Source organism: Stieleria maiorica (assembly GCF_008035925.1).
Classification (GTDB): Bacteria; Planctomycetota; Planctomycetia; order Pirellulales; family Pirellulaceae; genus Stieleria; species Stieleria maiorica.
Genome location: NZ_CP036264.1, coordinates 6,220,654 through 6,335,996, shown reverse-complemented (window position 1 = coordinate 6,335,996; position 115,343 = coordinate 6,220,654). Strand labels below are relative to the sequence as shown.

The window sequence follows — 115,343 nt, the reverse complement described above, 5'->3', positions numbered from 1 at the left end:
TGGCTGCCGGCAAGGTCTTTTTCACCAGCTTCGCGAGAGGGCAAAGCTGGCTCCATGCTGTGGACACAAACTCGGGCAAGTTGATTTGGGAAAAACGGATTGAGGGATGTGGAAATAGTCATCCGCAGATCCAGGGCGACAACGTCTGTGTTGCCGGCGTGAAGCAGTTGTTCAGCCTGGACCAAAATTCTGGGCGCCGAGTCGCGGCATCTCCCATCGATGGCGATGGGGTCGCGCAGTATGTGGCGGTAGCTGTACACGGCGACAAGACACTCGTCCTTGTGACAACCGACTATGAAGCTGACGACTATACCGGAGTCGGCGTGCTGGTCTGTTTTGACTCCGGGTCGGAGACCCCCGCATGGAAGCTACCTCTTGGTGGCTGCAGCTTCGGCAATCTACATTGCAGCGGACAACGGTGCTACTTTGGAACCCGCGACGGCCATTTGAACGCGGTCGATCTGGCGACGGGAATGCCCGTGTGGAAATACGACTGTGCCGATGTTTTCGTTGCCGCCGACCGAGTCTGGCCCCATCATGTGATCGACAACGGCGACAGCGTCGTCGTCGCTTGTTCGCAGCGGAGCCTAAATGATCCCGGCGCGATGATCTGTGTCGATAAGGCAACGGGGGTGAAACGCTGGTCGATCGTTAATTCGCTCGGTTTTTCGTACTCGAGCGATACGACTGAAAACTCCGTTGTCACTGTCTGCCTCGACCACCGGTTGATGCGACTCGATCGCGCCAACGGTCGCGTTCAATTCATCGGTACGTTGCCAGAATCCAGTGCCCGTTGGCAGGGCGAATCCTATAAACTTGTCACGAATGATGGATTTGCGTTTGTTGTTGGCGCGGAAAAGCAAGTGTGGCGGTTCGATTTGGATAAGTTGAAATGAGTCTCAGGCCGCACGTCGATTTTCATCAGGGGACGGTGCGGCTGTTCGGTTTGTCGGCGAGATTTGTAGAAAAGGCCCTTACGGACGTCCCGCTGGTTTGGGATGAACGCGAGGATTGCTATCGAGCCGATGCGATGCACGCCGATGCGATCCGGCAGGGGCTGGAACACTCGTTGGCCGGTCGGTTTGATTGGCGGGTCGGACGTGATGCGGGGGCGGCGGAGTTTCGGTCGTTGGCGGTCAACGATCTGCGACAGGTGACGCTCCGCGGCGATCAGCAACAAGCGGTCAAGGCGTTCGAAGACGGCGGGCGTCGGGGATTGGTCGTGATGCCCACCGGTACCGGCAAGACGGTCGTGGCGATCGAGCTGATGATTCGATGTCAGTGCAGCACGCTGGTGGTCGTTCCGGTTCGTGATTTGATGTACCAATGGCACGCCAAGATCCTGGAAGCGACGGGCATCGATGCCGGGCTGATCGGCGACGGCGTGCACCGCGTCAGCCCGATCAGCGTGACAACCTATGACAGCGCCGCAATCCACATGCCGCGGATCGGCGACCGTTTCCAAATGATCGTCTTTGACGAAGTGCATCATCTGGCCGGCCCCTGGCGCAGCGACGCCGCGCGGATGTCGATCGCAGCGATCCGGTTGGGACTGACCGCGACGCTTCCCGGTGACGACCAGCGCACCGAGAGGCTGCAACAGCTGGTCGGTCCGACGCTGTACCAACAATCGATCGCCGAAGCGTCTGGAAAATCATTGGCCGATTACAGCGTTCACCGCATCGCCGTCCGTTTGACCGATGATGAACAACAACGCTACCGAGACTACTCCCGGCAGATTCAAACGTTCGTTTACCAACAGCGGGAGTTCGATCCACAGTTCAAGTGGGATGACACCTACGCCCTTTCCGCCGCGACAAAGCAAGAACCCGACCGCGCCCGCGACGCCGTCATCGCGATGCGGGCCTTTCGACTGAAACGTCAAATCGAAGAACACGCCGACGCCAAATTGCGGATGCTGGAAGACCTGTTTCGACTTCACTGCGACGAATCGGTGATCGTGTTCACGGGGTCGAACGTGATGGCGCGAAAGATCTCGACGCGGTTCCTGGTGCCGTGCCTGCTTTCCCACTGCGGAAAGAAAGAACGCCGGCAGTGGTTGCAGGGGTTTGCCGAGGGGCGTTACCGTGTGCTGGTCGCCAATCGCGTCTTGGACGAAGGCGTCGATTTGCCGGAAGTCAAAACGGCGATCGTACTGGGCGGACTCTCCAGTCAGCGTCAGGCCGTCCAGCGACTCGGGCGTGTGCTGCGAAAGGGAACCGGTGGCCGACGCGCCAAACTGTATGAAGTCGTCGTCGAAGACACCCGCGAAGTCACCCGGAGCCGTGATCGCCGCCGAAACGAAGCCTACCGGCAAAAGCGATGATCCGCAGCGAACACAGCATCGTCGAGTACGACTTTCAGCGGATGATCGTCCGCCCGGACCGTCTGCACCGCGGCACCGACGCCGATTACTTGCCGACTGCGAAACAAATGTTGCGCATCTATCGTGACGGAATCGGCAGCGCGCGACAGACGCTGCACGGGCGGATCGAGACCTGTTTGAATCGATTGCCCGGATGCCCTCCGCGTCGCATCGCCGCATTCTGCAAGTTGCTGGACGATCAATCCGAATACCACTCCGACCGAAAAGCGGCCTTGCAACTAAGACGCCAAGTGTTCGACTTCGCCGCCGACCGCCATCCGATCGTGGAGTATCGCGAAGGGATCTTTGACAACGAAATGCACCAGGTCCGCAGCGAACTGGCCGAAACTGTCGGCCGTCCCTGGCCCGAGATCGAGGCAGATCTGTTCAGCGACGTGTTGGAGTTGCAGCGACTGGAGTCATTCGAAACCTCGCTGACACCGGCGCAACTGCTGTCCGCCTACAACGTCGCCCAAACCCAAGCGGCGCTGTATCGCGCGACTCGCGTTCGCGTCGATGCAAGCGATGATTTCAAGACGATCGTCCGTCACGCCAAACTGGCCGGACTGATGCATCGCATCGATCTGGTTTCCTCGGCCAAACATCCCCGCTACCGATTCATCTTCGACGGACCGCAAACGGCGCTCCGTCAATCGACTCGCTACGGCGTCCGGTTCGCGACTCTGGCCGACAAGCTACTCGCCTTAAAAGGCTGGCACCTGACGGCCGAAATCCTGGGACCGAGGAAGCAACGATTCCGGATGGAACTCTCGCCGGCCGACGGATTGACCAGCTCGCTCACTGCCCCGGACGCCTTCGATTCATCCTTAGAAGCAGAGGTCGATGCCGCCTGGCAGAAGACGCCGGTCGACGGTTGGATTTGGCAACGTGAGTCACAGTTGCTCGTCCGTGGCCAATCCGTCATGACGCCCGACTTTTCGCTATACAACCAGCAACGCAATCTGCTGGTCTACGTCGAAGTCATCGGCTTTTGGACGCCGGAGTACCTCGAGGAGAAGAGTCGCCGGCTGAAGGAATTCGCTAGCGTGCCGCCCACCGATTCACGCCCCGTCGAGACGACCCGATGGTTGCTGATCGTCGCAAAACAGCAGGAACGCGACCTGCGGCAACGCTTCGCCGACCTGCAGCTACCGATCATCGGCTTCGACAAACATACCAAGCCACAGTCCTGGATCGACGCGATCGACGAATGACACTGCCTTCCCCCATCATCTTGCCCCATCATTCTGCCCCCATCATTCTGCCCCGAATCATTCTGCCTCCCCTCCCACAAATCCCATCGCCCCGACCGGGCACGTCGATCAGCTGAAGGGGTAGGAAGATTTCGAAGGTAGGAAAATTGGTGCATCCGACTGGAGCATGCGTTCCAATATTTTCTTACCCCAAAAATCTTCTTACCGATCATCATCTGCATCCCACGCCCCATCCACGCCCCCAATTCTTTGACCACCCCAATTCTTTGACCACCCCATTTTTTGACCACCCCATTTTTTGACCACCCAATCCCCAGTCCCTCCCCCGCCACCCCACGAGCCCCATCGATGCATCTTCGTCTTGCCATCGCCGCTTTAACCTGGTGCATCCCCACCGCCCTGGTTCCTGCCGCCGACCTGGTCCTGCGCGGCGGCAAGATCGTGACCGTCGATCCGCAGTTCCGCATCGTCCAGGCGATGGCGGTCCACGACGGGCGGATCGTCGCCCTGGGAACCGACGAACAGATCGCGCCGCAGATCGACCAACAAACGCAGATCGTCGACCTGGACGGCCGCATGGTCTTGCCCGGCCTGATCGACTCACATGTCCATCCCACCGGTGCCAGCCAATACGAAGCGGACCACGAAATCCCGCCGATGGAAACGATCGACGACGTCTTGAGCTATGTACGTGCTCGAGCCGCCGTGGTTCCTAAAGGCGAGTGGATTGTGCTGCAGCAAGTCTTCATCACCCGACTGCGAGAACAGCGATTCCCCACCCGCGCGGAACTGGATTCGGTCGCCCCCGAGCACCCCGTCTGGTTCCGCACCGGGCCCGACGGCAGCGCCAACTCGCTGGCACTGGCCGAAAACGGGATCGACAGAGCCTTTGCCGCAAAGCATCCCGACCAAGTCGCGGTGGATCCCGCCAGCGGCGAACCGAGCGGCGTGATCCGGCGGTCCTCCTCGATCTTCAAAACCCGTTCGGACAAGAGCCGAAAATCATTGTCGCAAGACGAACGCGATGATCGTCTGGTCGAGCTGCTCGAGGACTACAACCGCTGGGGGATCACGGGGATCATCGATCGCAATTGCAGCGATTCGGCCCGAGCCCAGTATGCGCGACTCTTGGAAGCAAACCGCTTGACGACACGGGTGCGACTGTCGCGTTCGCTTTCGCCGGGCGATGATCTTACGCAAATCGACCAACGCCTCGACGAGATCACCGCCGACCCATTGTTCAAGCAACCCGATCCCCGGCTCGGCGTGATCGGCGTAAAAGTTTTTGAAGACGGCGGGATGTTGACCGGCAGCGCCTACTTCACGCGTCCCTGGGGAACCAGCACGATCTACGGGATCGTCGATTCGCGGTACCGGGGCATGCAGTTCATCGATGATGATCGGTTGGAACAACTCGTTCGGAGGTGTGCAAGCCGCGGGTTGGCGTTCACGGCGCATTGCCAGGGCGATGCCGCCGTCGAAGCACTTGTTGATGCCTATGCACGGGTTGATCAAGAGATCCCGATCGGGCCGACGCGTTCGTCGATCACGCACAGCAGTTTCATGAGCCCCAAAGCGATCGCGGGTGCGGCGAAGTTGGGCGTGGGAGTGGATCTGCAACCGGCGTGGTTGTACCTGGACGCCCGAACCTTGGTCGCCCAGTTCGGCAGCGAGCGTTTAACGCACTTCATTCCGCTACGCAGTCTATTCGCCGCCGGCGTGGTCGCCGGAGGCGGCAGCGACCACATGCAGAAGATCGGATCGCTGCGCAGCGTGAACCCGTACAATCCGTTTCTGGGCATGTGGGTTGCCGTCACCCGTACTGCGCGATGGCACGACGAACCGATCCACCGCGAGCAAGCGCTGACGCGCGAGCAGATGATCCGCTTCTACACGATCAACAACGCTTGGTTGATGCGGGCCGAAGACGAGATCGGATCGCTGGAGGTCGGCAAACGAGCCGACTTTGTCGTCGTCGACCGCGACCTGTTGAGGTGCAGCGACGACGAAATCCGCGACGCGCTGGTCGAGTCCACGTGGCTGGACGGCCGGCCGGTCTATCAGTCCCAACCCTGATCGCCCCACCTTCAACTACAGTTTAAGAGAGCGCCGATGGTCATTCCGATGTGGCTGGCAAAGACGATTGCGTGGGCGGGGATCGGGCTGATCGGATTCGCGGTCATCGACGCCGGCGCCTCCGGCCTTTTTGATGTCAACCTGACCGGATCCAACTGGTCATCGCTCGCCGAGCTGGCCGGCGGCTTCGTGATGAAGCACTTCGGCGAAGCGCTCGAGGAAGAGTAGCCGCTCCGACGGGGTCACGACACAATTCAAGCGGGCGCCACGACCGTTGAGGTAAAGCGAATTCATGCGACGTCCCGATCGTGATGAGAAGGGGGCAAAAAATGGAGTGGTCAAAATATCCGAAACCAGCCGGCACCATTTTTTGACCACCCCATTTTTTGACCCCGTCCCCTTCTAATTCGTGTCCTGTTCTACCGCCCGCCCAGTCGCGGAGAATCCCGGTCATCTTTCGTGGTTGCTTTCCTTTCCGCTATTGTCAGCGTTTGAGTCGTCGCCGCTGCGAATCGCCATCACTCCCGTGAAGCAATGGTGCGTTTGATCACTTCATCATCAATTCGTCGATAATATTCACCAGCCGATCCGGTCGGCCTTTGATGGACACGTAGCGATGCTGCATCTGCGGGGCAGAGTGCCACTGGGTGTGCCCGTCGGAATCGACGACGACGCGACCGTTCCCGCTGACGGTCCAAAGTTCCGGTTCGATCCCTCGCACGGCCAGCAAAACGGCGGCCTGATCATGCGCCGGTTTGCCGTGATCGATCGCAAAGCCGCCCAGATAGGGCCTCAGCTGGAAAGCCCGTCGGACGGGGTTGTTACCCGACGCGTTCTGAAGTTTCGCTCCGCAGTGCAGCGCGTTGCCGATTTCGAACCCCTGCCAAAGGATCGGTCCAGGCCACTCGTGCACGACGGCGACCGATGCGGGTGGGTCCAGCCGAACGTTGGTTTCCGGCTTGGAGGACCGCGGGAACTCCCCACCCATGATGACCGTCTGCCGGACCTTGGTCTCGATCAGTTCGATCCCCGTCCGCGGGCTGTGTTCATCGGCAGGGGAATTGAGCAGGTCTTCCAGATTGCTGAGCGCCCCGACGCTGCAAATCACGACGGAACCATCGGGTGCGGCGGCCAAGGTTTTCCGGTAAACCTCAAGCGCGTCGGGCAATTCGGTGTCGACCGGACTGTCGTGCGGAAAGTCCTCAAACAGTGCCGGCGTGTAGGTGCTGGGCTTGTTCCAAGGAAACTTCGCGCCGTCTTTGTCGGTCCCGATCGGAATGTCTGGGCGACCGTAGAACGTGTTGATCGCGTCGCAGGCACCTCCGGAGACGCCGGCGGTGCACTTGCGATTGGTCACAACCGCCAGAATCTGTGCCTCGCCACGATCCGCCAACGCGTTCAAAACAGCCAGGGCGCCCGCGTCGTCACAGTCCCCGGCCATGTCGGTGTCGAAGATGATCGGGACGGGATCCGCAGCAACGGTGGCGGCGAACGGTAACATCATAAGACTCAGAAGAGCCAAAAGCTTTCTCATGCTTGACGCCTAAGATTCAAAATGGATCAGATCAGGAACGGGGGAACGACGGCTCGTCAGGCGATGATCTCGCCGACGACGCGGCCGTGAACATCGGTCAGGCGGAAGTCGCGGCCGGCGTGACGGTAGGTCAATCGCTCGTGATCGAGTCCCAGCAAGTGTAAGATCGTGGCGTGCAGGTCATGCACGTGCATCTTGTCGACCATTGCTCGAAAACCAAAATCATCGGTCTCACCGTACGTCATGCCGCCTTTGACGCCGCCGCCGGCCATCCACATCGAAAAGCCGTGATGATTGTGATCGCGGCCGTTGCCGTTTTCCGACGTCGGGGTGCGTCCGAATTCTCCGCCCCACACGATCAACGTGTCTTCCAACATCCCGCGCGCCTTGAGGTCGGCGATCAGCGCGGCGATCGGCTGGTCGATGTTCCTGCACAACTTGGGTACCGTGTCGTCGTGTCCGCTGTGTGTGTCCCAGGGCTGGCCATTGCCGTAGTAGACTTGCACGAAACGGACGCCCCGCTCGACCAACCGCCGCGCCAACAGACATCCGTTGGCGAAATGCCCTTTCCCGTACGCGGTTCGCGTCTGCTGGGTTTCGCGATCCAAATCAAACGCCTCGCTGCCTTCGAACTGCATGCGAAACGCGGTTTCCATCGATTCGATGCGGGCATCCAGCATTGAACGGTCGCGACGCGCGGCCGTCTGTTGGGCGTTAAGTTGCTGCAGCAAGTCCAATTGCTCACGCTGCGTCGCGCGATCCCAACGCGTGTTGCGCAGATGGGGCAGCATGTTGTCCGGTTCGATCTTGGAATGGTTGATGTAAGTCCCCTGGTACTGCGAAGGCAAAAACGCGCTGTTCCAAAGGATCGAAAAACGCACCGGGCGTCCCGGGCACAACACCACATAACCGGGCAGGTTTGTGTTTTCGCTGCCCAGACCGTACAGGAACCAGGCGCCCATACTGGGCCGCGTCGGCGTGATGGTGCCGTTGTTCATTTGCAACAGCGCCGGCCCGTGGTTGGGGTTGTCGGCGTGGAGCGATCGAAGCACGCAGATCTCGTCGATGTGGCGACTGAGCTGGGGCAGCAGCTCGCTGACCGGAACGCCGCTTTCACCGCAGCGGCGAAACCGAAACGGTGACGGCAACAATCCGCCGGTGGGACGTTCGGTCAAAAGGTCAGCGCCGGGAGGACGAGTCCCGGCATACTTTTCGAGCGCCGGCTTGGGATCGAACAGATCGCCCTGGTACGGGCCGCCGTTCATGAACAAATGGATCACACGTTTCGCTTTTGCGGGAAAGTGTGTTCCAAAGCGACCAGCTTGGTCGGACGCGAGCAATTGCGCTGCGCCCAGCATTCCCATCCCGCCGCCGAGGTTCCGCAACAGTTGTCGTCGATCGATCGATGATGTCTTTTCGTTTTGCATCACTTAAATAATCCCGTTAATCAACGAACATCGCTTCGTTGGAAGCCAGCAGTGCGTGCACGTATTGTTGCAACCGCGTGATTGGTTCATCAGCGTGGGGCGCCCGCAGAAACGTCCTTCCGATTTGGATCTCTTGATCGCTGGGAGATCGTGAAAAGAGCCGCCAGTAAAGTTGTTCGATCTGGGTGAGATGATCGCCGGGGGCACGGTGATCCAGTTTTTCTGCGACCGATTGCGATTGTTTCAGCAGCAGCGGTCCGTTAAGGGCAAACAGCCCCTGCAAGGCCGTGATGGTTGGCGTGCGTTTGGGACTGTGCTGGGTCGGATCGGGGAAATCGTGAACCATCAGGGTCGGCGACATGTCGCGGCGGTGGACGGTCGCGTAAAGTGTCCGCCGATGATTGTTTGCGGCGTCCAGATCGATCGATGGTCCGCCCATGTCCAAAGACAACTCGCCGCTTGCTGTGAGCATCAAGTCCCGCCATTCTTCGAAATTCAAACGCCGCTGATTCATCCGCGACAGCCAGCGGTTTTCCGGATCACGATCCAAGGAATCCTGGTCCGCCAGCGAGGATTGTTGCCAGGCGGCCGAGAGCAGGATCTGGCGATGAAGCTGTTTCATTGACCAGGCGGATTCGATGAATCGGGCGGCCAGATCGTCCAACAATTCGGGGTGCGTCGGCCGTCCGCCCTGGGTGCCGAAGTTGCTGGGCGTGTCGACCAGTCCCTGTCCGAAATGTGCCATCCAGATGCGATTGACGATCACCCGCGCCGCCAGGGGCGCCGCATCGGTAAAGATTGAATCGGCCAACTCCAATCGTCCACTGCCGTTTTGATACGGCTGGGGATTCTTCGCCAGTACGGTCAGGAAACGGCGTGGAACGATCGGTCCGGGGCGATTCGGGTTGCCCCGAATGAACGCCGGCAGGTCTCGCGGTTGGTTTCGATACTCCAGTTTTGTTCCTTCTTGGGGTGTCTTTCCCGCGCGAACGACAAACATCGACTCCTCGGCAAGCGCGTTGGCCATCGGCATGTCGTACTGAGGCGTGGACCTCTTGATCGAATCGATTCGGTTCTCCAGTTCGGCAATCTTCTCACTCGGCAGCGGATTTTCACCTTTCCGTTTCGCGAGCTCCGCCTCCAGGCTTTCCACCTGCTGGCGGGCGACGCGAACGGGTTCATATTCCGCTTCGGAAACCAGCGGTCGTTCGACCTGGCGGCAACTGGCGAACACACCGGCCAATGCGTAGTAATCTTCGGTGCTGATCGGATCAAATTTGTGGTCATGGCATCGGGCACAGGCCACCGTCAGCCCCAGGAAGGTCCGCGAGACGGCATCGACGCGTTCTTCCCATTCGTCGGCGACGATCACTTTGATGATCTCGCAGGGCAACTTCAACTCTTTCCAATAGGTCGGGCTAAGGCTGATAAAGCCGAGCGCGGGCAGATCGCGGGGGCCGGTTTCTGTCATCAGATCGGTGGCCAGTTGTCGGCGAACGAATTCGTCATAAGGCATGTCCCGATTGAGCGCACCGACGACCCAATCACGATAGAAGTGCGATTGTCCGGTCTGGTACAACCAGCTCGCCGTGCGATCGGTGTAACGTGCCATGTCCAGCCACCACCGCCCCCACTTTTCACCGTACTGGGGTGATTCCAACAACCGGTCGACCAACCGTCGGTAGGCGTCGGGGGACGCGTCGTCGACGAAGTCACGTACCATGGCGGGTGTCGGCGGCAATCCGGTGACGTCAAAGCACAGGCGCCGGATCAGCGTCGTGCGGTCGGCTTGAGGGGCGGGAGTCAATCCGTGCTGCTGCATCGCCGCAAGCAGGAACCGGTCCAATCGTGTTTGCGGCCAATCCGATCCGGAGACGTCGGGCAGCGGTTGTCGCACCGCAGGCTGAAACGACCAAAACCGCTTGCCTTCGTCAAAGTCGATCGCGCCGCGATGGGCCTGTTCGGTTTGCTCGGACGGCGGAAAGGCGGCTCCCCGTTGAACCCAACGGGTCAGCGTGGCCAGATCCGCCGGGGACAGTTTTCCCGCGGGCGGCATTTGGATGTCACCGTCGTAACGCAGGGTTTCGATCAGCAAGCTTTCGTCGGGCTTTCCGGCGACGACAACTTCACCGCTATCGCCACCCCGCCGGACGTCTTCGGCCGTGTCCAGTCGCAATCCACCGTGCAGCGTCTTGGCCTGGGCCGAATGGCACTCATAGCAATGCTCGACCAACAACGGGCGGACCTTGCGTTCAAAGGTATCGTACTCGCCAGCGGTCGATTCGGTGGGGCCGAGAACCGTGCATGCCGAAAGGCCAAGCAGAACGAACAGAGGTTTCGCTATGCAGTTCATGGTGGGTCTTGGAAGGCGGGGAGAAAGGCGGGACGATCATTCTACTCGATTTTTTTGTCACGATTGAAGTGTCTCGTGATTCATCGGAGGGTTCGGCAAAGCCCGTAGCGATCTGGGTCGGCGAGGCGCTTTCGCGCGGCGGCTGATGCGGTTGGTTCGATCCGCTACTATGCTGGTGCATCGATCCCCGCCCCTTTCCCCGCCGCTTGCGAATCTGAACATGCGATCTTCCCTGATGTGTCTGATGTGGCTGGCCTGCGCGATCGCTGCATCCGCAAATGACCTTCGGACGTTGCCCGAGGGACAGCGTCCGGCCGACGGACGATTGGCCGAACTGCGCACCTTGAACAGCGACTTTCCGTTCAAGCAAATCGCAGATCCGCACGACTGGCCGATGCGTCGGGCTGAGATCCGGCGGCGAATTCTGCTGTCCCAGGGGCTTTGGCCGATGCCCAGCAAGAGCGACCTGAACGCCGTCGTGCACGGACGCGTCGAGCGTGACGACTACGTGGTGGACCGCGTGTACTTTGAATCGATCCCGGGACACTATGTGACCGGCAGCCTGTATCGACCGAAAGGCAAATCGGGGCCGTTTCCGGCAATCCTGTCTCCGCACGGGCACTGGCAGGACGGCCGGTTCTATGACGCAGGTGAAGCTCAGATTCGCGCCGATCTGGCCAGCGGCGCTGAACGCTTTGAAGTCGGCGGACGTTATCCGATCCAAGCCCGCGCGGTCCAGTTGGCGCGCATGGGTTGTTTGGTGTTCGTCTATGACATGACCGGTAACGCCGATTCGATCCAGATCGGCCATCGTCCGGATCGAGCCGCTCATCTGGATCGCAAGACGGATTGGGGGTTCTTCAGCGCGCAAGCCGACCTGCGATTACAAAACATGATGGGCCTGCAAACCTGGAACTCGGTCCGCGCCGTTGACTTCATGATGACGCTGGACGACACCGATCCGACCCGCATCGGCGTGACCGGGGCGAGTGGCGGGGGGACGCAATCGATGATTTTGGCCGCGATCGATGAGCGGATCACCGCGGCCATGCCGTGCGTGATGGTGTCCACTTCGATGCAGGGCGGGTGCACGTGTGAGAATGCACCGTACATGCGGATCGATCAAGGCAACATTGATCTCGCCGCGGCCATCGCGCCGCGACCGCTGGGGTTGACCGCCGCCGACGACTGGACGGTCGAATTGGAAACCATAGGCTATCCCGAATTGCGCGAACTGTACACGGATCTCGGACACAGCGATCGACTGACCGCGGCCTTCAACGTGCACTTCAAACACAACTACAACCATGTCAACCGCACAGTCATGTACGCGTTTTTCAATCGGCACTTCAAACTCGGGTTCGGCGAACCGATTTTGGAACGCGACTACGTTCCGCTGTCGCGATCCGAAGCCACGGTCTGGACGGACGATCATCCGGCGCCCGCCGGAGACGCCGTGGGTGATGCACATGAAGTCCGGATCGTGAAGCTCGCGACGCTGGATTCGCAGCAGCAGATGGACGGGTTGATTCCGACGACGAAAGACCAACTCGCCGAATACCGTCGCATCGTCGGCGGTGCCTGGGAGACGATTCTCGCGCGGCGGCTGGACCAGGTTCAATCGACGTCCTTCGACAAAACCAAGGAAGTGCAATTGGACGGCCTCTCGGTGACGCTGGGACTGGTCGATCATGCAGACGAGCAATTGCCGATCGTAACAATCAATCGCTCCGGCAAAAAAGGAACGGTGGTGTGGATCACCGATCAGGGCAAACAGGGGCTATTCGACGGTGGTTCCGTTCGACCGGTCGTCGCAGAGATGGCTCGCGCGGGATACACCGTCATTTCCGCCGACCTCATCGGACAGGGCGAGTTTCTCTCCGGTGACCAGCATCTGGATGCGCAGCGAATGTGGTACCAACGAGGCGGTGAACTGGCCTGGCATCGTTTTTCCGGTTACACCTATGGCTACAATCATCCGCTGTTTGTGCAACGCGTCCATGACGTCTTGTCCGTCATCAAGCATGCCTCGTCGCCCGCGGGTGGAGACATTCATCTGGTCGGCATCGGGTCCGAAGCGGGTGCCATCGCGGCGGCCGCACGCAGTCAATCCGGCGACGCGATTGCGCGGACCTTCATCGACTTGCAGGAGTTTCGTTTCTCCTCACTCGAGCGACAAGACGATCCGATGTTTGTCCCCGGCGCGGTCAAGTACCTGGGCGTCGACGGATTGTTGTCGCTGTGCGGGCCCGGACCAATCGATGTCGTTTCACCAGTACTTCCGATCGCGGATCAAGTGCAGCGAATCGGCGTTGATTCCGCGCGGTTTCAATGGCACCGCAACCACGACGATCTGATGTCCGCGATCGACGCGGCATTGGTGCGATCGTCGTCGGCCGCGACCGGTTTGCCGGCCCAGACGTCTTCCAAGCCCAACTTCGTCGTCATCATGGTCGACGACATGGGCTACGCGGGCGTCAGTTGTTTCGGCAATCCATCTTTCAAGACGCCGCAAATCGATCGGCTTGCCGCCGAAGGGATGCGGATGACCGACTTTCATTCCTCCGGCACGGTTTGTTCCCCGACACGTGCCGGACTGTTGACCGGACGTTATCAGCAGCGATCAGGAATCGAAGCGGTGATCCATCCGGTGGCGGATCATCCCGAGCATCGAAAGGGACTGAACCTCTCCGAAACGACCTTCGCCGAAACGCTGAAAAACGCCGGCTACACCACCGGAATCGTTGGCAAGTGGCATCAGGGTTATCCCCACAACTCCGACGACTACCATCCCCAAAACCACGGCTTCGATGAATTCTTCGGCTACCACAGCGGTAACATCGACTTCGTCAGCCACGTGGGTGACCACAACAAGCACGACTGGTGGCACGGCAAAACGGAGACGCATGAGGAGGGCTATGCGACGGACTTGATCAACCGTTACAGCATCGACTTTATCGAGCAGAATCGCGACAAGCCGTTCTGTTTGTATGTGTCTCACTTGGCGATTCACAACCCGGTGCAAGTTCGCGGTGACCCGGTGCGGCGGACGGAGTCGGAAGGCTGGAAACGATGGAAGCCCAAAAGCGATGCCGAGCGGATTGAAAAGTTCCGTGGTATCACGCTGCCGATCGACGAGGGCGTGGGGCGGATTCGCGAGACTTTGGTGCAACTGGGGTTGGATCGCAACACGTTGGTGCTGTTCTTTTCCGACAACGGCGCCTCGAATGACTTCCCCAGCGGCAGCGAGGATTTGCGAGGCGGAAAGGGGACGGTCTACGAAGGCGGTCACAAGGTGCCGTTCATCGCCTGGTGGCCGGGCCAGATCCGGCCGGGCAGCCAGAGCGACGTGCCCGCGATCACACTGGACGTGATGCCGACGCTGCTGGCACTTGCCGGCGTGAAAACCGCTCCGCCGAACCCCTTGGACGGCATCGATCTGTCGCCGTTGCTGTTGGGCCGCGACGCGTTACCGCCGCGGCCGTTGTTCTGGGCATCACTCAGCAACCGCGGCGGACGCAGCGAAGCGATGCGCGACGGACCCTGGAAGCTGGTTGTCCAGCATCCGAACGCGGCGCCGGGCAGTTTCGACAACGAAACCGTCGCACTCTATCGACTCGATCGTGACCCGGCTGAGCAAACCGATCTTTCGGCGATGCATCCGGAGCGTGCGGCCGACATGCTGGAACGGCTGAAGGCCTGGTATGCCGATACTCAACAGACAGCCACCGAGCAGCCGGGAGGTTGGTGAGCACTTGCTCTCGGACTTTTCCTACCCAAAAAATCTTCCTACCTCTCCCCGCCGCCACGATGCACTGTCGCGCCGGAAAGAACGAAAAGAAGAGGCGAGGCATGGCGAATGGTCGATAATTGATGGCAAAGTCTTCACCAACATCGCCTGGGGTGCGACCCAGCCACCCGGCCATCAACCTGGACAGTGCCGATCGGGTCGATCACAATGGAGTCGGCCGCTTCGCGGTCCCCCGCCACGGTGAATTCTTCGCCATCCCAACCGCCGAATCGTCGATGCAATCTCGTTTACGTCGCCATGCCGTTGTCCCCTTCGGTGTCTTCGCCGCCCTCGTTTGCGGTCTGGTTGCGGGATCAGTGCGAGCCGAAGAGTCGGCCGAGGAAGTACGATTCTTTGAGCAAAAGATTCGACCGCTGTTGGTTCGGCACTGTTACGAATGTCACAGCGAGGAGGCCGGTGAGCAGCAAGGCGGACTGCTGTTGGACCGCCGATCGGGATGGATCGAAGGCGGCGATACCGACAAGGCCGTCGTCCCCGGCCAACCGGACGCGTCGCTGTTGGTGACCGCGATCCGTTATGACGACGCGAATCTGCAGATGCCACCGGACCAGCGGCTGGATGACGAAGCGATCGCGTTGTTCGAACAATGGGTGCAGCGCGGTGCGATCGGTCCGGCCGATGACATGGGCGAAACCGAGTTCTCTCGATTGGGTGACCAAGAGTACCTGTTCGATCAAGCCGCCGATCATTGGGCGTTCCAGCCCGTCACACGCGTCACGGTACCGTCGCCTCCATCAAGTCTGGGCGAGTTGGGAAGGCATGCGGTCGATCACTTCGTTGCGGATTCGCTGGCCAAGGTTGCTCTGGTGCCCTCCGAGCCGGCCGATCCGGCGACGCTCCTTCGCCGATTGCACTATGACCTGACGGGGCTTCCGCCGACGTATGACCAGATCACCGCGTTTGTCGAAGCGGCGGAGATCGACCGGGACGCTGTGACGCGACAGTGGATCGATCGACTGATCGCTTCACCGGAGTTCGGACAACATTTGGGGCGGCTGTGGTTAGACGTCGTTCGCTACGGCGACACCGACAACAATTATCGCCCCGACACCCGCACGCCACACTACCACCCGTTCGCGTTTTCCTATCGCGATTACGTTGTCCGATCATTGAACGATGACAAGCCGTTTGATCAATTCTTGAAAGAGCAAATGGCGGCGGACTTGATGGGATTCGCGGCCGACGCACCCGAAATGGCGGCACTCGGGTTCTATGCATCCGGTCCGTATTCCAGCCGGGCGCAAGCGGAAGCGTTGGACGATTGGATCGACGTCACGACGCGCGGGCTGATGGGAATCACGGCGGCGTGTGCCCGTTGTCACGATCACAAATTCGAACCCGTCCCGACCGCGGACTACTACTCGTTACGTGGCGTGTTTGCCGCCGCTGCACGCGTCGATCCGTTGGATGAAACGAAACAACCCGTGCTGGCATCGTATCGACCGACGCCGTCCGAAACGGCCGATTATCAAAAGAAACGAGCCGCCATCGATGCCAAGGTCAACGGTGCGGCAGGAAAAAAGGCCAAGAACAATAACCGATCGATCGCGCAAAAAATCCGTGAGACGGAGTTGGCCGAATTGCTGACGTTTCACCCCGGCGCGCCGGCGCGGGCGATGGTCCTGGCCGACCGAAAGCGTCCTCCGGAATCTTATGTCTTCATCCGCGGCGATGCCTCGGCCCGCGGCGACGCGGTGCCGCGACGATTCTTGAAGATTCTGGATCCGCAGCAGGGCGCATTTCCCGCCGACAGCAGCGGCCGGTTGGAACTGGCCGAAAAGATCGCATCGGCCGACAATCCCTTGACCGCCCGCGTGTTCGTCAATCGCGTCTGGGGGCACTTGATCGGTTCCCATCTGGTCGCCACGCCGTCGGATTTCGGCTTGCAAGGCAGTCGGCCGACGCACCCCGAATTGCTGGATTGGCTGGCCGACGACTTCATGCGTCACGGCTGGTCGGTCAAACACCTGGTGCGCCGGATCGTGACGTCGCAGACCTATCAACAATCCAGCCGCTCACGCGACGCCGGGCAGGCGGCGGATCCTGAGAACCGATGGCTGTGGCGTTCCAATCGAAAGCATCTGTCGATCGAAGCGATTCGGGACAGCATGCTGCTGGTCGCCGGTCAATTGGATCGACGGATCGGTGGTCATCCCGGACGACTTTGGGACGGCGACTACACCCGCCGCCGGGCGATCTATGGATTCATCAATCGATTCAATCTGGATCCGACGCTGCGGGCGTTCGACTTCCCCGCCCCCGTGCAGACGCAACCCGCGCGGGGTGAAAGTATCGTCGCCCCGCAAGCACTGTTTACCATGAACGCGCCGTTGGTGATCGACCAGGCGGCGGCCATCGCATCGTCGGCGGCAGTTTCACAAACCAAGGACGACCGTCAAAAAGTGGTGTCCTTGTTCCAAATGACGCTGGGACGCGACCCCGATGCCGCGGAGATTACCCGAACGTTGAAATTCGTCGAGTTCCAGAAACGATTCCAGAATCCGGATCGCCCGCCAACACGTTTCATCGATTCACCTTGGCCGCTGATCGCCCAGGCGTTGTTGATGAGCAACGAATTCCAATATGTGGACTAGCAACATGAACCCATTCCTTTCACGACGAAGCTGGTTGCAGTCGACCAGTCTGGGGTCGATCGCGCTGGCCGGCATGTTGCAGCAATCCGCAGCGGCCGATCGGGCACCGGAAGAATCGCCGCTCAGCGAGCTGGCGCCGCACTTTCCGCCGCGCGTCAAACGGGTGATCCACCTGTTTATGAACGGCGGCCCGTCCCAAATGGACACGTTTGATCGCAAGCCTGAACTCAGCCGCCTGGACGGCAAGCCGCTTCCCGATTCGGTGAAGAAACAACTGCAACCGACCCAACGCAACCGGGCAGGAAACCTGTTCGGTTCCCCGTTCAAGTTCAAGCGGTACGGCGAGTGTGGCTTGGAGGTCAGCGAGCTGTTTGCAAACGTCGCCGAGCATGCGGATGACTTATGTGTGATTCGCAGCATGCAGGGCGAGATCGCCAATCACACACCCGGCTTGTTGCTGACCAATTGCGGGCATTCGACGTTGCCACGCCCCAGCCTGGGTTCCTGGCTGTTGTACGGATTGGGCAATGAGAGCGATGAATTGCCGGGCTTTGTCGTGTTGTGTCCGCGTGGTTTGCCGACCGCCCAGTCACGCAACTGGACCAGCGCGTTCATGCCGGGGGTGTACCAGGGAACGCACATCGACACCGAAAACACGGGCAAACAAATCGTTCCCAACCTGACGCGTCGCGATGTGCGAGCCGGTTCGCAGCGGGCACAGGTGGCACTTGCACAATTCCTGAACCAGCGACATGCCGCCCAGCGCGCCGAAGACGAGCGTCTGGAAAGCCGCATTGCTACGATGGAACTTGCCTTTCGGATGCAACGCGCCGGAACCGATGCGTTTGACTTGTCGCAAGAACCCGCGCATATTCGCGAGCTGTACGGCGATTCGATTCAAGGCCGCAACATGCTGTACGCGCGACGCCTGGCCGAACGCGGGGTCCGCTACATCCAGTGCTACCACGGCGCCGGCCAGCCCTGGGACAACCACGGTTCGATCGTCAGAAACATCACGCGGTTGGCGGAAGAATCCGATCGCCCCATCGCCGCACTCCTGACCGATCTGAAGCAACGCGGCATGTTGGACGAGACGCTGGTCATCTGGGGCGGCGAAATGGGCCGCACGCCGACCGTCCAGCAGGTCAAGGATCCGACGAAGGTGGGACGCGATCATCACATCGATGGATACACCGTGTGGATGGCCGGTGGCGGAGTCCGCGGCGGCACGACCTACGGCGCGACCGATGAACTGGCGATGGCGGTCACCGAGAACAAGGTGACGATGCCTGATTTTCACGCCACCGTGTTGCATCAACTGGGCTTCGACCACAAACGCCTGACCTATCGCTATTCGGGACGCGATTTTCGATTGACCGACGTGCACGGACGCGTCATCAACGAGATTCTCGCTTGATCCCCCCGCTTCCTATACACAACGTCATGAATCGTCACTTATCAGTAGCTACCCTCGCCAGAGGGTGGGTTTTCATTGGCATGGCCAGCGCGACGCGGCCCATCCAGCGAAGCGCAACCGCTGATCCAAGTACGATGGCCCTTCCGGGCCGTCGTCGGGACGCCACGCCACTCCGAATCCCCTTTAATCAATCTGGACGCATTCGCCCGTTCATCGGACTTCTTCTGCTGGTCCTCGTCAGTTGCACCGACGACGTCGCCTCCGCCGAACGCCCCATCGATTTCAACAAACAGATCCGCCCGATCCTGACGCGACATTGCACGTCCTGTCACGGCGGCGTGAAGCAAGCCGGCGGCCTGTCGTTCGTCTATGCCGAACAAGTATTGCCGCCGGACGGATGGGTGATCGAACCGGGGGATCCCGACGCATCGCTATTGATCGAACGCATCAAAAGCGACGATCCTGACGAGCGGATGCCGCCGGCCGATGAGCACCCCGATCCGCTGCCGGCAGAGGAGATCGAGTTGCTGGAAGAGTGGATCCGCCAGGGCGCTCCCTGGGGTGGGCTGTGGTCACTACAACCGCTGAAGTCGTCGATGCCCGGTCGTGCGGACGCAACCGGGGTCGATCACGACGCTTCGGATTGGGCACGGCAGCCGCTGGACCGGTTGGTGTTTCAGCGGCTGGCCGGAGAAGGACTCATGCCGTCCCGCGAAGCCGCTCCGGAGGAATGGTTGCGGCGTGTCTCGTTCGATTTGATCGGCTTGCCTCCGTCGATGCAGCGGGTCGAGAGGTTTACCCGAGCGCTGCGCCGCACCGGCTCCGCTGCCTCACGTGAAACCGTCTATCAACGCGAGGTCGACCGGCTGTTGGCCAGTGAACGATTCGGCGAACGATGGGCGTCGGTCTGGATGGACCTGGCCCGCTATGCCGATTCGAAAGGATTTGAAAAGGATCCGCACCGGGACATGTGGCCGTATCGCGATTGGTTGATTCGTGCCTTTAACGACGACATGCCGTACGACCAGTTCACGATCCGTCAATTGGCCGGCGACCTGTTGGAGGACCCGACGCCGGACGATTTGATTGCGACCGCGTTTCACCGCAACACCCAAACCAATACCGAAGGCGGGACGGACGATGAAGAGTTTCGTGTCGCGGCGCTGATCGACCGGATCAACACCACCTGGACCGTCTGGCAGGCGACAACGTTCGGATGCGTGCAGTGCCATTCGCACCCCTACGATGCGTTCAAGCACGAAGAGTATTACGCCTGCATGGCGATCTTGAACGACTCGCTGGATGCCGATCTGCCGTCGGACTATCCGACCCTGAAAATCCCCGGCGATCCTGAAAAGATCCCCGCGGCGGTCGACGCACAACGGGCCTACCAACAATTACGCATCGATCGCAATCAACTCGGCGGCGATCTGGCGACGCAGGTCTCCTGGAATCCGCTGGTTCCATCGAACGTTTCGAGCACCGAAGGCGAGTTGCGGATCGATGGCGACCACGTGCGGACCGCCGGGGGCACGTTCCCGCCGGGAGTTCGATACACGGTCCAGGCGAACGCACAGCCGTTGACGGCACTGCGAGTGGAGATCCTGCCCGAGTCGGATGACCCGGTCAATTGGCCGGAACAAGGTTCCGTGCTCAGCCAGTTCAAGCTGTCGCTGGTCAAGGCGGACGGCACCGCCGTGCCGGTCGAGATCGCCGACGCCTTTGCGGACGCCTTGACCGGGCCGGAAGATCCGCGGTCGAGTTTGGACAAGAATGCGGACGGCGTCGGCGGCTACCCGAAACTGCATCGCCCTCGCTGGGCCGTCTTTGTGCTGCGTGATCGTTTAGACGGCGACGACGTCGGCCCTGATGCCACGCTGCGATTGGAGATGCTGCAATCCAATAGCGTTGCCGGAAACTTGGCCACTCCGATTCGCCATTTCCGCTGGGACGTTTGCGACGATGACGCCTGGACCGAATTGATCGCCTCGGAGGAACTTGCCGAACTCGACCGCGCACTCGCGCCGGCCAAGAAGGCGGCCGGTCAGGTCCGTGGAGCGTCGTTGCCGGTGATGGAAGCCCGCCAAGCCGCCGTTTCCCGCGCGACGCGTCAGTTCATCCGCGGCAATTGGCTCGATCGCGGTGAAGAGATCCCACCGGGAATCCCCGCGGTCTTCGGGGTCGAACAACCCGTCCGCGACCGATTGGATTTCGCCCGCTGGCTGGTCTCGGACGACAACCCGCTGGCCGCACGTGTTTGGGCCAACCGCATTTGGGCAGAACTGTTCGGTATCGGGCTGGTCGAAACGCTGGAAGATTTCGGCTCCAGCGGGACACAGCCTTTCGATCGCGACTTGTTGGATCATCTGGCGCTGCGGATGCGGGAAGGACACCGGTGGCGGTTAAAACCATTGCTGCGAGAGATCGTGCTGTCGTCGGTGTACCGTCAAACCAGTGCTGCGCCGCAGTCTCTTCGCGAGCAAGACCCTCGCAACGTGCTGTTGGCGCGGGGGCCACGCACGCGATTGACGGCGGAGATGATTCGCGATCAGGCGCTCGCGGTTTCGGGGCTGTTGGAAGACCAGATCGGCGGCCCCTCCGTGATGCCGCCGCAACCCGACGGTGTGTGGCAAACGGTGTACAGCGGCGCCCAGTGGAAGACGCCCGAGGGTAGCGGCAAGTACCGACGCGGGTTGTACACGTATTGGCGGCGCACCAGTCCCTACCCCAGCTTCTTGATGTTCGATTCGCCCACCCGTGACCTCTGTTCGGCGCGACGGATCGCCACCAACACACCGCTGCAGGCGCTCGTCACGCTGAACGATCCCGTTTACGTCGAATGTGGACGGGCGTTGGCCGATCGGGCCGTCGACGCGGTCGGCTCCGATGACGCACCCGATGCCGGCGTTGCGATCGAGTGGATGTATTGGGCGGTCACTCAGCGGCCCCCCGGACAAGTCGAACTGGAAGAGTTGAAGCAGCTATATCACGATTTGCGGATCGAGTCGTCCGCAGCTCCCTCTGACGACACATTCACTGCCGAAGCGATCAACGCCGACGCACTCGCAATCGTCGCCAACACCATTTTGAATTTGGATCGAGCGGTAACGAAATGAAGAATCTTCATGACCATGTCCAAGAAGAGTACGCACGATTGCAGACTCGCAAACACTTCTTGAAAAACTGTTCGCTGGGACTGGCCGGCATCTGGTTGGGTGGTCGGTCGATCGCCGCCGACCTGTCGGACGCAGGGGCGGAGACGCAACCGGACTCGCACGATTCGCACGCGCTGCCGCACTTCGCGGCGCGGGCCAAGCGGGTCATCTTTTTGCACATGGCCGGTTCCCCCAGCCAACTGGAACTGTTCGATTACAAACCGGCGCTACAACAGCTTGATGGCCAGGATTGCCCGGCGAGTTTCTTGGAGGGCAAACGTTTCGCCTTCATCCAAGGCGTCCCCAAAATGCTGGGGCCGCAGTATCCGTTCCGGCAATGCGGCGACAGTGGTGCCTGGGTCAGCGACCGGATGCCGCATTTTCAATCGGTCGTCGACGAGGTCTGTTTCGTCAAATCGATGTACACCAGCCAGTTCAATCACGGACCGGCCCAGTTGCTGTTGCACACCGGGAATCAAAACTTGGGCAGTGCGTCCTTCGGCGCATGGACGATGTACGGCCTGGGCAGCGAAAGCGAGAACTTGCCCGGCTTCATCGTGCTGGTTTCAGGCGGAAAGACTCCGTCGGCCGGTAAAAGCGTTTGGGGGTCGGGCTTCTTGCCCTCGGTTTACCAGGGCGTGCAGTGTCGTTCCAAAGGCGATCCCGTTCTGTACCTGTCCAATCCCGAAAGCGTTTCGATGCAGCAGCGACGCCGCGCCTTGGACGCGATCAATCGGATCAACCAACAAACGTTCGAGGAAACCGGTGATCCGGAAGTCCTGACGCGGATCTCGCAGTACGAAATGGCGTTTCGGATGCAGACCCATGCGGCCGAAGCATTCGATTTGCGGCAGGAAAACAAAGCGACCCACGCGCTCTATGGCACCGAGCCGGGCAAGGAATCCTTTGGCAACAATTGTTTGCTGGCCCGCCGATTGGCCGAACGCGGCGTGCGATTCATCCAGCTGTTTCACTGGGGCTGGGATTCCCACGGGGCGGCCGAAAGCGAAGCCCTGAACGGCGGGTTCAAGACACGGTGCGAAGAAGTCGATCGGCCGATCGCGGCGCTGCTGAACGACTTGCGCCAGCGCGGATTGCTGGACGACACGCTGGTGGTCTGGGGCGGTGAATTCGGACGCACGCCGATGCGTGAAAACCGTGGCGGTCGGGAGATGAAGTTTGTCGGTCGCGATCACAACCCCGGCGCCTTCACGATGTGGATGGCCGGCGGGGGAATCAAGCCGGGAATCAGCTATGGAGAAACCGACGAGATCGGTTACGAAGCGATTGTCGACAAGGTTTCACCGCACGACCTGCACGCGACGCTGCAGCACTTGCTGGGGATCGATCACAAACGGCTGACCTACATGCACCAGGGGCTGCCGCAACGATTGTCCAACGTCACCCAGCCCTCGCGGGTGGTCAAAGAAATCATGGCATAGCCTATGATCCATCCAGCTTTTCAACCTTCTCGGAAATCTCCGACTCCAGCGCCTGCTTGGCTTCGAGGGCCTGCAGCAATTCACGCTGCTCGGCTTCGAATTCTTCCTGTTGTTCGACCGACAGGGCGTGTTCCTGGTCGCCTTTGAAACCGGCGCGCCGTTTGTCCAATCGTTCGACGTCATCCAGGTCGCCGTACAAGATCAGCACATCGCCGGGTTGGACCACGTCATCGCCCCGCGGGGTGCCTTGAAAGATGCCCCCTTCACGTCGGATGCTCAGCACCAGGATGCCTTCATCGGAAAGCCGCAGCGATGCCAGCGTTTTACCGGCCAACCAATCCCGAGGTTCGACCAGCATTTCGGTGATCGCATAGCCGCGTGAGAGCTCCAGCAAGCTGACGTAGTCTCGGACGTCCAGGTCGGTGAACGTTTTCAACAGCCAGGCGATGACGCGGTTCATGTGGCGTTCGACCCAGCGGCTGGAAAAGAACATCCACAGAAACGTGATCCCGCCGACCAGGATCGTGAACAACAGCACCTGGGTTTGCCACGCGGAATTGGACGTGCTCATCACCGACACCATCACGGTCGCGGCCACGGTGGCGATCCCCACGTTGCCCAACAGCATCAACAACATCACGATCTGGCGTCGCACCGGATGGGTGACGACCATTTCGGATTCCTGGGTGGTGAATCCGGATCCGGTGAACGCCGATCGGGCCTGGAATTTCGCCGCTTCGCGCGACAGCCCCGTGAACATCAATGCCATCGCGGCGACACGCGTGACGATCATCGACAGCGTGAGCGTCACCAAGAGTGAGATTACACCGATCAAAAGAAACCTCCGGCCGATCGGTCGGAAAACAAAAAACGCGACCCGCAAAGCCCAGATAATACTTTGCGGGTCGCTATGAAAAAGCGTGGTGGGGCCAAAATAATGCTTGCCTTGGCACGCGTAAGGGGCTGTCCGGCCGACCTAGCGCTCTGTCAACATCAGATTTTCGGGTTGCGTTTCTGTTTCCTCGGATGAGCAAACGGGTTGATCGGAGACCCAGACCGGGTCGACGGTCAATCACGAATTGCATTTTCTGTGCCAGAATAAACGGCAGCGAGCGGCAAGGGGCGGAATGGAATGTGGAATCAGACCGATGCGTGGTTCGACAGCTGCCCAGCCACCGACGCGATCGGCAGATCGGATCGACGGCGTTGGGAATGTGTGCGTCGATGCACGTTGATCATGTGCACCTGATCTCACGAACGATGAAGTCACTTCAAGCACCTGGCAGCTCACGATCGCCCAGTCATCTCCCGGTGCCCGGATGGAAAAGAAACAACTTCGCGTTGGAAACCTGTTTTCCAGTGTCCATTCACTGCCGGTCCGCACGCCCCGTCTACCGCCGCTGCGTTTTCGATTGGGCTGGACAGTCGCCGTCCTCTCCGAGGTCGCCGCGGGGCAAAGCTTAACTTTTTCACGCCCGCGCCGAGTTCGGAGAACACGGCGACCCTCCGAACACATCGTCGAGTACGCGAACCAAGCTGCGACGAAAGACTACGGCGCCGTCGCACTCGCCTCGGGCGGCTTCGGTTCGGGCAGTTTAACGTTCATCTTCAGCTGGACGACGCGAGGGTCGATGCGATAGGGAAACAGGTTTGCCGGCAGACGGATGTTCTGGGCGCTGAGCAGAAACTCGTGGTAACCGGCCTGGGCGTCGGCCAGATCCAGCGAGACTTTTAAGCTGGCCGGATCGAGGAAGCGAAAATCGCGATCCGACCCCGACAGGGTCACACGGCATTCGGTCGGCGCGGAGGTGTCGATCTCCAGTTGCTTTGCCACGTTACGATATTCCAGCGGCACGATGAAGGTGCGTTGGACGGTGTTGGGATCGTAGGCGAGCACGAACCAAGCGGCGATGGCCACGACGAAGGAGAGAAGTTTCAGGCCCGCGTGGTCGACCAGGATCTGCTTCCAAAGCGGTTGCCGCGAATCCGGCAGCACGGAGGCGAAGCTGTTTTCCAGAAACTGTTTCAAGTCCGCCGGGCCGGGGATTTCCGTCAGCGTGCCGGCTTGGGTGACACAGACGCTGCCGCGTTCCTCCGAGACCACGATGGTCACCGCATCGGAGCGTTCCGAAAGCCCCAACGCGGCGCTGTGCCGGGTGCCGCGTCCACCGATCTTGCCGGTGTGGGGAGAGATCGGCAGGTGGGCGGCATACTGTTCGATGCGGTCGCGATCGATCACGATCGCACCGTCGTGTCCCGGTGAACTGGAATCAAAGATGCTGTAGATCAACGGAATACTGAACCTGCCGCCCAGCGCGATGCCTCCGTTCAGCTGGCGCTCCAGCGACTCCTTTCGTTTCAGCACGATCAGCGCGCCGGTTTTCGTCGACGCCATGCGAAACACCACTTCGATCAAGTCATCGACCGGGATCGAGCGTCGACCGTCGTGTTCAAAATGCACCGACCGGAACGACGCCATCCGCTCGAGCAGCCGCCGCAGGTCCTCCTGGAACACCACCACCAGGATGAACAGCAGCACGGCGAAGGTGGTGTGAAAGGCCAACGAGGTCAGGTACATGTCCAGGCTGCGGGCCAAAAAATACACCCACGCCAACGCCGCCAATCCGACCAGGACGCCGCGCGAAGCCGTCTGCTGGAACCACAGCATCGACGCGTACAGAAACGCCGACACCAGCAGAATGTCGATCACGTCGACAACGCGGAATGATTGCCGCAGTTCGTCGATGGTCAAAAGAATCGATTCCAACATGATCCACCCAAGGGGGCTGTTTTCCTTCCCCGTCCGCATGCGGGATGCGATTTGCCTAACCGGACCGGGCACGAGGGAAGATCGGGCGAACTTTGCCGATTCAGGATTCCCAACCTTTATACCGGTCTCGGCCAGAGATACGATAGCACTCTGGCGCGACGGGGCATTTCCGGCGCGGGCTAACATGGCAGCTGGGATTTGGCGACCGGGTTTATCGGAGACTGAGTTTGTTGAAGATTGGGGCCGAGCGGGTAACAAAAGCGACCGAGTGATGAAGGCAACGCAATTGAATGCGAAATCCGTCTCCGCCAAGCTGCTGGAGCGTCTGAGTGAGCACGACGAGGTTGTGATCGTGATGCACGACAACCCCGACCCGGACGCGATCGCGACCGGTTGGGGGTTGAAGGTGTTGGTCGACGAAACCATCGGGCTGCCGACGCGGGTGATCGGGGGCGGGGCGATCGTGCGGGCCGAAAACCGGCACATGGTGAACCTGCTCGACCCGCCGATCGAACTGGTCGACGACTTCGATTTCGATGACCGCGCCGCGGCGATCCTGGTGGATTGCAGCATCGGAGCGTCGAACCACGTCTTGACCCGTCAGCGCATCCAGCCGTTTGCGATCATTGACCATCACATCGCCGATGTGCGAAATACCAAGGCACCCTTTGTCGATATCCGCGTCGAGGTCGCCGCGTCGGCATCGATCATCGCCAGTTATCTTCGCGAGCAACACATCCCTCCGGGAGCCAAACTGGCGACCGCCATGCTGTATGCGATCCGTACCGAGACGTGTGCCTATGAATCGCATTATTCGGCGCTGGATCGAATGATCCTGCCCTGGTTGATGGAGTACGCCGAACCGGAACTGTTGGCGGAGATTCATAACGCACCGTTGCAGCGATCTTATTACGGGGATCTGCTGCTGGCGTTGCAAAACACATTTCTTTATGACGACGTGGCGCTGTGTTTCCTGCCCCGCGCCGACGGCGTGGAAATCGTCGGCGAAATCGCGGATTTGCTCGTCCGCTGTGAATCGGTCGGACGCGTGATGTGCGGTGCCGTGATCGGTAACGACTTGTTGGTGTCGGCGCGGACACAGTTCCCCAAAGACAACGCGGCGGACATGATTCAGGCGACGCTGAAGGGGCTGGGAGGGTCCGGCGGCCACGCCCACCGGGCCGGCGGAAAAATCCCCAACGTCGGCGAGAGTGCCAGCGCGGTCGAAAAGGTCTCCAACCTGCTCCGCGATCGCTGGCTGGACGTCTGCGGCGTCGAACGAAAACGGGGGACACGCTTGATTGCCAAACGCGAAATCGTTCAAAATCTGGATCTGTAACTGGTATGGAGCTACTGGCTGACCAGGAGGTTCGGCCTCGATGGTCACAGGTAGGTCCCCATCCCAGGGGCGTGCCAAGCTCGTCTTGGCACGCCTACTTTTTCTAATCCGGTAGCGGAACTCGTCAACGGCTTGTTGATTTAATCAGCCGTTTGGCGCGAGCCTACGGGCGCCAGTGCGTATTCTTGGTGTTGGAGGCCCGTATTCTTGGTGTTGGAGGCCCGTATTCTTGGTGTTGGAGGCCCGTACGCTCGCGCGAAACGGCTGATCCCACGTGCGGTCGGAATAGATCAACTAGCCGTCAACCCCTTGTTGATTTACTAGCCCGCAGCGCTAGCAAGGGTCGCTACGGGTTTACTCGCTTGCGCGTCGTGCTTGTACAAGAAGATCAGCTGACGTCAATCCGCAGGTGATTGATGCGACTGCGGAGCGTCGGGCGGCTGATGCCCAGGCGATTGCTGGCCTCGCTGATGTTGTTGCCGGTCGACTTCATCACCTCGCTGATCAGGATCCGATCGACCTCGTCGTGGATGTCATTGCCGATCGTGAACGAGCCCTCGCCCAGACGTCTGCGGATCTCGTCGACCAACCCGCCCTGCCAGTCGTGCGAGGATGATGGAGTGATCGTAGCCTTCGCGGCCGGAGGCACCGGGGCCGCGAATCCGCTGGGCAAGAAGGAAGGCAGAATCACCGGCCCGCTGGCTTTGAGCAGCGTCTGCTTGATGATCCCTTGCAACTCGCGAACGTTGCCGGGCCAATCGTGATCGATCAGACGTTGCATCGTTTCGGGCGCGATCGATACAAAGTCTTTCTTCAGCTGCCGCGCGAACAATCGAAAGAAGTGCTCGGCCATCTTGGGCAGGTCCTGGCCGCGCTCGCGCAATGGGGGCAATGAGATCGTGAATTCGTTCAAACGATAGAACAAGTCGCTGCGAAACGACCCGTCGGCCATCGCGGAGTCGAGATCGCGGTTGGTGGCCGCGATGATCCGCACGTCGGTTTTGATCGTCTTGCTGCCGCCGACGCGTTCGAATTCCTTTTCCTGCAGAACGCGCAGCAGCTTGGTCTGCATCACGGGCGTCATGTCGCCGATTTCATCCAAGAACAGCGTCCCGCCGTTGCAGATTTCGAACTTCCCGATCCGCCGCTGGTCCGCTCCGGTGAACGAACCTTTTTCGTGGCCGAACAATTCGCTTTCCAACAGGGCCTCGGGAATCGCCGCACAGTTGATCGCGTGAAACACGTGATCGTGTCGTGAGCTGTGTTGATACAGGGCGCGGGCGACGACTTCTTTGCCCGTCCCAGTTTCCCCCAGAATCAAGACGGCGGTATCACGCGATGCGACGCGGCCGATCGACCGGAACACCTCGACCATCGCGGGACACTCGCCGAGCATTCGGTCACTCGGTTTTTCCGCCGACGTGTGCTCTCGTTCCGACGGCAAGATCGCGGGTTTGCGTGCCATGCGACTCGTTTCCAGCGCCGCATCGATGACGGGCAGAATCTCATCGGGCTCGAACGGCTTGGTGATGTAGTCGAACGCACCGCCGCTCATCGCCGCGATCGCGGTTTCCGACGTGCCGTGGCCGGTCATCAAGATCACCGGCACACGGCGATCCTGCTCGCGAAGCTCGTGAATCAATGCCAACCCGGATTGGTCGGGCAACTGAATGTCCAACAACACCGCATCGGGTTGCTCGCGACGAAAGGCGGTCAAGGCTTGCTCGGCCGATCCCGCGACCAAGACGTGATAGTCCGGTTCAGGCAGGCACAATCGCATGCACTGCAAGATCAAAGGGTCGTCGTCGATGACCAGCAGGGTTTGGGAATTTGTCATGACATCGTTGTCAGCGTGGTTGGCTGGGGGCATTCAGTATGGCATACGTTTCAGGACGCTTGGACCGGAAGGATCACCGACACCGTTGTCCCTTTGCCGACGGTCGACTGCAATCCGATCGCACCGTTGTGGCTTTTGACTATCCCGATCGACGTGCTGAGCCCGAGTCCGGTGCCCTGGCCGCGGGGTTTGGTGGAAAAGAACGGGTCAAAGATCCGGTCCCGGATGGCAACCGGGATGCCCGTCCCGGTATCCGAAACACTGATCACAACATAGTCGCCCGGTTGCAACGTGGTGTAGGAAAAGGAGCGTTCGGTGACCAACGTCATCAGCGAGGCTTCGATTCCCAGCGTGCCCGATTCGGCCATCGCGTCGCGCGCGTTGATGGCCAGATTCATCACGACCTGACTGATCTCCGTTTCGTCACCGCTGATGTCGGGCAAGTCGGGTTCGATATTCAACCGCAGCTGAATCCCGGCGGGAAGTGTGCGTTCGATGATCGCTACGATTTCCGGTAAAAATGCCTGCAAGCGGATCGGTTGCCGGACGCCGTCTCCGCCGCGGGCAAAGGTCAACAATTGTGCGATCAGGTCGGCGCCGCGTGAGGCACCGACGACGATGGTTTCGACCAGCGCCGAGCGATCGATGTTGGGATTATCCCGCTGCAACATCTTTCCGCTCATCAGAATCGGGGTCAGCAGGTTGTTCAGGTCGTGCGCGATCCCGCCGGCCAGGGCACCGAGCGATTCCAGACGCTGTCGCCTTCGTTCGACCTGTTGAAGTTTGGTGCGGGCGACCAGATCGAGGTCGAAAATGACGTCGCCGATCGATTCCCCCTCGTCGAACAGCCGCGTGCGACGGCGCTCAATGCGAAGCCGCGTGCCGTCCTTGGCCGTCGCGTGAAGCTCGCCCGACCAGCGTGGGGCGTTTTCGTAGTCATTGCTGTGCACGTTACCGGATTCATCTTTCGGCGGGACGATTCGCAATAAATCACCGGCGGTGTGTCCGATCGCTTCGCCCGCGGAGTATCCAAACAACTGCTGTGCGCCGCGGTTCCAATAGACGATCCGCCCGGAGGCATCGAGCACGTGGATCGGGTCGGGGATCTCGGCCAACAAGGCTTCATGCTGTTTCATCCGCAATCGCGAAGCGTGATGATCGGAGACGTCGCGCACGGAGATGGCCAGCCGGTCGATTCCGAAGTCGGTCCGGGGTTTGACGGACAATTCCGCCAGCAGCGTGTCGCCGTCGCTGCGTTTGACCTTCACCCGCCGCAACAGCAAGGGGTGTTGGTTTTCGTCATCCAGGCGGTTGGCAAGCCATTCATCGATCACGGTCGTTTCGAAAAATCGTGTCAGCACCTGGCCGGGCAACCCATCGACGGGCATCCGCAACATTTCCGCCATCGCCACATTGGCGACCTCGATCCGACCGACTTCATCGGTCACAATGATCCCGTCGCCGCTGCTTTGGAACAACAGTTCAAAGCGACCGTCGGCCTGGGCGGTCTTGCTGTCGGCGACCAGACGACGATGGCGTTCCGAGCGACGTGCGGTGTACAACAATGCCAGTGCGGCGAGCATGACCGTGTGCCCGCCCACCAAGCTGGAAAGCGCATCGTTGCGTTTTGAATCCAAGCTGCGGCGCAGATCGACGACTTGGTGGTGAAGCGATTCTTCCAGCGACTCCACTTGCGAACGCAGCGATTTGGACTCGCCACGCAGTTGCGTCAATTGCGCGTCACTGATGGAATCGCCGCCGACGTTGGCCGACCGCAGCAATTCCAGAAAGTCACCGATCCGGTCCTGCAACCGCCCCAACCAACTGCGGTCACCGGAGGGATCGTTCAGGGCCGCGGCGGGTCGGTCCGCCGTCTGCAGCTCGGCGACCAACTGGTCGCATCGGGCGATCGCCTCGGCCAGTTCCATCCGATCTTGATCGTCGCCACCCATCTTGATGACGCGGACGCGCGACGTGGCGGCGGCCAAATTGGCCCGCAGCGAGCCGAGTTGTTGCAGACGGACCTCGGCCATCGAGATCTGCCCGTTCGCCGCCGGCAGGTCGCCGATCGCCCGGTACGCCACGACGAACGAACCGAGGGTCAACACGACGGTGGCGATGCACACCAACGGGAACGCGTTTCGGCGTATCAATGCTTTCACGGACCAGCAATCAGGACAAAGGAATTCGGTTGGCAGACGCCGCCCGGAAATTTAAGGTGGCCCGCTCGGCCATTTAAGGTGGCCTGCCCGGCCAACGGAGGCGGCCCCTTCTGGAAAAAAATTTGACATCCGACGGGTACACCATTTGCGTCACCGGGTTGCTTCATGCAAAGGGCAAACCGCAGCCCCGCGACGGCAACGCGGGTCATCGTCTAACTTAGCCGAACAGGACTACTCCCATCATCCGTTGCTTACCTTTTTCGCGAACCACCTCCATGTTTGACCAACTCAGTGAAATGGTACGGCTTGCTCAGCAGTCCTGGGTGGGTTGCTGCTGGGAAACCGAATTCGGTTCGCGGCGGTTGAACTTACGTGGGCTGCAGGCACGTCAGGCGGTGGTGGCGGCCAAGGCGACCCGCGGTGACGAATCCCAGTGCTGGTATCAGGCGGCCCAGTGGCTGGCGGGGGTCGAACACGACGCCAAGACGGCGGCCGAGCACGCACAGCAAGCCTTGAACGCTGTTGCTTCGGGGGACCTCGCCGTCGCCATCAAACTGTTTGACCAGGCCAGCGTCCTGGCAGCCAAGTACCCCGTCTCGGTCGGCTACGTCGCCTGTCGCTCCCTTTGCGAAGACCTGTCCTGCAGCGACCCCGCGACCGCGTGACGGCCGGTAAACGCGTGACGATCCGTGTTTGCCGCCAGCCTACCAGCATTTCATCATTCTGCCCCGAATCATTCTGCCATCCCTCTCGCGATTCCAACCGACGCGACAAGACGTCTTGGCCGGGTAGAGAGGTAGGAAGATTTTGGAGGTAAAAAGATCGGCTACATCGAGCGGGGGCACTACTTCCGCATCACCTCATACAGATCCGTGCGGCGATCTTTCCAATTGGTCACGCTGCCGCGTTCGCGGTGCCGACGAAGCAGTTCCAGGTCGACGTCGTGGATGATCACGGTTTCGATGTTCGGACTTGCTTCGGCGCCGATGCCGTCGCGGGCAAAGGTCACATCACAGGGTGTCAGGATCGCCGTTTGCGCGTAGTGCACGTCGGCGTTTTCGACGAAGGGCAAATTCCCGGTGCAACCGGCGATCGCAACATAAACGTCGTTTTCGATGCAGCGTGCTTGGGCACAGGCGCGGACGCGGAGATAGCCGTGACGGCTTTCGGTATTGTAGGGGACAAAAATGATGTCGGCCCCCAAGCCGGCCGCCAAGCGACCGAGTTCCGGGAACTCACAGTCGTAACAGACTTGGATCGATACCTTGCCGCAATCGGTGTCAAACGCCTCCAGCGACGGCCCCCCTTCGACCCCCCACCAGCTTCGTTCGCTGGGCGTGATGTGCAACTTGTATTGCTTGTCGATGCGGCCGTCACGATGAAACAAGAACGCAACGTTGTACAGTCGATCGTCTTCGACAATGAAGTGTGAACCGGCGATGATGTTGGTGTCGAACTTCATCGCCAAATCGGCAAACACCTCCAACAACCTCGGCGTGAATTCGGCCAACTTCCGCGCCGCCTGCCCCGGACGCAGCGACGGGATGATCGAAAGCAATTGGGTGGTGATCAGTTCCGGGAACAACAGGAAATCACAGCGATAGTCACCGGCGACATCGACAAAGTAAGTGATCTGGCGGGCGAATTCGTCGAAATCCGCCACCGCGCGCATCTGGTATTGAACCGCACCGATGCGGACCGGCCGAACGGTGCGTCGATGCCGCCGCTTGCCGGCCGACGAATACTCCAGATTGCGCCAAATCAAAAACGTCGCGTAGCCGCAGCTTTCGGTGTCCGATGGCAGGTAGTCCTTCAACAGGCCTTCCAGGGCAAACCCGTTGGCGACCTGGGCCGACAGGACGGGATCGAAAATCGACTTGTTGATGACGCGATCGACGTACTCCGACGCCTTCAATTGGTCGGCATGCTTGTGATAGCCGGGAATGCGTCCGCCGACGATCATTTGCTCCACGTTTCGGCTGCGGCAAAGCTCTTTGCGGGCATCGTACAGCCGACGCGATAGCCGCATGCCGCGGAAATCCGGGTCGACCATGATTTCGATGCCGTACAACGTGTCACCACCGGGGCGGTGATTGCGAATGTATCCCCCGTCGGCCGTCTTTTTCCAGTCGCACCATTCCAGGTCGTCGTCATAGTCCAGCAGCAAACTGCTGCTGCTGGCGACCACGCGGCCATCGCATTCAACGACCAACTGGCCTTCGGGAAAATGTGTCAGTTGACTTTGGATCTGGTCGCGGCCCCACGGTTCCATGCCCGGAAAACATCGCAACTGCATCGCGACCAGCGCGTCGTAGTCCTCCATTCGCAACGGGCGGACGATCAGCTTGCGTTCGAATTCGGACACATCAAAGTCCGGTTCGGACCGGACATGCGACGTGCTCAGTAGGGCATGATCGGGATGGCGATTGGCGGGAGTCGTAGGTTGATTCATGAAAACTCGATTGCACAAATAAAGAGAACCGTCGGCGGAAAGCGTCGGACGGATCGACCGGTTCAGTCTTGCCGCTTTGGGCCGTTTTGACAGCCGTACGATCTGGAAATTATTTTACCACGCAAACTCGAGGAAACGGCAACCGTCCGTCCCCACATGCCGAACGCCGATTTGAAGCGCCCGGCGAAATCGTTGGCAAAGTCTTTCGCAAAGTTTGGAAAGAAGTTTTCCATTCAGGTTGGCGAATTCGGCGTTGCGATCTTCAGCTGGCGAAGACGACTTCGCAGCGTCGGTCGGCTGATGCCCAGCCGATGGCTGGCCTGGCTGATGTTTCCGCCGGTCGCCTCCAGCGTCGTTCGCAACAAGACCTCGTCGACTCGATCAGAGATTTCCTCACGAATTGACGAGTTTTTTTGAGTGATCAACCTCAGAATCTCCCGTTGCAACCCCAGCTGCCAATCCGTCCAACCGGGGGGCGCAAGGGGCGTCGGTTCCTGTGGCAAGGCAACCGTGTGACGCACGGTTGTCGATCGAGTGTGTTCGCGGTGGTCCATGAAACGTTCGCCTCATCAACTCTTGTGCCGTTTTCGCGTCCCATGTTCCTGCGGCGGCGATTCCTGGTTCCTTGTGCGGTATGATGGTGTGGCAGTTGACTTGGGGTTGTTCCTGGTAGCGGAGGCGAGCAGTGTTTCTCCGCGGAACGTGAAGTCCCGATTCGGAATCGCAATGGAGGATTGGTGTGCATCAGGTTGTGGGTATCGGTGAGATTCTGTGGGATGTTTTTCCGGACGGACCCCGGTTCGGGGGTGCCCCGGCCAATTTTTCCTGCAGCACGTCGGAGCTGTCCCGTGGTGCGAACCGCACCCCGAGGGCCCGCGCGGTGATGGTCAGCGCGGTCGGCGACGACGAACTGGGACGAAAGGCGATCGAATCACTGAAACAACGTGGCGTCGACACGTCGGTCTTGCAAATCAATCAACACGGCACGGGTAAGGTGGATGTCCAATTGGATGACGCCGGGGTGGCGAGTTATCAGTTTGCCGAGGACTCTGCATGGGACCATCTCCAATGGAACGACGAACTGAGCGGCGTCGCGGCGGCATGCGATGCGGTCTGCTTCGGCACGCTCGGCCAGCGCTGTGAAGTCGCGCGCCAAACCATCCGACGATTTGTCGAATCGACGCCCGTATCGGCGTTGCGGATATTGGACGTCAATTTGCGTGCCCCCTATGATGACGATTCGATCATCCGGCAGTCGCTTGCCCTGGCCAACGTCCTCAAGCTTAACGACGACGAACTGCCACGACTGGCCCGCCTGGACGGCTTGACCGGCAGCGACGTGGACGTGATGCGGCGTTTGGCCGAGCGACATCAACTTCGTTACGTCGCGCTGACGCGTGGCGCCGGCGGCGCCGTGCTCGTTTCCGCCGATGCCGTCAGCGAACTCCCGGGGATTCCCACCGAGGTGGCCGACACCGTCGGCGCGGGCGATGCCTTCACCGCTGCGATCACGCTGGGTTTGCTGGCCGGGCAAAGCATCGACATCGTCAACCGCAACGCGATCGCCGTCGCTTCCTATGTCTGTTCCCAACCCGGCGCGACGATGACCTTTCCGGATCATTTGATGAAGCCGTGAGCCCGTCCGCTCCAGGTCTGTCGACGCCCCCGCCAAAGTGAGAGTTTGAACGATGCGGTATTGGATCCACCTTTGCTTGGTGATCGGGACGACCGTCTGTTTGATGCAGTCGGCTGACGCCGATGACGTGTTGATCGACGATTTTGAATCCGGAACCTATGACGGATGGTCGATCACCGGCGAAGCCTTTGGCCAGCACCCGGCACAAGGGGGGCTGGCGGACCAAATGGCGGTGTCGGGATTCCGCGGCGAGCGCCTGGTCAACACGTTTCACCGCGGGGATGCCACGGTCGGGACGGCGACCAGTCCACCATTCACGATCGAACGCAGCCATCTGGCGTTCTTGATCGGCGGCGGATCCGACCAGGCAACCGTCGGGATCGAATTACTGGTCGACGGCAAATCCGTCCTCACCGCGACCGGGGCCGAGTCGGAGGAATTGGAATGGCGCTGCTGGGACGTAAGCCAGTTTCGTGACCAACGGGCTCGGCTGAGAATCTATGACAACGCGACCGGCGGTTGGGGGCACCTGCTGGTCGATCACCTGATCCTGACCAACGATCCGCCGCAGCGATTCGACCTGCAGCACCAGCTTGAACGCTACCGCAACACCGCTGGCTACCTGCGCGAGCCGTGGCGGCCACAATTCCATTTCAGCCCGGAAATCCACTGGATGAACGACCCCAACGGGCTGGTGTTTCATGACGGCGAATACCACCTGTTCTACCAGTACAATCCCGCGGGCAACACTTGGGGGCACATGAGTTGGGGGCACGCGGTCAGTCGGGACCTGACCCACTGGGAACACCTGCCGCTGGCGATCGCCGAAGCAGACGGCGTGATGGCGTTCAGCGGTTGTTGCGTCGTTGACCACAACAACACCTCGGGATTCGGCCTGGGCGAAACGCCCCCGATGGTCGCGGTTTACACCGGGCACGGGCACGGTCGCCAAGTCCAGAACCTGGCCTACAGCAACGACAACGGTAGGACATGGACCAAGTATGCCGGCAACCCGGTGTTGGACATCAACAACCCCGACTTTCGCGATCCCAAAGTGTTTTGGCACACGCCGACCGATCGCTGGGTGATGGTGGTTTCGCTCGCCAGGGAAAAGGTCGTGGTGTTTTACGCGTCCGAAGACCTGAAACATTGGAGCGAGCTGAGTCGGTTCGGCCCGGCCGGGGCGACGCAAAAGTCGAACTGGGAATGTCCCGATTTGTTCGAGTTACCGATCGAGGGTGATGGCGGAAAGAAACGCTGGGTGTTGGAAGTCGACATGGGCAGCGGCAGCGTGGCCGGCGGCAGCGGCGGCGAGTACTTCGTCGGCGATTTCGACGGCACCCGATTCACGGCGACTCAGGATGCCAAGTGGGTCGATTTTGGCCGCGACTTCTACGCCCCGGTCAGCTGGTCGGACATCCCGGATTCCGACGGCCGTCGCATCTGGATCGGTTGGTTCAATAATTGGGAAACCTGCCTGTTGCCGACATCACCGTGGCGCAGTTGCATGTCGGTTCCTCGGGTGTTGAGCCTGCGAAAGACAACCGACCCGGCGGATCCAGACGGTGACTTGGTCATGGTTCAGCGACCGGTCGAGGAATTGCAGCGGCTGCGTGTCCAGTCACGCCCGATCGATACCACCGCGGCGACCTGGCCCCCGACTGCGGTCACCGAGCCGGGAGAGTTAACGGACATGGCGTTCGAGTTGGAGACGACATTGAAGCCCGGCACCGCGCGTTCGGTCGGCTTCCGCATTCGCACCGGCAGCGACGAGTTCACCGAAGTCGGCTACGATCGCGAGCCGGGCGTGGTCTATGTGGACCGGCGAAAATCCGGCAACGTCGCCTTCCACCAAGCATTCGCGGGACGTCATGAAGCACCGGTGCGGGTGGTCGATGGCGCTGTGACGATTCAGGTCTTGGTCGATCGGTCTGCGATCGAAGTCTTCATCAACGATGGCGAAGCGGTGATCAGTGATCGCATCTTTCCAACCAGCCGACGTCCGACGATTGAGGTGTTTGCGGGCGATCGCTCCGCCGAGGTCACCGGCACAACGTTGCACGTTCTGAAAAGCATCTGGCACGCGGGTTCGTCAGCGGCCCCCGTTTCCGCGGGACCCTAAGTTGAAAAGTTGACGCGGCAAAAGTATTCCGCCGCAGCTTGATTTTCGGGTTGTGGACGAGGCGACGAGTCCATTCGGATTGCGCACGGCGAGGCCCCCTCGCGTCGTCCACTACCATTGACCCGAATCTTAAGGCGAGACGGAATACGAGGGCGAAATCGCACTGGTTTTCCACGCTCGCATCGAGCGTAGCTACGTCAACGTGGCGTTTTTCAGCGGACTTGCCAGATTGCCGGTGCGACAGACTTTGGATTCGGTCCTTCCGGTGACGAGTGCAAATCAGCAGGGGGCACAAGCCACACGTCGTGGGTAGCTAGGTTCATCGGCACGCGACTGTTATCACGCCGATGCCTCCAACGCGTGACCTTTGTGCTCAGACCGACGACGGGGCAAGGTCGGTTCACGCCCCCGTCGAGCGCCCTGGTGTTGGGATCAGCCTTCTTTGCCACGCGGTGTTTTGTACCACCTTTGTAACATCCGCCTTCCGCATCTACAGTTCGACTCAAAGCGAGCTTTGTTCAAGTCGGTTCGGTTTTCTGCGCACGTGCTGAACCCACCACAGTCCCATTTTGCATCCTTCAAAGATCTTCAAGAGTTTCTCCATGCGCGTGAATACGTCATTCTCGGTTTTCTGCACTCGAATTACACGCGTGGCCTCCATCGGGCTGCTTGCGGTTTGCTTTGTTGGGGCGGTTGATGCTCACGAAGGACATGATCACGGAAGTCACGATCACTCGGCATCGCAGCTGACCGCGAAAGTCGACCCAGCCGACGCCGCGATGTCCAGCAAATTCCAAATCGGTGAAATCACTTACCGCTGGGAACATCGCGACGATCTCGGCAAACAATCTGACGAGATGATCGCCGCAGCCAAGGGAGGGTTGCACAACAACGCCGATCAAGACCTGAAGTCGGACGAAATTGTCACGGTTGTCAGCGGTTTTGGCTTGGTCGCACTCGATGCGGAACTGAAGGCGTGGAAACGGGTGGAAAACCAAGACCCCAAGTTTGCCGCCGGCATGAACGCCCACGGCGCCGATTGTTTCCTGTTCAATGACGAATCGTTGTGGGCGTTCTCTTCCACCAACACCAGCGAAGTCGTCATCTCAAAACGCGGCGAAGTGCTTGCTGTGCTGACATCGCCCAAGGGCGGTGAATTCGATGATGAACGGATCAACCAGTATTACGCCGACGGCGGAAAATTCGCTCCCTGCGATGTCGTCTTCGCACCCGAAGCTCAATCGTTGATCGTCGTGACCGGATACGCTCCCGGAGATTACGCGTTGACCGCCAAACCTGTCGACGGAACATGGAAGTGGACCGGCGCCGCTTGGGGTGGCAAGACGAACCAGGGCGGCCCCTTTGCCACCGCCCACGGTGTCGAAGTCAGCCGGGTTAATGGAGCCGAAGTCGTCGAAGTCGCATCGCGCGCTCACGGTCGCGTTTATGGATTCAACACCTATGGCGAAATGATCCGGATGCCGGGTGCATCGAAGGAAAACTTCATCCAGCTGCCACCTCGCTCGAATCCGTGCAACCTTTCGCTTCTCGGCGACCAAATGTACTTGCCGTTGCTGAATCCGTTGGCCGACAGCAACGGTGTTGCTCCCGTCTTGATCGTGTCCGAAGGAAAACCGGTCGGGCGGTTGGTGCCTGCCGAATACGAAGGGCTGCAATACATGCATCACATGCACGGATTCTGCGCCGTCGAACGCGATGGAAAATTGTTCGGCATCGCCCTTTCCTGGCCCAATGGAGGCGAGAACCAAAAAGGCAAACGCAACGACGGGCAGATCGCCATTTTCGAAGCGGTCGTTGATCGGTAAGGCCCGTCGTGTCGCCGGCCTCAGGCGACCACAGAATCTGCTGGCAAAATCAGCGGCCGCGTGAATCGTCGACGCGGTCGCCGTCGCGGTCCTCGACTCCCGATAGCGGGTGACCGATGACCGCCTGCCATGCGATCTCGCGAAACTTTCGGTCCAGCTTTGGACCGGGAAATGCATCGTCCCCGCCGAACGCGATCTGATCCTCGATCAATTCCGGAGACCTTCCATACAGCGTTGCGTAGAACACGTAACCTTCTAATCGATCGAAGCCCGGTCCGATGTGCCCCAACTGGTCGCGCCACAACGACCGCTCCTTACCGCCGATCACGCGGTGAATCCCTTCGACGCCCGGCAGTTCGCCCTTCAGATACGACTTGGCCGCCAGCACCATCGCATCGGAGGTCGGCAGGATGAAGACCTTGTCGGGGTATTGCTTGCGCAGCACCTCCACTTGCTGAACGTATTCCGCTCGTCGTTCCGCTCCGAGCCGATCAAAGATCTCCGCGGTGAAAAAGGATTCCGATTCCGGGTTGGTACCGAGCTGATACAACTGTGGCCAAGCGTCGGACAGATAGAATTTCATTTCCGGGTTGTATTTCAAACAGAAGTCGATCCAACAGGAATAATAAACGGGGCGGTCGTTGAAGTACGGCCCCCACATCATCGCATCCCATTTCGCATTGGCGATCGACGCAAGGAGTTTCGGTTGGGGACGACCGTCGAAATCAAAGATCCCGTTCTCTTGTTCCCACTTGTAACGGGTGCTGCCGGTGATGCCGCCACCGGTATGCGTGTAAAGCGGCTGCTTCATCCCGGCCGCTTTGCAAATGACGGGAAACGTGCGATACCCCGGTGCCATGAAACTGTGGCCGGTGCCGACGATCCGCAGCGCCCCGTCATCGGGCTTTTCATACGAAACGACCGCGGGTTGTTTGCCGCCGATCGACTGCTGAAACACCGCTTTGATTTCTTGGGGCGGCAAGTAGCACACGGCGTGTTCGGGAAACCGCTGAAGATCCCAGCCGGGGCTGACCGTGAACTGGCGTGGCGCCCCCTGACGCGAACCGCCGGCACCGCGCCGATCGGTCGCCCCCGAACGCAGTTTCTCGCGGTAACGACTGGCTTCCTCGATCGTCAGCGTGCCGTCGCGATCGGCATCCGCATCGGGAAACCGCTTCAACCAGTTCTCCAACTGCTTCGCCGAAGGAACCGATTGGGCCTGACACGATGGGCCGCTGGTGAACGCGAGGCTGGCGATCAGGAACGCAAGGATTGGGATTCTCATCAGACGTTCACCGGTAATCGAGTCGAGTTGGGACGGAGAGTGAACCGAAATCAGCCCACGGATCGCAAAGCGTACCCACGGATGCAACTGCCTTCGCCAGAGGGTGGTTCCCCGTGTCGTCCACGCTCCGGCGAACGTGTCGCCATCAAAGTGTAGTAGACAATGGTGTGCTGTGCATGCCAGACGCCATGCAAGGCGTGACCTTCTGGTTTACCATGGCAGAGATTCCAGCAATCCTTTTCGAATGCCTTCCCCGCTCCCTCCCCCGCCACCGCCCAGCTCTTGAGCCGATTCATGTACAGAAACCCGTTTGTCCCTGCAATCGTTGTTTGTCTCGCCGTCCTGACGTCCGAGATTTCAATCGGCCGTGCCGACGCCGCGGAACGTCCCAATGTGATCGTCATCATGAGCGACGACCAAGGTGTCGGGGATTACGGGTTCATGGGGAATCCGGTGATCCGAACGCCTGAACTGGATGCCATGCATCGCCGCAGCGGTTTTTTGAGCAAGTTCTACGTCAGCCCCGTGTGCGCCCCCACGCGAGCCTGTTTGATGACCGGTCGATACAACTATCGAACGCGCTGCATCGATACCTACATCGGCCGCGCGATGATGGACAGTGACGAAGTGACGATCGCAGAGTTTTTGAAAGACGCTGGGTATCGCACCGGGATCTACGGCAAATGGCACATGGGTGACAACTACCCGCTGCGAGCGATGGACCAGGGGTTTCAAGACAGTCTGGTGCATCGCGGTGGAGGCATCGGCCAGCCATCGGACCCGATCGGCGCCGAAGGCAAGTACACCGACCCGACGTTGATCAAGAACGGCGAAGAGACTCCGATGGAAGGTTACTGCACGGACATCTTTTTTGATGCCGCGATGGACTTCATCGACCAAAGCGTTCGAGCCGACGAAAGCTTCTTCACCTACATCGCCACCAACGCGCCGCACGGTCCGTTCCATGACGTGCCCGAAGCATTGTACGAAGAGTATCTGAAGGTCGACTTTTCGCCCATCTTGATCAACAAGCTCGATCCGAAGCGTCTGGAACAAGAAAGTGACAAACTGGCGCGGATCGCGGCGATGATCACCAACATCGACGAAAACGTCGGGCGGCTCTTTACAAAGCTCGACACGCTCGGGGTCCGTGAAAACACGATCGTGATCTATTTGAACGACAACGGTCCCAACACGATGCGATACGTCGGCGACATGCGCGGCATGAAATCGCACGTCGACGATGGCGGCATCCGGTCCCCTTTGGTCTTTCACTGGCCCGCCAAGGTGAACGCCGGACGCAGTTCAGACGTCTTGTGCGCACACATCGATCTGCTGCCCACCTTGTTGGATGCCTGCGGCGTCGACGTGCCGGCCGACCACAAGCTTGACGGCAGGAGCTTTCTGCCGTTGCTGACCGGTCAAGCAACCAGCTTGCCGCCGCGTCAGATTGTGCTGCAAACGCACCGGGGCGATCAGCCGCAACCCTACCACCATTTCGCCTTGCATGAAGAACCCTGGAAACTGGTTCACCCGAGTGGTTTCGGGCGGGAAAGTTTCAGCGGCCAGCCCCGGTTGCAGCTCTACGATTTGAGCAAAGATCCGCGCCAGAAAAACAACGTCGCCGATCAATATCCTGAGGTCATGCGGCGACTCAAGCAGGACTACGACGCCTGGTTCCAGGATGTCAGTTCGACACGACCGGATAACTACGCCCCACCCAGGATCGTGATCGGGACCGAACACGAGATGCAGAGCGTGTTGACGCGACAAGATTGGCGTCACACCCAAGGTCGTCCCTGGGCGGGCAATTCCAACGGCGTTTGGTTGCTGGAAGCCCCCGAAGCCGGAGAGTATCAGATCGAATTGATTTTTTCGGGCGGCCACCCGGGCGGCAAAGCCACGATCACGGCGGGAGAGTTGACCGAGACGCTGGCGATTGCCGCAGGAAACCGCCGCGGTCACACCACCGATCTGAAACTCCCGGCGGGAAAGTTGACGCTGGCCGTCGATGTGGTGTTTGAGGGAAAGGTCCAAGGCCCGCACCAAGTGATCTTAACGCGTCGCGACCGCTAGCAGTGAACAGATGTCTGATGCCAGCCCCGCCCCCCGCATCATTCTGCCCTGAATCATTCTGCCATCCCTCTCCAAACTCCCACCGGCATGCCAAGCCATGGCCGGGTGGAGAGGTAAGAAGATTTTTTGGGTAGGAATATGCGCTCGATCGATTGGATGGGGGTTTCCACCTTTACCCCTCCCCAAAAGCAACCAGAATTCGTACGCCGCGCCGCGCAAATTGGTAAACTACTCTCATCCCCGTCGCCCGCTCGACGGCTCCCGCCAGGACCTTCCCCCCAATCTTTTGTGAGCACAAAGATGAACATGAACCGTCCCGAGATGCTTCCCCAAGGACAGCGTGTTGCCCGACGAGATTTCGTCAAACTTGGAGGCGCCGTGGCCGCCGGAGTGGCGACGTCGGGGCTGTTCGATCCACGGTTTGCTCATGCCGCCGAGTCGTCGGCAACATCCGCCGAAACGGTGGTTGCCGAACTCTACACTTCGCTTTCAGACAAACAGAAGAAAGCGATTTGGCGGCCCTTTGACCACAAAGACCGTCGCCGCATCAATGCGAACTGGCACGTCACCAGCGCGGTCATCGGAGACGACCTGTTCTCCGACAAACAACGAACACTGATCGACCAGGTCGTCCGTAACATCACGTCCAAGGACGGCTACGAGCGACTGATCCAACAGATGGACGAAGACGACGGCGGGATGGAAAACTACAGCGTCGCGATCTTCGGAGAACCCGGTACCGATCAATTCCAATTCGAAATGACCGGTCGCCACCTGACGATGCGTGCCGACGGAAACCGAGTCGACAAGGCGGCTTTCGGCGGACCGATCGTCTATGGACACGGCGAAGAAAACCCTTCCGACAACTTGTTCTTCTATCAGACCCAGAAGACCAACGAAGTCTTCCAGGCTCTCGACCCCGGCCAACGGGAGTCGGCACTGCTGAAGAAAGCGCCCAGCGAAACCGCCGTTCAGCTGCAAGGCTCCGGTGGGCGTTTCCCCGGCATCGCGGTCGGCCAGCTCGCCAACGATCAAAAGGAACTCGTCGAATCGACGTTGAAAGTTCTGTTGGCGCCGTACCGTGAAGCGGACGTCGACGAGGTGATGGCGATTCTGAAAGAAAGCGGCGGGCTGGATCAGCTGCACATGGCGTTCTACCAGCAAGAGGACTTGGACGACGACAAAGTCTGGGACATCTGGCGCGTCGAAGGCCCGTCGTTGGTTTGGCACTTCCGCGGCGCACCCCACGTCCATGCCTACATCAACATCGGCGTGAAGTCGTAACGACGCCCCGTCAAACCTGTACGACGTCCCTTCCGGGGCGTCGCGCCGAATTGTACGACGTCCCCTTCCGGGGCGTCGCGCCGAATTGTACGACGTCCCTTCCGGGTCGTCGCATGGAGTCCTCCGGACGACCGCCCGGAAGGGCCGTCGTACTCAAATTCACGGCAGCGTATCAAAGTCAATTTCCGGCCGGTCATCGTCCGTCGACTGTCGCGTAAACGTTTCGCCCGGGCGACCGGTTTCGTCAAAGAAGCCGCAATTGCGCAGAAAGAACTGGTTGCCGTCGGCGCCGCCGGTGAAGTCCAGTCGATGACGACCGCCGCCGGTCGCGTCGACTGAAAACCGCGCCCGCGTGCACTGGTGCCACTGGCCGCTGACGTCTCGCACCCAAACGTTCCCATAGGCCGCCCGCCGACCGATGTGGCCGTGGCTGGGCGAAAAGTTTTCCAGGAAGCAATGAAAACCTGTCAGGTGCGTGTCTGTTTTGGGGCGACGAAAACTCGCGATCAAACGCCACGTCTGTTGGGACTTGTCGCCGAACCAGGACGTGTAGATTGTGTTTCCCATTTCGTCCGGTCGCACCTCGGTCAGAAAACGGTAGGTCGTCCCGGCTTTCCAGGGATAAACCAGAAAGCTCTGTCCGCCAGAACCCTCGTTGCCGAACTCGCCGACTCGCACGTCGGGGCCCTTGGCGAGCATCACGATTTGTTGGTCCGCGGGGATCTCACGCGGGTTGTCTGTTTTGAATGGACTCCACACCGAAAACAGCACACGTCGCTCTTCGGGACCATTGACTTGGATCCCAAAGTAGCCTTCGCCGAACCCGTTGGCCATGAAATAAGATCCGATCGGATCTTGCCCCACCGGGACCGTCAGTTCGCTGTAGGCATATTGCAACGGCCGGTCGCGGGGGACTTCATAGCGCAGATGCACCGATGGACCGCGGCGTCCCCAATAGAACATGTTGCCTGCGTTCGTTTTCACAAAGTCCAATGACAAGCCGTCGGTGTCGGAGGTGACCAGCAAGTCACTGATTTCAATCCTGCCTTCATCCTGCTTACGATCCGCTTGCAGGTCGACACGGACGTATCCCGCTTTGTCCGCTTTGATTCGCCCGATCAGGCATGAAGCGTTTTTCGCCGTCTCGATGCTCGTGCGAAAAACGTCATCGCCGACGCGTGTGACCAACGTACTGGCACCATCAGCGGCGCGTGCTTGCACTGCGATCTTCATCACGGCGGGTCGATCCACGCGGAAGAAGACCGAATAGACGTCCTCGGGATTCGACAAGCCGAGCGTACCACCGCGACGCAATCCCCTGCCGCCGGAATGATTCGCCGTTTGATACGCATTGCCCGCGACCGGAACGGTCCAATCGGCCGCACGCGACGGACCGGATTGGTTGAGGGCAAAGGCGACGGTCAGTGCGAGTGCATGGACAACGCCGACGGAGGTGCGGAGGGTGGATGTCATGAACGGTTCAGCAAGTGGCGAAGTGGACGGCGACGAAACGACCACCACCATAGTCATCGGTTGACTGCCGGAACAGTCGCTCTGGGGAAGGGGGCCTGCCAGCCTCGTGATGCTCGACGATCGAATCCATTGGCTCGGAAACGGCTTGCGCCGCGGTGTATGATCGTGGGCTCCCGCCGATCTTCTTCACGACAGGCTTCACCATGAAACGACCGCTGACCGTCTGGCTCTCATCCGTTCTTTTGGTAGGAATCGCGTTCGGCAACGAACCCGCTTCGTCATCGACAGATGCCACGGGCGATGCGATCCGATTCAAACGACTGGTGCTGAGCGATCGGTACTACTGTGACGGCGTTACATCCGGCGACATTGATGGCGATGGAGATGCGGACGTGGTCGCCGGGCCGTATTGGTACGCGGGCCCAGACTTTCAAGTGGCACACGCGTTCTACCAACCGGTTGCGTTGCCGCCGGCGGAAAGCCCCAGCAACAGCATGTTCAGCTTTGTCGAAGACTTTTCCGGCGACGGCCGCCCCGACATCCTGGTGCTCGGCCGTGTCCACAAACATCAAGCAATCTGGTACGAGAACCCGGGCAAGACGGAGGGGCTTTGGAAAGGGCACGTCGCGTTTCATCGGGTCAAAGGCGAATCGCCCACGCTGGTTGATTTGGACGGTGACGGAGTGTCGCAAGTGATCTGTCACTGGGACGGACGCTGGGGTTCGATTCAACCCGATCCCTCGCGCCCGACGGAGCCTTGGAGATTCATTCCGATCGGTGCCGCCGAAGATTGGCCGCAGTTCTATCACGGCCAAGGCGTCGGCGATGTCAATCGAGACGGCAAGCCGGACCTGATCCTCAACGATGGCTGGTATGAGCAACCGCAATCCGCTGCAGGCGCATCCGACTGGGCGTTTCATCGGGGCCTGTTTTCCAAAGGCCGAGGCGGTGCACAGATGTTTGCCCAGGATGTCGATGGCGATGGCGACCAAGACATCCTGTCGGCGGTCGACGCGCACGGTTGGGGACTGGCGTGGTACGAGCAGGTTGATTCGGAATCCAGCTCTGAATTCAAAGAACATTTGATCATGGGCGACCGATCGGCGATCAACCGGTTCGGGGTCGCGTTCACCCAGCCCCACGCGTTGGCATCGGCCGACATTAATGGAGACGGCTTGCCGGACTTGGTCACCGGAAAACGACGCTGGGCGCATGGTCCTGATGGCGATATCGATCCCGGTGCGCCGCCGGTGGTGTACTGGTTCGAACTGCAACGCCAAAGCGACGGCACGGTGAGATACGTCCCCCACCTGATCGACGACGAATCCGGAGTCGGCGTCCAAATCCTGGCCACCGACCTCAATCAAGACGGCCGCATCGACATCGCCACCGCATCCAAACTGGGCACCTTCGTCTTCCTCCAGCAGTAGGTCACGCTGTACGTGAAGCTCACTCCAGCCACACCCCGGGGACAGACCACGGCGCCGGAATCAGGTCGCCCACGGATGGCAAAGCGTACCCACGGATGGAATGCAGCCCGGGATCCGTGGGGACGCGCTGCCATCCGCGGGCCTATTTTCGGGATTGCACTCTCCGGGGCGCAATTGGTGCCACTCGCAAATGATTTTGAATCGCAGAGTCGCAGAGGACGCAGAGAGAGAAATTGAGTGCATCATCGTCTGCGTTCTCTGCGCCTCTGCGTTTTAATCTCTTCCCCTGCCTGCGTCCCTCACACGCCGATCGGTTGCCACGCATCAATATCCGACGGGGACACGGCACGTTGCAAGCAGACGCCGCGCGGTTTGTGGTAGCAAAACAATCCATGCCATGTCCCCGACCGTGAAAAGCGGGGTCAAAAGATTGAGTGGGCAAGAAATCAGCAACGAACCGGCACCATTTTTTGACCAACCCATTTTTTGACCACCTCTCCCTCCAAGTCACGCCACCGGGGACAGACCCCAGCACGGGAATCAAGATTAGCCCACGGATGGCAAGGCGTACCCACGGATGGAATGCAGCCGGGGATCCGTGGGGACACGCTGCCATCCGTGGGCCTTTTCTCGGTATTGCACTCTTCGGGGACACGGCACGATTCAAGCGGACACCTCGCCCGTTTTGCCAGCAAAATGATAGTGCCGTGTCCCCGGTGGGGATTGGCGGGGGACAGACCCCGGTGGGAATCGGGGTGGGCGTGTGATGCACAGCATCACCTACGGCGCGGGCAAGGTGTTTGGAGAGGACCTTGCGATCCGGGCGGATGGTGGACGGTTTGCAAGGTGGCGAGGGGCCTTCATGCTGGTGGGCATGAACTGGATCCTATTGAGCATCGTCTCGGCGACCTTATTGGGGGCGTACGACGCCGCGAAGAAATGGTCGGTCCAGGGGAACGCCGTTCCGGTCGTGTTGCTGACCACCGTCTCGATCGGCGCGGTGCTGTATTCGCCGCTGGTGATCTGGTCGACGTTCTGGGCGGAGACGATCCCATTGGATCGGTTGGTGGTCCGCTCGCTGAGCTGGAAAGAGCATGGATTGATCGCAGCGAAAAGCGTGCTGGTCGGGGCGTCGTGGACGTTCGCGTTTTCGGCGTTGAAGCATTTGCCGCTTTCGATCGGGGCGCCGATCCGCGCCACCAGCCCGTTTTGGACCATTCTGATCGCCATCCTGTTCTTCGGTGAACGGCCGACGCCGATGCAGTGGCTGGGGATCGCCGTGGTGCTGATCGGATTCTGGCGATTCACCTTGGTCGGCCGTCGCGAGGGCATTCGTTTCACGCGGGACCGCTGGGTCGCGTTGATGATGGCGGCGACCTTGCTGGGGGCGTGCAGTTCGATCTACGACAAGTGGCTGTTGCAGCGTGCGGGATTCGATCCGGTCACGATGCAGGCTTGGTTCACGATTGATTTGGTGCCCGTGATGGTCCCGCTGGCACTGTGGTGGTATCGGTTCGATGCGCCGAGGGGTTCGCTGCAGGATGGGGGCACTGCGGGTGAAATCGGCGGGCGTCCGGCACAGCCATTTCGGTGGCGTTGGAGCATCGCGTTGGTCAGTCCGCTGCTGATTTTGGCCGACTGGTTCTACTTCGTGGCGCTCTCCGATCCGACAGCCCTGGTTTCAGTCGTCTCGGTCGTCCGCCGCAGCAGCGTGGTGATCGCACTCGGTTTCGGGGCCAAAGCGCTCAGCGAGGCCAATTTTCGGGCCAAATCCCTGTGTGTGGGCGTCATCTTGCTGGGTGTGGTCCTGCTGACCTGGAACAGTTGACCTGCACCGCTGACCTGGCACGGCGAAAGCGGCGACTTCGGCGCGGTGGTTTTCAGGCGTCGCTGGTGCACGTATGCTAGTGCAATTGTATTGGAACGACTTTTGCTGCGATTCTTCCAACGGGTTTGACCGAGGCGGGCGGTAGGACACCGTCGCAAACGTCCCATGAGCGAGTTTCTGCTTTATTACAAGCGGCCGGACCCGACGACCTGGGTCTATCTTTCATCGTTCCTGACGATCGGGCTGTACTTTGTCTTTCACCGGTTCTGGAGCATCCGCAACCTGGACATCGTGCTGCTGATCCTGCTTGCGCCGGGATTGCTGATGGTTCATGAGGGCCGTCGGCGTCACCTGCGGGAAATGGAATCTGGGGAGATCGCGACGCGGGGTCAAACCGATCCGGAGATCGAATCGGCCCGCCCCCGCCACATCGTCCCCTCGCCGCTGCGGGAACAAGACTCCTCCGATTCGGCAGATCGGCCGATCAGCGCGGATTCGGCTTCGGTCTTGGTCACGGTCAACGTCATGCAGGAGGCCGACACGGAATCCGCAGGCCAAACCAACAGCGTCCCGCCGACGATTCATGAAGAAACGAACCTGCCGTTGGTAACGGAACGGCATGCGCTCGATGAGCGTTTGGAAGCCACGTCGTTGGACCCCGACCAAACCGAAACCGATGCCGAGCAATCGGCCAAGCAACTCCAGCGACGCGGCTTCATCCTGCTGTTCGCGGTCGAGATGCTGATACTGATTCGATTGATGATCGACCCACTGATGGTGCGGCGCCCGTTATTGGATCCGAACTTGACGGTCGGCGGGCTGTATTTCATCAGCATCTGTCTGTTCATCTTCATGATGGTGAACGTCGCGACCAGCACGCCGCGGATGGGCGTGTGGCAGGGCCCGGAGCTGGGCCCGGGTTACGCGTTGATGCATCGGTTGCCGACGATCACGACCCGCCCGGTCAGCCAGGCGCTGGGCGGGGAAGAGGAACCGACGGCCGATGAGTTGGACCAGAGTCGACGGAGCTGGACGATTCTGGCGAAGGTGCTGGCCATTTCGGCGCACTTGGCGATCATTGTCGGTGTGGTGTTGATCGGGAATCGTCATTTCGGCAACTTGCGCAGCGGTGTCGGTTGCGCATTGTTGTATTTGATCCTGCCGTACACGGCCCAGATGACCGGGCGTGTCGACCACGCGTTGCCGGCGGCGCTGCTGTTGTGGGCGGTGCTCAGTTATCGCCGTCCGGTGATCGCCGGCGTCTTTTTGGGGCTGGCGGCCGGCTTGGTTTATTATCCGTTGTTCTTGTTGCCGCTGTGGTGCAGCTTTTACTGGCAGCGCGGGGTGCGGCGGTTCGCCGTCGGTGTGATCGTGACCTTGGCGATTCTGGGCGTCTTGCTGACATTCGGGGGAACCGATTCGCTGGTGGACCATCTGCGTCGCATGTTTGGACTGTTTCTGCCGACGAAGGAGCCACGGGGCATTTGGGGGCTGGGCTGGGATCCGCGCTGGCGTCTGCCGGTGATCGTGGCTTTCGGGATCCTCTGCACGCTGTTTGCCGCTTGGCCGTCGCCGAAAAACCTGGGCACCTTGATCGGGTGTTCGGCCGCGGTGATGGTCGCCGTTCAGTTTTGGCACGGATACGGCGGGGGGCTGTACATCGCGTGGTTCTTGCCACTACTGTTGCTGACCATCTTCCGTCCCAATTTGCAGGATCGGGTTGCGTTGAAGGTTGTCCAGCGGGGGCGATCGGAATTGGCGCGACAAACGAGCACCGGTGGCGGAATCCAGACGGTCTAGGAACAGCAAGCAGCGAACATGGTTGATTCTCCCCCAAGGCCGGCGGTGGCAGAGCCCGCCGCGGATCGCTACCAACACCTGCTCGACGCGTCGACGCAGCGGCTGGAGCAGCTACGCCGCCGGGACGCGGCCTTTGCGACGATCCGATTGGTGTTGTTCGGGGCCGCGGTGGCGGTGCTGGCGTTCACGTTTTTTGCCAAACTCGGGACGGGCGGGTGGATCGTCGGCTTCTCGCTGCTCGGCGGCTTCCTGGTCGCGGCGATTCTGAACGAACCGATTCGCGACGCGATGGCGGAGCAACAGCGAGCGCGCAAGGTCACCGAACGCCTGATGGCGCGGATTCATCGGGACTGGGATGCGTTGGACTGGAAAACCTCGCGCGGGAAACTGAAAACCGTCCAGCTGGAAGAACACCAAAAGGATGTCGCCGACGATCTGGATCTGCTGGGCAAAAGTTCGCTTTTCCAATTCGTTTCGATGGCGGGGACGACGATCGGGGTCCGCACGTTGGCCCATTGGTTGACCGGGGTGGCGGACGCCGATGTTGCACGCGGGCGTAGCGATGCGGTCCGTCGGTTGGCGCCACGCCGCGAGGAGCGTTTTCGGTTTTATTCCCTGGCCGCGCACGTCGGCGACGGCAGTGGCGATCCCGATGAGTTCATTCGCTGGTCACAGGGAGATTCCTGGCTGGAAAAAAACGGCTGGTTGTCGTTGTGGGCCAACCTCTCGGCCGGCCTGGCGACCCTGTCGCTGATGGTACTGATCGCTTCACGGCTGGGCGTCGTGCCGACCAACGTCGCCCAGATCGCCTTGGGGCTGGCGGCTGTGTTGGTGGTGGTCAACGTCTTGATCACGACCGTGATGCTGGGGCCGGTGCATCAAATCTTTTCGGTCGCGATGGCCAGCCGCCAATCGGTCGACGAGTATCGTGAACTGTTTGCCGCCGCGGCCTGGCTGGAAAGCGATGAAACAGCCCCGGACAATCGCCTGGATCATCTTCATCGCGTGCTGCTGGATGACCCGCGGCATTCGGCACAGATCGGCATGAACGCTCTGGCGCGGGTCGCATCACAGGGGTCCCTGCGGACTTCGGCAGCGACTTTTTTGTTGTACCTGCCGCTACAAGCGTTTGCGTTGTGGGATATTCGTGTCCTGAAAAAGCTGGAGGCCTGGCAGAACACGTTCTCCGCATCCGTGCCGGGCTGGTTCGATGCATTTGGTGAACTGGAAGCGTTGATGTCGTTGGCTGCGGTTTGCGACGAGAACCCGTCCTGGGTCTTTCCGGACTGGATCGACACCGATGCCGATCGGATTCAAACGGCGAAGTTGACGTCGGTCGCGTTGGGGCATCCGCTGCTCAGCGACCGTGATCGCGTCTGCAACGACGTGACGATCGGACCGGCCGGAACAGTGTTATTGGTCACCGGCAGCAATATGTCGGGCAAGAGCACGATGTTGCGGAGCGTCGGGTTGAACGTGGCGTTGGCCGGGGCGGGGGCGCCGGTCTGCGCGACCCGTCTGAGCTTGCCGTCGACGGAATTGGCCACCAGCATTCGTGTCCGTGACAACCTTGCCGAAGGCGTCTCGTTCTACATGGCCGAATTGCATCGGTTGAAAGGGGTGGTCGATCGCGCTCGTGCGCTGGCGTCCAATCCGCGTTGCATTTCGTTGTTCCTGCTCGATGAGATCTTACAGGGCACCAATTCTCGTGAACGCTTGATCGCGGTCACCCAGGTCTTGCGGCATTTGATCGAGTGCGGTGCGATCGGGGCGATCAGCACGCACGACCTGGAACTGGCCGATGAACCGGAATTGCAGGCGGTATCACAGATCGTGCACTTCCGCGAGACGATCACTCCCGACGCCTCGGGCAACGAGCAAATGACGTTCGACTATCAGATGCATTCCGGCGTCAGCCCGACCACCAATGCACTGCGGCTGTTGGAGATTGTCGGGTTGGGATAATCGCGCGGTCGCCGGCGTGGCGCTCGGTGGAAGCGCTGCGACCAATAGGACGAATCGGACATTAGGACCTATCTGCCCTAATGTTCCTATGGGTCCCCTGAGGCGACGGCGCTGTTCCGCCGCGAGGCCGGATGCGGCCGACTCTGATGGGGCGATTGGGATGGCGCGGAAATCGGGCACCGACCGCCTATTCTCTCCGCAACCTGCGTGAACGGGTCGGAGCACCCTACGCCAACGGCCGTCTTAACGGAGCGTTCGGCACCGCTAACCGCCTCGCCCGGTAGCACAGGCATCCACAGCTTGGCGGCCGTCGAAATGGGGTTGGGCCCCGGTACGCGACGTGCGTTGGTGCTTTGGCGACACGAAAAGAGTCGTGTCCCTGTATCAATCGAATCGCGTCGAATCGCTCCTCGGCCACCCAGGCGAACCGTCTGTGCAGCGTGCGTTGTTCGAATCTCATGGATGGCTGTTGGTTGATTTCCCCCATTCTCGCAGCGCCTGACGATCAAGGTTTTTCATGAGCACCGCATTCGCAACTCCCACCGACACCACATCTTCCAAAGGCGCAGCAGCGGGCAGTCCGAGCGGCGGCGGCAGCTCGACGCCGCGGCGGACCGCCGTGGCATCGGTCATCAATCGGATTTCGAGCCAGCAAACGATCGAGTTCGTTGACGTTCCGGCCCAGGACTACTACAGCACGAACGTGTTCACCAAGTCGGTGATGAAGGATCGTTTGCCGAAAACGGTGTTCAAGTCACTGGTCCGAACGATCGACGCGGGCGAGAAACTGGATCCGGAGATCGCCGACATCGTGGCCTCGGCGATCAAGGATTGGGCGATGGAAAAAGGTGCGACACACTATGCCCACGTCTTTTATCCGCTGACCGGCGCGACGGCAGAGAAGCACGACAGCTTTCTATCGCCGACCTCCGACGGCGGCACGCTTTCGGAATTCAGCGGCAAGCAACTTTGTCAGGGCGAACCCGACGGATCGAGTTTTCCCAGCGGCGGGATTCGCGTCACGTCTCAGGCCCGCGGGTACACGATTTGGGATGTCACCAGCCCGGCCTACATTTTGGAGAACCCCAACGGGACGACGTTGTGCATTCCGACGGCGTTCGTTTCGTGGACCGGCGAAGCGCTCGACAAAAAGACGCCCGTGTTGCGTTCCATGCAAGCGCTCAATAAACAGGCACAGCGAATCCTGAACATCTTTGGTCATGAAGACGGCGCGTTTGTGGCGTCGACCGCGGGACCGGAACAAGAGTACTTCCTGGTCGACCGAAATTTCTACTATGCCCGTCCCGATTTGCTGACCGCCGGGCGGACGCTGTTCGGTGCCAAGCCGCCCAAGGGGCAGGAGTTTGACGATCACTATTTCGGTGCGATTCCCGAACGCGTGTTGGCGTTCATGTGCGAGGCCGAGCGTGAACTGTTCAAACTGGGGATTCCCGTCAAGACACGTCACAACGAGGTCGCGCCGGGGCAGTTTGAGGTTGCACCGGTGTTTGAATCGGCCAATGTCGCGGCCGACCACCAACAGTTGATGATGTTGACGTTGCGCAAGACGGCCGAGAAATATGGCATGGCGTGCTTGCTGCATGAAAAACCGTTTGCCGGAGTGAACGGTTCGGGAAAGCACGTCAATTGGTCGCTGGGCAGTTCTTCGCAGGGAAACCTGCTGGACCCGGGCGACACGCCTCATGAAAACGCCCAGTTCCTGGTGTTCTGCGCCGCCGTCATCCGCGCCGTCTACAAGCACCAGGGATTGCTGCGTGCCGTTGTCGCCAGCGCGGGGAACGACCATCGTCTCGGTGCCAATGAAGCCCCGCCGGCGATCATCTCGATCTTCCTGGGCGATCAGTTGGCCGACGTGTTTGAACAGATCAAAGCCGGTGGTGCCAGCAGTTCGCTGCCGTCGGGGACGTTGGAGGTAGGCGTGGATGTGTTGCCGCCGCTACCCAAGGACGCCGGGGACCGCAACCGCACCAGTCCGTTTGCCTTTACCGGAAACCGATTCGAGTTCCGTGCGGTCGGATCGAATCAATCGATTTCCGGTCCGCTGGTCGCGATGAACACGATCATCGCGGAATCGATCGACTACTGTGCGACGAAGATTGAAGAATCGATCGCGTCCGATCCCGATGGGCTGAACGCCGCCATCCAGTCGTTGCTCTCGGAAGTCATCACCGAGTGTTCTCCGGTCATCTTCAACGGCGATGGATACTCCGAGGAATGGCATAAGGAAGCCGAAAAACGCGGACTGTTGAATTTGAAAACGACCGCCGACGCGCTGCCGCAACTGGCGACGCCGGAAACCATCGAGATGTTTGCCAATTACGGCGTGCTGTCCGAACGCGAGCTCGAAAGCCGATTGGAAACGTATCAAGAACAGTACTGCATGACGGTCAGCGTCGAAGCCAGTGTGGCCCTCTCGCTTGCCCGGACCATGATCTTCCCCGCAGCGATCCGGTACCAGAACGAACTGGCATCGACCTGTGCCAACCTGAAGGCCGTCGGCTATGAATTCGACACCGACACGCTGGATTCGATGACCGCCCTGGTCAAATCGCTGCAAGACGGAATCGCAACGCTGGAGCATGCGATCAACGATGTGTCGGCGACCACGCCGGACGAAGAGTGCCGTCACTGCTGCGACGCGATTCTGCCGTCGATGTTGGCCCTTCGCGAAACCGTCGACAAGCTGGAGGAGGTGGTCGCCGATGATATCTGGCCGCTGCCGACGTACCAGGAAATGCTGTTCATTAAGTGAGGCACTTGGCAAGGTCGCCGGATAGCGGATCATCCGTAGTGTGGTACGGGGGCATTCGCTATCCGGTCGGCCTGTCTTGATCGGGTCCGTCTTGATCGGGCCCGCCAGCCGCGACATTCGGGGATAGGTTTCCACCCTGTCGGATTCGGGAACGACAGGGTCGGGAGCCTATCCCATTTTTATTCTCTCGGCGCTTCTTTTGCGCACCGGCTTTACTTCTGGGAATCGTGACTAGGATAGGAGGTTGCTCGGGACCGGACGCCCAATGGCACCTACGTTATGAGCCGACGGCGCTAGCCGCGGGCCTTGGATTGCCCTACGGGTTGTAAGGCCCGAGGCTAGCGTCTGCGGCTTGTAAGGCCCGAGGCTAGCGCCTACGGCTCAGTTTGTGATCGAAAGTAGGTGGCATTGACCGGACGTCCCTGAGTCCCACCCACGCCCCCCCCGATGAAGTTAAGACCGATGAGAATTACCGTAACCGCAACCCTTGCACTGGCCACACTGCTGCTGATCCCCGATGCGTCGACCCATTGTGCCGCGGGCAACTGCGGTGGTCCGCTCGCCCGCCTCTTGCACCGCCCGTCCAAATCCGCATGTGCGCCCGTCTCGCGATGCGGCACGTCGATGGATCAGCCCAGCCAATTGAACATCATGCTGACGACCGAGCTGGTCGCATTGCGGGAGCAGCTGGAAGAGATGAAAGCGGCAGCGGCTGAAAAAGACCAGGCACTGGAGGCGTCTGAGGCATTGGTCACGGAGTTGCAGGGCACGCTGTCCGAGCAAGAGACAAAGCTGGCCGAGCAAGCGGAACAGCTGGCCGAGCAAACCAAACGTGCCGACGAGCTCACCAAGGAACTGGCCAAGGTCCGCGAGGAGGCGGCGAAAGCCAAGAAAGTCGCCGAGCAGAACGCCGCAGAATCGCAGCAGCAGATCGCACAGGCCCAAAAAGAAAATGCGAATCTGAAAAAACGCGTGCAAACGGCCAACGGCGAGCTGAAGGCCGCCCAAGAGGCGCTGGCGAAAGAGAAACAGGAGCGTGAAGAGGAGCGACGTCAGAATCAGGGCGCCGCGCCGGAGCCGCAACCGGCAGCGGTCAAAGAGGAAAACGCCGCCGATGATACCGCCGCCGACGCAACCCCAGAGGGTGGCGAAGCGACCGAGGAGTGACTCGGCCGGTGAGGCGATGCTTACAGTGCTCTTCAAGTACGACGGCCCTTCCGGGCCGTCGCCGCTAGGCTTTGTCCCTCACCCCGTAGCGGAAGCCGCCAAGGCTTTCGTCTCGCAGCGGTTCACACGGGAAAAGCCGAAATTCTTGGCGAATTCCGCTACCACATACGACCCTTGCCGGGTTTAGCGACAAAGCCTAGCACCAACGGTAGCTCGGACTCACTACGTCGGCAGCCCGAAGTAGGCCTTGGCCTTGATCACTGCGGCGACCGATGTCGGCACCTTGTCTTCCCAGGACGGGTCGCCTTTTTTGATCTGTGCCAACACGTCGCGTGAGAAAATCTTCAGGCACGCGGGATCGAAGTTGTCCAGATTGATGATGTCGCCCCGATTGCGAATGTACTCGTACAACTGCTGCAGTTCGGGTTTGGTTTTAAAGTTCTCCGACGTCTCCAGTTCGCCGGTCTCGCGATCTTCCATCGGGTAACAAAAGATCTTCAAGTCGTTCTTGAACAGTCTGCCGAACGATTCGAGCACCCCGCCTTGCAGTTTGGTGTAGTACTGGTCATCGAACAGATCCTTCATGCTGGACGCGCCCATCGTGATCGCGACCGGCTCTTTGGTGAAACCGCACAAGTAGGCCGCCAGGCGGTAGTACTGGAAGTAATCAGAGATCAGCACGGGCATGCCGCAGGCGGCGATGACATCGGCCCGGGCCAGGAAATCGCGGAGGTCGATTTCGCCGGAGGACTTCAAGTTATTCATCGTGATTTCCATCACCTGGGCAATTTCCTTGCCCTCCACACTCGGCAGTGCCGAGAATTTTTCGTGGGCACAACGCAACATGTCCAGGTTGACGTTGCACACCGGTCGAAAACTGCCCCGTTCGACCAGGATCGACTTGCGATAGAAGAATTCGGACGGCTGCAGCACGTCGCCGTCGGCGGCAAACATCGCGGCGCCGCTGAGCCCCAATTCGACCAGCTTCAGACTCATCAAGCGATTGTCGACGTGTCGAAAGGCGATCCCGGAAAACTCGATCATGTCGATCTCGATCCGCGACGTCGACAATCCGTCCAGCAAGGAATCGACCAACAGCTCCGGTTCGTGGTTGAGCGCGGCGGCACCATAGACCAGATTGACGCCGACGATCCCGAGTGCCTCCTGCTGCAACGCGGCTTCGTTGTCCAACATTCGAACGTGGATGATGATCTGGCTGTCTTCGTCACGCGGATGCGCCTGGAACTTGATCCCCATCCAGCCGTGGCATTGATTGGTGCCGTGGAAATTGCGGGCCGAAACCGTGTCGGCGAATGCAAAAAAGGCCGTCGTGTCGCCTCGGGTCTCGCGCAGTCGATCCAAGTTGAGCGCGTGTTCATAGTCCAACATCGCTTGCAACCGCTCGCGGCAAACGTAGCGTGACGCCCGGCCGTAGATCGCATCGCTGACCTTCATGTCATAGGCCGACATGCTCTTGGCGATCGTCCCCGCGGCCGCCCCGACGCGAAAGAACCAACGGACGACTTCCTGGCCGGCACCGATCTCGGCGAACGTTCCGTAACGACGCGAATCCAGGTTCACATCGAGCGCCTTCTGACGCGTGCTCAGGGTTTCCACCGAGGTCCGAACAGGGTACGAGCGTGGCATGAAATCTTCTGAAAACTGGAGGAGCGAACTTCGTGCATGACGCCCGAAGTCTACTCGATTCGCATTCCGCGATTGGGACGGGTCCGACGTTGGTCATTCGTCGGCCGTTAGGAGTGATTAAGGGACGGTCCGGCGGGATCGTCACCCTGGAAGATTTCATGGAGCCGCCGACCATCGCATCAAGCCACTCAGCGATCGTCCGTTTCGTGGATTCGTCATCGCTTCCGATCGACTTCCCCGAAAGATTCCCGTGTGACTTTGACGGATCGGACCGAAGTTTCCGATGCTTCTTCGACCGTGAATCGGTAGCCGCCTGCGACGACGGAATCACCCGGTTTGGCCAGATGCCGCAACCGAGCGACCAGCATGCCACCGACCGAATGGAACTCGGTGGCGGGCAGATCCAATCCCAAGATGTCGTTCACCTCGTGGATGGCCAGCCTGCCGTCCATCAGGTAGCTGTCATCGGGTAGCGGTTGACATTTGCGGGCTTGCCGTGATGTCTGTTCGGCAGATTCGTATCCGACATCGATGTCCCCGACGACTGTCTCGACGACATCTTCCATGGTGATCATGCCGATGGTCGAACCGTATTCGTCGACCACGATCGCCATTTTGTCTTCGCGATCGCGGAGCGTGGCCAGCATTTCTTCAAGCGGGTCGTGTGGGGAGACGTATTGGGCGGGTTTGATGTGGTCGGAAAGAGGTTTTGCCAGGGTGTCCGGGTCGAGTAGGTCCCACGCGGAAAGGGTCACGATTCCGACGACGTTGTTGGTGTCGCCCTGATAGGCGGGCAACCGATGGAAGCCGCGGCGGCGGACCAGCTGAACGGCATCGGCGGTCGTTTTTTCGTTGTCGATCGCCACCATGTCAGCCACGGGGATCATTTGCTGGCCGACGGTCGTTTCGGAAAAGCGAATCGCGCGTTCGATTCGGAATCGGTCGAAGACGGTTGTGTCCGAGGCCCGGTCGGCCATTTCAATGATGCTGCGAAGTTGATCGCGTGTGATAAACAGATGGTGCGAGGTCGCGCCGCCGCCGGCAAGCCATGCGGCGCCACGTGCGATTTTCGAAAACACATAAACGATCGGCGCAAAGATCCAGGCAAACGCATTGAGGGGAAAGACGACGACCGGCGCGATCCGGTCGGATTCCTGTTGATAAATGCTCTTGGGGACGATCTCGCCGAGGATCAGCAGCAGCGGCGTGAAGAACACGAACGCATACAGGTCCCCCCATCGATTTCCGAAAAAGTGGATGAACATCAACGTCCCCAGCGTGGTCAGCACGACCGTTGAGATGTTGGTCCCGATCAGCGTCGTCGTCAGTAGTTTTTCGGGCCGTTTGAACAACTGCACCACGCGGTGCGCGCCGCGGTTGCCCTGCTTGGCCCGATGGGACAGTTTGATCTTGTCGGCGTTGACCAGGGCGATTTCCGATCCGGAGAAAAACCCTTTTAGCAACAGCATCAGGATCATCACCGGGATGATCCAGGCGAGGTCCATCGTGCTCATTCGGTTGCTCCTGTCGCAGGTACCTCGGGGGCCGCTTCGGAGCGGCAGACACGGACGCGGGCGATTCGGTGCGAATCCATTTCCAGCACGTTGATGGCGACGCCATCAACGACCACTTGGTCGCCGACGCAGGGCAGTCGATCGATGTGCCGAAACGCGACACCGCCGATCGTGGTCATGCGGGGATCGTGAAGATCAAAATTGGTCACGCGGTCAAGTTCACCCAGTTTCGTGTCACCGGGGCACTCGTATGTCCCCGGACCGATTTGGATGATTCGCTGCGGGGCGTGTGTTCGGTGTGTCAGCGAACCGAAAATGGAACGCAGCACGTCGTTGACGGTGATGAATCCGGCGACGCCACCGAACTCGTTCAACACCGCCGCGGCGCTGGCTTTGCTTTTGACAAAGAAGTCGAACATTTCATCGACCGTCTTCGTCAACGGCACGACAATCGGCGGGCGGACCATGTCCTCCAGCTTCAACGTCGAAAAATCGGCCCCGTCCAGATGCAGCCGAACCACGTCCTCTTCGTGCAGGAACCCGATCAGGTTGTCGCGGTGTTGGCGATACACCGGGACGCGGGAATGACGCTTTTGGCGAAATTGTTTGATCACCTCCGCCACCCCCAGATCGGCATTCAAGAAAAACGTGCTGGTACGAGGCGTCATGATTTTGACGATCTCGGTGGCGCCGGCGGACAACAGATTGTTGACCAGTGTCCGCGCGGTGACGTTCAGCTTGCCCGTTTCGGCCACGTCTTCGATCACGCTGCGGAATTCATCGATCTGCAGGATGTTGGATGCTTCGCGTTGCGGTCCGACGATCCAGGTCGTGATGCGGTCGGAGATGATACGCACCAGCCAGCGGACCGGCCCGATCACCCGCACCCAGCGCCAAAGCGGGCCGGCGATCAGCCCTGCACTGATCCGTCGCGGATTGGTCACAGCAATGGTTTTGGGCGTCACTTCGCCGACCAATAGCAACAACGGGAACATCACCAGCACGGAAATCCAGCCGGCTTTGGCTTGGCCGTAAAGGGCGACCAGAATCCCGGTCATGTTGGCCACGGCAGCGATGTTGACCAGTTCATTGCCGCACAGGATCGAAACGATCAAGCGTCTCGGTTCGTCCAGCAGCGCCTGCAGCTTTTCGGCGTGCCGATGGCGTGTTTGACGCAATTGCTGGAAATCCACGTGCGAGAGCGAAAACAACGCGGTCTCGGAACCGGAAAAGAACGCGGACCCGCACAGCAACAGCAACTGAATCAGGTAGCGCAGCAGCATGTCCGTCTGGAAGACTTGCGAGGTGTCCACGGCGAAGTAGTCGACGATCGCGTGCCAGGAGGTGATGGCGGAGTTCAGTGCGAGCATGGTTTGTCACCCTTCACGGTCGTCAGCGTGCTATGAGGTGAGTTGTTCGCTGGACAGGAATTGAGACACCGCCGTGACTTTGCCCAGGGCGATCAACACGTCATCGGGTCGGATCACGGTGGCAGCCGTCGGCGGCAGCACGATTTCACCGTCGGCCCGCCGGATCGCGACGATGATCACGCCTTCCACCAACCGGAACCAGCCGACGCCGACCAGCGTCAGAATCACGAGCACGGTGATGATCCAAGCCAGTCGATGCATCGATTCGGGACGGTGACGAGCACTTACTTCCAGACGGCGTGTCGGCGTTTCCATCAGCATATGCTTTGACGCCGGCGTTCGCTTAGAGGGCCTTGCGAATCCGTTTGAAGCCTTCACGGATTTCGCCGCCGACCATCTTGAACGAATCCCAGACCTCTTCGGCGGTTTCTTCGACCGCATCTTTCAGCGGATCATAGCGATGGCTCAATTCATCGAGTTGATCGGCCAGTATCTGCCATTCCTGCTGCAATTCCATCTTGCCCAGATGGACCTTCAGCTTGAGTTCGTCCCGATCTTGTTTGAGCCCCTGGATCAACTGGGCAACGGCTTGGCTTTTCGGCGTGGACATCGATTCTCTCGGGTTGAAAAGAAATGGGGGAAGCGGCCATCGGACGGAAGTCCCGATCAGGGGTGCACGATTCGTGCCAATTACCTTTCTCCCGCCTTCGGCGTGCGTCTGTCACCGGGATACCGTTTCCTCCAACTCCATTTGTGCAGTTCCATCACTGGAAGGATCGTCAGCGACAACAGGATCAGGATTCCCCATTGGCCCCCGTTGATCGGCTGGGCGCCCAAAACGTAACGGCCCAATGACGTGTGCATCGCAGCGAGGTGGATGCAGAACGCCGTGATCGCGCCGGCCAACAAGATGGGGCTGCGCAGCGGTGACATCACCAGGGCCGATTTCGTTTCCGAGCGGCAGTTGCCGATATGGACGTTTTCGAACAACACCATCAACAACAGCAACGTGTTTCGCGCCGATGCGACGTCCGCCTCGGTCGCCGCTTCGGGCAGCAACCAACGAAAGGTGGTGAATCCGATGACGCCCATCGCGACTGCCGCGATCGCCGTCCGCTCGATCATCAGCCGGTTGAAGATTCGCTCCTTGGGCGAACGGGGCTGACGCGACAACACACCCCCTTCGTTAGGCTCAAACGCCAATGCAACGTCCTGGATGCCGTTGGTGACCAGGTTCAACCACAGGATTTGAACCGGCATCAGGGGCAAGTACGGCGTGCCGGTCCCCACGGCCAAGGCCATCAGCACCAATTCGGCCGCCCCGGTGGAAATCAGCAGGTAGATCACCTTGCGGATGTTGTCGTAAGCGACGCGGCCCTCTTCGATACCGGCAATGATGGTGGCGAAGTTGTCGTCGCTGATGACCAGCTCGGCGGCTTCGCGGGCGACATCGGTTCCGCTTTTGCCCATCGCGACGCCGACGTTTGCCGCCTGGAGCGCGGGGGCGTCGTTGACACCGTCACCGGTGACGGCGACAAAATGCCCCGCTTGGCGGGCGGCGTTGACGATTTGCAGTTTCTGTCGCGGTGCGACCCGGGCAAAGACGCGGATGTTGCCAATGATCTCGGGCAATTCGTCCGCCGTTGTCTCCTGCAATGCTCCTCCGGTGATCACTTGGTTTTCGTCGTCGGCCAATCCCAAGTCGCGGGCGATCGCCAACGCCGTCACGCGATGGTCCCCGGTGATCATGGCGACCGAAACGCCGGCTTCGGCACAGCACCGAACGGCGTCTTTCACTCCCGATCGGAGCGGATCGATCATGCCGACCAAGCCCAGGAAACGCAATCGCGAAGGCGGCGCGGGGACCTGGTCGGAACCGATGGGCTGGTCCAAACGCTGATCCGCCACTGCCAGCACGCGATAGCCCATCGCCGCCATGCTGATTGCCGTCGCCTCCCACCGATCCGGGGTGAATCCTCCGCAACTCGCCTCGCTGCACATCGCCAAAACGCGTTCCGGGGCGCCCTTGATGAACACCCCGGCGCCGCCATCGACACGGTTGAACGACGCGGCAAACTGGTACTCCGGCTCGAACGGAATCTGATTGACCTGGGGATGGGAATCCAGCGTCGATTCGTGGTTCCAACCGAGTTTACGAGCGAAGGACAAGAACGCGACATCGACCGCGTCGCCACGCCACGTCCACGATCCGTTGCGTTGATGCAGGTCCGCTTCGTTGCACAGGATTCCGGCTCGCGCCAACCATTCCAGCCGCTCGTGACATCCCGGATCGAGCGGTCTGCCGTCTTTCAGGATTTCGCCAGAAGGCTGGAACCCCTCGCCGGTGACCTCAAAGGTTTCGCCATCGGGAAGGCAGACTTGGCGAACGGTCAACTCGTTGCACGTCAGCGTGCCGGTTTTGTCGGTGGCGATCAGCGTGCAGCTTCCCAGCCCCTCGACGGCGGTCAGGCGTCTGACGATCAGCCCGCGGCTGGCCATCCGTGTCGTCGCGATCGCAAGCGCGACCGTCATCGCCACCGGCAACCCCTCGGGAATCGCCGAGACCGCCAGGGCGACGGCAAACATGAACATCGTCGTCGCCGAATAGCCGCCCAGGGCGACCCCAAGCAAACCGATCATCGTCGCCGCGACCAGCACGGCGACGGCGATCACCCGAGTGAAGCGTTCCATCCGCTCCAACAACGGCGGTCGCCCACCGGTTTCGCCCATCACGTCCAACGCCAATTGGCCAACGCCGGTCGCCATCCCCGTCGCGACCACCACCCCCTTGGCTCGCCCGCGAGTGATGACCGAACCGGCGTAAACCATGTTCATACGATCGGGCACCGGTGTCGCTTCGCCGCCGGTCCACTCGGGGTCTTTCGCCACCGGCAACGACTCGCCGGTCAACAGCGACTCGTCGGATTCCAAGCCATGGGCCGACAGCAATCGAATGTCCGCCGGAACTCGGTTGCCCGATTCCATCCAGACGATGTCCCCCGGAACCACCTCCTCGGCTGGCACTTCGCGGACATCACCGTCGCGGTGCACCGAGGCGCGAATTTGCAACAGCTGCTTCAGCGCCTGACTGCTTTGTTCGGCCTTCCATTCTTGGAACGAGCCGATCACGGCATTGAGCACCAACACGCCGGCAATGAACGCCGCGTCCTTGACGTCGCCCAAGGCCACCGAGACCAACGCCGCCAATGCCAGGATGTAGATCAACGGGCTGCGGAACTGCCGCAAGACGATCGCCCACAAGGGTGTCGGCGGCCGCCGCGGAAGATCGTTCCGGCCGTACTCGGCCAACCGCGCCGACGCCTCCGATTCGCTCAGCCCGTGCACGCCGACGTCCAGCTTCTGCGCGAGCGAGTCCAGGTCCAGTGCGTGCCAATCCGCCGATGCTTGGGGACGATGATCCATGGTTGCTGGCCAGCCAAATTCCTGATGCGAACGTCCCGTTTTCCAATCGAACGCCTCTGCTGATTCAGCACCAGTTTAAGCGAGTGGCTGCCTGCGGATTGCCACAAATTGAAACGGGCGACTCCGGCGCCACTGTGCCCTGTCGCACACCCCGGCTGCGTCCGGCGGGATAGCAGGCCTCCGCTGAGCGGATATGCACGGGAAACGTTGAACCACGGGATACACCGCCGGAGTTGCGTTGGCATTGACCGGCGTCGGTCGGCAGCGCGGCGGGGCATTGATCGAAAAAGCAATCTGAAAATGACTGTCTTGAATCGGAGAACAAAACATGACAACAACACAGACAATCGAGAATCTGCAAAAAGCACTGTCGATGGAACTCACCGCCGTGCACCAATACCAGCTGCACGCCTGCGTGCTGGACGACTGGGGCATGGGTCTGTTGGCGACGAAGATGCGTGAAGAGATGCAGGAGGAACTCGGGCATTCGCAGGAGTTCCTCGAGCGGATCCTGTTTCTTAACGGCGAGCCGCGGTTGGAGCTTGCCAAACTGCCCGTTCGAGCCGGTTCTTTGAACGAGATGTTCGAAATGGATCTCGCCGACGAAAAGGAAGCGATCGAGTTCTACACGTCGGCGTCGTTTCGCGCGACCGAGGATCGCGACATCGGGACCCGCCAACTGTTCGAAAAGATCGCCTTGGATGAAGAGGGGCACATGAGCTGGCTGGAACTGCAATTGGATCTGCTCGATCGTATGGGCGAACCGGCGTTTATCGCCAAATACATGGGCTGACAGGCGCTTGATTCTCGAATGATCGTGGATCGCGGTGTGAATGTCGCTGCCTGCGCCAGCAGTTGGTTCCCCGACGTTTTCCACGCCGGCATCGCGCATCGCTACGTCAAAGTCCCCGGCGAGCCGCCAGAGTGTACAATCGCGTTCTCCGATAGAGATGGATCCGATCATTCAGGAGCGCGATCGTGTTACAGAGATTCAGTGATGTTTGTCCAACCGGGCGAGCTCGGTTGCGCCGCGTGCCCTCGGCGATTCTGTTTGCGCTGGTGCTGTTATCAAGCCCCGTGCTGGGTGCTGATGTCGCGACGACGACCGATCCACTGACGGAGCGGTTACAGCCTTACTTGCGACTGCTATCGGGCCAGCAGCAGGACTTCGAAATTCGGTGTCGTGCGGAGGTTCCGATTGATGGAAACAGGCAGACGATCCGGATTCGGCTGGCACGGCAGGGCATGGATTCATTTGACCTTGATCTGGAACATCGTGACTACGAGGCGCGGATTCGTCGCCGCGAGGACGGGACGGCATTGGCGCTTCCCAAGCACAACGTGGTTTTCGTCGGCCGCGGGCAGGCTTCTGCGGCGGATTCGCTTGCTCCGGGCGGTTTGACACAGCGATTGGTGTCAACGCGAACGACCGTCTCGACGTACCTGCCCCTGCTGGCCTACCCCGATGCATCTGCCGTCACCGCGGCACTGAAATCACTCGCCGGCATGACGTACGACGCCCAGTCGCGGCGTGGGCGTCTGGATGGTTCGGCGACGTTCGCCTTTGAAGCCGATGGTTCGTTGGTCGTCCGAACCGACGACGCGGTCGTCACGCTTGCGATTTCCGCCCCCAGCGCGACTCCGCCTGGGCTGGACGACTGGCCGGGCTTGACGCAATCGAAAGTCCCGCGAGAAGAGTTGGAACGCACGTTGGTTCGCGGAGTCCGGCGGGCCCTGGAAATCTTGGCGCCGTCCAAGGTGCTGACCAGCCCCAGTCAAGCAGAGCGGCAAACCGATCATGGGCGACTGCAATGGATCGACGGACATCGTGTCGTGTTGCTCTCCGGTTCGCCCGCGGAAATCGGACGCGCCCACGGCGAGTTGTTGGCTGATCCGGCTCAGGCGTGTATCGATTCGGTACTACACACCTTCGGCACGGTCCAAACGATCCGCACCGGCCGATGGTTTCGTCACGATTTAGACGCGGCGTTTGCACGTTTGTCGCCGCACATCCCGCAGCGCCATCGGATCGAAACCCGCGCGATGGCTCGTGCGCTGGGGCTGGATGAAGACTTGGTGGATTCATTGAACGTCTTTCCCGAGTTGTTTCATTGCAGCGGCTTTGCGGTCTTCGGTGATGCGACCGGCGACGGAAAGCTGTACCACGGCCGCGTCTTGGATTACATGACCACGATCGGTCTGCAAGACGCGGCGACCACCTTCATCGTTGCCGCCGACGGTCAGATCCCCTTTGCCAACGTCGGATACGCCGGATTCATCGGCAGCGTCAGCGGTATGAATGCCGAAGCGATCTCGCTGGGTGAAATGGGCGGTGGCGGCGAAGGAAAGTGGGACGGCGTGCCGATGGCGACGTTGATGCGACGGGCGCTCGAAGAGTGCCGCACGCTCGATGAAGTGATGACGTTGTGGCGCGAAAGCCCGCGAACATGCGAGTATTACTATGTGTTTGCCGACGGAAAAACGAATCGTGCGGTGGGCGTCGCCGCCGATCCCGATTCGATCGAGTTTATTCAGCCGGGCCAGGCCGATCCGCGATTGGGCGACGGTATCGATGATGCCATCGTGCTGTCAGCGGGAGATCGATTGAAAACCTTGCGTGAGCGGGTTCACCAGAAACACGGCCAGATCGATGCCGAGGTGGGCAAATGGCTGATGAGCCGGCCTGTCGCGATGCAATCCAATCTGCACAACGTGTTGTTCGTGCCCGCCGATCAAGTCATGTACGTCGCCAATGCTGACCACCGACATCCCGCCGCGGAACGGCCCTACGTTCGCCTGGACCTGGATGCGTTACTCCGCTCGATGGGGGACCGTGATTGAATCCCCCCTGCCGACAGCGTGTGTGCAGTGAAGCGTGGCGATCCCCAGTCGAAACATGCCGATGAACGAACGAGTCAACGAAATCGAATTACCGCGACCGCGGTCGGCGGCGACGGAAACCGCTCAAACACAGCGGTCGCGATCGGGCACCGACGCACACTACCAATCGCAATTGCTGGACAGCGTTCAGGAGTCTCTGATCGGCACCAACTTGGATGGCGAGGTGACGTACTGGGGCCGTGGGGCCGAACAGTTGTACGGATACACGGCCGACGAGGTGATCGGCAAATCCGTCACCATCATCGTCCAACCCGACGAGGAGCACGTCGAACGCGAACGAATGCGTCAGGTGTTCGAAACGGGATCGTGGAAGGGCGTCTACCAGCAGCGACGAAAAGACGGAACGACGTTCTGGGCATCGACCATCATCTCGTTGGTCACCGACGAATCCGGCACCCCGACGGGATTCATCGGAATCGACATCGACATCACCGATCAGAAACGGGCCCGCGAGGAGCTGGATCAACTGAATCTGGCGATCGAAAATGCGATGCAAGGCATCTCGCGACTCGATCGCCAAGGGCGTTTCATCATGGTCAAACCGCAGTACGCCCAGATGCTGGGGTACCAGACCGACGAGCTGATCGGCCAGTCCTGGACCGTGACCGTCCCGGAGGACAGCGTGCCGCTCGCGCGCGAAGGATACGAAGCGATGTTGCGCGAAGGGCGTGCAACACTCGAATGCCGCGCCCTGCGAAAGGACGGATCCGTTTTCTTCAAGCAACTGCTGTTGGTCAAATCGTACGATGAATGCGGCACGCACGACGGCCATTACTGCTTCATGAGCGATGTCACCAAACGCAAACAGGCGGAGATTCAGCTGAGAGAAAAAGAATCCCAGCTTGCTCACATCTCTCGGCTTTCGACGATGGGAGAATTGGTCGCCGGGATCGCGCACGAGATCAATCAACCGCTGTATTCGATCGCCAATTTTGCAGCGGTGGCCGAAAAGAAACTCGAGATGCTGGACGGTGAGTTGGGGGAAAGTCTGCAGGAAATGAATCGATTGATTGCTCAACAAGCGGTTCACGCCGGTGAGATCATCAAGCGATTGAGAGCGTTTGTCGGCAAAACGGATGGCGTGCGGTCATCGCTGGACATGAATCGGGTCGTCCGCGATGCGGTCGCAATTTTGGCCCCGCTCGCCCACAGCACCGACGCGTCGATCCGGTTTGAATTGTCTTCGTCGCCTGTCGTCGTTCATGCCGATCGGGTGCAACTGGAACAGGTGCTCGTCAATCTGGTGCGCAACGCGTTGGAAGCGGTCGCAGATCGTGAGGTTCGCTCGATCACGGTTAGAACCTCGTCGGCGGGATCGATGGTTCAGGTGACGGTGGAAGACACGGGGATCGGAGTGTCGGGGGATGCCCAAGAAAAGCTATTTGATGCGTTCTATACGTCCAAAGCGGCCGGGCTGGGGATGGGATTGTCGGTCAGCCGAACGATCGTGGAAGCACACGAGGGCCGCATTTGGGCGACCAAACATCCCGGCGGAGGTTTGGTCGTGCAGTTCACATTGCCGTCGGTCCCGTAGGCGACTCCCCCTCGCTGCGAAGCAGCGAGCATGTGCGGCGAAAGCCTGAACACCAGCGCACGTTGGTGTCTAGCCTTTAGGCCAATACCGCTAAGTTAAGCGTTGTTTCCTGCGGGGAGGGCCCGTAGGCTCGCGCCAAACGGCTGATCATCGTCCGACATCAGCCGGTTCGCGCCAGCGTCCGGGCTTCTCCCTCGGCCTTAACTTAGCGGTATTGGCCTTTAGGCGACTCCCCCTTCGCTGCGAAGCAGTGAGCATGTGCGGCGAAAGCCTGGACACGAGCGCCCAGACGCGCATCATCGTTCGCGGTGCGACTACACCGGCACCAACCGCTTTGCCGGGGCGTCTCCGGCCAACAATTCAGCCAAGCGTTGCCCGAGTTGGTTCAAGTCGCCGGCGGAGTGGGCCGTTTGGTGCGTGGCGGCCATGGCTTGCCTGGTCGTTCGATCGATTTGATTCATCGAATCGGCGATTTGGTCCATGCTGGTGGCTTGTTGGTTGGAGGCGGTGACGATTCGGGTGGCGACGCGTGACGCCTGGCCGACCATGGTGACCAACTCTTCGATCGTCTGCTCTGCTTTGACAACGACATCGCTGGCATCGCCGACCGATTGGGTCCCCTGTTCGGTGGCCAACACGGCATGATTGGTTGCGTGCTGAATCTCGCTCAGAATCTCGCGGATTTGGCCGGTCGACTGTCGCGCTTGCTGGGCCAGCGATTTGACCTCCGCGGCGACGACCGAGAACCCTTTGCCGGCGTCGCCGGCGCGTGAGGCTTCGATGGCGGCGTTGAGCGCCAGCAGATTCGTTTGATCGGCGATTTCGTTGACCGTCGTGATGATCTCGCCGATCGCCTGGGCACGTTCGGCCAGCATCAGGATACTGTCGGCGGTGGATTCGACACGTTCGCGGACGTTGTTCATCGAAACCCGCGTGTCCTCAATTGCCTTGCGTCCCGAGCGTCCGACCTCGTCGGCACGTCGCGACGCCTCGGCGACCTCGTTGGCCAAATGCATCGACTCCTGGGCCGTGCGGGCGGCTTCCTCGACCGCCGAGGAGGTCTGCGTGACGGCGCTGGCCTGTTCTTCGATCCCGGTGGATTGTTGTTTCATCGTCGCCGAGATTTCTGAACTGGCGATGGAGAGGTGATTGACGGTTTCCCGGATGGCTTCGAACAGGCGAGCGCGTTCCTGTTCGTCCTGCTTGCGCCGCGCTATGTCTTGCAGGGTCGCAATGAAAATCTTTTCTCCGGAAAACTCCATCTGTGTCACGCGTAACGCGATCGGGACGTGTCGGCCCTGTTTATCCAACCCGTGGGCTTCGCTTTCATGTCCGGAGCGATCCGATCGTGTTGCACCGACGCCAGCTGATTGCGTGCCGCGGCCGCGCAATTCAAAATTTGGGATGATCGCTTTGACGCTCTGCCCACGCAATTCGGATGCTCGGTATTTCAGCAGTGATTCGCAAGCAGCGTTCAGGGATTGGATCCTGCCATCGGCATCGATCGTCAAGATCCCGTCTGCGGTCGAGTTGAGGATCGCTTGCGTGCGTTTCTCGGCGACATCCAGCTTTTCCATCGCTGCGTGCATGTTGCCGACCATGGTGTTAAACGCCAGAGCCAACGCGCCCAATTCGTCCTTGGAATGGACTTCGATGCGTTCATCGAGTGCCTCGCCGATGGTGGCGCTGGAGGCGTGGGCGGCAATTTTGGACGCCGTATTTTTGAGTGATTCGATCGGACCGACGATCATGCGGGTGGTGATGAATCCGAATCCGCCGATCAGCAGCGTTGCAATCACAATGGTCAGCGTGAACACCAGGAATGCGTTGTCGGCGAGTTGGCCGGCCGCGCGATTGACCGCATCGGCATCAGCGATGATCGCCTGTTGCCATTGTTGCACCTGGTTGTTGACCACTTGAAACTGATCGCTTTCGGCCCGGATCGCGTTGATAAAGGCTTCCTCCCGATATCCGCCCAGGACCTTGCCCACCGTGGCATCTTTGAGCATGCGGTAATCCTCCCAACTGGCACGCAAGTCTTGAAACGCCTCTCGTTCGCGTTGGCTGTTGGTCGACAGGTCCCAGCGAGCAAACGTTTGATCCAGCTGGTTGGTCAGCAATCGCTGTTCCTCGTTGAGTTGCTCTTGGAGTTCGCGGTTGGGCGCCATCACCATCGTCAGTGTCAATTGCCGGAGTTCACTGAGGGGGTCGGTGATGTTGAGCGCCGCCTTTTGAAATTGCTCGGCCGTCAATCGGACGCGATCGACCGCACCGTGAATTTGCTTGCTGGTCACGATTCCGAAGATCCCCACGGCACAGAAGGCGATCACGGAGATCCCCACCAGCAGCAAGAGTTTGCCCAGTACGCCTCGATTTTTCATGGACTCTCTCCGGCATCGAATTGAATGCGGGTCACCTTCATGGGTGCTTTTCTGGTTTGCGGGTAGGAACCGCGTCGCACCGACCAATGTTGGTCCGTCACCTGGATTTTCCAAAGCGGATAACAGGCCATGCGGTACGGTTTGAACCCGACCTCTTTGTTGACGGCAAAGACGTTGTTCGGCGTCGGCACAAACAACATGTAGGCTTGGTCATAGACGTGTTTGACGATTCGAAACGTGATCTCGTCAAACTGGGGATCTTCGACGCTGGCCTGGAACATCGCTTCGATGTAACCGTCCAACACGGGATCCGGGAAAATCGTGCTCCAAACGTTGTGCGTCCGATAGACCAAGAACGCGGTAAACGGATGGTTGAAGAACCAGTCGTCATTGCCCCAAATCAGCAGATCCCACTGGACTTCATTTTGATCCTGGTTGGTGGTCAGCAACGGATCAAAGATTTCCTTTTCGCTCTTCACCTCCTCGATGTCCAAGCGAACGCCGACATAACCGAGTTGGGTTTCGATGCCACGCCACAAGTCCATGTAACGGTTTTGCGTCAGAACTTTCAGCCGAAGCCCTTCCAAGATGTTCTTCAGCTGTGCCCGCTTGGCCGGCTGGTAGGGATCCTGCAATTCAGAATAGGGTTTCAGCAGTTGGGCAACCTTTCTCATGCCGGGGAAGAAGGGCGACGCCTGGGTCGGAGACAGCGTGGCTTCGCGGTCAAAAACAAAGTGCCAGAGGTTGCGTTGATGCAAGGCTTCGTTTAGCGCCCGTCGCACCTGGACGTCCAACAATTTCGGGTTCCCGTTGATCAGATTCATGTGAATCGCGATGTTGTTGGTCGTCGGTGAGGTGACGAGTTTTGCGTAAGGCGACAAGATCGTGTCGACTTTGTATTCAGGAGGGATGAAGGCGATGTCCAATTCGCCCTCGGTTTCCAGGACCATGTCCTTGGCATCCCGGCTGTCCAGTTCCGTGAAGACGGTGATCGTTTCGACTTTGGGATAACGCTGGTCCCAATAGTTCGGGTTGGCTTTCAGCACGGCCTTGGGGGTTTGTCGATCGCCTTCGACGTAGCCTTCGGTCAAGAGATAGGGTCCCAAGCCGTACGGTCCGGGCGCCGAAAGGTTGGGGCAGGTCGCTTTGCCGTTCCAGCCGTTGATCTTCAAGTACTCTTCGCTGTAGAACTGCATCCAAATCAGATCGTTCATGAAGCAGCCATACTTTTCGGTCAGAAAGAAACGGACCGTAAAGGGATCGACTTTTTCGCAACGATCAAAGACCTTGTCGATCTTGCTGTACAGCGTGGGGGCTTTCTTGAACGCCTCCATGTTCCTCACCACCGCATCGGCATCAAACGGCGTCCCGTCCTGGAATTGCACGCCTTGGCGGAGCTTGAATTCGTAGGTGGTGTCGTCGATCTGGGTGTGCGACGTCGCCATGTCGTATTCCCACCCCCGCGCGTTGTCGCTGGGCTTGATCATCGCGCCGTTGATGGCGTGGGAGATATAGATGTAGGGCAGACTGGGGATGAAGACTTTGACGTGCGTGCCGGGAACCAGCCGGTCGACGAATCGTTGCTTGGCGTCGTCCTCGCGGAGCTGCACCGGGCGAATCCGATCGGGATCGCCGGATCGTTGCTCGGCCCGACGGTTGACCTGGCCGCTTGCCTGGCCGATCGGCCAGACGGCCGCGATCGTGACGATCAGGATGCACAGTCCTCCCAGACGATTCTCCAAGGTCGAGGAACGCATAGGAACACCTTCGGCTCGTGGGACACACGGTGGCTCTCCCACCATGATAGCTAGTGCTCCGGTGGGAGGAGTAAAATCCAGCCTGCCGAGGCGCCGATTCAGTCCGCATCGCGCCGCAATCGGTCGTCACGGCATGGGCTTGTGAAAAGGATTCTGGTGGATCTATGCTTTGCCCGTTCCAAAACCCGTGCTTATTCGATCGCTTTTCCCTCGTTTTTGCCCCCCTCGCCAGGACCGCGCGCCATGCATCTCGTTCGGACATCTCTGCTCGGCTCACTCTCCTTGACGCTCTGTTTGGCGATCGGATGTTCCGGACTGATGCCCGGGCCGGGGCCTGCAGACGCGGATGCGCCGACAGAGTTCACGGAGACGAAATCCGGGCTCAAGTACCGCGTGCTGCGCAAGTCGGATGGCAAGCAGGCGAAACCTTCCGGCCACGTTCGTCTGCACTACATCGGAACACTGGATGACGGAACGGTCTTTGACAGCTCTTACTCCCGAGGCGAGCCGGCAATTTTTTCGCTCCAAGAAGTCGTGCCCGGATTCACGGAAGGATTGCAGTTGGTCGGTGAAGGGGGAATGATCGAATTGGAAATCCCGCCTGACTTGGGATACGGCGAGGATGGACGTGCCCCCACCATCCCGCGCAACGCCACGCTTCATTTCGTCGTGGAAGTGATTCGGGTTTTTTGAGTTTCTGATCGGGGAAAGGCAAAAATTTCGCGCGTCGAACCGTTCGCCAGGGGCTCTCCGATGCCTTAGGCTGAACTGTCGCGAAGCTTTGTTTTCTTGATGTCTCGGTCGGGATTGGGAATCTGGGCATTGGACGCCGGAGCGCAAGCCGATCGGCATCACATCCCAGGGATCGCCCGTCATGTGTCTTTCATCACTCAAGTCCCGGCCGATCGGATCTCGATGGCTGGCGTGCCTGATTTCGTTGCCGTGTCTGGTCGTTTGCGTCCGTGCGGAAACCGTTGTCGGCGAGACGTCACACAGCCCCATCGCCGAGGGTCCGCTGCACGCCTATGTCGCAACCGTCGCGTTGCCCGCCGATGGGTTGTGGAGAATCCGTGCGCCCCAGTCGCAGGATTCCGCCCGAGAACTGTATCTGATGCCGACCGAACCATCGCGACTGCGGCAGCTGGGCAAACGGATGTATGCGGCATTGGAAGAGCGCCAAATCCAATACGGTCGTTGGCAGGTGCAAATGGGATTCGAGGCGTGTCGTCAATTCGCGCAAGAAAGGCAGGGCGTGGGTCCGAAAGCGATCTCCGACTTGGCCCAAGAAAAACGCTGGGGGTATGTCGCCGAGCGTTGGGACAGTGCCAGTTGGCAGCTCAACCGTTGGCGCGACTTCGTCGACACCCGACCGATCGAAGGCCCGTTCATTCATCTGATTCCCGACGTGCGATTTCGGTTCGCCCCGCCCAATCGAACCACACGTCGCGACGATGGAACGGCGGTCCAGGGCGGTGCAACACCGGACACGAAAGCTCGCTGGACGGTTCCCAAGAAAGACCGCGAGGTTTTGGCGTTTGAGCTCCGCCCCTTTATCGACGACGGAAAACACTGGGTGCTGTACACCGACGGCGATTGTCAGCGTGTCGACATCGACAGTCAATTGTCTCAATCGCAGCGGGTGACGATTCGCCCGATCGTCACGCAACCGAACGCCCAGCCGACCGGCGACGACGAACCCAACCTCGAGTATCGGTTGGTGATGGTGCGCGAACAACCATTCAGCGGTTCGCTCGAATTGCAGGCCGAAAACCATGTGCTCGATCAAGAGCGGACGATTCGGTGGAACGCGGCGGACGGATCGGACGTGCCCTACCGAACGCTTCGCGACACGATCACCGATGCCAGACGATTCGCCTGGGGGCCGTACTCATTGGCGGCCGACGGGGGCGTGCTGAAGGTCTGGGACTTGGCCGGAAAAGCGCCCCCACCGGACCCCAATCCGCGGCGCAGCCTGTCCATGTTCTCGGTCCTGGGAGGTCGCGCGGCGGTCGAAGAAACGCTGCAATTGCAAGATTTGCGGGCGATCGATTCCGAGCTGCAGTCGGCGACGATCGACATCGATTCGTTGTCCGGGGTAGAGGTCAAATCGCACCCGTTCGAGGAAATGTTGGGCGGCCGGGAGGGCGGCCGCCTGGAAATCGCCGGGTGTGTCCCCCCGGATCGTTTCTTCGTTTATGTCGGCAAACCGGAATCGATCCCGGCCTTGCTGGACACCGGCGCGCCGTTCATCGCCAGCATGGGGACCGCACTGACAGGCAATTGCCTTCAGTACAACCTGCAGTCGCGCTACCTGGCCCGGTTGGGGATGACACGCGATTGGGTGGATGCCGTGTTGACCAGCGGGCTGACCAGCGAACTGGCCTTGTTCACCCCCGATCTGTTCTTCATCGACGGCACGGATGTGACGATTGTGGCACGGTTGAGACAGCCGCAACTGCTGCGTCAACTGCTGGGCATGCTCGGTGCGTCGGACCTGGGGACCGAGTCCGTCTTGGAATTGCCGACCGTGTCCGGTGGCCCCGCTTACCTGGCCCTGCGCGATGATTTGTTGTTCGCCAGCACCCATCGCGGAGAGCTTCAGCAGGCCATCGATCTGCACGACGGGCAAGGGAGCGGCAGTCTGGGCGAGAGCGCCGAGTTTCGATACATGCTGACGCAGTTGCCGGTCAACGAAGACACCCGCGTGTATGCGTACCTGTCAGATGGGTTTGTGCGCAAGCTCGTGGGCCCGCGAACGAAGATCGGTCAGCGGCGCCGGGTGCTGGCCAAAGCCAAGATGGAAGTGATGACGGCCCAGGCAATGCTTGCTCGGTTGGACGGGTATCCCGGTTCCGATTCGGCATCGGATTTGATTCGCAGCGGGCATCTCCCACAAGGCTGGCAGAGCGAGGGGATGTCGATCGACGCCAGCGGCCTGGTCCGAAGCCATCACTACGACACGTTGCCTCGCATGCGGACTTTGCCCGAAGTCCCCTTGGATCGAGTGACGCCGGCCGAAGCGGAAGCCTACCGCCGCTATGTCGAGAACTACTCCAGGTATTGGCGGCGTTTTTTTGACCCGATCGCAATCCGACTGGATGACGTCGGCAGCGACCAGTTGGAGTTGTCGACGTTCATCCTGCCGTTGGTGGACAACTCGATCTACAACACGTTGAAAACGTTTCTGGCGCATCAAGATGACCAGACGACGTTGTCGGTCCCGATCGTCGAACCGACTCCGGTCGTGCAGTTTTCGGCGAATTTGAAGGACATGGCATGGCAGGTGGTGGCGGGCAATTTCTCGGAGTTCTTCACACGCTACTCCGGAGCCAGCCCCGCGATGCTGGACGATCTCGGCCCCAGCGTTCACGTCGCCGTCTTTGATGCCGATCCGATCATCGCCATCGGAAGCGGTGACGTCTTCGGCGCTTTCGGCGGCAACGTCTTGCGAGGCGGCGGCAACGAGATGTTGATGATTCCTGTCGCACTTTCCATGTTGACGCGTCCCTGCAGCATCATGGTCGAGACGGAATCGCCCGAGCGGACGTCACAATACCTGCGTCAAGCCGCCCTGGCGGGGATGCCACGCCAACGCCGCGACCGCGATTTCAACGTCTCGTTCTATCAGGTGGGGGATCGAGACGAATGGGTTTGGACGATGGATGTGTTTGGCGTCGTCAAACTGCGTTACGGTGTCGAGGTGGTCGACAAGTACCTGGTGATTCGCAACATCCCCTGGTCCAGCGGCGATCGCGTGGTCAGCGTCGCCCCGGCAGATCTGAATGCTGCGATGTTGCAGGCGTCGCCCTCGGCGTGCAAAGAACAACTTCCCGGGCTGTTCGCCGCCGCATCGGATGCCAATCGCCGGGCCGTCATGTCGGGGCTGGGACGGTTGTATCCCTTCATGCTCAGCGGGTCGAAAAGCGTGGACCAGGCGGCAGCCGAACACCAGCGGTTGTACGGTTTTTATCCCCGGCAACTGGATGGCGATCGGTGGCGTTGGACGGATTATCGGATGGTCAGCGACCACTACGGCGAACCGACTCGACAACGCCAACCTGCATTCGCCCCGGACAAGCCGTTCGGGCTAATGAACCGGATCGATTCGATCCAGTTGAACATGCAATTCGAATCCGACGGGTTGCGCAGCAGCGTGCGTTGGCGATTGCGATAGCCGCCGTCAGTTGGAGGGTCGGCTCAGATCCGCCATCGCCTCGGCGAACCCTTTGCCGATCTGAGCCATGATCTTTGCCGACCCGTTGTAGTGGTACGCCGCATTGGAACTGCCTTTCAAGACTTCCAGCTCGCGTGGCGTGTACAGTTCGGCGCGGAACTTGGCCAGAGCCTCCTCACGCTGCTGGCGACTGAGGCTCGTGTCCTTATTGAGTTCCTGAGACTTGGCTTTGATCTTGCCGCCGCGCTGCTTTAGCTCTTCCAACTCGGCGTCCCAATAGTTTTCGGTCAGGACGGCCGCAACAGTCCCTTGGAATTCGGGCATCGACGCCGGCGCGGCCATCGCCTTTCGAAAACCGTCGTGGGTGCTTTTGTAACGTTGTTGTGACGGACCGTATTGATCGACCGGGCCTCCGACCCCCATGACGCCGATCACAAATGGCAAGTTCGGCGTGGACAGATCGTTGCGAACGTCGCGAATAAATTGCGCCAGCAGTCGGGAATAAAGGTCGTACCCGCCGGGTTTGTCACGGTTGGGATACACGTCTCGGGCGACCATGTCGTTCCATCCCTGGAACCAAACAAAGCCGGCGATCTCGTAACCCGCATCGGGGTCGTAGTCGGGATAGACACGCTTCAGGTCGCCGACGACTTTGTTCACATGATCGATCATTAGCCGGTAGTAGAGCCCGGTCGCCTGCACACGGTCCGCCTTGATCTGCTCGACGTCTTTGCCCTGTTTTTCAAGGTTGGCCAGTTGCTGTTCGCTGAACTTGTAGGGGCCGGCGCCGGGAGGACGAAAATCGGTGTGCAATGATTTGCCGCCCCACGCCGTTTTGATGATCAGAATCGGTTCATCGAGTTGCTTGTGCATGTAGATCCCGAACGTGAACTCGGGGCCGATCTTTGTCCCACGACCATGCGCCCCGTAGCCGACGGTCAATCGACCGTGATGCTCTTGCTCGGTGCCGTCGTTGCCGATCGAGGAAATCCAGACTTGATCACACTCTCGCGGCGATCCGTCCGCATCACGCATCTCGGCCAAAATCGGCGCCGTCGCCGGATCCATGCCGACGTGGTCAAACGTGGTGATCTGGGCGTGCCCCTGCATGTTCGACTGGCCGGCAAGCACGAAGATTTTCAAGGGGTCTTTGGCCGCAAGTTGATCCACCAGCAACAGGCAGAGCGTGACGAGGACAATCGTTCGCATTCTCATCGGTGAAAACCTTTTCCTTCGGAAGACATTTCGCGCAACAGCCTCGGCACGATTTTCGATTCCGTCATCCGGGTGTGCGTGGTGACGATTGTACTTTGATTCAGTCCAGTTGTCGGTGCACTTCATCCACGATGTGCTGTTCGACTTCGGGGGACCAGTGGGCAGGCAGTCCGTAGTAGACCATCGATGTGCCGCCTTCGTAGCCGCCCTCACGCAACACCCGCCGGGAGGGGATGTAGGCCATCACGTCGTTGGCGTAGCCGGCGATCCAAGACTGTGTCCCCCTCAATTCGCTCTTCAAACGCAGCGCATAGTCGACGACGACTTCGCCGCCGAGAAAGACCATGTCGACTTGGTCGCCCAATTCCCAGCTCCCGATGGCGTACGGATAGGTTTGCGAAAGTGCCTCGCCACGATCGAGTTGATCGAGCAACATCGTTGCACGGGCGACCTCCCATTTGTTGGTCGACCTCGAATTCGTTTCGATCTGGTCTCGCGAGGGCAGCGTTCCCAATGGCAGGTCGATCTCGCGAAATCGGGTCGTCAAGGTTGGGGCGACGGCCTGCATTTGGACGGTCATCAGCACCGTATCGACCGCGGACGCCAACCGCTGTCCGTAGTGTTTGGCAAGTTCAACGGTTCGCCGCGGAAGCGGATTTTGGTCGGCACCACAGCCTGCCCAGAACATCGCGATCGCGTCGGGATGCGATTCTTCTAACTCCGCACAGGCATAACCGGGGTAATCGCCCGACCAGGAGTAGACGCCCAACACCGTCGCGTGACACGCGTACCCGAAGACGACACCGACCAGTTGGTCTTGCGAGTCACGCACCGCCAGAACCGGAACGTCGTGATCCACCGGGCCTTTCAGCATTCCCTCTCGGCGCCACTGCGGGACGTTGCCTTCGGGCCGATTCTCACGACGATTTGTGGCAAACGTTGCCGTGCCGTTGCCCCAGAAAAGTTTGGCCGGTTGTTGATCGGCAAACGCGCTGTCGACCGCTTCAATAACGTTTATCTGTAAATGCTGCTGGTAGGATTCGATCTTCTGCTGTTGATCTGAATCCAGGATCAGATAGTGCAGCGGAGCGAGGTTGTTCTTCAGGGCCGGGCCGGTGTGCGTGTGCGAGCAACAGATGGCAATTTGCGATCGATCGAGTTTGTGCTTGTCTTGGATCTGATCGGTGATCTCGGTCGCAAGGTCTCGGTCGATTCCGACCAAGTCCAACGTGATCAGGACGGCTTGTTTTCCCGCGGCATCACGCAACACAAGTGCTTTGGCCCACAGGTCTGTCAATTTGCCTTCCGACGGATGATCGCGATTGCCGTAACCGGCCATCCACATCGATTCGCCGGGTGTGATGTTCCGCTTCGCGATGCCCGCGTGCCATCCCTCGTCGGCTTGGGTGGGAACGGCAATCAGAAGCAGGAGTGTCGAAAACAGAAGGCAACATCGAAGCATCGTTGAACGGTTCCATGGTGGCGTTGGATTGTCAATTCAAAAGCGGAGAAGCTGGTGGATCCTATGTATAGCCCCGCGTGTCGCGGCGTGTTGCTGTATGACGCGTCATTTGCTGCGTTTGATCGAATATGGCCCCAGTCAAGGCGAAACCTGCCCTGCCTGAGTCATGTGCCCCGAGGCGGAGCCTCGGGGAATCCCCGTTCCCAGGCGGAGCACGCGAACGAGACATCAGAAGATCGCCGTTCGCAAGACGAATGGACTCGTCGCCTCGTCCGCGACGCAATAACCGGGCTGTGGCGGAATCCTATGTCTGCCGCAGCGCGGCGACGATCGGAACGCTGGCGGCCTGGACCGCCGGCGTGATTCCCGCGGCCAGACCCACGACCAGCGAAACCAGGATGCCGTTGATGGCCAACCCGAGTGACGGCTGGAAGGAAATCGTCGCACCTTCGGCACCGATTGCGAATCCTCCGGCCCCCAGAACCGCCAGCGCCAGCAGCGTCCCGCCGGAACCACCCAGCACGCACAGCAGCGTGCTTTCGGCCAACACCAACCGCAATGCCCGCATCGGCCGTACGCCGATCGTCTGCAACACCGCGTACTCCTTGATCCGGTCCTGGACACTCATCACCGTGGTCGTGGCGACGAGCGACAGGACCAACGCGACACAGGCATAGCCGAGCCAATGGGCGAACCCGATCAAGTCCACCAGATCCGAGAGCGTGTTGGCCTGGAACGCCCCTTTACGCCGCGTCCGCGTCGCGACCGAACCGGACCGCAATTCGGCATCGATCTCCGCGGCGACACGATCCGGATCGGCATCGTCGGTCAACAGCACCTCGTGTTGCGTGACCAAACCCGCCGCGTCCAATCCGCGCGTGTATTGCAAAAAGGCCAAACTGGTGTAGATCAGATTCTCTTCCGCCGGGACGGTTGATTCAAAGATGCCGGTGACCTGCACGGAAATCTCTCCGATCGAAAACTGATCTCCCGTCTTCAGACCACGCCGGCGTGCGACATTGCGACCGACGATCGCCGCATCTCGCCGTGATGAAAATGTCTGCCAATCGCCGCTCGTCAGTTCGATCGGACGGGTGCGACGGATTTGATCCGGATCGGCCCCGTTGAAGACGACGATGTCCAAGCTGGCACGGCAGTTGTTCGTCCAGACCTGGATCGGCATCACCTCCCGCACGCCGGGAACATCCTTGATCCGACGTGCGTAGTCCTCCGGCAGCCGGCTGCTGGTCGGACAGAACCGGCTTTCTTGAAACACGATCAAACTGCGATCCGCGTCCGCCCCGGTGGTCAATCGGTGCAAGCCTTGCTGGACCGATCCGACAAAGCAAAACACGAACATCGCCACCGCGGCACCGGTCAAGGTCAACAGCGTTCGCGTGCGGTGACGCCAAAGGGTTTTCAAAACGTAGCTGGTCATTGATACGCGTCTTTCAGTTGGGAACTTTTTCCGGATCGGGTTCCTTCGCCTCTTAAGATCATCCGATCAGCGACAGCTGATCGCGCAACCCATCATTCTGCCCCGAATCATTCTGCCATCCGTCCCTCGATGATTCCTACCGACTTGCTAGGACACCGTGGTTGCGTGGGGAGGTAGGAAAATTTTGGAGGTAAGAAGATTTGGTCAGATCCAATTGATGGAGTGTCTTGTCATTTTCTTACCTCCGAAATCTTCTTACCTTATTCCCGCACCCGAATTGCAATCCAAGAACTTCCCGTGATCGAGCACCAATTGGCGAGTTGCGATCGAGGCCACGTCGCTATCGTGGGTGACCATCAACAGGGTGATCTCGAGTTCTTTGTTCAGGCGTTGCAGCAAAACCTGCACTTGCTCGCTGGTTTCCGCGTCCAGGCTGCCGGTCGGTTCATCGGCGACGACGACTTGAGGATGGGCGACGATCGCCCGGGCAATACCGACGCGTTGCTCCTGCCCGCCGGAAAGTTGACGCGGGTAGTGATCGGCGCGGTCGCTTAACCCGACCGCCTCGAGTGCCAGTGCGACGCGTTTCCTGCGCTCTGACGAGGTCAGTTTCAGCAACAGCGTTGGAAGCTCGACGTTTTCGTACGCGGTCAGGACGGGGATCAGATTGTGGGTCTGGAAGATGTAGCCCAGATGCGCCGCGCGCCAGTCGGCCAATTTGCTTCGCGACAGTGTGGTCACCTCCGTCCCGCCGACATTGATGGTGCCGGAATCGGGCCGATCGATGCCGCTGACCAGATTCAACAGCGTACTTTTGCCGGTCCCGCTAGGCCCCATCAGCGAGACGAATTCGCCCCGCGCGATGTCCAAATCGACGTGGTCCAGTGGTGTGATCGTTTCGTCGCCTTTGCGAAAGCTTTTGCTGACGCCACGCAGTTCGACCAATGTCATTTTTCGATTCCTAAGGTTTGATCGTCGCCGCTGACTTCAACGGGGCTGTCCTGTTTCAATCCGGCGGTGTCACTGGCGATCAGCTTGTCGGTCAGCTTCAATCCAGACTTGATCTCGACCAGTCCATCACCGATTGATCTGCCGAGTTCCAGCGAGCGTCGCCGCGCAATTTCGTCGGCATCGACGACCCACACGGCTGCCCCCGATGGAGTCGATTGAACCAGTTCGCGGGGCACAAACAGGCGTTGGGTTTCCGTCGGTTCACGGTTCGAATTCGCAATCGCCGGCGCCAAGAAGGTCGCCGTGACCAGCATTTCCGGGCTGACCGTCGGCGGCGGCCGGATCAACTCGACCTTCACTTCCAGCGTGTTCTTTTGGATATTCGCCGAACTGGTCGTCTGCAACACGCGGCCTTCGATCACGCCCGCCGACGATGCCGTTTCGATCTGCACCGGCTGGCCCTGGGTGACCATCGGCACATCCTCCAGACGGACATCGGCGCGCACTTGCAAGCGACCGGGGTCATACATTTCGACCACCGTGCTGGAACTGTGACCGCCGGACGAATCGAGCCCCATCACACGGGTCCCCGGTGCCGCGACCAGACGCAGCACACGCCCCTTCATCGGCGCACGAACGACCGTGCGACGGAGCGTCAGTTCCGCCTGCCGCACCTGCAATTCGGCTTCATCTCGCAACGCTTCTGCCGCTTGCACTTTCGCTTCGGCCTCCTGAAGCTGGCGTGTTTCTTCGACCAGCAATTCCAGTTGTCGCTTCAGCGCGGTGACTTTCTCAGCGAGCGCGTCGGCTTCGCGTTGCAGGTTGGGTCGACGCTCGCGGAGTTCTTTCAGATTGGCTACCGACGCGGCATAATCGCTTTCGGCGCGGTCGATGATTCGGCCGGAGATCGCGCCCTTGGCCGATCGCTTGCCCTCCATGCTGCTGCGCGCGTAGTCCACCTTCGCCTCGGCGGCCTGGATCAGAAACGGCAACTTTGCCAGCTCCGTTTGTGCCTTGGCCAGCATGCTCTGTGCATCGGCCGACTGCACCTGCAAGTGCACCGGGTTTTCGAGCCGGATTCTGGCGGCGTCGCGTTCGGCGATCGCCCGCTTGAGCTCTCCCGCTCGAATCGCCAACTGATTTTTGGCCTGTTGGACGTCCAGTTCGGCGTCGATCGCGATCAGTTTGGCGATCGCTTCGTCCTTTTGAACGTGCTGTCCGGCGACCACCAGCAATTCTTCGATCACTCCGGGCGCGAGCGCGGCCACGCTGATGGCCGTGGGCCGCGGTTCGATCCAACCGGGAGCTTGAAACAATGGCGTTCCGGCTTGCTGTGTCTCCGCTCGCTTGACGACCACCGGCACCACCGTCACCGATGGACGCGGCAGCAATTGTCGTCCCGCCGCGGCAACCAACAGGGCGATGAACCCCGCCAGGATGCCGATCGGCAGCACGTACCGCGTCAACCAACGCTTGCGGCGTGGCTTCGTCGGCGTCGCGTCTCGATCGGGCGATCGGTCGAGTGCCAACTGGCTCAGATCGAGCGGAGTATCAGCCATGATCACTCGCCCGGTCGCACAAAGACTTGATTGGCTGCGACCGTCAAATTGCCTTGGTCGTCACGTTTGGCTTTGCCGCTGACGACGACGGTGGACAGTTCTTTGACGCCGAGAATCGCGCGGGCGTCTTGGGCGACCGGGTGGCCCGATTCGTCGACGACTTTCACCGTCGCAATGTTGTCCTTGACCGCATCGGTTTCGCAACAGTAATCCCACGGGGTCGGGCAGCCTTCATCGGCCGCGCAATGGGGCACTTTGGGATCAACAACGGTGAATGCCGCCAGTCCTTCGACGAACGGTTCGCTCGATCCGCCGATCAAACCGACCAAGGTCACGTCCTGGCCGTCTTCGATTGATTCGCGCGCCTTCCCGACCGGCATCGCCCCTGCGGGCTCGCTTTCGGCCAGATAGGCAGACGTTGCCGCACCCGCGTCGGCCGCGTTTTGACTGGTCTGTGACGTGACCTCCGACGTTTCGCCACAACCGGTTGCGATCAAGAACAATGCCGCCAAACCGAGATTGAAAAACTTCTTCATTCTAAAACTCCTTGGTAAATCTCAAACTGCTTTCAAACTTGTTGCGACTTGAGATCGCAACGCTTTTAGCGCCGGGGGCAACGCGCCCAAGACGCCCAATGACAAACCGACGCCGCATCCGATCAGGATGGCGACGCCATCGATTCGCAACGTGAACGCTCCCATCGTGAAACGCACGGCCATGCCGTTGAGAAGCGCCAGCGCGATCACTCCGGACAACAACGAACCGGCGGCGGCCAACAGGACCGCCTCCTGGATCAAACTGACCAGGATCGCGCGTCGTCGGAACCCGATCGCTTGCAAGGTCGCGATCTCACGGACTCGTCCGGCCACAGCCCCGTACATCATGTTCAATCCCGCGAACACGCCGGCACCGGACACCAAAGCGACAACCAACCATGCCAGCACGCGAACGGGTTTGTAGTGTTGCTGCAGGGTCGCGTAATAATCAGTTTCGCGGTTTGCCCGGAGCTCCAGGTCGGTGCGTTCTTTGCAAAACAGCGCGACCTCCGCGGGCGAACTTCCCGGTGACAACAGCATCGCCGCCAGCGATAAATCCTGTCGTTTGGTTGCCGTCTGCAAGTCGCCCAGGTTGCACCAGATTTCCGATTCATAGGCCGCACCGCCGGCGGCGAATCGGCCGCTGATCGTCCACGGCCGGCCTTCCATTTCGATCGTCTTTCCGATTGCCATCGCCTGGTCCGAGCTGCCCAGTTTTGCCGCCGCCAACCGCCCGACCATCGCTTCGCCGGCGGCGGGCCAGTCGCCTTCAGTCAACTTGACCGACCGACGTACCAACGGCGCGGCCGTCGTGACGCCACGCACCAATCCCAAGCCCTCGTCGGACGCGCCGGTCCTGACGCGCGTCCCCAGGTACAGCTCCGGCGAAACGTGGGTCGCGCCGAACCGCCTCACCGTGCCTTCCAAACTGGCGGCGAGCAGCGCGGGTGCGTTGGCAGCGATCGACGAGTTCTCGATGTTTTCCTCGGAATTCACGGAATAGACCAAGACGACATTCGGATCACCGCTGACGGACAACGATCGTTCCAATCCGCGGATGAACCCGACGACGACGAATACCAGCATCACGACCGTCGCCAGCGCGACGAGCGTCAATGCCGTGCGCACCGGCCGCCGGGCCAGATTGCGAACACCGTATTCCCAGGGAAGCAACATCAATCCTTCTTTCTATCGTGAAACAACCGAGCGCCAGATCCCCCACGTCGCAGGACAGACGGGAAGCGTCGCCCACCGACGAGTCGGTCACGCCGTGCGTGACGGGTGGCTGTCAAAGACGAAACGACAGCGAAGCGATCGTTAGACCGCGACGAAGACGTTCCTTGGGAGCGGTCGGCTCAGATCAGCCAAGACTGGTGCGCGACACGCACTTGGCGACCAGAGAGAAGTTGCCGATCCAGGCAATGCGGGTGCCCGTGAAAAAAGGCCTTTTGGCTGACAATGCGAGCGGTCGTCGGTTCAGCGGGGAGTTCCCAACTGACGATCCAATCGGCTTCGGGCAGCTCGACTTCGGATTGGATGACGGCGCCTTCACAGAAACAGCTTTGGCAGCCGCAATCGTCACCACAGGGGGTGGGCAGTTCCGAAGCTGGCAACTCCGAGATCGGGCCTTCATCACCATGCGAACAGCACGAGCACGTCTCCACCGCGCGGTCCTGCCCCCCCGTCACCGTCGTCTCACACGACAGGCAACGCACCGGACACGCCAACAAGTTGACGATCAACAGCAGGGCAAACAGGGGCGATTTCATACGTCTGATTCTAGCTCTCGATCAACCGTCCGGCAAGCTTGAAGTGATAGGCCACAGATCCGCAAACACGCGAAAACAGTGTCACTCGGCAAATCAAAGTGTCCGTTTCGAATTTCATGCTTGCTCCGCTATGGACGACAGGTCGACATTCTCGTCGGCAGGTTTCTCGTCCACCGTGAACCGCGACGTCCATCACATTCCAAAGAACAGCGACAACCGGTACGGGGTGTTCTGGGTGGGGAGCTAAACCGCCCTCAGGAGTTTTGCGTTGTTGCGTAACCATCCTACGGTTGGTGCGTTCCACTTTCATTGCGGACTGCCATCTCCATTACCCGCTCATGGTTGAACACCATAGAGAGACCCCGATGAACACGATGCGAAGCTCGGCATACTTCATGGTTCTAGCAGGCCTGTTCTCAATCTCAACATCGCCGGTAGATGCGGTGGGGTTTGGCCATTTTCACCCGTACTATGACCAGCATTTCAATCCGGATTCGACTCGGAGGACCACTCTGGTATATCTTTCCCATGCATGGGTTTCTGACACGGCAAGTGGTCACTGTTCCCCGGTCGGTTCTCGCAGCGGCGGCTGCCCTCCCATCGACAACGCGCTGCTAAGACTGCATGTTCGCGACGACGTTCAGGTAGAGATCAATGGGTATCAAACCAAACCGCAGACACTCGCGGGAATCCATCGCAACAGCCGATTCTATAGTTTGACGGGGCTTCGTCCCGACCGCATCCTGCCGTGTGACATCGTGGTGATCGAAACAGATATGCACGGCAATCAACGCCATTACCACCACGCCTTCGGCGCCCAAGCCGGACAGGTATACGATATCCGATTTCCCCAGGACTTCAGATTTCACCAAGCGGTTTTCGCACCTGTTAACAGTGAAGTTCCCGCCGTCCCGATCATTCCTGTTGACGAGGTGTTGCCGGAATCGGTGATTCAGTCTCCACAGAGCGCACTTGCCCCGCCTCAGCAGCCCGCCGACTGATACCGCTGGTGACGTGCTGCTCGGTTCCGTGGGAGATGCCGCGAATCGAATTGCTTGACTGTCCGCCGGGATCGCCGTAGCCTTGACCTTCGATCGAGTTTCAGAGCGATTCGAAACGAGGGGGAGACAGACGTGGCTAAATCGTTTTGGACAGGCAAGTATCTCTCATTAAGCGTGGGAATCACGCTTTGTTTCGGAAGCTGGCTCTGTAGCAGGAGTGCTGCCGCGACAGGCCTGCCGTGTCGCCCACCTGCTCCGCCTTGCTGCATGGACGAACGAACAGCGGTTCGGTTGACCAGCGACACCGTGATTGTACGCATAACGTCGCAATTCGGCGGTCGAGCTGTGTTCAACCGGCACCAGACGAGCCCTATCATCCCGCCAGGAGCGACCAGAGACTACGCACTACCCGGGCTCGCGCCGGGGAAGACAACCAAGCTCTACGTCGCACTGGTTAGCGACGAACAATCGGTCGTGGATGAAATTGAACTCGACGTCAAAGGAGGGCAGATTTATCGGGTCGCATTCCCAGTGGCGGAAGCAGTAACACACGAAGGGGAAACGGAATCGCCCAGTCCGTAGCTTTGGACTACGACGCGGATCGACGCGCTTGGTAAGTCACCACCGGCTGTTAGCGTCTACGACGCCGGGCCACCACTCCCAGTGTACAGATTGCCCAGAGGGCCATCGACGATGGTTCGGGGACCGTCGCCGTCTGGACCTGGACTCCGATTTCAAATTCTCTCACTGCGATAAAGCCTTGTTCATCGCGACCACCGGGGATATCGGACCTTCCTCCCCCGTATCCGACCAAACGGATGCCATCAATTCCATTCTGAGTGGAGAAGTTGAACGTGACCGGGGGCGGCTGGCTACTGTTTTCCGCAAGAACGACCGGTTGGATCACACTCACATAGTTGTCGCTCGCACTGATCGACGTCCAGGTTGTACCACCATCGTTCGTGATCTGCACCGTCGGGGCAGCGACGTCTGCGGCATCCGCCTGATTTGCCGACAGCGAATTGGGTGGAAAGCTGTTGAGGAAATTCAGGTCTCCCACTACTGTCCCAAACCATCCCCCATCGAAGAACAGAAAATGATGTAGCCGTATAGAACTGACATTGCTCTGAGGCGTGTTCCAGAGGACTCCCACGAAATCGAGTGGAGCGGTGTTGTTTCCCGTGGCCGGGGCAACTTCAGTTCCGCTGTAAGTATTGCTGAAGGTCGCAAGATCTCCGTCAATGAGATTGCTGGCGTTAAATCGATCGAGAGGGATGTCGGGATGCACGTACTGCGTTCCTGCCAGCGACGGATCGTCCACCGCAATATACCCCATCAGTGGCGAAGCCCCCGTGGGAGATTGGTAAATCACACCGGCAGGAAGCGTGCTCGTTCCAAGGGTCAACAACATGGCCCAGAGCATGATAAACAACCGAATCGCTCTCATCGCATCACTCATCGCTAGCCTTTGGTAAATAAACCACTCCAAAGGAGCTATTGAAATTAGCCGAAAATGTGACGCAACCCAAAACCTGAAAAACATGACAAGAACCATCGATCCAGCGACACCTCGCGTGATGGGGTCTCAGGCCATCCTCCGACAACCTTCATTGGTGACAATGGCCGTCTGAAAAACCATCAAACCACGGACAGCGATGCCTTAGATGAAGTGCATGGTGATGCAAACGCCGCTGGCGACCGACTCCAAGAACGTCATGCGTTCAGCGAGGGGCAGATCTTTCCCAGAAGCCGCTTCTTCACGGCGTCAAACTCGTCGTCGGTCAGGACGCCCATCTCGCGAAGTGATTGAAACTTCATGATTTCATCGGCGATACCGATCATCGAATCCGCGACCACGACAGGGGTGGCGTTCGGCGTCGGCGTCACCGATTCGGGGCGGTCCACCCTGACGATCTCGGCCGGTGTAGGCTCCGTTGAAAGCCGGCATTCGATGCCGTCCGCGGAAGGATCTGCGTCGATTTCGGGTGTTTTCAGCCAGAAACCGCAGCGGCCAGGAGGAGGCATACGCCGGATGGCGGCTCGGTTGGGAGGCGTGTCGAGCAAGCGGTTGTAACCTACCAGAAGGTCGTGGACTGCAAACGCGACGCAATCTTCGTCGTCCGTTTCGCTGCTCAATGCATCAAACACGAATCCCGTCAATTGGCTCTTGGTCAATCCGACATTCTTTGATGCCGGTTCGGAATCGAAGGCACAGCCCTTCTTCTCCAATTCGTCCTTCATCACTTGGATGATGCGTTCACCGGTGACAGCCATCTCTATTGCCTCTTAGGTCGTGACATTACTGCTGATCAACCCTGACCGCCAATCCCTCCGCAGAAGTATAAATAGTCAACCCTGTGGTTCAAGCATCACTTTACGATACGTCGACCGCGGCCTGTTCGTGATTATCAACGGCGCTCCGGCGCCAAGTACTCCTGATGGATGGGCGGCCGACGAAACGAATTCCATTTGGACGTTGATGCGTTCAAGTCATCCGGGGAAGCTTGAAAACCCGCTTGGATGACCGAATTGCGCTGGACGGGTGTGTTGATCTGGCCAATCGCCGCAGGCAGGTGGCGAACGACCGCGGCCGGTCGGGCAAACTGGATCGCTCCGCCGCTGCGACCGAGTTGACCGAGATCGGGTTGAACCCCACGCTCGCGCCTCAGCAGTGATTCGAATTCGCTATCGACCGGCCCGCCATTGAGCTCGATCGGCGGCGTGAGTGGCGCCGGAAGCAAAGAGTCGTCACGCCGTGGCAGGATCGGTTCAGGGATCACGCCCGGGCCGATTTGTTCCGGGTGCACCGGCCGGTGTCGATAGCGATCGTACGGCGGATCTTGCATTTCTGGCGGACGGCGATCGGCGCGTTCGTAGTTGTTGCCCGTCGGATCAGTTGCCGGATTGCGAACCGTATATCCGCGTGGATGATAGGGCGACGTCATCGTCTGTTCATGATAGAGATCGGGTCGGAAGTTCCTCGCGGACTTATCGCGGACATCCAAGAAGTCGTCGACCCGCTTGGAGGCCTGGCCGAAAACGAAGTCACGCATCGCTTTCTGGCGGCCGCGAATGACATGCTCGGATTCGATCAAACGGAGATGGTCCAGATCGACGACTTGCTGTGCCCAACGGAGTCCCATCAGATCAAACAGGGTCGGGTAAAGGTTGGACTGCCCGAAAATGACGTTTTGCTGCAATGAGGACTCGTCACTGGGGGCGGGGCGGAAGACAGCGCCGACGACCGGAATGTCTTCCAGCAACGGGACGCCCTTGCTGGTACGGGAGACCTTTAACGCAACTTGATAGCGGCTGATCTCGCGAAGTTCGAAGTTTCCGGATTGCACGGCGGTATGCACAAAATGTCGTTTGACGCGACCGATATGTTTTTCATCGGCCCGCACCGGTTCGCGAATGTTGGTCGTGTACATGTAATCAAAGTCGTACACGGCGGAATCGCCATCGGGTTGCATGACCGGGCGGATTTGAAATCCGGTTCCGGTTTCCAGTTTGAAGATCGACGGTTCCGGGACCAGACTTTGCAGCGCCGAACCCGGCGTATTCTGCTGAGGTTGTGGCGGGACCAGCCCCATGATGTGCTGATCGGTACTCATCGATTGGCCGGGAACAAGATTCTTGACGGTCGCCGGTTGGGTGCTTCCCCCCATCATTTGGAACGCGGACAAAAACGTCGGGTCATTGATCAGTGCGCCGGTATCTTCGACGAGTGCCTTCGCAGCGTCAAAGGCTTCTTTGATGGCGATCTGCCGTTTGGGAAGATCAAACTCCATCGTCGCCTGCGGGTCGACTTTGGCGAAGTCGCGGTTGTTGGTCAGGATGGTCGTGCGTTCGACCTGGCTGAGCGTGACCGGCAAGCCGCGTGCGGCTTCGCGGATTCGCACGAACGCGGGATCGTAGAACTGGATTTTAAAATCGTCTTCGAGTGCGATCGACAACCGCTTGAGGTACTGGTCGATGACCGCGATGTGCGATCGCGTCCCTTCGACCAGCTCGATGAACTTGTCCTCCTGCTCGTCGATCATGTAGTTCAGCAACTTGCGATGGTCGAGATCGACGCGAGTTTCCTTTTGAAGTTGCTTGACGTGCTCCAAGAGCGCCGGTGCTGACAAATACTTAATCGCTGATTGATAGGTTGCTGCAAGAAGGGTTTCAATGTCATCAGCTTTCTGGGAACCTTCGATGGACTGCAGCTTTTCCACAAGCGAAGTATACTCTTTTGTCAGGCGGTCAGCCGACACTTGAGTGGACTCGATAAGACGCTGAAACTCATAGAAGGAATTAGATACCTGTTCCCAAATTTCGTATTCTGCATTGATCAGATCCATCAGTCCGTTGCGAACTGTTATTTGGTCACCGTAGATAGTGTCAACAAAGCTGTCAATAGATTGACCTACTGCGTTAAACACATCGAGTACGACACTGCGTTCACTTCCGTTTAATTGCAGTGCATCATTCGGCAGACGTTCGATTGCGGCTAGCGTTTCATTAAGTGCTGTAATTGCCTGCATTGCTGATTTGCGAACGCGTCCGGAGGCCCAATCCGATCGCGACAAAACAACGAGATCGGCTTTTGTATTCTCTACCGATGATTTCAATTGCTGCCGCAAGTCTCGTGCGAGCCCCGCAGCGACTGATGAGTCATTTCGAATCGCTTGTACCGTTTGCTGCAAAGAGAACTCGGAAAACGATGCGGAGACAGATGCTTTACTGGTCTGCACGTCTGAAACGGCTTTCTTTACCTGCTCCTGGTCCTTCATAATTGCCTGAAGGATCAACCGAATACTTTCTGCGGTACGCAAATTGTCTTGAAACGCATCGATACGCTGCGTTTTTATCTGCGCTTCCAACTGGATAGTTTTCTCAAAGACCGGCTTCAGCAATTCGAACTTGTATTCATCCAAATTCGATCGGTCCTCAATCATCCCGCGTTCCATGACACGTTGTTTGAGCTCGACTTCGGCGACGAGCCTGGCTTTGAAGATCTGTGCCAAACGGATGAACTCGCGTTGCATCGGGTTCATCGTGTCGGGGCTGGTGAAGCCGGTGTCAAAGAACGCGTTGACGTTGCGGAAGTGATACCGCTGGAGCGCGTTGCGGTGAACCGCTTCGTAGATCTCCGCTTCTTTTTTGTAGTGATTGGCGATCGGCAGCCGTGAGCGGTTCCAAAACGGGAAATGTTTCTGCGACTTGTGGGGCCGCAGCTCGCTCGAGCGGCGGAAATCATATTCGGCGTCGGGCAGTTCCGATTTGGCGGATTCCAAGAACTGAGCGACGATCCGCTCGCGGACGTCGTTTTTGGCCAGGGCCAAGATGAACAGGGCCCGATTGAGGCTGATGGTGTCCATCGCGTGCAAGGACAGCACCTTGTTCTCGGTGAACAGAAACTCCGAGTTCATTTCATAGAGTTCGTCGATGAAATCACGGCCGAAGAACGAGTACAGGTAGCGTCGGTCGCGATCGACTTGGTAATGCCCATCGTGTTGACATTGTTCGGCCAACATCGCGGCCTCGCTTTGAATCGCTTTCCGCAACAGATTCAGCGACTGGTTGACCAGGAATCGCGACAGGTCGACGTGGCTTTCCACGTCGCCGACGACCTTTTCCATCTTAGCACCGTCTTCCCCGTTGACCTGAACGGTGAACACGCCGATCTTGATTTGACCGACCGGCGAATCGATTTGGTTGATCATCGTGCGGATCTTGTTGATCCCCTTGATCGGCCCGCGGATCTGGATCAACCCCTCGCCAATAACGCTGATCGAGCATTGGGTAACCGGATCGACCGAGTGCATATCGCCGGCGACATACGTGTCTGGGTCGGTTTCCGCTGCAGTCACCTCGTTGCGAAATTGTTTTTGCTTGGCGCGTTCTTCCTCTGCTTGGGCCTGATTCCATTCGCTGCGAAGACTCAATTCGCGTTCTCTGAGATTTGCGACGGACTGCTGCATCGCGGGAATGCGACCGGCGATTTCCGAGACGTCGCCGATCTGGTCCAGCGATGCTTGGTTTTGCACCACTCGGTTATCGAGGATAGCGATCTGATTGATCAGCACTGTTCGCTGTGCCACGACCGCGGGGTCGCTTGAGTCCGCGGGCAACGCATCGAGTTGAGTTTGCAGACTTGCCCGTTGAGCCTTGTCAGCGGTGATGGAATTGGTGAGTTGTTGGTTGTCGGCAACGACCTGTTGTGCCTGGGCGAGTTTTTGCTCGGCCGCGCGAGCTTGATCGGCAGCCTCCGACGCTTCACGTTCCTTCTGTCGTCGTCGGTCGGTCGCCTCGTTCGCATCCTCTCGCGCACTTTCGGCGCGTCGTTCGGCCTGCGTCACCGCGGCTTGATTGAAAGAACGGATATTGCGATTGATGATCTGTGCGACACGATGTGCGTCGCGATAGTAAAACAGTCGGGCGACACGGGTTTCGACGTAATCGCCCGGGTTGAACCCTTCGTCGGGAATCGCTTGCTTCTTCGGCGGGGCATAGGGCGGAAACTCCACGTGTTGGCCGAAATTTCGTTCGGCCGCAATGGTGAAGTGGATGACCTGGTTTTGACCGTTTCCGGCAGGGTTTCCGGCGCTGTCGGTAATGGTCTGTCCGCTTCCAAGCACCACCAACTGGTATTCCCCGGGGAGCAACTGATCGATCTCTAGTCGGAGCTTGTTGTTTCCGTCGGGCACCGGAGCGTCCACGGTGATGGATGTTCCAAACGTATTGGCAGAGCCTCTCGATCGGATTTGCATCGGCCGCGCGGTCACAACCCCCGGCAACGTCAAATCATTGCTGTCGAACGTCGCCACCAGGACCCTCTTCGTGCCTGTGCGATCAGGAACATCGATGACCTCGGCATGCAACAACCGGGGCCCGACAGAATCTTTCTGGATCGTGACCTGATTGGATTGCCCGACACGATTGCCGCTACCGTCGAAGAAGACAACTTGCACGGTGTTGTCACCTTCTCGCGTCAACCCAACGTCCAAGAACGATGCAATGTCTTTAGGAGACTGTGTTTGTCCATTCACTCGGGCCGCCATCTTTCCACCGGGAATCAACGGAGTTTTTGGAAGCGACACGCGGACGTCATCTGATCGCGTGACCCACAAACCGGTCCGGTCGGCGCGCGACCTTGTTTCGGCACTTTCGACAACGGTGATCACCGGCGTATCGGCGAGCGGGTAGGACACGATGAACGTCGCCTTGGCCTCTGGGTCGACGATGGGGTTCTTAACGGAATCGCGGATGTGTGATGAGTCATCTTCTGCAAATGAAACTTGGTATTCGCCTTGAGCGAGGGGAGGATCGAACTTCAAAAGCAACTTATGATCATGCCGTTCCTTCGCGGTAAAGCCGATCGGGTTGCTAAGAGGATTCTGACCGGCGAGTTTTTGTCGCACGAGTAATCGGCCGGACGTGACCGTATTGAGATCCAAATCCGAATCCGCAAAGTTGAGCTCCAACTTCTGGCCGAACTCGATCGATTGAACGGTTCGAAGCACGGGACCGATGGTGTCAACTACGACATTGATCGCCATAGGAAGCGATGGATTTCCGCCGGTCGGATGATAAGTGAATACAATCGAATAGTGACCTTCGACCAGTTCGACACCGTCCAAGTCTGCGAGAGAGACGATGGTCCTGTGTTCGTCGTCAAGGTCAGCTTGCTTCTTGACAGCAGGCTGGTTTCCGATTTTGATCTCAAGCTGTCCCGTTTGATTGTCGGTTCCACCGAACTCAATTTGGACCGCGGGTACTGTCGGTTTTGCAACCTTGACTTGACCATTGGTGAAGCTCAGTGGCGTCTTCCCATCCGGCAGGAACGCGATGACGCGAAGTTCCCCCGGAGCCGTCGTCTCCTCGGCGATCGAATAACCGACCAGGAACAGGACGGGGATCAGGAGTAGGCCTGCCAAAGTCAGTTGGGGCAGTTTGGCTTTCATCGGTTGTTCGGTCCAAGGATATTGGATGCGAAATTCGTTGTGGGGATTTTGGGTGGATCGAAAGCAGCTATCGGTTCGTTCTCACAAACGGAATTTCCTGGCGTTCCGCTTTGGTCGCCGCACGCTCGATCGCGCTTTCGTATTCCTGTTGGGGGCGCTGTTCACCCAGGCTTTTCAGGTAGGTGAACCCGGGGATCAAGCTGGAGAGCGTGTTGATGCTGTCGGCCCCCGTCACCGCGATTTCGCCGACTGCGGTCTTTGCCCCTTGAACCAGATCCGCCCCCCCGGACGCAGTTTCTTTGACCGAATTGACCAACGGCGAGTTCCGCATCGTCTCCGAGACATGCTCTCGAAGATTCACGTGAGCGTCGCGGACGCTTCGAACCATCCCTTTTCCCGAATGGTGTTTCACGATGGCGACGCAGGGGTCGTGGGGAAATCCTCGAAACTGGATTTCAACCCTGCGGTCGGTGTACACATAGGTGATCGATGCTTTCGTGTACGCGATTCGGGGAGCGCCCGGCGGTAGGACGGCGTTGATATACATCCGCTCGCCAGTCTTGGGATGACTGGCAACGACCATGGTCGGTCCGCCCTGAAGTATCGGCCCTTGGAAGACCTTGTCACCGCTGTAGTAATAACGATGAACATGCACCTTCGGTGGAATGTCGATCTGTTGACCGCCCTCGATCGCTTCGAGCACCACCGCAGGCAGGCCTCGTTCGTGCTTGCCGGGATCGAGAATCACCAAGTCATTCAGCCCGGCATCGGTCGTTTCTTGGGCACCGATGACCGGTGATAGCATCAGACATAGCCACCCCACGGCCAACCTTGATGGCCATGTTGGTCCCAATCGCGCCATTGCATTGCTTCCCTGCTAAGAGGAGCAATCGACCGGTAAGGCGGCTAAGGTGTCGTCAGGTCGATTGCGGATCGTTGACAGAATCGTCACTACCCGCGTTATCGGTCTCTGCGGTGCCCTAGCTCTACCTCAAGATGGGTAATCAAATCGAAATAATTGGCAAGCTTTAACACCGCATCGCCGCTCATGGGAGCCGCCCGAAGCTCGACCATTTGTTCACCGTTTCGCGACAGCCAAAAGGTGTGCTCGCCCTGCCAGACCATGACGGCGTCGATTGGAAGCGAAGTGACCTCGTTCGGGCTGGCTGTCCGTGCGGTCGCGACGGCCGCAGCCGGTGGAGTTGCCGGTGAAGTTGCCGATAGATTCCGATCATTCAGCATCGCGTTGTGCGACACGAAGGCTCGCATCTTCACGACCACGTTACTGCCGATCAGACCACCATCGCCTCCGTTATGGCGAATGCTCCCGGTCGCCAGCAACGGCAGACCGTCTCTCTGCAGTGCCAAACCGACACGATCGAGCGTCAGGGGGCCGACGGTCAGTGAGCCTTCGCGAAAATGAAATGGACGAAAGCCACGCTGGGGCAATGTCGGATCCGTCGCCGCAACCGCAATCGCTGAATTGCGATGGGTGTCGGGTGTGGTAAATGGGAACGAATTATGTTGGTAGTTGTGGCCGGGGATGCAGCACTGCGTGTTGACGCGTTGACGATTATAAAAAAGATCCGCCGCGGTTGCCGAACCGATAGCGTTCAAACCGATCGCTCCGATCAATGCTAACTGCTCTGCTCCAACGCGTCGTTTTGATCGTGACATGGTAATTTGCTTTAATTGTCAGAGAAACATCCTTGATCCATGAATCGGCAGGCACAATTGTGGCGAAATAGCGCAATCTCCGAGGAATGATGGATTGTTTAGGTTGCAGATCACCTGCGTTTTAAGCTCCAGTGTTTCCCGATGTTTCACGCAACGCTACCTAGACGATCTGTCACCTACCCACCTTTAAAAGGCCCCCATGATGTTGTTCAAGAACGCCGGAATACCTGACCGACGACAAATACTGGCGATGCTGGCGGCGGGGACAGCCGGTAGGCTCGTGTCAGGAAGGGAAACGGCGTCACCCAAGCATATTTTGCTGCGATCGTCGTGGCAGACGGTCAATATCGGCGACATCGCCCACACGCCCGGCGTGCTGCAAATCCTGGAAACCCATCTTCCCGACGTGAACGTCACGCTGTGGCCGAGCAAGGTCGACAACGGGGTCGAGGAGTTGCTGCGGACACGATTCCCGAAACTACGAATCGCCAAGGGGACTGATGAATTAAAGGTCGCTTTCGACGAGTGCGATTTCCTGCTGCACGGATCCGGTGCGTCACTCGTCGCCCAGCGCGATGTCGTGCGTTGGGCCGAACAGACGGGCAAGCCCTACGGCATCTACGGGATCACGCTGCCGCCGAAAAAGTCCAGTTCGACCAAGGCGACGTCCGCCGAGGCGATGGCCGAAACGATCCGCGTGCTCAGCGGCGCGTCGTTTGTGTTTTTCCGCGATTCTCACTCGCTGGCACTGGCCAAAGACAAAGGCTGCACGGCGCCGATCATGCAGTTCGGCCCCGACGGCGCGTTCGGGTGTGACTTGCGCGACGACGAGAAAGCGAATGCCTTTCTGGAAAAACACGGCTTGGAACCCGACAAGTTCTTGTGCTGCATTCCCAGACTGCGTTACACGTCCTACTGGTTGATCAAGGACCGGCCGTTTGATCCGGTGAAACACGCACGCAACGAAGAGATGAAAGAGCACGATCACGCCCAATTGCGGGCGGCGATCATCGAAATCGCCAGGACCACCGATTTGAAAGTGCTGCTGTGTCCCGAAGACCAAACGCAGATGCGGGTCGGCAAAGAGGTGATCCTGGATCGTTTGCCCGACGACGTCCGCGACCGCGTGGTCTGGCGGCCGAACTATTGGCTGACCGGTGAAGCGATCAGTGTTTACGTCCGCAGTGCGGGTTTGTTCGGCAACGAGATGCATTCGCCGATCATGTGCATCGGTCACGGCGTTCCTGCAATCGTCTGCCGTTGGGCCGAGCAGACGTCCAAGGGCTACATGTGGGACGACATCGGATTGGGCGATTGGTTGTTCAATCTGGACGACCCGGCTGATGTGCCACGAATTGCCCCCGCGATCCTCGAAATGGCACGTCATCCTGCAGATGCGAAACAAAAAGCGATCGCCGCGCAAGGTCGCGTCGTTCAGTTTCAAACGCAAACCATGTCTACCTTGCGCGAAGTGTTGGCACGGGTTTGATCACAGCAACTCCCGATCGGGAATGTGAACTACTCCAGCAGGTACTCGGCAAACAGTTTGTTGTCGGTACGGATGTGTGTGGCGGCAGTTTGGGATTGTTTCCAGGCGGCCCATTGGGTGTCGCCGGCCAGGTCACGCAATGCTTTTTCGGTTTTGTCGGTTGGTCCGGCTTTCGCCGCCCACCCCGTGTCGGCACGGACGACGCGGCCTTGGCATTTCTGTAACAACCGCAAGTACAGCGGTCGGGCGGGCATTTGCCAGGATCCTTTTGGATTGCGACCGAGTGCCAGTTTACGATCAACCGGGATGAAGGCCGTCAATTCGTCTTCATTGGCCATCAGTTCCAAGCCCCGGCCGCGGGCCGTGGCGTTGTGACTGGCATGGTGCCCGACTTTGTAAAACACCGTTCGTGCCAGCAAGTCCGCGGCGGTTATTTTGCGCGTCTCCCCATTCGCGTCGGCAATGGACCAATAAAGCTCCGGGTCGTGCCATGACAGCCAGTTTCCTTGCTGGGCGTCGGCGGGAAACAGCAACACCTTTCCGTCGGCGATCCGCTCGATCGCAAGCGCCAGCGAGGTGTTGTTGGTCAAACTATCCAGCTGGAGCGCAAAATGCGTGGCCATGTTCATCCAGCCGATGTCGACCGATCGCCAAAGCTGCTTCGCATCGCAGTAGTCGGGATACAGCTGACGTTTCTGCTGTTCATCGCAGAGACGAAACCGAGAATCGAACGGCTGTTCCAACTCCGACGATTCCTCATCGGCAGCCGACAGCGGACGTGCCGCGGTTGCGGCGTGCAATTTCGCCGCATGCATCAGGCCGTACAGTTCGTCGCTGCCATGCTTGCCCAGATCCTTCAGCAATTCTTTGTCGCGGGGCGGTCCGAGCACATAAATGCGAAAACCCGGCAACCAGTCGGCTTCGATCAAATCTCCCTGGTCGTGGTAGGTCGGCTCGACTCCCAGGCCCTTCCGGACGAACTCCATCGCCTCGTTGACCGTCTTGGCAAAGCCCAACGGATCATCGTCAGCCGGTTCGCCGGCGAAGCCCATCAAGTCGTGCACTTGCTTGCCGACGTCGGAGTCGGGTGACGCAGCGGCGATCTCAGCCAAGGCCTCGCCCAAATCGTTTCGGTACTTGGCAAGCGTCTGGGCATCTGGATCGTCTGGCTTCTCGGTCCAGGCCAACCAGACGTGGTCGACTTTGCCGACCAATGCCTTCATCGCCTTGGTCCGGAATGCGGACAGGTGGTCTTGATGCTCATGCGTCGCAACCACGACGTGCAGCCGACCGTTGTTTAAGATCTTCGATTCCAGGTGCTCGACGATGTCGTTGGTTTTGACGTCGGAAACCTTGTTTCCCAGCGTGCCACAATCGATCAGCATGTGACGCTCGTCGCGGCCGACGTCAAACGTCACCAGAAAGCAATCCCCGAGCCCCTGGCGGAACATCCGCACCCGGACGGCGGGCAGATCGCCATGCGGCGAAGTCTTCTTTCGCTTCGTGGATTTACGTTTGGACGTTTTCCGTTTGCCAGCTTTTCGCACCACGTTTTTGCGTTTTGTATTCTTGCGTTTGGTCCCTCCCGCCTTGGTCCCGGCCTGCGACCGCGTTTTGACATTCTTGCCGGCTGATTTGCGTTTTGCCATTTCAGATGCCTAGAGGGATGGACCACGGTGAAGGAGTGCGAAGGGTTCATCGTCACGTGCGGACGCCTGCTCTCGATTTGCAACCGACGGATCGTCATCAGCTGACATCTCGCTGAGCGAACGGACGCCCAGGTAGGTCGCTTGCAGGGAATCAAATTCGCCGAGTGCGAACTCCTGTTGTCGAGCCAACCGTGGAGCACTTTGCAGGTTTTTCCGAATGCAGTAACGCACGCTGCTGGCACGGAGATCGGCGACGACGGTGCAACCGCCTTCAAATGACATTCTCGGCCCCTTGGGGTCACCGGGGTCCACCGGCTGCGTGGTCGTCTGCAACAGTCCCATCAACAATTGCGGCAACACATCGCCATCGGGGCTAACCCGACAGGCGATCCGCGCCGAATGGACCTCGAACGACTTCTGCGGATCGAGGCCAAGGAATCGGGCGTCACGATGATTGTCGTCTTCCGATTTCAGGTGTCGGCTGAGCCAGGTGTGAAGCTCATAACGCATTTTTCGCTGCAGCCTGAAAATCTCTTCTCGCGAATCGGCATACAGATGTTCGTTCCCCGCACCACGAAGGCTCTTCAGGTAATGCAACAGCGTTTCGGACGGCATCGGGTCTTCCGATTCCGGAGACCGCCAGCGCAAACTGGCTTCGCTGAGCGTGCGAACATCGCGTGGATAGATGCCGCGCCGCCGGAACGCCTCGATCAACGAAACCCGATACCCCAAGTCATCGTTGCTGACGAGGTCATGATCGGCGGTGATGAGCGCCCGCAGGTACTCGCCGAAGGTGATGTCGGTCGGCGGGCAGTAATCCAGCGCTCGGATGCACATCGTCAAAACGTGCTGGGCCGAGCGTGTGACTTCGCGCGCCAGTCGATCGACCAGATCGGGGTGGATGGCACCGGGGCTGAGGATGCCGGTGCCGCCGGTGGCCAAACGCAGCAAATCGGCGGTGCGGCGTTTGTAGATCGACAAGAACGCGTCGAAGACGGCTGAGACAAGGATCCGCCCGCGCGCGTGAGGTTCTTCGGTGGTCTCGTATTCCTGCGGATCCGGCTCGCGTCGTTCCCATCGCCCCTGTTCGTCGACCTTGCCGATCGCATCGCGCAGTGCCATCCGTCGACCGGTGGCGTGGCCGAACTGGGACGCCAATTGCACCAACAAGTTTTCCTGGGTGTCGATCGCCCCACGTGTGTTGGCGATTTGGTGGGTGACCAGTTCTGGAAATGTGAAATGCTGCAACATCGCGACGCAATCGGCAAAGCCTTCGTGAAAGGCATGGACGTCGCGATTGCTGGGCAACAGAAACTGACGGTGCATGCCATCCAACAACGCATGCGTGGTTTCATGAGCGATGATGTCGTGTGACAGACAGGTAAAGATCCGTCCGCCCGGCAATTGGTTGTCGGGGCGATCGCGTGATGCGTTGAAATAGCCAAACAACAACGCCACCTTGGACGGCGAGTAGTAGGCGTTGGCCTCGCGTAACGCGTGCGGGTAGACGCGAAGCCGGGGGACGTAGTGTGCATCGTTTTTCCGATGGGCACCTTCCGCCGGCGGACCGGGGCGCCACAGTGACTTGCGTCCGAGCGCCCGTTCGAAGTTGTTGATCGTCAGGCTACAGACGGAATACACCATTTGTTGATGGAACTGCGGCGATCCTTCCGACGGCGGCAATCCGTCTTGGGCCAGCAAGGCCGGGTCATCCAGGTCGACCGGTTCGTAAAAACAGCCGCTCGGCGGATCGACATCGACCACTTCCAAGTATTCGCCGATCGGTCCCGGTTGAAGTTTTTCCCAGGGCAGCTTGAGTGTGACTTCGCTGATACCGGACGTTTCCAACGACGTCGTCAGGCTGGGATCGACGGCGTAGGCGTGCAGCGTCCGAAAGGGCGGAGGCGGCGGTTGGAAAACGCTCTTCGGTGTCGTGGTTTCAACCGATGGTGCCGGTGTTGCCTTGGGTGAAGAACGTTTCGGTTTGCTCGATTTCCCCGCAGCTGCATCCAAGTATTCCTTGGCCCGCGCCTTCAAAACTGCCGAGGCATCGGGGTGCTGGCTGACTTGATCCAGAAACGCGATCACTTGGTCTTGAGACACGTCCTCCGGTGGGCGATCGGGGTCGTCCACGGCACGGTCCAGCGGGTTTTCCTGCTGGGTGCTGTGCCAGCGCTGGATCAACTGGGTGGCTTCCAATTGAAGCATCTTGTCCTCCGGCGATGGGACGAGTCCACGTCGGAACAAGACGTTCAGGAATGGGAATCCGGCCGAGTCGACGGGGGTCTTGCGCAGCGTGTTGCGACCGGCCGGTGCGATGCTCAACGCCTTGAACGCCTGCAGAATCCCGTTGCCCAGCTTTTCGCGGCTGCCGCCGTCGGCGGTCTTGTCGGCCGACAGGAACAACGCTCGGCGGACCGCTTCGACACGCATCCAAGGTTCCGGGTACTCCTGCGAATCAAACAATGCATCCGCATGGAGCTGCAGATAGAGCGCGGCCGCGGCGGCAATCTGTGGGGTCGCCGACGACGTTCCCGCACCGTCCATGCTGACCAGTTCGTTGCAACCGATGCGGGCCCAGGGGACGTTGGGTGTGTAGGCGCTCATCGCGGTGGCCATCGCTGATCGCGGTCCCCAATTGCCCTGCATCGTTCCGAAGTCGAGGTCGTAGTAGGGCGTGCGATCGGCCATCACGCCGCAAGCGGCGATGACACGACGGAACCGGGCGGGGTAAACGATCTGGTGCGTGGGAACGCCGAAGATCCCGGCCGAATAATTGTTGCCCGCCGCCGCCACGTAGACGATCCCGGCTTCATAGGCCTGATTGACCGCATCGGCCCAGGCCTGCGATGCAACCCCGCCCATGCTCATGGAAATCACATGCACGCACGTCCGCTTTTTGCCACACAATTGCGCGGCGTAGTGGATCGCGCGGGCGACGCCACTGGTCGTCAATTGAACCACCGAATTGCCGACGCGGAGCGGAACGATGCGGGTTTGCGGGGCACCGCCCAGCAACCCATCAAACTGATACCCTGCCCCGCGAAATTGAAACGGCCCTCCGGCCAGCAAAGCCAATGTCGCCGTCCCGTGACCGGGATTCCGCAGCGGACCGGTATTGCCCGGGTCGCGCGCGTCGTCGGGGGTTTCGACGTCGACGAAATTGCGCTGCAGACGTTTTTCGACGATGTCCTTTGGAAAGGTTTGATGATCGGGGTCGTAACCGGTATCCAGATGGGCGATCCGCACCACGGCGGGATCGCTGCCGATTTGTGCCCGTGCGGCGGCCAACTGTGAAAACGCGTCTCCCAAATGCCAGGCAAACTGTCCCGGCCGCGTGGGCAGCTCGCCGTTCTGGTCTTCAAAGGCACAGAGTTCACTCGCCGCGGCGAGCGCTGCCTGTTGCCCGGGAATCGAAGGAAGCCAGTCCTGTAACAGATCCGGTTCGATCAGGTCGGGCACGACGTCGCCGGCCAACCCGACACCGCGCGACATCATTTCACGCGCGTCGTGCACCACATCCCACGGGTTCGCCCCGTCGACGGACTCCTTGGGCCGGGCGAGCATCCACTCCATGCCACCTTTGGCGCCCGAGAGACCAAGCGTCGTCGTGGCGACCGAGTAGAGCGGTTCAAATTCGAACTTGCCGCTGGCCAACGTGAAACGGTCGCCGGAAGCCGCTAACGCTTCGGATGCAGCAGCAGGTAGACGCACCAACAAACCATTTATCGTCGACATCCACCGCTCTCCGTAGTAGGCACGCAGTTGTGTACATCGCATTCTCGCCAGCAAATACTGCTTGAACTGCGATCATCAATCGATTTCCGATGGTTTCCCGGCGGCTCCGATCCAAACCGCCACGCTGTGAAAACCACGCCCCACGTCTCGGAGGACCACTCATCGTTTGATTTTACTTCTCGTGTCGGGGTCATTGCGGTCGCTACGCCAGGTCGGGTGATGAAAGTGAATGACAAAGTCGCCGCTGTGGGATGCGACCGCTTCGCTGAACTCGATTCGGCCGACCCGCTCCTCGTTGCCGAGTTCCGCGGGTCGGACGCGGAATTGGTTGCGGACGACCGATCCGTCGCCGTTGCGTTGCGTGGGCCGCGAGCAGTGCGCCGGGGGCCGCGAGCACCCGGCGCACAAGAACAGCAACACGAGAGGAATCGTTGCGATGGTGCAGGGTGATTTCATGGTGACGCATCATGAGCACGGCGGAAACGGGCCAGTGTTTCAGTGTGCGCCCTGCTCTCAGCGTTTCTACAGACGACTTCCGGAAGCAAACGTGTCACCCAAGACGGGGCGCGTCAGTTCGCCGGTGCGGATCCAGTCGTCAGAGAACAGCGTCCAAAAATCACGTGCCAGCTGGTTGCGGAGGAACGCGACGGGAAGCCACCCGTTCCCATTGTCTCCCCACTGTCTTCCCCACGAGCTGCGGATCAGCAACGCATCTTGATCGGGGCCGTAGTGGTCGCTGCGGTAGCCGACGGCGACGACCGTTTGGCCCCCACGCGTGCCATCGAGTTCGGGCCGGTAGGGGATGTTCGCCTCACGCGTCAACGACGCGGGAACCGAAAACCCGAACACGACGGGGAACCCGGCCGCGAGAAACGACTTGACGGTGGCCCACGTTCGCGCGCCGTTGGTGTTGGGTTCATCCAGCCGGAAGTAGCACAGGTTGACCGGACGCTGGGCACCGGCACACACGAACACACTCGGCTCGGTCGCAAAGTTTTCGACCTGGTAGGGCCAATACGATTCGGTCGGGACGCCGGTCCGCATCAAGGTCTTCAGCGTGCCGCGGATCGGGGCTCCCGAGTCCGTCAGTGGTCGCCCGGGGATGGATCCGCGGTGGCAGGTCGCCTGATACAGAAACAACCTGGATGCATCGAACGTGCGAGCGTGAACGCGTCGCTGGAAGTATTCCACCAGCGCCAACACGGCGAACGCGGTCGAAGCGTTCAGCGGCCCCTGGTCGTCGACCTCGGTGAAGTACTCGCCCTCGCTGTCACCGCGCAGATCCACCTGATCGGGCAGCGGCAAATCGGGCGAACCCTGCAATCGCCCCAGGGACTCCCTGATGCTCCGATCCCGGTAGGTGTGGTCGCGGCCGTCGGGCAGATCGGGCTGCCAGCCGAACCCGAGTGGCATGAACGTTGACACGGCGGACTCATGGGAGAACGAGATGCGACGGGACACCGAATCGTCGCGGTCTCGAGGTCGCCCCCCGTCCCTGACCCCACTGTCCGTCCAGAAACTCTGCTGCGGCGAATCTGCGCGACACCGATTTGGCACGGAATCCATTGAACAGCCGACGGCTTCCCGGACAAGGGAAACCAAGGGGAAAGACCGTCGGCACGAATCGACTACTGCTACTCGGTCGGCCAAAACCGCACAGTACCGTCGTTGCCGCCAGAGACCAAGGTTGCCCCATCGGGGGAGTATGTCAGCCAGAACGTGAATCCGTCGTGTCCGTTGCATACAGCGCGTTGTTTCCATGTCGCCGTGTCCCACAGCCGAATCGACCCGTCGCCGCGTCCCGCAGCAAGCGTCGTGCCATCCGGTGAAATCGCCAGCGGCCGTAGCCATGCTTGATGTTCCAATGTGCGTTCAAGTTGATGTGTTGCCGAATTCCAAATCTTGACGTCCCCGGCCGAATCCGACGTCGCGAAATAACTCCCGTCGGGCGCGAACACGATCGACCATACGGTGAGCGAATGTCCTTCCAAAACCTTTTCGAATCGGCGGCGTTCCAAGTTCCAAACGATCAGTTCTCCGGGATCACCTTTGGCCCAATGTCCTCCACCGGTCACCAGCCACCTTTCGTCCGGTGAGACAGCGACGCAATAGAGTTGCTGTTTGTGACGTTTTCGCGACGCAACTTCGGTTCCAGACCTCACGTCCCAAAACTTCAGGAATCCACGGTCACAACCGCTGACAAGTGTTTGCCCATCGTCAACAAAAACGAGCGCGGACACGAGACCGGGATGACCGGAAAGCCGGTGACGGATCGTACCGTCTCGCGTCGAAGCGATGACGATGTTTGTGTCATCACCTCCGGTCGCCAGTAGCTGACCATCCGGCGAGTAGGTCGCACATCGTACCGTGGGATGCAGCGGTCCGGTGCCGCTGCGTTGTTTGGATTCCAGATCCCATACCTCCGACCGCTTCCCGCCTCCTCCCACATACAATTGATTTCCGTTTGGCGAGTAAGCTGCCACCCAAACCGGTTCGCTTGATCCACTGATCGAACCACGCTGCGGTTTGGCAACAAGCTCTGGCGGCCAATAGAACAACCGACCGTCGATTCCCGCGGCAACCATTCCTTGCGTGCCAAGCTGTAGCGCGCAAATGGACTCTTGATGCGTCTTTACGGACTGGATGACCTCCCACGATCCGGTATCAAACAGACGGATCGTCCCGTCCCAACTGCCGGCCGCGAGTCGATCTTGATCGTCGAACGTTAACGTCCAGACGGCGAAGGGGTGATTCGCGAGGGCTCGTGGCATTTTCTGTTCACCCAGTTCCACGATCCGAATCGTACCATCGGCAGCCGCGATCACCAGTTGCTTGCTGTCGGGCGTGAATGCCGTAGCGGTGATACGCGATCGATCGATCGAAATGGTTTGGGTTGGCGTCGCATGACTGAGCCCGAACACCACAACCTCGCGTCCTAAAGAAGCGACCGCGAGCAGTTCTCCATTTCCGGCGAATGAAAGCGACTGCACGGCCCCCGGTGTCACTTCGAAGCGATCGGTCAGCCTGCCTGACCGGGTCTCCCAAACGCGAACGACTCCCCCGCTGGTCACACCGCCGAGCCGTCGAGCGTTTCTGGAAAACTTCAATGCCATCGTGTTCTCCGCGGTTTCCCGATCACGAAAAACGGTTTTGCCGTTCTCAACGTTGGTGACGGTAACGACGCCATTTGTATCGCTGGACGCCAACCATTTGGCATCCGCCGACAAGGTCGCACAGACAGGCTGTTCGCCCAATCGAAGAAGCACCTCCGGTTGGTCGGGCGAACTCATGCTCCATTGACGGACCTCCCCGTTGACATCAACCGCTCGCAACCGCATCGATTCCACAGTCGACGCCATCGAGAGAACAGTCGGATGGCCGGAAATCGGTATCGGCTCGGACTGTAGTCCTGTCGGTGCGGACCCGTTGGCGGACGAGTCGATGTAGACCGACTCGGCCGCATGGGCGATGATGTTGCCCGCGAGAATGCAGACCAGCAGGTACGTTCGCATTAGTCTTCTCATCGCTGCCTCGGGTCGCGTTCCGGTCCGGCCACAAAATAGCTCTCATGTAGAAACCCGGTTAGACTGCGACTGGCCGGATCGTGTGTCCAATAGTTGCCATCGATGACGAACTTGTATCGGTATTCGCCCGCATCCACGATCACTTGGGCCGAATAAATGCCGTCGTCGTCGGGATCCGTCAAAGGATGCGTCGAGCTGTTCCAATCATTGAAAGTGCCGGCCAAGTTGATCGTCTTTGCCGGACGATCGGGCTTGTAGAAAAACGTGGCTCGGTAGCGTCCCCCTGCGATTGGGTTGACTTGCGGCTCCGGTATGGAAAGGTCTTGATTGACAAACGCCGCTTCGTAAAAGCCGATCATCATTTCTTCCCACGTTTGCTCGCCCCAACGAACGGGAATCGTCGGATCAGGGTTTGACGGATTGTTTTCCGAATTGTCAAAGTGGGCGATGCACTTCAAGAGGCTGCCTTCGGGAACAAGCTTTGGCTTGGAGAAACGATAGGAGTTCTGCCAGTTGAAGTCATATCGCGGAATGTTCAACAACGTTTCCCGTGTCCCATTGGGATACATCAATTCGTACCGGAATGCTTTTCCGCGAAAATGCATGTGAGGCGTCAGCGAGTGCACCTCCATGTCATGAGAAAACCGATAGGTTGCCTCGACGCGATGACTGTCCTCGCCGGGCGGAATCTCGAAGTCGAGGTTTACAACCACGCCCGACTGCATCGTCCGCCGGACGTTCTTGGGATCGGCGAAATAAAGCCCGATCTCGCTTTGGTCGTTACGGACGCGACCGTCGGGGGTGTAGTGGATCTGCATCACGAACTTGGAACCGGCCGGTACATATCGTGCGACGCCGTCGGCCAGGTTCATCGGCGGTGACCCGGGCACGTACCCGCCGACCGTCTCGAACCCGACGCCGCGCTCCTGCAAGATTGGGTCGGCGCCCGGCGTGTCCACGAACACCAGGATGTGATGGACGACACTTCGCACGCCCGGTCGGATTTCCGAGGCCCGCACCCATTTACCCTCTGTCAATGCGGGGTCGATCGTCACATATTGATAATCCATCACGCCGGTTGCACTGACCGTGATCGGTTCGGGCATTCGAACCACTAAATCTGGACTCCCCAGTGCCCAACCATCGATGAATTCTTTCTCCGGCGGCAGTTGCTCTCGGTCGCCTTCGGGCGAGCCGTTGTCGACCCATTCATAGAGCAGTTGCTTCTCTTCCTCGCTCATCCGCGCGTCGTTGGCAAAGTCACCGTGCTCCGGATCCGCATGCCAGGGTGGCATCCGCTCATCCTCCACGACTTCGCACAATGTCTCGGCCCAAGCGGTGACATCATCGTAGTCTTGCAAAGCGAAGGGCGCGATGCCTCCCTCGCGATGGCACTCGACGCAATGCCGCTGAATCAATCGAGAAATCTGATTCGCGTAGGTGATATTCCCTGTTGGCGGTGCACGATTGACTCGACCGATGTGACAACCGACGGCCTCGGTACTGGGAGTGCTCACCGGTTTGCCGGCCAAGAGTTCCTCGATTGCGCGTCTCAGGTAATGGTTCTTGGCCCCGGGGCGGGCGTACCCGACCCCGAATTGGTCATCGATCCGACCGTGATACCTGATCCTGCGATGTCCGTCCAAGACAAAAACCTCGGGTGTGCGTTTCGCACCAAATCGGTCGGCGACCCGATTGCCGGGATCCTTCAATAGTGGAAACGTGATCCGATGATCGCGGGCATAGCGGTTGATCTCCGTGGGCGTGTCTTGTTGGTTGGAATTGATGCCCAGCACGATCAGCCCGCGCGCTTTGAATTGGTCCGCAATGCCCTGAAGCTGAGCAGCGTAAACTTTTGCCAGTGGGCATTCGGTTCCCAAAAACGCGACGACGATGATCTGGTTCTCGCCGAAATCACTTAGTGAGTACGGTGCGCCCAGGTAATCTTGCAACTGAAAACTTGCGACCGGCTCCTGCGACCTTCCTGCCGCACAGGAGAGAATCAACAGGATTGCAACGGCAAATCGCGACGTCGAGAAGAAAGACGAAATTGGCATGACTTCATTCCGATGTTGATCCGGCGGGCAGGGGTGGATGCGCCGGAACCGCGAATTCGCCTAAAAAAATCCGAAGCGAGACACGGTTTCAGTGTAACCGCGACTTCGCCCTGGAGTCGTCCACGTTGGTTTCAACGCTGCGTCGTCGGGGTTCCACGGCTCGTTTGCGAATCATCCGCCGGCATGTTGAAGGCGTTATATCCGGATCAATTGGCGCGGACACCGGTGCGACCGCCGTCCTAATCGGAGCCGGCCGATCCTTGGCCAGCTTCGTTGTCCCACGTTTGAATCGAGTGGATCACGTCGAAACGTGTCTGCCGCTGGCCCACACCCGTCGATGCGTGACGCGGGGCCGGAACAGGGTGTCGCGAGGTCAGGGGCAACGAAATGGATCAACCAACCGTCCAGTATCCGGTCAAGCATCAGTCGGCCAATGCCGATCCCCCAAGCGTCTCGGACCGAGCGAACGTGAATCCGCAGCCAGGCGACTGGACGGGACGGTTGATCGGTGAATACGAAATCCAAAAACTGATCGGACAAGGTGCCTACGGTCAGGTCTACTTTGCTGTCCATCGATGGTTAAAACTGCCTGTCGCGATCAAGGTTTTGCAGCACGTCGACGCGAATGACCAACAGTCGCTGGATCGATTTCGACGTGAGGCGCAAATCGCGGCCCGGCTTCGGCACCCGAATCTCGTGCGATGCACCGACGGTGGAATCGTCGGGGACAAGCTGTTTCTCGCGACCGATTTCGTCGACGGCGAAGACTTGAGAACACTCGTGCGGCGTCGTGGACCGCTCGGCGTGGCAGAGGCCAGCGAGATCATCCGCCAGACGTCTGTCGCACTGCAGTTTATTGTCGACAACGACACCATCCACCGAGACATCAAGCCGGCGAACATCATGCTGGATCGGGATGGAACCGTGCGGGTCTTGGACCTGGGACTGGCGCGCTGTTCGGTCAGCGGAGAAACGCTGACGGAAACCGGTCAGATCATGGGGACGCTCGACTACCTTGCCCCCGAACAGGCGGTCGATGCGCGTCGTGTCGATTTCCGAGCCGACCTGTACTCGCTCGGATGCACGTTCTATTACCTGCTGACGGGACAAGCTCCCTTTTCGACCGCGGATAATTCGACGATGGCGTCAAAGATCCATGCGCATCTGGAGTCGCCCCCGCCCCCGATCAAGAACTTTCGCTGCGATGTACCTCGGTCGGTGATCGCCCTGATCGACCAGATGCTCGAAAAGTCACCCGAACGGCGTCCCGATTCCTTTCGCGATGTCTGTCGTACGTTGGCGCCCGTCGCACGTCCCGAGGGACTTGCACGACTGTTGACCGAGTCGGGCGAGAATGAACGTCAGGCCACGACACGAGCCGCAAGAAACGTCTCAAGATGGACACAGCCGATCGCAAGTGCGTTCAAGGTCACGGCGGTGACGCTGCTGCGGTTGCCATTGGTCATCACCGGCTTTCTGGAACGTCGACCGCCGCAGCGTGCCGGGCAAACCACCAGCTACCAGTTCAGTTTCCGATGGCTGAAATCCGCGATGGCGTTGGGGTTCCTGGGACTCGCCATCTGGTATTCGGGGATCGAGATCGTTCCTGTCGAAAATGCATCCAGCCCGCTATTCGAGGGCCGGACTGTCGAACCGTCGCCGGTCAAACACTCCCCCTTCGCCCCCAGTTCGACCGCGACACACCCTCCACCACTCGACGCTTCGGGGATGAATCGACAGCCCCATCTACAGCCTCCGCCGCATCCGCACCAGCGGCACGCCCCCGCGCCTCCGCCACGTCCCGGGCGATCCCAGGGAATGCAGTACAACGCGTTTCAATGACCTGACACGACGTTCTAAAAAAGCGTTCAGCGATTCACAACGCCCAGCGATAGATGCGGAATGTCTAGACTGGACACCTCTCGTACCGATGCTCTCCGCCGGCAGGCATCCTCCATCACCGTTGTCGCTGATCACCATGAAGAACGTTTTCGCAATCATCACCTGTTGTTTCATTCCTGTCGTGTCCGATGCCCAGGACCTTCAATCCAAACGACAGGCCGTCATCGACACGCCGGGGTTGGTCGCGTTTTGGGATTTTGTCAAACGAGAGCCGGATGGTGAGCGACGCTTTACCGCTCACGTTCGCGATGGATCATCGACCGAGTATCCGCTCGACGCGGCGAACTACGTGAAGGACTATTGGGGACTGGGGCCGGCGGCGTCTGAGGCCGATTTTCCGCTGCTCGGGCGGGGGCCGTTCGGCCAGGCGATCCGCATTCGCCGCGAGACCGATCCGCATTTTCGTCCGTTCTTGTTCGTGCCCCGATCGCGTCTGCACGACACACCGCTGGACATCAAGGGCGATGACCGATCGGTGTCCGTGGTCGTCTGGGCGATCCGCGAAAGCGGCAATCATGCCCTGGCGGGGATTTGGCACGAAGGCACCGACTTGCACCAGAAAGAGACGGCCGACATCCGCAAAGTGGAACGTGGGCAACGGCAATACGCGCTGTTTGCCGGGCTGAACAAACCAGGCAGCGCTTGTGGTCACGTTTCCGAAAACGGAGCGAGTTCGTTTTTGAACAAGTACGCGCTCCACAAATGCAATTCGCTCGGACAGTCACTCGAAGTCCCGGCGGACGCTCCGGCCGATGTTTTGGATCGATCGTGGCAATGCTTTGCGATGACGTTTGATCACCAACGCGATGAGCTGACCGGCTGGCTGGACGGACGATCCGGCGATCGATGGCTGGAAAACCCGCGCCGCGGCGGGCTGCTGGGCTCCGCCTACAACGCCTACATGCAAGGCCACTGGCACCGTACCCCCGGCAATCAGCCCGGTGAGGACCCGAGCTTTCCGGAGGATCAGTTCTACAATCCGCCGGAAGACGAGCCGATCAGCATCAAAATCACCAGCGAAACGCCCGACCAACGGACCGAACAGCGGGAGTACCGTTACACCAAGATCAGCGTGAAACTGCAGAAGCATGCCGACGGAAGCGTCACCGAAACCGCACGCGATCTGATCGCATTGCGGCTGAATCCGTGGTGGTATCCGCACGGCATCTACACCCCCAAGGAGGACGGCAGCGGCGGCCCCTTTACGATCGGCCGCGTCATTCACAGCTCCCGCAGCGTCGGTTTCACGGGATGGATCGGCGGCGTCGCGGTGTTCGATCGGGCCCTGAACGCCCAGGAGCTGGCCGAGTTGGCCGAGCTTTCAACGCAAGACTGACCCCGTAGGGGGGTACTCGCTGCAGACTGGGGTTTCGCTTGCGTTATCCCGAGTGGTCTGCCATAGCTTGGTTTTCGATGGGGCCCGACCGTCGCCGTGTTCTCCGAACTCGGCGCGGGGCAAAGCTTCGCTTTTTCACGCACGCGCCGAGTTCGGAGAACACGGCGACCCTCGGAAGGCATCGTCAAGGACGAAAACTGAGCTGCGGCGTGACTACGAGGATACGCCGGGAGCCGGCAGCTAATTTCCTGGAGCGTGAAATAATTGGACTCCGATAAGCATTTAGTTATATAATCGGGTCCGCCAGCCACGTCCTCACTCCTACCCTAATCGGCCGTTCCCCTCCCCTCCGGCCGGTGCGTGGTGGCGATTGGCAATCGCCAGAACGACTTTTTCGTCGTTTTCAGCCGGGCCATCGACACGCATTCTTCGATCTCGCAATGAGAGTCAAAATGATCAACCGCAGAAACATGCTGCATGGATTGGCAGCCGGCGTCGGCGCTGCTTTTGCACCATCAACCGTCACGCAGCGTTTGCTTGCATCACCTGCAGCCGCCTCATCACCGGGCCTGGGCAACACGACTCCCAAACGCATCGTCTTCTTCATGCAGAACCAGGGTTTCGACCCGAAGACGTGCATTCCCAGCGGAATGAAACATAGCGGCTCGCTGGCGAAGGCCAAATTGCCCGAGCCGATCAGCCCCTTGGAACCGTTCAAAGATCGGCTGCACATCATCAACGGGCTGCACGGGCTGCACACCAGTCCCTCACACAGTGCCTTTTTCGGCGCCCTGGGCGGCTATCGTGGCAGCGACGGGGTGCCACCGAGTGCCGCGACGATCGATTACGAATTGAGCAAGGTGCTGCCGCAGACGCTGCTGCCACACCTGTGTATCGGCATGGACTCGATCGAGAACATGACGACCAAGCCGACGCTGGCGACACTGTCGGCCAGCGGCGCCGGCCAACCGATCTTCATGCACTCCAACCCGAATCATCTGTATCAGATGCTCTACGGCGGCATCTCCAGCGGCGACATCCGGTTGCAGCACGAAGCACGGACCAGCCTGATGCTGCAAATTGAACAATTCGCCGCGTCCAAGGGACGTTCGCTTCCGGCGGCCGACAGCCAACGGTACGGTCAATACGTCCAGGGATTCAAAGACGCCAACGCCCTGCGCGATCGGCTCGGTGCGGTCAGCGATCACCTCAGCAAATTCGCACCGACGGTGGACGAACGCTACGCCAATCCCGAGTTCGAAACCGACTGGCACGACCGACTGTTGGACCTGGGCATCTCCGCGCTGACCTCGGGCATCACCAACACGCTGACGATCGGTTCGGGACGGGGCGAGATCTTCGGTGCCTGGAAGGGCCTGGGGATCGATCAACAAGGCCATAACTTGGGCCACATGGACCAACCGGACAATCCGATCTGGATCAAGATCCGTCAATACAACAGCCGGATGCTGGTCCGAATCATGGAAGCACTCGAGAGTGTTCCCGAAGGCAGCGGCACGATGATGGACCACACGCTGATCGTCTACACCAGCAACAACGCCGACAAGCAGCACACCAACGGTGCCAACTGGCCGGTCATGCTGCTAGGCAACCTTGACGGCGCATTCAAGTCCGGCTGCTTCACCCAATTGGATGGCAAACGCCCGATCAACGCGTTGTACGCCAGCCTGTTGCGCGCCGTCGGACAGAACGTCGACCGCTTTAACATGGACGACAAACAGGCCCAAAAGTATGACGCCGGCAACGGTCCGCTAAAGGAAGTGCTCGCGTGAGCCGGGTTAGCATCGCTTCCAGACCGCAAGTTGGATCCCCCATGAAGTCGAACAAACCGGGGCGGAAACGTCGTCTCGTGAATTCCTGGATGCGACGTTCCACTTCGTGCGTCCTGCTGGTCGCGTGTTGGCTGTCGTTCGGTGTGCCGGCGTCGGCCGCTGCCGAAACGTACACGCCGGGCCAAGGGGCAGACAAAGACTTCGAAAGTTTCGCCGGGGCGTTTCTCGCCGACCACTGCATCGACTGCCACGGCGAGACGGCGCCCGAGGGCGATCTGTCGCTGCACGATCTGGGGCCGGTCGACGAAATCAACGCCGGCATTTGGAAAAGCGTGTGGGCTCAAGTCTCGCTGCAGGAAATGCCTCCACCGGACGCGTCGGAGCTTGGCGTGGTCGACCGGCTGCAGTTCTCCGATTGGGTCGTCGATGAACTGTCGCGAGTGATGCGGGACAAGGGCGGATTCCATGCCCACCGCGATCCCCACAAAGGCAACTTCGTCAATCATGAGTTGCTGTTCGGCGAATTACCCGCAGAGATTCAGCTGGTCCCCACCTCCTCGCCGGCTCGGATCTGGCGGTTGACGCCGCAAGAGCACATCACGCGTCTGAATGAGCTGATCAACACCGAACCGCCGTACGATCCCGAAAAACCGGGGCTGCGCACCCATGGCGATGCCGTGCCGACCAACCACGGCGGTGAATTGAAGCTGTACTTCGGCGTCGACCGCATCATCCAGTGGCAAGGCGGCACCGTCGCCTACGCCACGTCCGTCAAAAGCGTCCCCGCGATCCTGTCCTCCGCTCGCAAACACGGATTGGAAAACTACCCCGACTTCTACACCGTCAACAGCGCCGAAGCGACTCAGATCCTGGATCTGGCCGATGACATCCTTCGCTACATGGCCGAGGGTCCGCTGAGCATCGCCAAGCCTTATCAAATCACGGACGATCCCAAATCGATCGCCGACAAGATGGTCGGTG

General features: G+C 59.6%; 72 protein-coding genes (2 of these 72 only partly in view). 34 read left to right on the top strand and 38 right to left on the bottom strand.

The window, feature by feature from the left end:
* The 5 genes from Mal15_RS21520 to Mal15_RS21500 all read left to right on the top strand — a co-directional run.
* On the top strand, positions 1-896 hold the final stretch of the coding sequence (locus Mal15_RS21520; protein WP_147869658.1) for a M56 family metallopeptidase. Its footprint begins 2,941 nt before the window's first position; only the last 896 of its 3,837 coding nucleotides appear in the window; its start codon lies beyond the left edge, outside the window; it ends in the stop codon at positions 894-896.
* A complete protein-coding gene (locus tag Mal15_RS21515; RefSeq protein ID WP_147869657.1) occupies positions 893-2,326 on the top strand; it encodes a DEAD/DEAH box helicase in 1,434 nt (477 codons plus the stop codon). Before Mal15_RS21520 ends, Mal15_RS21515 begins: the two co-directional genes overlap by 4 nt.
* Positions 2,323-3,579: a DUF790 family protein gene (locus Mal15_RS21510; protein ID WP_147869656.1), complete on the top strand. Its 1,257-nt coding sequence runs from the start codon at positions 2,323-2,325 to the stop codon at positions 3,577-3,579. Before Mal15_RS21515 ends, Mal15_RS21510 begins: the two co-directional genes overlap by 4 nt.
* 348 nt (positions 3,580-3,927) lie before the next feature.
* Entirely contained in the window at positions 3,928-5,655 is a 1,728-nt protein-coding gene (locus Mal15_RS21505) for an amidohydrolase (protein WP_147869655.1), read from the top strand.
* Between the two features lie 48 nt (positions 5,656-5,703).
* On the top strand, positions 5,704-5,883 hold the full coding sequence (locus Mal15_RS21500) for a hypothetical protein (RefSeq protein WP_147869654.1): 180 nt from the start codon (positions 5,704-5,706) through the stop codon (positions 5,881-5,883).
* 319 nt (positions 5,884-6,202) lie between these two features.
* Here the strand turns inward: Mal15_RS21500 and Mal15_RS21495 are convergent, their stop codons facing one another.
* From Mal15_RS21495 to Mal15_RS21485, 3 genes are all read right to left on the bottom strand, one after another.
* Positions 6,203-7,159, bottom strand: coding sequence for a nucleoside hydrolase (locus tag Mal15_RS21495; protein ID WP_233902940.1), 957 nt, complete (start codon positions 7,157-7,159; stop codon positions 6,203-6,205).
* Between the two features lie 86 nt (positions 7,160-7,245).
* A complete protein-coding gene (locus Mal15_RS21490; RefSeq protein WP_147869652.1) occupies positions 7,246-8,616 on the bottom strand; it encodes a DUF1501 domain-containing protein in 1,371 nt (456 codons plus the stop codon).
* 16 nt (positions 8,617-8,632) lie between these two features.
* On the bottom strand, positions 8,633-10,969 hold the full coding sequence (locus Mal15_RS21485) for a PSD1 and planctomycete cytochrome C domain-containing protein (RefSeq protein WP_147869651.1): 2,337 nt from the start codon (positions 10,967-10,969) through the stop codon (positions 8,633-8,635).
* Between the two features lie 220 nt (positions 10,970-11,189).
* On the opposite strand from Mal15_RS21485, the gene Mal15_RS21480 reads away from it, so the two are divergent.
* The 5 genes from Mal15_RS21480 to Mal15_RS21460 all read left to right on the top strand — a co-directional run bounded on the left by Mal15_RS21480 (position 11,190) and on the right by Mal15_RS21460 (position 23,388).
* Positions 11,190-14,720 carry a sulfatase-like hydrolase/transferase gene (locus Mal15_RS21480; RefSeq protein WP_167546964.1) on the top strand — a complete coding sequence of 1,177 codons (3,531 nt, stop codon included), beginning with the start codon at positions 11,190-11,192 and terminating at the stop codon, positions 14,718-14,720.
* Between the two features lie 122 nt (positions 14,721-14,842).
* Positions 14,843-17,374, top strand: coding sequence for a PSD1 and planctomycete cytochrome C domain-containing protein (locus Mal15_RS21475; RefSeq protein WP_147869649.1), 2,532 nt, complete (start codon positions 14,843-14,845; stop codon positions 17,372-17,374).
* A 4-nt stretch (positions 17,375-17,378) separates the two neighbouring features.
* Positions 17,379-18,791 (top strand): DUF1501 domain-containing protein, encoded by a 1,413-nt coding sequence (locus tag Mal15_RS21470; protein ID WP_199773704.1) that lies wholly within the window; start codon positions 17,379-17,381, stop codon positions 18,789-18,791.
* Between the two features lie 134 nt (positions 18,792-18,925).
* Positions 18,926-21,907 carry a PSD1 and planctomycete cytochrome C domain-containing protein gene (locus Mal15_RS21465; protein WP_233902939.1) on the top strand — a complete coding sequence of 994 codons (2,982 nt, stop codon included), beginning with the start codon at positions 18,926-18,928 and terminating at the stop codon, positions 21,905-21,907.
* Entirely contained in the window at positions 21,904-23,388 is a 1,485-nt protein-coding gene (locus tag Mal15_RS21460) for a DUF1501 domain-containing protein (RefSeq protein WP_147869646.1), read from the top strand. Before Mal15_RS21465 ends, Mal15_RS21460 begins: the two co-directional genes overlap by 4 nt.
* Before the next feature lies 1 nt (position 23,389).
* Here the strand turns inward: Mal15_RS21460 and Mal15_RS21455 are convergent, their stop codons facing one another.
* Complete coding sequence (locus tag Mal15_RS21455; RefSeq protein WP_147869645.1) at positions 23,390-24,223, bottom strand: potassium channel family protein; 834 nt, start codon at positions 24,221-24,223, stop codon at positions 23,390-23,392.
* A gap of 714 nt (positions 24,224-24,937) precedes the next feature.
* Complete coding sequence (locus Mal15_RS21450) at positions 24,938-26,155, bottom strand: diadenylate cyclase (RefSeq protein ID WP_167546963.1); 1,218 nt, start codon at positions 26,153-26,155, stop codon at positions 24,938-24,940.
* Between the two features lie 274 nt (positions 26,156-26,429).
* On the opposite strand from Mal15_RS21450, the gene Mal15_RS21445 reads away from it, so the two are divergent.
* Positions 26,430-27,497 (top strand): DHH family phosphoesterase, encoded by a 1,068-nt coding sequence (locus tag Mal15_RS21445; protein ID WP_167546962.1) that lies wholly within the window; start codon positions 26,430-26,432, stop codon positions 27,495-27,497.
* A 388-nt stretch (positions 27,498-27,885) separates the two neighbouring features.
* Here Mal15_RS21445 and Mal15_RS21440 read toward each other — a convergent pair whose 3' ends face one another.
* Positions 27,886-29,334 (bottom strand): sigma-54-dependent transcriptional regulator, encoded by a 1,449-nt coding sequence (locus Mal15_RS21440; RefSeq protein ID WP_147869643.1) that lies wholly within the window; start codon positions 29,332-29,334, stop codon positions 27,886-27,888.
* Between the two features lie 50 nt (positions 29,335-29,384).
* Entirely contained in the window at positions 29,385-31,496 is a 2,112-nt protein-coding gene (locus tag Mal15_RS21435; RefSeq protein ID WP_147869642.1) for a PAS domain S-box protein, read from the bottom strand.
* 275 nt (positions 31,497-31,771) lie between these two features.
* On the opposite strand from Mal15_RS21435, the gene Mal15_RS21430 reads away from it, so the two are divergent.
* On the top strand, positions 31,772-32,161 hold the full coding sequence (locus Mal15_RS21430) for a hypothetical protein (RefSeq protein ID WP_147869641.1): 390 nt from the start codon (positions 31,772-31,774) through the stop codon (positions 32,159-32,161).
* Positions 32,162-32,340: 179 nt separating this feature from the next.
* Here the strand turns inward: Mal15_RS21430 and Mal15_RS21425 are convergent, their stop codons facing one another.
* Positions 32,341-33,819, bottom strand: a complete 1,479-nt coding sequence (locus Mal15_RS21425) for a carbon-nitrogen hydrolase family protein (protein ID WP_233903567.1) — start codon at positions 33,817-33,819, stop codon at positions 32,341-32,343.
* Positions 33,820-34,181: 362 nt separating this feature from the next.
* Positions 34,182-34,469: a helix-turn-helix domain-containing protein gene (locus tag Mal15_RS21420; RefSeq protein WP_167546961.1), complete on the bottom strand. Its 288-nt coding sequence runs from the start codon at positions 34,467-34,469 to the stop codon at positions 34,182-34,184.
* Positions 34,470-34,687: 218 nt separating this feature from the next.
* Here Mal15_RS21420 and Mal15_RS21415 point away from each other — a divergent pair, with 218 nt between their 5' ends.
* From Mal15_RS21415 to Mal15_RS21405, 3 genes are all read left to right on the top strand, one after another.
* Complete coding sequence (locus tag Mal15_RS21415; protein WP_167546960.1) at positions 34,688-35,584, top strand: carbohydrate kinase family protein; 897 nt, start codon at positions 34,688-34,690, stop codon at positions 35,582-35,584.
* A 52-nt stretch (positions 35,585-35,636) separates the two neighbouring features.
* Entirely contained in the window at positions 35,637-37,706 is a 2,070-nt protein-coding gene (locus tag Mal15_RS21410) for a glycoside hydrolase family 32 protein (RefSeq protein ID WP_147869637.1), read from the top strand.
* A gap of 779 nt (positions 37,707-38,485) precedes the next feature.
* Positions 38,486-39,532, top strand: coding sequence for a hypothetical protein (locus Mal15_RS21405; protein ID WP_315854272.1), 1,047 nt, complete (start codon positions 38,486-38,488; stop codon positions 39,530-39,532).
* A 49-nt stretch (positions 39,533-39,581) separates the two neighbouring features.
* On the opposite strand, the gene Mal15_RS21400 is transcribed toward Mal15_RS21405, so the two are convergent.
* On the bottom strand, positions 39,582-40,817 hold the full coding sequence (locus Mal15_RS21400) for a hypothetical protein (protein WP_233902938.1): 1,236 nt from the start codon (positions 40,815-40,817) through the stop codon (positions 39,582-39,584).
* 294 nt (positions 40,818-41,111) lie between these two features.
* Between Mal15_RS21400 and Mal15_RS21395 the strand changes: the two genes are divergently transcribed.
* Together Mal15_RS21395 and Mal15_RS21390 are read left to right on the top strand one after the other, a co-directional pair.
* Positions 41,112-42,893 (top strand): arylsulfatase, encoded by a 1,782-nt coding sequence (locus Mal15_RS21395; protein WP_147869635.1) that lies wholly within the window; start codon positions 41,112-41,114, stop codon positions 42,891-42,893.
* A 306-nt stretch (positions 42,894-43,199) separates the two neighbouring features.
* Positions 43,200-44,177, top strand: coding sequence for a DUF3500 domain-containing protein (locus Mal15_RS21390; RefSeq protein WP_233902937.1), 978 nt, complete (start codon positions 43,200-43,202; stop codon positions 44,175-44,177).
* A gap of 159 nt (positions 44,178-44,336) precedes the next feature.
* Here the strand turns inward: Mal15_RS21390 and Mal15_RS21385 are convergent, their stop codons facing one another.
* Positions 44,337-45,650: a DUF3472 domain-containing protein gene (locus Mal15_RS21385; protein WP_147869633.1), complete on the bottom strand. Its 1,314-nt coding sequence runs from the start codon at positions 45,648-45,650 to the stop codon at positions 44,337-44,339.
* A 203-nt stretch (positions 45,651-45,853) separates the two neighbouring features.
* Between Mal15_RS21385 and Mal15_RS21380 the strand changes: the two genes are divergently transcribed.
* From Mal15_RS21380 to Mal15_RS21355, 6 genes are all read left to right on the top strand, one after another.
* Positions 45,854-47,080, top strand: coding sequence for an FG-GAP repeat domain-containing protein (locus tag Mal15_RS21380; protein WP_147869632.1), 1,227 nt, complete (start codon positions 45,854-45,856; stop codon positions 47,078-47,080).
* A 766-nt stretch (positions 47,081-47,846) separates the two neighbouring features.
* Positions 47,847-48,908: an EamA family transporter gene (locus Mal15_RS21375; protein WP_233902936.1), complete on the top strand. Its 1,062-nt coding sequence runs from the start codon at positions 47,847-47,849 to the stop codon at positions 48,906-48,908.
* 165 nt (positions 48,909-49,073) lie between these two features.
* Positions 49,074-50,708, top strand: a complete 1,635-nt coding sequence (locus Mal15_RS21370) for a glycosyltransferase family 87 protein (RefSeq protein WP_147869631.1) — start codon at positions 49,074-49,076, stop codon at positions 50,706-50,708.
* 45 nt (positions 50,709-50,753) lie between these two features.
* Positions 50,754-52,673, top strand: a complete 1,920-nt coding sequence (locus Mal15_RS21365; protein ID WP_233902935.1) for a MutS family DNA mismatch repair protein — start codon at positions 50,754-50,756, stop codon at positions 52,671-52,673.
* A 517-nt stretch (positions 52,674-53,190) separates the two neighbouring features.
* A complete protein-coding gene (locus Mal15_RS21360) occupies positions 53,191-55,446 on the top strand; it encodes a glutamine synthetase III family protein (RefSeq protein ID WP_147869629.1) in 2,256 nt (751 codons plus the stop codon).
* A 462-nt stretch (positions 55,447-55,908) separates the two neighbouring features.
* Positions 55,909-56,613 (top strand): hypothetical protein, encoded by a 705-nt coding sequence (locus Mal15_RS21355; RefSeq protein WP_147869628.1) that lies wholly within the window; start codon positions 55,909-55,911, stop codon positions 56,611-56,613.
* Between the two features lie 222 nt (positions 56,614-56,835).
* Here the strand turns inward: Mal15_RS21355 and Mal15_RS21350 are convergent, their stop codons facing one another.
* The 6 genes from Mal15_RS21350 to Mal15_RS21325 all read right to left on the bottom strand — a co-directional run bounded on the left by Mal15_RS21350 (position 56,836) and on the right by Mal15_RS21325 (position 64,567).
* Complete coding sequence (locus Mal15_RS21350) at positions 56,836-58,260, bottom strand: TonB-dependent receptor (RefSeq protein ID WP_147869627.1); 1,425 nt, start codon at positions 58,258-58,260, stop codon at positions 56,836-56,838.
* A gap of 215 nt (positions 58,261-58,475) precedes the next feature.
* Positions 58,476-59,774, bottom strand: coding sequence for a hemolysin family protein (locus tag Mal15_RS21345; RefSeq protein WP_147869626.1), 1,299 nt, complete (start codon positions 59,772-59,774; stop codon positions 58,476-58,478).
* On the bottom strand, positions 59,771-61,144 hold the full coding sequence (locus Mal15_RS21340) for a hemolysin family protein (RefSeq protein WP_147869625.1): 1,374 nt from the start codon (positions 61,142-61,144) through the stop codon (positions 59,771-59,773). Before Mal15_RS21340 ends, Mal15_RS21345 begins: the two co-directional genes overlap by 4 nt.
* A gap of 30 nt (positions 61,145-61,174) precedes the next feature.
* A complete protein-coding gene (locus Mal15_RS21335; protein ID WP_233902934.1) occupies positions 61,175-61,405 on the bottom strand; it encodes a TrkA C-terminal domain-containing protein in 231 nt (76 codons plus the stop codon).
* An 82-nt stretch (positions 61,406-61,487) separates the two neighbouring features.
* A complete protein-coding gene (locus Mal15_RS21330; RefSeq protein WP_147869623.1) occupies positions 61,488-61,754 on the bottom strand; it encodes a hypothetical protein in 267 nt (88 codons plus the stop codon).
* Positions 61,755-61,834: 80 nt separating this feature from the next.
* Complete coding sequence (locus tag Mal15_RS21325; RefSeq protein ID WP_147869622.1) at positions 61,835-64,567, bottom strand: cation-translocating P-type ATPase; 2,733 nt, start codon at positions 64,565-64,567, stop codon at positions 61,835-61,837.
* A 328-nt stretch (positions 64,568-64,895) separates the two neighbouring features.
* On the opposite strand from Mal15_RS21325, the gene Mal15_RS21320 reads away from it, so the two are divergent.
* The 3 genes from Mal15_RS21320 to Mal15_RS21310 all read left to right on the top strand — a co-directional run bounded on the left by Mal15_RS21320 (position 64,896) and on the right by Mal15_RS21310 (position 69,002).
* Positions 64,896-65,360 (top strand): bacterioferritin, encoded by a 465-nt coding sequence (locus Mal15_RS21320; protein WP_147869621.1) that lies wholly within the window; start codon positions 64,896-64,898, stop codon positions 65,358-65,360.
* Between the two features lie 185 nt (positions 65,361-65,545).
* The gene (locus Mal15_RS21315) at positions 65,546-67,408 is read left to right on the top strand and encodes a C45 family autoproteolytic acyltransferase/hydolase (RefSeq protein WP_233902933.1); all 1,863 of its coding nucleotides are present in this window, start codon (positions 65,546-65,548) and stop codon (positions 67,406-67,408) included.
* Positions 67,409-67,469: 61 nt separating this feature from the next.
* On the top strand, positions 67,470-69,002 hold the full coding sequence (locus Mal15_RS21310; RefSeq protein ID WP_167546958.1) for a PAS domain-containing sensor histidine kinase: 1,533 nt from the start codon (positions 67,470-67,472) through the stop codon (positions 69,000-69,002).
* Positions 69,003-69,316: 314 nt separating this feature from the next.
* Here the strand turns inward: Mal15_RS21310 and Mal15_RS21305 are convergent, their stop codons facing one another.
* The gene (locus Mal15_RS21305; protein WP_147869618.1) at positions 69,317-71,383 is read right to left on the bottom strand and encodes a methyl-accepting chemotaxis protein; all 2,067 of its coding nucleotides are present in this window, start codon (positions 71,381-71,383) and stop codon (positions 69,317-69,319) included.
* Positions 71,380-73,140 carry an ABC transporter substrate-binding protein gene (locus Mal15_RS21300; protein WP_147869617.1) on the bottom strand — a complete coding sequence of 587 codons (1,761 nt, stop codon included), beginning with the start codon at positions 73,138-73,140 and terminating at the stop codon, positions 71,380-71,382. Before Mal15_RS21300 ends, Mal15_RS21305 begins: the two co-directional genes overlap by 4 nt.
* Before the next feature lie 243 nt (positions 73,141-73,383).
* On the opposite strand from Mal15_RS21300, the gene Mal15_RS21295 reads away from it, so the two are divergent.
* The gene (locus tag Mal15_RS21295) at positions 73,384-73,833 is read left to right on the top strand and encodes an FKBP-type peptidyl-prolyl cis-trans isomerase (RefSeq protein WP_147869616.1); all 450 of its coding nucleotides are present in this window, start codon (positions 73,384-73,386) and stop codon (positions 73,831-73,833) included.
* Positions 73,834-74,014: 181 nt separating this feature from the next.
* A complete protein-coding gene (locus Mal15_RS21290; RefSeq protein WP_147869615.1) occupies positions 74,015-77,314 on the top strand; it encodes a hypothetical protein in 3,300 nt (1,099 codons plus the stop codon).
* A 6-nt stretch (positions 77,315-77,320) separates the two neighbouring features.
* Here Mal15_RS21290 and Mal15_RS21285 read toward each other — a convergent pair whose 3' ends face one another.
* The 8 genes from Mal15_RS21285 to Mal15_RS21250 form a co-directional block, all read right to left on the bottom strand.
* Positions 77,321-78,523, bottom strand: a complete 1,203-nt coding sequence (locus Mal15_RS21285; RefSeq protein ID WP_147869614.1) for a sialate O-acetylesterase — start codon at positions 78,521-78,523, stop codon at positions 77,321-77,323.
* A gap of 106 nt (positions 78,524-78,629) precedes the next feature.
* Entirely contained in the window at positions 78,630-79,991 is a 1,362-nt protein-coding gene (locus Mal15_RS21280) for a neutral/alkaline non-lysosomal ceramidase N-terminal domain-containing protein (protein WP_147869613.1), read from the bottom strand.
* Between the two features lie 304 nt (positions 79,992-80,295).
* Positions 80,296-81,429: an ABC transporter permease gene (locus Mal15_RS21275; protein WP_147869612.1), complete on the bottom strand. Its 1,134-nt coding sequence runs from the start codon at positions 81,427-81,429 to the stop codon at positions 80,296-80,298.
* A 255-nt stretch (positions 81,430-81,684) separates the two neighbouring features.
* Positions 81,685-82,380 carry an ABC transporter ATP-binding protein gene (locus Mal15_RS21270; RefSeq protein WP_147869611.1) on the bottom strand — a complete coding sequence of 232 codons (696 nt, stop codon included), beginning with the start codon at positions 82,378-82,380 and terminating at the stop codon, positions 81,685-81,687.
* Positions 82,377-83,939, bottom strand: coding sequence for an HlyD family efflux transporter periplasmic adaptor subunit (locus Mal15_RS21265; RefSeq protein WP_147869610.1), 1,563 nt, complete (start codon positions 83,937-83,939; stop codon positions 82,377-82,379). The genes Mal15_RS21270 and Mal15_RS21265 overlap by 4 nt, the downstream gene beginning before the upstream one ends.
* 2 nt (positions 83,940-83,941) lie before the next feature.
* A complete protein-coding gene (locus tag Mal15_RS21260) occupies positions 83,942-84,475 on the bottom strand; it encodes a hypothetical protein (protein WP_147869609.1) in 534 nt (177 codons plus the stop codon).
* A 21-nt stretch (positions 84,476-84,496) separates the two neighbouring features.
* Complete coding sequence (locus Mal15_RS21255; protein WP_147869608.1) at positions 84,497-85,651, bottom strand: ABC transporter permease; 1,155 nt, start codon at positions 85,649-85,651, stop codon at positions 84,497-84,499.
* Between the two features lie 179 nt (positions 85,652-85,830).
* Positions 85,831-86,244 carry a hypothetical protein gene (locus Mal15_RS21250; protein ID WP_147869607.1) on the bottom strand — a complete coding sequence of 138 codons (414 nt, stop codon included), beginning with the start codon at positions 86,242-86,244 and terminating at the stop codon, positions 85,831-85,833.
* 365 nt (positions 86,245-86,609) lie between these two features.
* Between Mal15_RS21250 and Mal15_RS21245 the strand changes: the two genes are divergently transcribed.
* Positions 86,610-87,245, top strand: coding sequence for a hypothetical protein (locus Mal15_RS21245; RefSeq protein WP_147869606.1), 636 nt, complete (start codon positions 86,610-86,612; stop codon positions 87,243-87,245).
* 631 nt (positions 87,246-87,876) lie between these two features.
* On the opposite strand, the gene Mal15_RS21240 is transcribed toward Mal15_RS21245, so the two are convergent.
* The 5 genes from Mal15_RS21240 to Mal15_RS21220 form a co-directional block, all read right to left on the bottom strand.
* Positions 87,877-88,800, bottom strand: a complete 924-nt coding sequence (locus Mal15_RS21240; protein WP_147869605.1) for a PEP-CTERM sorting domain-containing protein — start codon at positions 88,798-88,800, stop codon at positions 87,877-87,879.
* 158 nt (positions 88,801-88,958) lie between these two features.
* Positions 88,959-89,519 (bottom strand): SHOCT domain-containing protein, encoded by a 561-nt coding sequence (locus Mal15_RS21235; protein WP_147869604.1) that lies wholly within the window; start codon positions 89,517-89,519, stop codon positions 88,959-88,961.
* Positions 89,520-89,653: 134 nt separating this feature from the next.
* Positions 89,654-95,197: a hypothetical protein gene (locus Mal15_RS21230; RefSeq protein ID WP_147869603.1), complete on the bottom strand. Its 5,544-nt coding sequence runs from the start codon at positions 95,195-95,197 to the stop codon at positions 89,654-89,656.
* A 67-nt stretch (positions 95,198-95,264) separates the two neighbouring features.
* Positions 95,265-96,002 carry a hypothetical protein gene (locus tag Mal15_RS21225; RefSeq protein ID WP_147869602.1) on the bottom strand — a complete coding sequence of 246 codons (738 nt, stop codon included), beginning with the start codon at positions 96,000-96,002 and terminating at the stop codon, positions 95,265-95,267.
* Between the two features lie 155 nt (positions 96,003-96,157).
* Positions 96,158-96,874, bottom strand: coding sequence for a hypothetical protein (locus Mal15_RS21220; RefSeq protein ID WP_147869601.1), 717 nt, complete (start codon positions 96,872-96,874; stop codon positions 96,158-96,160).
* A gap of 199 nt (positions 96,875-97,073) precedes the next feature.
* On the opposite strand from Mal15_RS21220, the gene Mal15_RS21215 reads away from it, so the two are divergent.
* On the top strand, positions 97,074-98,363 hold the full coding sequence (locus Mal15_RS21215; protein WP_147869600.1) for a polysaccharide pyruvyl transferase family protein: 1,290 nt from the start codon (positions 97,074-97,076) through the stop codon (positions 98,361-98,363).
* A 29-nt stretch (positions 98,364-98,392) separates the two neighbouring features.
* Here the strand turns inward: Mal15_RS21215 and Mal15_RS21210 are convergent, their stop codons facing one another.
* The 6 genes from Mal15_RS21210 to Mal15_RS21185 form a co-directional block, all read right to left on the bottom strand.
* Positions 98,393-100,012, bottom strand: coding sequence for a ComEC/Rec2 family competence protein (locus Mal15_RS21210; protein WP_147869599.1), 1,620 nt, complete (start codon positions 100,010-100,012; stop codon positions 98,393-98,395).
* A gap of 9 nt (positions 100,013-100,021) precedes the next feature.
* Positions 100,022-103,750: a S8 family serine peptidase gene (locus Mal15_RS21205; RefSeq protein WP_167546957.1), complete on the bottom strand. Its 3,729-nt coding sequence runs from the start codon at positions 103,748-103,750 to the stop codon at positions 100,022-100,024.
* A 159-nt stretch (positions 103,751-103,909) separates the two neighbouring features.
* Entirely contained in the window at positions 103,910-104,206 is a 297-nt protein-coding gene (locus Mal15_RS21200; protein WP_147869597.1) for a hypothetical protein, read from the bottom strand.
* 66 nt (positions 104,207-104,272) lie between these two features.
* Entirely contained in the window at positions 104,273-105,175 is a 903-nt protein-coding gene (locus Mal15_RS21195; protein ID WP_167546956.1) for a C1 family peptidase, read from the bottom strand.
* Between the two features lie 209 nt (positions 105,176-105,384).
* The gene (locus tag Mal15_RS21190; RefSeq protein ID WP_147869595.1) at positions 105,385-107,274 is read right to left on the bottom strand and encodes a WD40 repeat domain-containing protein; all 1,890 of its coding nucleotides are present in this window, start codon (positions 107,272-107,274) and stop codon (positions 105,385-105,387) included.
* On the bottom strand, positions 107,271-109,331 hold the full coding sequence (locus Mal15_RS21185; protein WP_147869594.1) for a redoxin domain-containing protein: 2,061 nt from the start codon (positions 109,329-109,331) through the stop codon (positions 107,271-107,273). The genes Mal15_RS21190 and Mal15_RS21185 overlap by 4 nt, the downstream gene beginning before the upstream one ends.
* Before the next feature lie 387 nt (positions 109,332-109,718).
* Between Mal15_RS21185 and Mal15_RS21180 the strand changes: the two genes are divergently transcribed.
* The 4 genes from Mal15_RS21180 to Mal15_RS21165 all read left to right on the top strand — a co-directional run.
* Complete coding sequence (locus Mal15_RS21180; RefSeq protein WP_147869593.1) at positions 109,719-111,173, top strand: serine/threonine protein kinase; 1,455 nt, start codon at positions 109,719-109,721, stop codon at positions 111,171-111,173.
* A gap of 136 nt (positions 111,174-111,309) precedes the next feature.
* Positions 111,310-112,569, top strand: coding sequence for a LamG domain-containing protein (locus tag Mal15_RS21175; RefSeq protein ID WP_147869592.1), 1,260 nt, complete (start codon positions 111,310-111,312; stop codon positions 112,567-112,569).
* Positions 112,570-113,021: 452 nt separating this feature from the next.
* Positions 113,022-114,362: a DUF1552 domain-containing protein gene (locus Mal15_RS21170; protein WP_147869591.1), complete on the top strand. Its 1,341-nt coding sequence runs from the start codon at positions 113,022-113,024 to the stop codon at positions 114,360-114,362.
* Between the two features lie 89 nt (positions 114,363-114,451).
* On the top strand, positions 114,452-115,343 hold the beginning of the coding sequence (locus Mal15_RS21165; RefSeq protein ID WP_147869590.1) for a DUF1588 domain-containing protein. It continues 1,724 nt past the right edge of the window; 892 of the gene's 2,616 nt are visible here — the first part of the coding sequence; it begins with the start codon at positions 114,452-114,454; its stop codon lies off the right edge, out of view.

What these genes read in the sequence shown, in the direction of transcription:
- Mal15_RS21515 (WP_147869657.1), top strand. Translation starts at nt 893, where the DNA reads ATGAGTCTCAGGCCGCACGTCGATTTTCATCAGGGGACGGTGCGGCTG.
- Mal15_RS21510 (WP_147869656.1), top strand. Translation starts at nt 2,323, where the DNA reads ATGATCCGCAGCGAACACAGCATCGTCGAGTACGACTTTCAGCGGATG.
- Mal15_RS21505 (WP_147869655.1), top strand. Translation starts at nt 3,928, where the DNA reads ATGCATCTTCGTCTTGCCATCGCCGCTTTAACCTGGTGCATCCCCACC.
- Mal15_RS21500 (WP_147869654.1), top strand. Translation starts at nt 5,704, where the DNA reads ATGTGGCTGGCAAAGACGATTGCGTGGGCGGGGATCGGGCTGATCGGA.
- Mal15_RS21495 (WP_233902940.1), bottom strand. Translation starts at nt 7,159, where the DNA reads ATGATGTTACCGTTCGCCGCCACCGTTGCTGCGGATCCCGTCCCGATC.
- Mal15_RS21490 (WP_147869652.1), bottom strand. Translation starts at nt 8,616, where the DNA reads ATGCAAAACGAAAAGACATCATCGATCGATCGACGACAACTGTTGCGG.
- Mal15_RS21485 (WP_147869651.1), bottom strand. Translation starts at nt 10,969, where the DNA reads ATGAACTGCATAGCGAAACCTCTGTTCGTTCTGCTTGGCCTTTCGGCA.
- Mal15_RS21480 (WP_167546964.1), top strand. Translation starts at nt 11,190, where the DNA reads ATGCGATCTTCCCTGATGTGTCTGATGTGGCTGGCCTGCGCGATCGCT.
- Mal15_RS21475 (WP_147869649.1), top strand. Translation starts at nt 14,843, where the DNA reads ATGGCAAAGTCTTCACCAACATCGCCTGGGGTGCGACCCAGCCACCCG.
- Mal15_RS21470 (WP_199773704.1), top strand. Translation starts at nt 17,379, where the DNA reads ATGAACCCATTCCTTTCACGACGAAGCTGGTTGCAGTCGACCAGTCTG.
- Mal15_RS21465 (WP_233902939.1), top strand. Translation starts at nt 18,926, where the DNA reads ATGGCCCTTCCGGGCCGTCGTCGGGACGCCACGCCACTCCGAATCCCC.
- Mal15_RS21460 (WP_147869646.1), top strand. Translation starts at nt 21,904, where the DNA reads ATGAAGAATCTTCATGACCATGTCCAAGAAGAGTACGCACGATTGCAG.
- Mal15_RS21445 (WP_167546962.1), top strand. Translation starts at nt 26,430, where the DNA reads ATGAAGGCAACGCAATTGAATGCGAAATCCGTCTCCGCCAAGCTGCTG.
- Mal15_RS21440 (WP_147869643.1), bottom strand. Translation starts at nt 29,334, where the DNA reads ATGACAAATTCCCAAACCCTGCTGGTCATCGACGACGACCCTTTGATC.
- Mal15_RS21430 (WP_147869641.1), top strand. Translation starts at nt 31,772, where the DNA reads ATGTTTGACCAACTCAGTGAAATGGTACGGCTTGCTCAGCAGTCCTGG.
- Mal15_RS21425 (WP_233903567.1), bottom strand. Translation starts at nt 33,819, where the DNA reads ATGGAGGACTACGACGCGCTGGTCGCGATGCAGTTGCGATGTTTTCCG.
- Mal15_RS21410 (WP_147869637.1), top strand. Translation starts at nt 35,637, where the DNA reads ATGCGGTATTGGATCCACCTTTGCTTGGTGATCGGGACGACCGTCTGT.
- Mal15_RS21405 (WP_315854272.1), top strand. Translation starts at nt 38,486, where the DNA reads ATGTCCAGCAAATTCCAAATCGGTGAAATCACTTACCGCTGGGAACAT.
- Mal15_RS21400 (WP_233902938.1), bottom strand. Translation starts at nt 40,817, where the DNA reads ATGAGAATCCCAATCCTTGCGTTCCTGATCGCCAGCCTCGCGTTCACC.
- Mal15_RS21395 (WP_147869635.1), top strand. Translation starts at nt 41,112, where the DNA reads ATGTACAGAAACCCGTTTGTCCCTGCAATCGTTGTTTGTCTCGCCGTC.
- Mal15_RS21390 (WP_233902937.1), top strand. Translation starts at nt 43,200, where the DNA reads ATGAACCGTCCCGAGATGCTTCCCCAAGGACAGCGTGTTGCCCGACGA.
- Mal15_RS21385 (WP_147869633.1), bottom strand. Translation starts at nt 45,650, where the DNA reads ATGACATCCACCCTCCGCACCTCCGTCGGCGTTGTCCATGCACTCGCA.
- Mal15_RS21380 (WP_147869632.1), top strand. Translation starts at nt 45,854, where the DNA reads ATGAAACGACCGCTGACCGTCTGGCTCTCATCCGTTCTTTTGGTAGGA.
- Mal15_RS21375 (WP_233902936.1), top strand. Translation starts at nt 47,847, where the DNA reads ATGCACAGCATCACCTACGGCGCGGGCAAGGTGTTTGGAGAGGACCTT.
- Mal15_RS21370 (WP_147869631.1), top strand. Translation starts at nt 49,074, where the DNA reads ATGAGCGAGTTTCTGCTTTATTACAAGCGGCCGGACCCGACGACCTGG.
- Mal15_RS21360 (WP_147869629.1), top strand. Translation starts at nt 53,191, where the DNA reads ATGAGCACCGCATTCGCAACTCCCACCGACACCACATCTTCCAAAGGC.
- Mal15_RS21355 (WP_147869628.1), top strand. Translation starts at nt 55,909, where the DNA reads ATGAGAATTACCGTAACCGCAACCCTTGCACTGGCCACACTGCTGCTG.
- Mal15_RS21350 (WP_147869627.1), bottom strand. Translation starts at nt 58,260, where the DNA reads ATGCCACGCTCGTACCCTGTTCGGACCTCGGTGGAAACCCTGAGCACG.
- Mal15_RS21345 (WP_147869626.1), bottom strand. Translation starts at nt 59,774, where the DNA reads ATGAGCACGATGGACCTCGCCTGGATCATCCCGGTGATGATCCTGATG.
- Mal15_RS21340 (WP_147869625.1), bottom strand. Translation starts at nt 61,144, where the DNA reads ATGCTCGCACTGAACTCCGCCATCACCTCCTGGCACGCGATCGTCGAC.
- Mal15_RS21335 (WP_233902934.1), bottom strand. Translation starts at nt 61,405, where the DNA reads ATGCATCGACTGGCTTGGATCATCACCGTGCTCGTGATTCTGACGCTG.
- Mal15_RS21330 (WP_147869623.1), bottom strand. Translation starts at nt 61,754, where the DNA reads ATGTCCACGCCGAAAAGCCAAGCCGTTGCCCAGTTGATCCAGGGGCTC.
- Mal15_RS21325 (WP_147869622.1), bottom strand. Translation starts at nt 64,567, where the DNA reads ATGGATCATCGTCCCCAAGCATCGGCGGATTGGCACGCACTGGACCTG.
- Mal15_RS21320 (WP_147869621.1), top strand. Translation starts at nt 64,896, where the DNA reads ATGACAACAACACAGACAATCGAGAATCTGCAAAAAGCACTGTCGATG.
- Mal15_RS21310 (WP_167546958.1), top strand. Translation starts at nt 67,470, where the DNA reads ATGAACGAACGAGTCAACGAAATCGAATTACCGCGACCGCGGTCGGCG.
- Mal15_RS21305 (WP_147869618.1), bottom strand. Translation starts at nt 71,383, where the DNA reads ATGAAAAATCGAGGCGTACTGGGCAAACTCTTGCTGCTGGTGGGGATC.
- Mal15_RS21300 (WP_147869617.1), bottom strand. Translation starts at nt 73,140, where the DNA reads ATGCGTTCCTCGACCTTGGAGAATCGTCTGGGAGGACTGTGCATCCTG.
- Mal15_RS21295 (WP_147869616.1), top strand. Translation starts at nt 73,384, where the DNA reads ATGCATCTCGTTCGGACATCTCTGCTCGGCTCACTCTCCTTGACGCTC.
- Mal15_RS21290 (WP_147869615.1), top strand. Translation starts at nt 74,015, where the DNA reads ATGTGTCTTTCATCACTCAAGTCCCGGCCGATCGGATCTCGATGGCTG.
- Mal15_RS21285 (WP_147869614.1), bottom strand. Translation starts at nt 78,523, where the DNA reads ATGCGAACGATTGTCCTCGTCACGCTCTGCCTGTTGCTGGTGGATCAA.
- Mal15_RS21280 (WP_147869613.1), bottom strand. Translation starts at nt 79,991, where the DNA reads ATGCTTCGATGTTGCCTTCTGTTTTCGACACTCCTGCTTCTGATTGCC.
- Mal15_RS21275 (WP_147869612.1), bottom strand. Translation starts at nt 81,429, where the DNA reads ATGACCAGCTACGTTTTGAAAACCCTTTGGCGTCACCGCACGCGAACG.
- Mal15_RS21270 (WP_147869611.1), bottom strand. Translation starts at nt 82,380, where the DNA reads ATGACATTGGTCGAACTGCGTGGCGTCAGCAAAAGCTTTCGCAAAGGC.
- Mal15_RS21265 (WP_147869610.1), bottom strand. Translation starts at nt 83,939, where the DNA reads ATGGCTGATACTCCGCTCGATCTGAGCCAGTTGGCACTCGACCGATCG.
- Mal15_RS21260 (WP_147869609.1), bottom strand. Translation starts at nt 84,475, where the DNA reads ATGAAGAAGTTTTTCAATCTCGGTTTGGCGGCATTGTTCTTGATCGCA.
- Mal15_RS21255 (WP_147869608.1), bottom strand. Translation starts at nt 85,651, where the DNA reads ATGTTGCTTCCCTGGGAATACGGTGTTCGCAATCTGGCCCGGCGGCCG.
- Mal15_RS21250 (WP_147869607.1), bottom strand. Translation starts at nt 86,244, where the DNA reads ATGAAATCGCCCCTGTTTGCCCTGCTGTTGATCGTCAACTTGTTGGCG.
- Mal15_RS21245 (WP_147869606.1), top strand. Translation starts at nt 86,610, where the DNA reads ATGAACACGATGCGAAGCTCGGCATACTTCATGGTTCTAGCAGGCCTG.
- Mal15_RS21240 (WP_147869605.1), bottom strand. Translation starts at nt 88,800, where the DNA reads ATGGTTCTTGTCATGTTTTTCAGGTTTTGGGTTGCGTCACATTTTCGG.
- Mal15_RS21235 (WP_147869604.1), bottom strand. Translation starts at nt 89,519, where the DNA reads ATGGCTGTCACCGGTGAACGCATCATCCAAGTGATGAAGGACGAATTG.
- Mal15_RS21230 (WP_147869603.1), bottom strand. Translation starts at nt 95,197, where the DNA reads ATGAAAGCCAAACTGCCCCAACTGACTTTGGCAGGCCTACTCCTGATC.
- Mal15_RS21225 (WP_147869602.1), bottom strand. Translation starts at nt 96,002, where the DNA reads ATGCTATCACCGGTCATCGGTGCCCAAGAAACGACCGATGCCGGGCTG.
- Mal15_RS21220 (WP_147869601.1), bottom strand. Translation starts at nt 96,874, where the DNA reads ATGTCACGATCAAAACGACGCGTTGGAGCAGAGCAGTTAGCATTGATC.
- Mal15_RS21215 (WP_147869600.1), top strand. Translation starts at nt 97,074, where the DNA reads ATGATGTTGTTCAAGAACGCCGGAATACCTGACCGACGACAAATACTG.
- Mal15_RS21210 (WP_147869599.1), bottom strand. Translation starts at nt 100,012, where the DNA reads ATGGCAAAACGCAAATCAGCCGGCAAGAATGTCAAAACGCGGTCGCAG.
- Mal15_RS21205 (WP_167546957.1), bottom strand. Translation starts at nt 103,750, where the DNA reads ATGTCGACGATAAATGGTTTGTTGGTGCGTCTACCTGCTGCTGCATCC.
- Mal15_RS21200 (WP_147869597.1), bottom strand. Translation starts at nt 104,206, where the DNA reads ATGAAATCACCCTGCACCATCGCAACGATTCCTCTCGTGTTGCTGTTC.
- Mal15_RS21190 (WP_147869595.1), bottom strand. Translation starts at nt 107,274, where the DNA reads ATGAGAAGACTAATGCGAACGTACCTGCTGGTCTGCATTCTCGCGGGC.
- Mal15_RS21185 (WP_147869594.1), bottom strand. Translation starts at nt 109,331, where the DNA reads ATGCCAATTTCGTCTTTCTTCTCGACGTCGCGATTTGCCGTTGCAATC.
- Mal15_RS21180 (WP_147869593.1), top strand. Translation starts at nt 109,719, where the DNA reads ATGGATCAACCAACCGTCCAGTATCCGGTCAAGCATCAGTCGGCCAAT.
- Mal15_RS21175 (WP_147869592.1), top strand. Translation starts at nt 111,310, where the DNA reads ATGAAGAACGTTTTCGCAATCATCACCTGTTGTTTCATTCCTGTCGTG.
- Mal15_RS21170 (WP_147869591.1), top strand. Translation starts at nt 113,022, where the DNA reads ATGATCAACCGCAGAAACATGCTGCATGGATTGGCAGCCGGCGTCGGC.